The organism is Bradyrhizobium sp. USDA 376 (assembly GCF_054063675.1).
The window spans coordinates 1,184,061-1,297,603 of sequence record NZ_JBSSGN010000001.1 but is presented as its reverse complement, the minus strand read 5'-3'; the positions used below and the strand labels follow the sequence as shown (position 1 = coordinate 1,297,603).

At 65.1% G+C, this 113,543-nt stretch carries 97 protein-coding genes and 1 pseudogene (2 of these 98 cut by a window edge); 53 read left to right on the top strand and 45 right to left on the bottom strand.

Annotation, left to right across the window (positions count from 1 at the left end):
- Positions 1–1,581, top strand: the 3' portion of a protein-coding gene (locus tag ACVJ19_RS05935; RefSeq protein WP_453949836.1) for a UPF0182 family membrane protein. It extends 1,203 nt beyond the left edge of the window; the window shows 1,581 of its 2,784 coding nt (coding positions 1,204–2,784); the start codon falls outside the window, past its left edge; its stop codon occupies positions 1,579–1,581.
- 99 nt (positions 1,582–1,680) lie between these two features.
- On the opposite strand, the gene ACVJ19_RS05930 is transcribed toward ACVJ19_RS05935, so the two are convergent.
- The 4 genes from ACVJ19_RS05930 to ACVJ19_RS05915 all read right to left on the bottom strand — a co-directional run bounded on the left by ACVJ19_RS05930 (position 1,681) and on the right by ACVJ19_RS05915 (position 4,471).
- Positions 1,681–2,706 (bottom strand): alpha/beta hydrolase, encoded by a 1,026-nt coding sequence (locus tag ACVJ19_RS05930; protein ID WP_453949837.1) that lies wholly within the window; start codon positions 2,704–2,706, stop codon positions 1,681–1,683.
- 272 nt (positions 2,707–2,978) lie between these two features.
- Positions 2,979–3,551, bottom strand: coding sequence for an SEC-C metal-binding domain-containing protein (locus ACVJ19_RS05925; protein WP_453949838.1), 573 nt, complete (start codon positions 3,549–3,551; stop codon positions 2,979–2,981).
- 56 nt (positions 3,552–3,607) lie between these two features.
- Entirely contained in the window at positions 3,608–4,105 is a 498-nt protein-coding gene (locus ACVJ19_RS05920; protein WP_453949839.1) for a GNAT family N-acetyltransferase, read from the bottom strand.
- A 3-nt stretch (positions 4,106–4,108) separates the two neighbouring features.
- Positions 4,109–4,471, bottom strand: a complete 363-nt coding sequence (locus ACVJ19_RS05915) for a type II toxin-antitoxin system TacA family antitoxin (RefSeq protein WP_453949840.1) — start codon at positions 4,469–4,471, stop codon at positions 4,109–4,111.
- A 937-nt stretch (positions 4,472–5,408) separates the two neighbouring features.
- Here ACVJ19_RS05915 and ACVJ19_RS05910 point away from each other — a divergent pair.
- The 3 genes from ACVJ19_RS05910 (at position 5,409) to ACVJ19_RS05900 (ending at position 8,778) form a co-directional block, all read left to right on the top strand.
- A complete protein-coding gene (locus ACVJ19_RS05910; RefSeq protein ID WP_453949841.1) occupies positions 5,409–6,899 on the top strand; it encodes an amidohydrolase family protein in 1,491 nt (496 codons plus the stop codon).
- 3 nt (positions 6,900–6,902) lie between these two features.
- Entirely contained in the window at positions 6,903–7,832 is a 930-nt protein-coding gene (locus ACVJ19_RS05905) for a CobW family GTP-binding protein (protein ID WP_453949842.1), read from the top strand.
- 76 nt (positions 7,833–7,908) lie between these two features.
- A complete protein-coding gene (locus ACVJ19_RS05900; RefSeq protein WP_453949843.1) occupies positions 7,909–8,778 on the top strand; it encodes an urea carboxylase-associated family protein in 870 nt (289 codons plus the stop codon).
- A gap of 3 nt (positions 8,779–8,781) precedes the next feature.
- On the opposite strand, the gene ACVJ19_RS05895 is transcribed toward ACVJ19_RS05900, so the two are convergent.
- From ACVJ19_RS05895 to ACVJ19_RS05885, 3 genes are all read right to left on the bottom strand, one after another.
- Positions 8,782–9,177 (bottom strand): GFA family protein, encoded by a 396-nt coding sequence (locus ACVJ19_RS05895; RefSeq protein WP_453949844.1) that lies wholly within the window; start codon positions 9,175–9,177, stop codon positions 8,782–8,784.
- A 1-nt stretch (position 9,178) separates the two neighbouring features.
- Entirely contained in the window at positions 9,179–9,550 is a 372-nt protein-coding gene (locus ACVJ19_RS05890) for a hypothetical protein (RefSeq protein WP_183246485.1), read from the bottom strand.
- Positions 9,551–9,658: 108 nt separating this feature from the next.
- Positions 9,659–10,036: a tautomerase family protein gene (locus ACVJ19_RS05885; protein ID WP_453949845.1), complete on the bottom strand. Its 378-nt coding sequence runs from the start codon at positions 10,034–10,036 to the stop codon at positions 9,659–9,661.
- Between the two features lie 158 nt (positions 10,037–10,194).
- On the opposite strand from ACVJ19_RS05885, the gene ACVJ19_RS05880 reads away from it, so the two are divergent.
- The gene (locus tag ACVJ19_RS05880; RefSeq protein ID WP_453949846.1) at positions 10,195–10,791 is read left to right on the top strand and encodes a TetR/AcrR family transcriptional regulator; all 597 of its coding nucleotides are present in this window, start codon (positions 10,195–10,197) and stop codon (positions 10,789–10,791) included.
- Positions 10,792–10,794: 3 nt separating this feature from the next.
- On the opposite strand, the gene ACVJ19_RS05875 is transcribed toward ACVJ19_RS05880, so the two are convergent.
- A complete protein-coding gene (locus ACVJ19_RS05875) occupies positions 10,795–11,265 on the bottom strand; it encodes a hypothetical protein (RefSeq protein ID WP_453949847.1) in 471 nt (156 codons plus the stop codon).
- A gap of 13 nt (positions 11,266–11,278) precedes the next feature.
- Entirely contained in the window at positions 11,279–11,779 is a 501-nt protein-coding gene (locus ACVJ19_RS05870) for a hypothetical protein (protein WP_453949848.1), read from the bottom strand.
- Positions 11,780–12,063: 284 nt separating this feature from the next.
- Between ACVJ19_RS05870 and ACVJ19_RS05865 the strand changes: the two genes are divergently transcribed.
- Positions 12,064–13,743, top strand: coding sequence for a methyl-accepting chemotaxis protein (locus ACVJ19_RS05865; protein WP_453949849.1), 1,680 nt, complete (start codon positions 12,064–12,066; stop codon positions 13,741–13,743).
- 9 nt (positions 13,744–13,752) lie between these two features.
- Here ACVJ19_RS05865 and ACVJ19_RS05860 read toward each other — a convergent pair whose 3' ends face one another.
- Complete coding sequence (locus tag ACVJ19_RS05860) at positions 13,753–14,817, bottom strand: IS630-like element ISRj1 family transposase (RefSeq protein ID WP_011084514.1); 1,065 nt, start codon at positions 14,815–14,817, stop codon at positions 13,753–13,755.
- A 58-nt stretch (positions 14,818–14,875) separates the two neighbouring features.
- On the opposite strand from ACVJ19_RS05860, the gene ACVJ19_RS05855 reads away from it, so the two are divergent.
- The 6 genes from ACVJ19_RS05855 to ACVJ19_RS05830 all read left to right on the top strand — a co-directional run bounded on the left by ACVJ19_RS05855 (position 14,876) and on the right by ACVJ19_RS05830 (position 25,328).
- Positions 14,876–15,547: an aspartate/glutamate racemase family protein gene (locus ACVJ19_RS05855; protein ID WP_453949850.1), complete on the top strand. Its 672-nt coding sequence runs from the start codon at positions 14,876–14,878 to the stop codon at positions 15,545–15,547.
- Between the two features lie 147 nt (positions 15,548–15,694).
- Positions 15,695–17,416: an AMP-binding protein gene (locus tag ACVJ19_RS05850; protein ID WP_453949851.1), complete on the top strand. Its 1,722-nt coding sequence runs from the start codon at positions 15,695–15,697 to the stop codon at positions 17,414–17,416.
- Positions 17,417–17,428: 12 nt separating this feature from the next.
- A complete protein-coding gene (locus ACVJ19_RS05845) occupies positions 17,429–20,734 on the top strand; it encodes a carboxyl transferase domain-containing protein (RefSeq protein WP_453949852.1) in 3,306 nt (1,101 codons plus the stop codon).
- 165 nt (positions 20,735–20,899) lie between these two features.
- Complete coding sequence (locus tag ACVJ19_RS05840) at positions 20,900–22,759, top strand: sigma-54-dependent Fis family transcriptional regulator (protein ID WP_453949853.1); 1,860 nt, start codon at positions 20,900–20,902, stop codon at positions 22,757–22,759.
- A gap of 124 nt (positions 22,760–22,883) precedes the next feature.
- A complete protein-coding gene (locus ACVJ19_RS05835) occupies positions 22,884–23,771 on the top strand; it encodes a LysR family transcriptional regulator (RefSeq protein ID WP_453949854.1) in 888 nt (295 codons plus the stop codon).
- 51 nt (positions 23,772–23,822) lie between these two features.
- The gene (locus ACVJ19_RS05830) at positions 23,823–25,328 is read left to right on the top strand and encodes an FAD-binding protein (protein WP_456739358.1); all 1,506 of its coding nucleotides are present in this window, start codon (positions 23,823–23,825) and stop codon (positions 25,326–25,328) included.
- 150 nt (positions 25,329–25,478) lie between these two features.
- Here the strand turns inward: ACVJ19_RS05830 and ACVJ19_RS05825 are convergent, their stop codons facing one another.
- Both ACVJ19_RS05825 and ACVJ19_RS05820 read right to left on the bottom strand, forming a co-directional pair.
- The gene (locus ACVJ19_RS05825; RefSeq protein WP_453949857.1) at positions 25,479–26,033 is read right to left on the bottom strand and encodes a flavin reductase family protein; all 555 of its coding nucleotides are present in this window, start codon (positions 26,031–26,033) and stop codon (positions 25,479–25,481) included.
- 57 nt (positions 26,034–26,090) lie between these two features.
- A complete protein-coding gene (locus ACVJ19_RS05820) occupies positions 26,091–27,188 on the bottom strand; it encodes an LLM class flavin-dependent oxidoreductase (protein ID WP_453949858.1) in 1,098 nt (365 codons plus the stop codon).
- Positions 27,189–27,400: 212 nt separating this feature from the next.
- On the opposite strand from ACVJ19_RS05820, the gene ACVJ19_RS05815 reads away from it, so the two are divergent.
- The 3 genes from ACVJ19_RS05815 to poxB all read left to right on the top strand — a co-directional run bounded on the left by ACVJ19_RS05815 (position 27,401) and on the right by poxB (position 30,778).
- On the top strand, positions 27,401–28,315 hold the full coding sequence (locus ACVJ19_RS05815) for a 2-dehydro-3-deoxygalactonokinase (RefSeq protein WP_453955137.1): 915 nt from the start codon (positions 27,401–27,403) through the stop codon (positions 28,313–28,315).
- Between the two features lie 13 nt (positions 28,316–28,328).
- The gene (locus ACVJ19_RS05810) at positions 28,329–28,961 is read left to right on the top strand and encodes a 2-dehydro-3-deoxy-6-phosphogalactonate aldolase (RefSeq protein ID WP_453949859.1); all 633 of its coding nucleotides are present in this window, start codon (positions 28,329–28,331) and stop codon (positions 28,959–28,961) included.
- 80 nt (positions 28,962–29,041) lie between these two features.
- Complete coding sequence (gene poxB / locus ACVJ19_RS05805; protein ID WP_453949860.1) at positions 29,042–30,778, top strand: ubiquinone-dependent pyruvate dehydrogenase; 1,737 nt, start codon at positions 29,042–29,044, stop codon at positions 30,776–30,778.
- Here poxB and ACVJ19_RS05800 read toward each other — a convergent pair.
- The gene (locus ACVJ19_RS05800) at positions 30,775–31,140 is read right to left on the bottom strand and encodes a hypothetical protein (RefSeq protein WP_453949861.1); all 366 of its coding nucleotides are present in this window, start codon (positions 31,138–31,140) and stop codon (positions 30,775–30,777) included. The two genes, poxB and ACVJ19_RS05800, sit on opposite strands and share 4 nt — an antisense overlap.
- A 68-nt stretch (positions 31,141–31,208) precedes the next feature.
- A complete protein-coding gene (locus ACVJ19_RS05795; protein ID WP_453949862.1) occupies positions 31,209–32,117 on the bottom strand; it encodes a PaaI family thioesterase in 909 nt (302 codons plus the stop codon).
- 152 nt (positions 32,118–32,269) lie between these two features.
- On the opposite strand from ACVJ19_RS05795, the gene ACVJ19_RS05790 reads away from it, so the two are divergent.
- A complete protein-coding gene (locus ACVJ19_RS05790) occupies positions 32,270–32,587 on the top strand; it encodes a hypothetical protein (protein WP_453949863.1) in 318 nt (105 codons plus the stop codon).
- A gap of 191 nt (positions 32,588–32,778) precedes the next feature.
- Here the strand turns inward: ACVJ19_RS05790 and ACVJ19_RS05785 are convergent, their stop codons facing one another.
- Together ACVJ19_RS05785 and atzD are read right to left on the bottom strand one after the other, a co-directional pair.
- A complete protein-coding gene (locus ACVJ19_RS05785) occupies positions 32,779–34,248 on the bottom strand; it encodes an amidase (protein WP_453949864.1) in 1,470 nt (489 codons plus the stop codon).
- Between the two features lie 128 nt (positions 34,249–34,376).
- Positions 34,377–35,486 carry a cyanuric acid amidohydrolase gene (gene atzD / locus ACVJ19_RS05780; RefSeq protein ID WP_453949865.1) on the bottom strand — a complete coding sequence of 370 codons (1,110 nt, stop codon included), beginning with the start codon at positions 35,484–35,486 and terminating at the stop codon, positions 34,377–34,379.
- 420 nt (positions 35,487–35,906) lie between these two features.
- Between atzD and ACVJ19_RS05775 the strand changes: the two genes are divergently transcribed.
- The 5 genes from ACVJ19_RS05775 (at position 35,907) to ACVJ19_RS05755 (ending at position 42,257) form a co-directional block, all read left to right on the top strand.
- Positions 35,907–38,243, top strand: a complete 2,337-nt coding sequence (locus tag ACVJ19_RS05775; protein ID WP_453949866.1) for a Tex family protein — start codon at positions 35,907–35,909, stop codon at positions 38,241–38,243.
- Positions 38,244–38,593: 350 nt separating this feature from the next.
- A complete protein-coding gene (locus ACVJ19_RS05770; RefSeq protein WP_453949867.1) occupies positions 38,594–39,127 on the top strand; it encodes a hypothetical protein in 534 nt (177 codons plus the stop codon).
- 97 nt (positions 39,128–39,224) lie between these two features.
- Positions 39,225–39,917, top strand: coding sequence for a response regulator transcription factor (locus ACVJ19_RS05765; protein ID WP_453949869.1), 693 nt, complete (start codon positions 39,225–39,227; stop codon positions 39,915–39,917).
- Entirely contained in the window at positions 39,904–40,986 is a 1,083-nt protein-coding gene (locus ACVJ19_RS05760; RefSeq protein ID WP_453949870.1) for a sensor histidine kinase, read from the top strand. The genes ACVJ19_RS05765 and ACVJ19_RS05760 overlap by 14 nt, the downstream gene beginning before the upstream one ends.
- A 29-nt stretch (positions 40,987–41,015) precedes the next feature.
- Positions 41,016–42,257: an amidohydrolase family protein gene (locus ACVJ19_RS05755; RefSeq protein WP_453949871.1), complete on the top strand. Its 1,242-nt coding sequence runs from the start codon at positions 41,016–41,018 to the stop codon at positions 42,255–42,257.
- Between the two features lie 10 nt (positions 42,258–42,267).
- On the opposite strand, the gene ACVJ19_RS05750 is transcribed toward ACVJ19_RS05755, so the two are convergent.
- Together ACVJ19_RS05750 and ACVJ19_RS05745 are read right to left on the bottom strand one after the other, a co-directional pair.
- Positions 42,268–42,639, bottom strand: a complete 372-nt coding sequence (locus tag ACVJ19_RS05750) for a response regulator transcription factor (protein WP_453949872.1) — start codon at positions 42,637–42,639, stop codon at positions 42,268–42,270.
- Positions 42,636–43,502: a S1C family serine protease gene (locus ACVJ19_RS05745; protein WP_453949873.1), complete on the bottom strand. Its 867-nt coding sequence runs from the start codon at positions 43,500–43,502 to the stop codon at positions 42,636–42,638. Before ACVJ19_RS05745 ends, ACVJ19_RS05750 begins: the two co-directional genes overlap by 4 nt.
- A 217-nt stretch (positions 43,503–43,719) precedes the next feature.
- Here ACVJ19_RS05745 and ACVJ19_RS05740 point away from each other — a divergent pair, with 217 nt between their 5' ends.
- From ACVJ19_RS05740 to ACVJ19_RS05725, 4 genes are all read left to right on the top strand, one after another.
- Positions 43,720–44,685, top strand: coding sequence for a VOC family protein (locus tag ACVJ19_RS05740; RefSeq protein ID WP_453949874.1), 966 nt, complete (start codon positions 43,720–43,722; stop codon positions 44,683–44,685).
- Positions 44,686–44,741: 56 nt separating this feature from the next.
- On the top strand, positions 44,742–45,617 hold the full coding sequence (locus tag ACVJ19_RS05735; protein ID WP_453949875.1) for a dihydrodipicolinate synthase family protein: 876 nt from the start codon (positions 44,742–44,744) through the stop codon (positions 45,615–45,617).
- Between the two features lie 313 nt (positions 45,618–45,930).
- Positions 45,931–48,255, top strand: a complete 2,325-nt coding sequence (locus ACVJ19_RS05730) for a xanthine dehydrogenase family protein molybdopterin-binding subunit (protein WP_453949876.1) — start codon at positions 45,931–45,933, stop codon at positions 48,253–48,255.
- Between the two features lie 217 nt (positions 48,256–48,472).
- On the top strand, positions 48,473–49,513 hold the full coding sequence (locus ACVJ19_RS05725; protein WP_453948065.1) for an IS110 family RNA-guided transposase: 1,041 nt from the start codon (positions 48,473–48,475) through the stop codon (positions 49,511–49,513).
- A 335-nt stretch (positions 49,514–49,848) separates the two neighbouring features.
- On the opposite strand, the gene ACVJ19_RS05720 is transcribed toward ACVJ19_RS05725, so the two are convergent.
- From ACVJ19_RS05720 to ACVJ19_RS05710, 3 genes are read right to left on the bottom strand one after another with little or no spacing between them, the layout of a single operon-like run.
- Positions 49,849–51,045: an acyl-CoA dehydrogenase family protein gene (locus ACVJ19_RS05720; RefSeq protein WP_453949877.1), complete on the bottom strand. Its 1,197-nt coding sequence runs from the start codon at positions 51,043–51,045 to the stop codon at positions 49,849–49,851.
- Between the two features lie 13 nt (positions 51,046–51,058).
- A complete protein-coding gene (locus tag ACVJ19_RS05715) occupies positions 51,059–52,207 on the bottom strand; it encodes an acyl-CoA dehydrogenase family protein (protein WP_453949878.1) in 1,149 nt (382 codons plus the stop codon).
- A 5-nt stretch (positions 52,208–52,212) separates the two neighbouring features.
- Complete coding sequence (locus tag ACVJ19_RS05710) at positions 52,213–53,067, bottom strand: enoyl-CoA hydratase (protein ID WP_453949880.1); 855 nt, start codon at positions 53,065–53,067, stop codon at positions 52,213–52,215.
- Between the two features lie 254 nt (positions 53,068–53,321).
- On the opposite strand from ACVJ19_RS05710, the gene ACVJ19_RS05705 reads away from it, so the two are divergent.
- The 6 genes from ACVJ19_RS05705 (at position 53,322) to ACVJ19_RS05680 (ending at position 58,695) form a co-directional block, all read left to right on the top strand.
- Complete coding sequence (locus ACVJ19_RS05705; protein WP_453949882.1) at positions 53,322–53,924, top strand: LemA family protein; 603 nt, start codon at positions 53,322–53,324, stop codon at positions 53,922–53,924.
- Positions 53,925–54,055: 131 nt separating this feature from the next.
- Positions 54,056–54,976 carry a TPM domain-containing protein gene (locus ACVJ19_RS05700; protein ID WP_453949883.1) on the top strand — a complete coding sequence of 307 codons (921 nt, stop codon included), beginning with the start codon at positions 54,056–54,058 and terminating at the stop codon, positions 54,974–54,976.
- A gap of 3 nt (positions 54,977–54,979) precedes the next feature.
- Positions 54,980–55,477, top strand: a complete 498-nt coding sequence (locus tag ACVJ19_RS05695; RefSeq protein WP_453949884.1) for a TPM domain-containing protein — start codon at positions 54,980–54,982, stop codon at positions 55,475–55,477.
- A gap of 377 nt (positions 55,478–55,854) precedes the next feature.
- Positions 55,855–56,814, top strand: coding sequence for a hypothetical protein (locus tag ACVJ19_RS05690; RefSeq protein ID WP_453955138.1), 960 nt, complete (start codon positions 55,855–55,857; stop codon positions 56,812–56,814).
- Between the two features lie 93 nt (positions 56,815–56,907).
- Positions 56,908–58,455: a hypothetical protein gene (locus ACVJ19_RS05685; RefSeq protein WP_453949885.1), complete on the top strand. Its 1,548-nt coding sequence runs from the start codon at positions 56,908–56,910 to the stop codon at positions 58,453–58,455.
- A 75-nt stretch (positions 58,456–58,530) separates the two neighbouring features.
- A complete protein-coding gene (locus ACVJ19_RS05680; RefSeq protein ID WP_453949886.1) occupies positions 58,531–58,695 on the top strand; it encodes a hypothetical protein in 165 nt (54 codons plus the stop codon).
- A gap of 181 nt (positions 58,696–58,876) precedes the next feature.
- Here the strand turns inward: ACVJ19_RS05680 and ACVJ19_RS05675 are convergent, their stop codons facing one another.
- Together ACVJ19_RS05675 and ACVJ19_RS05670 are read right to left on the bottom strand one after the other, a co-directional pair.
- Positions 58,877–59,524 carry a glutathione S-transferase family protein gene (locus tag ACVJ19_RS05675; RefSeq protein ID WP_453949887.1) on the bottom strand — a complete coding sequence of 216 codons (648 nt, stop codon included), beginning with the start codon at positions 59,522–59,524 and terminating at the stop codon, positions 58,877–58,879.
- A 209-nt stretch (positions 59,525–59,733) separates the two neighbouring features.
- Entirely contained in the window at positions 59,734–60,939 is a 1,206-nt protein-coding gene (locus ACVJ19_RS05670; RefSeq protein WP_453949888.1) for a CaiB/BaiF CoA transferase family protein, read from the bottom strand.
- Positions 60,940–61,165: 226 nt separating this feature from the next.
- Here ACVJ19_RS05670 and ACVJ19_RS05665 point away from each other — a divergent pair, with 226 nt between their 5' ends.
- Positions 61,166–63,319: a tetratricopeptide repeat protein gene (locus tag ACVJ19_RS05665; RefSeq protein WP_453949889.1), complete on the top strand. Its 2,154-nt coding sequence runs from the start codon at positions 61,166–61,168 to the stop codon at positions 63,317–63,319.
- Positions 63,320–63,322: 3 nt separating this feature from the next.
- On the opposite strand, the gene putA is transcribed toward ACVJ19_RS05665, so the two are convergent.
- A complete protein-coding gene (gene putA / locus ACVJ19_RS05660) occupies positions 63,323–66,322 on the bottom strand; it encodes a bifunctional proline dehydrogenase/L-glutamate gamma-semialdehyde dehydrogenase PutA (protein ID WP_453949890.1) in 3,000 nt (999 codons plus the stop codon).
- Positions 66,323–66,436: 114 nt separating this feature from the next.
- On the opposite strand from putA, the gene ACVJ19_RS05655 reads away from it, so the two are divergent.
- Entirely contained in the window at positions 66,437–66,898 is a 462-nt protein-coding gene (locus ACVJ19_RS05655) for an Lrp/AsnC ligand binding domain-containing protein (protein ID WP_018643717.1), read from the top strand.
- 171 nt (positions 66,899–67,069) lie between these two features.
- Here the strand turns inward: ACVJ19_RS05655 and ACVJ19_RS05650 are convergent, their stop codons facing one another.
- From ACVJ19_RS05650 to ACVJ19_RS05635, 4 genes are all read right to left on the bottom strand, one after another.
- Positions 67,070–67,270 carry a cold-shock protein gene (locus ACVJ19_RS05650; protein WP_008563500.1) on the bottom strand — a complete coding sequence of 67 codons (201 nt, stop codon included), beginning with the start codon at positions 67,268–67,270 and terminating at the stop codon, positions 67,070–67,072.
- Positions 67,271–67,478: 208 nt separating this feature from the next.
- The gene (gene sorB, locus ACVJ19_RS05645; protein ID WP_453949891.1) at positions 67,479–67,787 is read right to left on the bottom strand and encodes a SorB family sulfite dehydrogenase c-type cytochrome subunit; all 309 of its coding nucleotides are present in this window, start codon (positions 67,785–67,787) and stop codon (positions 67,479–67,481) included.
- A 14-nt stretch (positions 67,788–67,801) separates the two neighbouring features.
- A complete protein-coding gene (gene sorA, locus ACVJ19_RS05640; RefSeq protein WP_453949892.1) occupies positions 67,802–69,001 on the bottom strand; it encodes a SorA family sulfite dehydrogenase catalytic subunit in 1,200 nt (399 codons plus the stop codon).
- Positions 69,002–69,356: 355 nt separating this feature from the next.
- Positions 69,357–71,090, bottom strand: coding sequence for an adenylate/guanylate cyclase domain-containing protein (locus ACVJ19_RS05635; protein WP_453949893.1), 1,734 nt, complete (start codon positions 71,088–71,090; stop codon positions 69,357–69,359).
- A 467-nt stretch (positions 71,091–71,557) separates the two neighbouring features.
- Between ACVJ19_RS05635 and ACVJ19_RS05630 the strand changes: the two genes are divergently transcribed.
- Complete coding sequence (locus ACVJ19_RS05630; protein WP_453955139.1) at positions 71,558–73,075, top strand: glycosyltransferase family 39 protein; 1,518 nt, start codon at positions 71,558–71,560, stop codon at positions 73,073–73,075.
- Between the two features lie 114 nt (positions 73,076–73,189).
- On the opposite strand, the gene ACVJ19_RS05625 is transcribed toward ACVJ19_RS05630, so the two are convergent.
- Entirely contained in the window at positions 73,190–74,215 is a 1,026-nt protein-coding gene (locus tag ACVJ19_RS05625) for a YcjF family protein (protein WP_453949894.1), read from the bottom strand.
- Positions 74,212–75,681: a YcjX family protein gene (locus ACVJ19_RS05620; protein ID WP_453949895.1), complete on the bottom strand. Its 1,470-nt coding sequence runs from the start codon at positions 75,679–75,681 to the stop codon at positions 74,212–74,214. The genes ACVJ19_RS05625 and ACVJ19_RS05620 overlap by 4 nt, the downstream gene beginning before the upstream one ends.
- Before the next feature lie 185 nt (positions 75,682–75,866).
- Here ACVJ19_RS05620 and trhA point away from each other — a divergent pair, with 185 nt between their 5' ends.
- Together trhA and ACVJ19_RS05610 are read left to right on the top strand one after the other, a co-directional pair.
- Positions 75,867–76,562, top strand: coding sequence for a PAQR family membrane homeostasis protein TrhA (gene trhA / locus ACVJ19_RS05615; RefSeq protein WP_453949897.1), 696 nt, complete (start codon positions 75,867–75,869; stop codon positions 76,560–76,562).
- An 83-nt stretch (positions 76,563–76,645) separates the two neighbouring features.
- Entirely contained in the window at positions 76,646–77,440 is a 795-nt protein-coding gene (locus ACVJ19_RS05610) for an SDR family oxidoreductase (RefSeq protein ID WP_453949898.1), read from the top strand.
- 180 nt (positions 77,441–77,620) lie between these two features.
- Here the strand turns inward: ACVJ19_RS05610 and ACVJ19_RS05605 are convergent, their stop codons facing one another.
- A complete protein-coding gene (locus ACVJ19_RS05605) occupies positions 77,621–78,073 on the bottom strand; it encodes a MarR family winged helix-turn-helix transcriptional regulator (RefSeq protein ID WP_453949899.1) in 453 nt (150 codons plus the stop codon).
- 77 nt (positions 78,074–78,150) lie between these two features.
- Here ACVJ19_RS05605 and ACVJ19_RS05600 point away from each other — a divergent pair, with 77 nt between their 5' ends.
- Complete coding sequence (locus tag ACVJ19_RS05600) at positions 78,151–78,927, top strand: SDR family NAD(P)-dependent oxidoreductase (protein WP_453949900.1); 777 nt, start codon at positions 78,151–78,153, stop codon at positions 78,925–78,927.
- 172 nt (positions 78,928–79,099) lie between these two features.
- On the opposite strand, the gene mdlC is transcribed toward ACVJ19_RS05600, so the two are convergent.
- From mdlC to ACVJ19_RS05580, 4 genes are all read right to left on the bottom strand, one after another.
- Positions 79,100–80,722, bottom strand: coding sequence for a benzoylformate decarboxylase (gene mdlC, locus ACVJ19_RS05595; protein ID WP_453949901.1), 1,623 nt, complete (start codon positions 80,720–80,722; stop codon positions 79,100–79,102).
- Between the two features lie 142 nt (positions 80,723–80,864).
- On the bottom strand, positions 80,865–81,716 hold the full coding sequence (locus ACVJ19_RS05590; RefSeq protein ID WP_453949902.1) for an FAS1-like dehydratase domain-containing protein: 852 nt from the start codon (positions 81,714–81,716) through the stop codon (positions 80,865–80,867).
- A 15-nt stretch (positions 81,717–81,731) separates the two neighbouring features.
- The gene (locus ACVJ19_RS05585) at positions 81,732–82,835 is read right to left on the bottom strand and encodes a CaiB/BaiF CoA transferase family protein (RefSeq protein WP_453949903.1); all 1,104 of its coding nucleotides are present in this window, start codon (positions 82,833–82,835) and stop codon (positions 81,732–81,734) included.
- Positions 82,836–82,844: 9 nt separating this feature from the next.
- Entirely contained in the window at positions 82,845–84,014 is a 1,170-nt protein-coding gene (locus tag ACVJ19_RS05580) for an acyl-CoA dehydrogenase family protein (RefSeq protein ID WP_453949904.1), read from the bottom strand.
- A gap of 125 nt (positions 84,015–84,139) precedes the next feature.
- Between ACVJ19_RS05580 and ACVJ19_RS05575 the strand changes: the two genes are divergently transcribed.
- Entirely contained in the window at positions 84,140–85,060 is a 921-nt protein-coding gene (locus ACVJ19_RS05575) for a LysR substrate-binding domain-containing protein (RefSeq protein WP_453949905.1), read from the top strand.
- Between the two features lie 226 nt (positions 85,061–85,286).
- On the opposite strand, the gene ACVJ19_RS05570 is transcribed toward ACVJ19_RS05575, so the two are convergent.
- Both ACVJ19_RS05570 and ACVJ19_RS05565 read right to left on the bottom strand, forming a co-directional pair.
- Complete coding sequence (locus tag ACVJ19_RS05570; RefSeq protein WP_453949906.1) at positions 85,287–86,561, bottom strand: cytochrome P450; 1,275 nt, start codon at positions 86,559–86,561, stop codon at positions 85,287–85,289.
- A gap of 239 nt (positions 86,562–86,800) precedes the next feature.
- Positions 86,801–88,066, bottom strand: coding sequence for a cytochrome P450 (locus ACVJ19_RS05565; protein WP_453949907.1), 1,266 nt, complete (start codon positions 88,064–88,066; stop codon positions 86,801–86,803).
- A gap of 321 nt (positions 88,067–88,387) precedes the next feature.
- On the opposite strand from ACVJ19_RS05565, the gene ACVJ19_RS05560 reads away from it, so the two are divergent.
- Together ACVJ19_RS05560 and ACVJ19_RS05555 are read left to right on the top strand one after the other, a co-directional pair.
- Positions 88,388–89,542, top strand: a complete 1,155-nt coding sequence (locus ACVJ19_RS05560; RefSeq protein ID WP_453949908.1) for a YjgN family protein — start codon at positions 88,388–88,390, stop codon at positions 89,540–89,542.
- A 3-nt stretch (positions 89,543–89,545) separates the two neighbouring features.
- Positions 89,546–90,658, top strand: a complete 1,113-nt coding sequence (locus ACVJ19_RS05555) for a M48 family metallopeptidase (RefSeq protein ID WP_453949909.1) — start codon at positions 89,546–89,548, stop codon at positions 90,656–90,658.
- 436 nt (positions 90,659–91,094) lie between these two features.
- Here ACVJ19_RS05555 and upp read toward each other — a convergent pair whose 3' ends face one another.
- The 3 genes from upp to ACVJ19_RS05540 are packed head-to-tail and all read right to left on the bottom strand — an operon-like array spanning position 91,095 to position 94,276.
- Positions 91,095–91,724, bottom strand: coding sequence for a uracil phosphoribosyltransferase (upp, locus tag ACVJ19_RS05550; RefSeq protein WP_453949910.1), 630 nt, complete (start codon positions 91,722–91,724; stop codon positions 91,095–91,097).
- Positions 91,725–91,775: 51 nt separating this feature from the next.
- Positions 91,776–93,014, bottom strand: a complete 1,239-nt coding sequence (locus ACVJ19_RS05545; protein WP_453949911.1) for a URC4/urg3 family protein — start codon at positions 93,012–93,014, stop codon at positions 91,776–91,778.
- 5 nt (positions 93,015–93,019) lie between these two features.
- Entirely contained in the window at positions 93,020–94,276 is a 1,257-nt protein-coding gene (locus ACVJ19_RS05540; protein ID WP_453949912.1) for a GTP cyclohydrolase II, read from the bottom strand.
- Positions 94,277–94,660: 384 nt separating this feature from the next.
- Between ACVJ19_RS05540 and ACVJ19_RS05535 the strand changes: the two genes are divergently transcribed.
- From ACVJ19_RS05535 to ACVJ19_RS05520, 4 genes are all read left to right on the top strand, one after another.
- Complete coding sequence (locus ACVJ19_RS05535; RefSeq protein ID WP_453949913.1) at positions 94,661–95,788, top strand: threonine synthase; 1,128 nt, start codon at positions 94,661–94,663, stop codon at positions 95,786–95,788.
- A gap of 9 nt (positions 95,789–95,797) precedes the next feature.
- Positions 95,798–96,445, top strand: coding sequence for a helix-turn-helix transcriptional regulator (locus ACVJ19_RS05530; RefSeq protein WP_453949914.1), 648 nt, complete (start codon positions 95,798–95,800; stop codon positions 96,443–96,445).
- Entirely contained in the window at positions 96,429–97,580 is a 1,152-nt protein-coding gene (locus ACVJ19_RS05525; RefSeq protein WP_453949915.1) for an alanine racemase, read from the top strand. The genes ACVJ19_RS05530 and ACVJ19_RS05525 overlap by 17 nt, the downstream gene beginning before the upstream one ends.
- 122 nt (positions 97,581–97,702) lie before the next feature.
- The gene (locus ACVJ19_RS05520) at positions 97,703–98,509 is read left to right on the top strand and encodes a class I SAM-dependent methyltransferase (RefSeq protein ID WP_453949916.1); all 807 of its coding nucleotides are present in this window, start codon (positions 97,703–97,705) and stop codon (positions 98,507–98,509) included.
- A gap of 113 nt (positions 98,510–98,622) precedes the next feature.
- Here the strand turns inward: ACVJ19_RS05520 and ACVJ19_RS05515 are convergent, their stop codons facing one another.
- A complete protein-coding gene (locus tag ACVJ19_RS05515; protein ID WP_453949917.1) occupies positions 98,623–99,438 on the bottom strand; it encodes a DUF2927 domain-containing protein in 816 nt (271 codons plus the stop codon).
- Positions 99,439–99,518: 80 nt separating this feature from the next.
- Positions 99,519–100,097, bottom strand: a complete 579-nt coding sequence (locus ACVJ19_RS05510; protein ID WP_453949918.1) for a L,D-transpeptidase — start codon at positions 100,095–100,097, stop codon at positions 99,519–99,521.
- Positions 100,098–100,363: 266 nt separating this feature from the next.
- Between ACVJ19_RS05510 and ACVJ19_RS05505 the strand changes: the two genes are divergently transcribed.
- The 5 genes and pseudogenes from ACVJ19_RS05505 to ACVJ19_RS05485 form a co-directional block, all read left to right on the top strand.
- On the top strand, positions 100,364–101,911 hold the full coding sequence (locus tag ACVJ19_RS05505) for an acetolactate synthase large subunit (protein ID WP_453949919.1): 1,548 nt from the start codon (positions 100,364–100,366) through the stop codon (positions 101,909–101,911).
- Positions 101,912–102,231: 320 nt separating this feature from the next.
- Complete coding sequence (locus ACVJ19_RS05500; protein ID WP_453949920.1) at positions 102,232–102,750, top strand: hypothetical protein; 519 nt, start codon at positions 102,232–102,234, stop codon at positions 102,748–102,750.
- A gap of 226 nt (positions 102,751–102,976) precedes the next feature.
- Positions 102,977–103,783 (top strand): transglutaminase domain-containing protein, encoded by an 807-nt coding sequence (locus ACVJ19_RS05495; RefSeq protein ID WP_453949921.1) that lies wholly within the window; start codon positions 102,977–102,979, stop codon positions 103,781–103,783.
- Between the two features lie 1,227 nt (positions 103,784–105,010).
- The gene (locus ACVJ19_RS05490) at positions 105,011–105,181 is read left to right on the top strand and encodes a hypothetical protein (protein ID WP_453949922.1); all 171 of its coding nucleotides are present in this window, start codon (positions 105,011–105,013) and stop codon (positions 105,179–105,181) included.
- Positions 105,182–105,636: 455 nt separating this feature from the next.
- Positions 105,637–105,870, top strand: a pseudogene (locus ACVJ19_RS05485) (hypothetical protein); the annotation flags it as partial.
- A 196-nt stretch (positions 105,871–106,066) separates the two neighbouring features.
- Here the strand turns inward: ACVJ19_RS05485 and ACVJ19_RS05480 are convergent.
- Complete coding sequence (locus tag ACVJ19_RS05480) at positions 106,067–107,857, bottom strand: vanadium-dependent haloperoxidase (protein ID WP_453949923.1); 1,791 nt, start codon at positions 107,855–107,857, stop codon at positions 106,067–106,069.
- A gap of 678 nt (positions 107,858–108,535) precedes the next feature.
- Positions 108,536–108,769, bottom strand: coding sequence for a DUF3551 domain-containing protein (locus tag ACVJ19_RS05475; protein ID WP_283023831.1), 234 nt, complete (start codon positions 108,767–108,769; stop codon positions 108,536–108,538).
- Positions 108,770–109,087: 318 nt separating this feature from the next.
- Between ACVJ19_RS05475 and ACVJ19_RS05470 the strand changes: the two genes are divergently transcribed.
- The 4 genes from ACVJ19_RS05470 (at position 109,088) to ACVJ19_RS05455 (ending at position 111,593) form a co-directional block, all read left to right on the top strand.
- Entirely contained in the window at positions 109,088–109,420 is a 333-nt protein-coding gene (locus ACVJ19_RS05470; RefSeq protein WP_453949924.1) for a hypothetical protein, read from the top strand.
- Positions 109,421–109,746: 326 nt separating this feature from the next.
- Positions 109,747–110,232: a hypothetical protein gene (locus ACVJ19_RS05465; protein WP_453949925.1), complete on the top strand. Its 486-nt coding sequence runs from the start codon at positions 109,747–109,749 to the stop codon at positions 110,230–110,232.
- Positions 110,233–110,390: 158 nt separating this feature from the next.
- Positions 110,391–110,873, top strand: a complete 483-nt coding sequence (greA, locus tag ACVJ19_RS05460) for a transcription elongation factor GreA (RefSeq protein WP_453949926.1) — start codon at positions 110,391–110,393, stop codon at positions 110,871–110,873.
- 42 nt (positions 110,874–110,915) lie between these two features.
- Positions 110,916–111,593: a hypothetical protein gene (locus ACVJ19_RS05455; RefSeq protein ID WP_453949927.1), complete on the top strand. Its 678-nt coding sequence runs from the start codon at positions 110,916–110,918 to the stop codon at positions 111,591–111,593.
- A gap of 243 nt (positions 111,594–111,836) precedes the next feature.
- Here ACVJ19_RS05455 and ACVJ19_RS05450 read toward each other — a convergent pair whose 3' ends face one another.
- Positions 111,837–113,543 carry the end of a DUF3320 domain-containing protein gene (locus ACVJ19_RS05450; RefSeq protein WP_453955140.1) on the bottom strand. 4,233 nt of this gene lie beyond the right edge of the window, so 1,707 of the gene's 5,940 nt are visible here — the last part of the coding sequence; its start codon lies beyond the right edge, outside the window; its stop codon occupies positions 111,837–111,839.

Here is a 113,543-nt window from a genome sequence, read left to right as displayed (position 1 = left end):
CACCTAGACGTTGATCGCTATTGGCTCGATGGCGCCTACCAAAGCGTCATGATCTCGGCCCGCGAACTGGGGGCCTCTCTGCTGCCGCCGAATGCCCAGACATGGGTCAACCGCCACGTGCTGTTCACTCACGGCAATGGCGCGGTGATGAGCCCGGTCACGCGCAAGAGCACCGAGGGACTGCCGCTACTCTATTTGCGGGATATCCCTCCGGTTGCGGATGGAGGCCCCAAGATCCACGAGCCGCGCATCTACTACGGCGAACGAAGCGACGACTACGTCATCGTCAAGGGGAGCACGCCGGAGTTCGACTATCCGAAGGGAAAGGACAATGTTTACGCGGCCTATGACGGTACCGGCGGCGTTCCGATAGGAGCGATGGTGTGGAGAGGCCTGTTCGCTTACTACTTCAACGACCCGAACCTGCTGCTCTCAAGCTACGTCACGGCCGACAGCCGGATCATGATCCGCCGCAATATCGGGGAAAGGGTGCAAACGATCGCTCCGTTCCTCAGGCTCGATCACGATCCATATCTGGTCATCAGCAACGGGCGGATGTTCTGGATGCAGGACGCCTACACGGTGAGTTCCTACTTCCCCTCCGCGCAGCCGGCGCAAGACCAGGATCTCAACTACATCCGCAATTCGGTGAAGGTCACCGTCGATGCCTATAACGGAACCGTCGACTTCTATCTGATGGACACCGGCGATCCCATCGCCGCGACCTGGCGGCGGATCTTTCCGGACTTGTTCAAGCCATTCTCGGTCATGCCGGCCGATCTGCAGAGGCACATTCGCTATCCGGAGGACCTGTTCCTGATTCAGGCGCAGCTCTATCAGAGCTATCACATGGAGGCCGCCGACGTTTTCTATAACCGCGAGGATCTCTGGCAGTTTCCGCGCCAGCCGGGCGGCGGCGGCGTTGCAACGATGGCCCCATATTACATCATCATGCGGCTGCCTGGTGAGCCGCAGGCCGAGTTCTTCCTCATGCTTCCCATGGTGCCCAGCCGCCGCGACAACATGATCGCGTGGCTGGCCGCACGCTGCGACGAGCCCGACTACGGCAAGCTGATTGTCTACGAGTTTCCCAAGGAGAAGCTCGTCTACGGGCCGTTCCAGATCGAGGCGCGGATCAATCAGAGCACCGAGATATCGCAACAGATCACGCTCTGGAATCAAATGGGCTCGCGGGTGATTCGCGGTGCGAACCTGCTTGTGATCCCGATTGAGAACTCGATCCTCTATGTCACGCCACTCTATTTGCGAGCGGAGCACGGACACCTGCCGGAGCTGAAACGCGTGATCGCAGCCTACGGTGAACACGTGGTGATGAAGGAGACGCTCGACGAGGCCTTGTCAGCCCTGTTCACCGAGCCTGGCGCGGTGCGGCCGGTCCCGAGCACGAAGGAGGAAATGCCTGTCACACGCCCGTCGGAGAGTCAGGCACGGGAGGCGCTCGATCGTTACAATCAGGCGGTGGAGCGATTGAAATCCGGCGACTGGAAGGGTTTTGGCACGCAGTTCGACGCAATGCGAGAGCTTTTGGAGGAGATGAACCGGCGCTCCACCGGCCATTAGCGCGCCGGCTCCTCAAGTCTGGCGCGGCCTCCGATCCGCACGAAACACGACGTCACGATTGCGCAGGCGCTTCTGCATGGCTTGGCGCAGGGCGCTCTCTCATGCGGTCGTGCCGTCGATCGAGCGGCGGATCACCCGCTGCACTTCCGCATTCGACAGAAACAGATCGTGATTGATGATGCCCCAGCCTTCCTGGGAGGCATCGAGCACGCGCACACCGAGCCGCGTGATGGCGGCCTTCTCGGCGGCGCCGACCCTCGTCATTCCGCCTGCGATTTGGCCCGACAGCGCGAGTGCACGATCGTTCGTCGCGGCGATCACGGTGATCTTGCCAGCGAGCGGACCGATGCGCTGGATTGCCGATGAGAACACGTCCATGTCGATATCGGGCGCGGCAAACACGACCGCGCCGATCTTGCTCGTAACGGTGTCACCGTATCGCGCGTAGAGCTGACGCAGGCTTTCGAGGGTCAGCATGGTTCCCATGCTGTGCGCAACGATGTGCACGCGGCCGCCGCCTGGCGCCGACACGAGCGCAGAGAGCACGCGCTCGAAATCGTCGCGAGACCACATCGCGCTGTCGCGGTCATAGGCATAGTCGAACAATCCTGCCTTGGAGGGCCAGGAGAATGCCATGGTCCGGCCGCGGAACTTGATCCCGTCGGAGAGATGGGCGGCATCCAGCACCGCCGTCTCGAATGTCTGCTTGAAGCCGTGCACGTAGATCAGCACGTCTCCTCCGCCGGCCTGCGCAGCAAGGTCGCCGGCCTCGGCCGAGACCGGTTCGATCCGATCAAGACGCCAGTCGCCGAGTCCAACCGAAGCGAGAGAAAGACGGCTCTCGTCCGGGGCCACCAGCCTGGCCCGCGCGACCGTCATGCTCGTCGCGCGCTCCGGCCCAAACCAGGGTTTCGTGCGGCCGCCGTTGACGGGCTTGCGCGTGGTGGTGACAAGCAACGTGGGGTCGGCGGAGAGGGACGACGCGTCGAAGCGCGCGCCGGTCGCACCCAGGCCGGCGCATCCGCCGAGCGCGAGGGCACTCCCTGCCGACACAAATCCGCCGAGGAGCGCGCGGCGCGAAACAGAATGACGGGAGTTGTGTTGCAGGAGACGTCGGACGATCACACGGAACTCCAGGGAACTTGCCCACCGTAACGCCGCCCCGCCTAGCTCCCTGAATGACAATGCGGGCGAGAAGACGGCAGAGCAGCTTCGCGGTTCGGTTGCATGGACATGGCGTCCGAAAAAAACGCCAGATCAGTCGATGATTTCAATCGAATGGAGCGCGTACCAATCGCGCAATGCCTTCTCTGTAGCTCATGTCGCGAAGGCAAGACGGTTGCCTGGGGGCGAGCTCAGGGCCTCGAGGAGGTCGATATCGAGCGTGGGCACGCCGCTCAGCCCGACCGACGCCATTCGTCCGCCGTCATCAGTTCCAGCTGGGCGAAATAAGCCTCATTCGGGTCCTGATTGGGCTTCGCATCGACGTTGTCATCGCCTGATTTGGTCTCGCGCATTAGCTCGTTCATGTGTCCTGCAAGCACCGAGCCGATCGCATGGATGGCTTCGTGACGATCGAGTCCTTCGGACATCAGCCGTTGCGCCGTGCTTCGCACCGGCAGCTTGGGATCGGCAATTTGGCTCTCGACGATCACATGAATGACAGCGTGCACTTTCTCCCGCGGAAGGCGGATTCCGGCGCGCCGATGGTACGCCATCACGAGATCGATCCGTTCCTCCTCGTCCAGCGCAACCCACAGGTCCGGGTCTGGCTCTATCAATGGATCGTACGCCAGGGTCGCTTCTTCGTCCTGAAGCGCCGACCGGGCAACGTCCGGTGTCCGGATAATTTTGGGCAAACCGGATGACGGCTCGTCCAGCCTTTGCGACTCGAGGCAACACTTCTTGAACTTCTTGCCACTGCCGCAGGGGCAGGGGTCGTTTCGTCCCACCTTGTGCGAATTTACCATTGCGAGCACCAGCGACAGAATTCGATTGGAGTCACAATACACCAAAGCAGCTTGGTCTAGCGAAGCGATGCCGCAATGTCGGCGATCGATCTGAAGAGAACGAACGGATCGTCCTTTGACGGAAGGAATCCTCGCCGCTTCCAGAACGCAGCAGCTTCGGCATCGACCGCATTGACGATCAGCGCGCGTCCTCCGATCAGGCCTGCGGCCGTGACGCAGCGCTGGAGCGCATGCTTGACCAGGCCGGTACCGATTCCTTGGCCGATCCAATTCTCATCGGTCGCGAGCTGTCCCAGCAGCAGACAGGGCACAGGGTCAGGCGGCTGCCCGGTCCGTATGGACCGCGGCAGAGACGAGGGGATAATTGCCGTCGGCGCGAGACCATAATAGCCGACCACCCGGTTCATCTCGTGAACCACCATGACGGCGGTAAAGCCCTTCTCTTGGTTGGACAGCGCTCGCGTCTTCAGCCATCGGTCTAGCGATGGCTTGCCGCAAGAGAACTCGTCGAGATGGTGCGCTGGCGTCAGTGGTTCAGGGGCGGAGATCGCCAAGTCTCAGCGCCTCTTGCTCGGGCGGATGTCTCGGTTTGACACGTCTTGTTTACGCGAGCCGGCGTCCACTTCGCTTGAAGACGCCTTGCTCTCCCATGGCGCTGCACGCTGGAAGAGTTCGACGATTTCCGGCACCGGGGCAGCCGGTCCGGACAGCGTCGCCATGAACGCCTTGAAGCCGGACGGACTCATGCGAATGGGCGCCGTCTCCATCAGCACGTCCTCAGCCGCACGCACTGCCGCGTCACGCACGAAGTCCGTGCGTGAGCGACCGCGCAGCGCCGCCGCTCGGTCGATGATGGCAATGTCGGTTTCCGGCAGCCGCATCGAGAGCGGATGCTCCTTGCGTTCAGCGCTTCGCGGCATGGTGAACCTCCACAGCAACCAATATATGGGCTTGTAGCGCGTTTTGCAATACAATTTGATCTGGAGATAATCGTGCCGTCGGGCAAAACAACCCAAATCGCAGTCAACCCCACCCTTCAAAAATATTCCACTTTACCGAAATTCGGATTTGTCGTACGTCTCGCCCATCCCAGCCCACCAAAGGGGCGGTCGTACGTCGTTTCGAGCGCGGGCAGGGATTGCGGTGGATGCGGGCGGCGTTAAAGGCGGACTTGCGCGTGCAGGGCGAGATGAACCTCGTGAGCACGGTGCGGACCGCGAAGACGGACGGCGCTCAAGACCCGTGATGCTTCTGGCGAAGCAGGCATGTCCTGCGAAGCCGCTTGGCGAAGCGGGAGTGTCCGCGTACGGCGAAACCGTGTGGTCCTGGCCGTCGTTGCTACGGTCAAGCTCTTGCGGAGGCGGCAGTCGCGTCAACCGGCGCGATGCCGGTGAATTCCGCGAAGGCGAGGGAGGCCAGAAGGAACTCGGCTCCCGGGAGAGCACGGCATAAGCCGTCCGACCATCGCGCAGGGAAGGCCTGGTTTCGGCTGCCCTGTGTCTCCCCTGTGCGTTGCGTGTGCATTCGTTCAGCGCAGGGGTCTTATGGTGCCAGCTGGCGCCCGGTCTTCCCTACGCCCTTTCTCAAGAGAGGGTGTGAAGCGGAGCATAGCTCGGGCAAATCCTGCCGCGAGGATGCGAGCGTATGTCGATTGGACCGGCGAATTGACGCAGTTGCGTAGTTGCGATCAAGTCCAGATACACGCCATGCGTTCACCGGCCTCACTGGCAAGCATGCTGCGTCGGCATCAGTGGTGGTGGTCGTTCTCCCCAAAATCTGCACTATGCGCGCCGACGTGCCTCCGGAGCTGCTGCCGGGCCTTTGGAGGTGTTGGCAATAGCTTTTCGGAGTGACGAGATGAGCGGATTGGTGATCAGCGGCGGCCGGGTGGTGGATCCCGCGAGCGGGATGGATGCCATCGGTGATGTGGCGGTGGTGGACGGCAAGATCGCAGCCGTCGGCTCCTCGCTTGGCGGCGCCGAGCGGGTGATCGACGCCACCGGGCTTGTGGTCGCGCCGGGCTTCATCGACCTGCACGCCCACGGCCAGTCGATCCCGGCCGACCGCATGCAGGCGTTTGACGGCGTCACGACGACGCTGGACCTCGAGGCCGGCGTGCTGCCGGTCGGGTCCTGGTATGAGCGCCAGGCGCGGAAGGGCCGCGTGCTGAACTACGGCGCCGCTACCAACTGGGCCTTTGCACGCATCGGCGCGATGACGGGCTCCAATGCGGAGAGCTCGCTGGAGGCGTTCGGCAACGCGATGCGCGATCGCCGCTGGATGGACAACGTCGCAACCGATGCGGAAGTCGCCGGCATCCTCGAGCGCCTCGCTCGCGGCCTCAACGAAGGCGGCATCGGCATCGGCATTTTGAATGCCTATGCGCCGGGCGCCGGCGTGCAGGAACTGACCGCAGTGTGCCAGCTCGCTGCGGCCAAGGACGTGCCGACCTTCACCCACGTCGCCTTCATGTCGCGCATCGACCCCGAGAGCGCCGTGGAAGCCTATATCCGCCTGATCGGCTATGCCGGCGCCACCGGCGCGCATATGCACATCTGCCATTTCAACTCGTCGAGCAAGACCGACATCGCGCGCTGCCGCGTGCTGGTCGAGAAGGCGCAGGCGCAGGGCCTGCCGATCACGGTCGAGGCCTATCCTTACGGCACCGGCTCGACCGTGCTGGCCGCCGCGTTCTTCAGCGATCCAAAATTCGTCGAGCGCAACGGCACCGGCTATGACTCCGTGCAGCGCGTGACCGACGGCTACCGTTTCCACGACCGCGAGGAGCTGCTCAAGGCGCAGGCCGAGGAGCCGTCCTCGTTGGTGCTCTGGCACATCCTCGACACCGAGAACAATGCGCATCACCGCGACCTGCTCGACCTGTCGGTGCTCTATCCCGGCGGCGCGATTGCCTCCGATGCGATGCCGTGGACGCTGTCCGACGGCACCACCTACACCGGCGACGCCTGGCCGCTGCCGGATGACGCCACCTCGCATCCGCGCTCGGCCGGCTGCTTCACGAAGTTCATCCGTGAATGGGTGCGCGAGCGCAAGGCGGTGTCGCTGCTGGAAGGCGTGCGCAAATGCGCGCTGATCCCCGCAGAGATCCTGTCGCAGAGCACGCCTGCGATGCGCGCCAAGGGCAGGCTCGCCAAGGATGCGGATGCCGACATCGTCGTGTTCGATTACGAGAAGCTGTCGGACCGTGCGACCTTCACGGCGATGAACCGTCCGTCGGACGGCGTGCGGCATCTGATCGTCAGCGGTCAGCCGCTGATCAGCGACGGCATCATGGATGTGGCCGCGCGGCCGGGAAAACCCGTGCGCCGCCCCGTCGTGGAGAGCTGAGCCATGCCGGTCCCGGTGCTCCTGGTGACGGGTTTCCTCGGGGCCGGCAAGACCACGGTCGTGAACCATCTGCTGGCGCATGCGGACGGGCGGCGCATCGCCGCCGTGGTCAACGATTTCGGCGCCATCAACATCGATGCGGAGCTGATCGCGGGCGCGAGCGACGGCGTGGTCAGCCTTGCCAATGGCTGCATCTGCTGCTCGCTCGAAGGCGATCTCCTTCGCACGCTCTCCACACTGCTGCGGCGTGATCCCAGGCCCGAATACATCGTCATCGAGACCAGCGGCGTCGCCGATCCCGCCGACATCGTGCGCAATCTGATGGACCCGGTGATCCTGCGCGAGGCGCCGCTGGAAACGGTACTCTGCGTGATCGATGCTGCGACACCGCCATCGGCCCTGGATGACGCGCTGCTGCGGTCGCAATTGCGCGTCGCTGATATCGTGGCGCTGAGCAAGCTCGATCTGGCGGAGGAGGGCGCAGCTACACGGATGCGCGAAGCCGTCCGCGCGCTGCGCGTCCCCGCAGTGGTGGTCGAGGCGAAGCACGGCGAGCTTCCGTCCGCGCTGCTGTTTCCCGCGAACGTCGACCGCGCGCCTGCGCCGCGCGAGCCGGGACCGAAACGGCCGGCAGAGGAACGCTTCGAGACGCTGAGCTGGACCTCGGACCGGCCGATCTCGCTGCCGCGCCTGCAGCAGGCCATCGGCCGGCTCGCACCAAAGCTCGCCCGCGCCAAAGGCCTGTTCGAGACCATCGAGCAGCCCGGACGCCAGATGGTGTTCCAGTTCGCCGGCGGCCGCGCGACGCTCGCACCGGGCGAGGCGCCGCCGGCAGACGTGCCGCGGGCACGCATCGTCTTCATCGCCGAGCTCGGGGTGCTTTCGCAGGCCGAGCTCGACGGGATCATGGAAGCGTGCGTTGCCGGCGGTTGAGGCGAGGCGGTAGGGTCAACCTCTTCCGCCGTCAGCCACCGCCTTTCCTCTTGCCGAGTCGATCCGAGACTGAACAATGCTTCCAAATATCCCACCCGCTCCCGCTGATGCCGCCTCGCGCCGCGCTGCCAGGCCGGCCATCGTCTATCCGGCCGGGACGATGCCGGGGCCGGATATGGCCACGCTCGAAGCAGCCCGCCGTGCGGCGGTCAAGACGCACGAGCTTATCGTGCCGCCACGCGATGCCCGTGCCTTTCGCGTGGCGCGCGGCCAGTTCTTCCGCATCGTCAGCATCGAAGGCCCTCAGGTCGGCGACCTCAATCTCTGGAACGCGGACGATCTCTCCGAGCGCTTCTTCAGCGGCAAGACGCGGGCGCTCCATGGCACGCATGTCGGCATCGGTGACCGGCTCTGGAGCAACATGCCCTATCTTCGGCCGATGGCGACCATCAGTCACGATACGCTCGGCTGGTACGGCTTCGACGCGGACGGCGCCGGCATTCACGATGTGATCGGCACGCGCTGCGATCCCTATACAAATCTCCTGCTGAACGGCACGGCTTACGATTTTTGCTGTCACTCCAACCTGTCGCGTGCGCTGGCGACCGAACTGAAGATGGAGCCGAATGCGGTGGAGCATCATGTCCACGACGTGCTCAACGTCTTCATGTGCACCGGCTTCACCAAGGACACGCACCAGTATTTCATGAAGGCAAGTCCGGTCCGCCCCGGCGACTTCATCGAGTTTTTCGCGGAGATCGACCTGCTCGGAGCATTGTCGGCCTGTCCCGGTGGAGACTGCAGCGCAACCCATTCCAGCGATGCCGCGGCGTGCCATCCGCTCAAGATCGAAATCTTCGAGCCGGATCGGACGACATTGAAGGGCTGGACCTGGCCCTCGCCGAGTGCTTATCACCGTCACCACGGTGCGCATGCGGGAAGCTGAATCTCAGTCCTCGACCGGCAATCCGTCGCCGTGCACATACCACGCCGCGCGGGACGTCCACTGCACATGCCGATCCGGCGTCGCACCCAGCGGCTCGTCGAACGCGCCGGCATGGATGATCGCCTCGCGTCGGCTGCGGGTCAAATGCGGCATCGGGCTGCCGCAAGTCTTGCAGAACGCGGTCGCAAAGCTTCGCGCATTGGGCAGATCGAAGCGCGTGACGGACGTTTCCCCGCGCAGCCAGCGCAGAGCCTCTGCCTTCACGATCACCTCGCAGGCATGCGCGGTCCCGGTCGCCTTGCGGCAGCGCGAGCAATGGCAGTTGAGGAAACGATCGAACGGTCCCTCCACCTCGAACGCGACCTCGCCGCACAGGCAGCTTCCCCGGAATGCGGCCATGTCACTCCCCTTCCGGCTCGGCCGGTTTCTCGGCCGCCTCCTCGGTGTGAACCGGAGGCCCGCCGTGCGCGCCGCGCAGCCGGATCATGGTGTCGATCACGTCGACGTCGATCTTCAGCATGTCCAGATCGCGCGTCATCTCGCGCACCTCCTGGCCCTTGCGCGCCAGCTCCTCGGAGACGTCGACCGCCATCTTGCGCTCGGTCACGTTGCCCTGCGTGTTGACGAACAGCTTTGCCCGCATCCATTCCAGCCGCGCCCGCTGGGTGTCGCGCTCGAACTTCTTCTCGGCGTAGCGGCGCCGCGCTTCGGCATAGGCGCCGATCAGCGCCGTTTCCGGCAGGCTCCACAATTGCTCGACCGACATGGTCATGCCGTTCAGGTCCCGGGTTCGGCTCGGCGGAGGCTTGCTCCGCACCCCATCAGACCCTTCCGGCCGGCAATTCTCAAGAGGGCGCCGCCGATTCCGCGCCCGGCAAGTTCACGCGAATTGCGCGATGCCGTGTCCCACCGACCAGTTCTCCTTGGGCGCGTCGAGCACGTTCACGAACACGTCCTCGGGCCGGATGCCCGGGCTTTCGCCGAGCAGCTCCGCGATCCGCCGGTACAGCGCCTTCTTCTGCTCGGACGTGCGCGAGGCGAACACGGTGATCTGGATCAGCAGGGCGTCCTCGCTGCGGTTGACGCCGTAGGCATTGCCGCAGCGGAAGTTCGCGGGCGAAAGCTCGCTGATAGTCATGAACTCGTCGCCATCAGGGACGTTCAGCGCCTCGCGCATGGCGCGGTAGAGATTGTCGAGGATCGCCTGCCGGTAGGCCTCCGGCTTTCCGGCGCGCATCGAGATGTGGAGGAGAGGCATGGTACGTCCCTCTGCATGCGGGCCCGATCGGCCGGACGCATCATCCGCGCCGGCCGCCGGTTTATTGACGAAACGGGATATCAATCCCACTTTGTTTTTGACACGATGTCGAGAAACCATGTTCTTGACGTCGTGTCAAATACTTTGAGGGGCAACATTTGAGGCCGCGCGAGTTCGACCATGACGACGTTCTGCGCATCGCGTTCGACCAGTTCTGGCGCAAAGGCGTTCGCGGCACCTCGCTGTCGGACATCGCGCGCGACGCCGGCGTGCAGCGCGGCAGCCTCTACAATGCCTTCGGCAGCAAGGAAGCGCTGTTCCTCCAGGCCTATGAGCGTTACGCGGGCGACTATCTGCTCGCCCTGCAAAAGGCGCTCGGGGCGGGGTCTTTGCGCAAACGCCTCACCGCGTTCTTCGACCTCACCATCACCAATTTCCGATCCGGCTCGCCGCCGCGGGGATGTCCGACCACGCGCGGCTTGATGGAGCTCGGCGCGGCGGAAGGTGAAGGGTTGGATGAAGAGGCGCGCCAGGCCTTTGCGAGTCTCGTCTCCCGCATCACCGCGCTGGTTCAGGACGCGTTGTCGGCGGGCGCCAGGCACGGCGAGTTCAACGGCAATCCCGCAGCCGCAGCGCTGCACATCATCACGGTGACGCGCGGCCTTGCCGTGCTCGAGCGCGCCTACGGCGACGAAGCCCAGCTGCGCAAGATCGCCGCACACACGATCGATCTCGTGCTCGACAAGGGAGGCTAGGTGTCAGCAGCAGGCCAGCGCGTTGACCGCCCGGGTCGCCGCATCTTCCTTCCCGGAGCCGACGAACTGGCAGACGATGGATGCGAGCTCTACCGGCTGCTTGTTGCGCGCAACGGCCAGCAGTCGCATCAACTCCGCCTCGTCCTTCGACAGGCGCTTGCAGGACGGCGGCATGAAGCAGAGCTCGCACGGCCGGCCGCTGCGCAGAACCCTGACCAGCGCAGCCGCGCGTGCGACCAGCAGCGGGCTGTCGGCAATGCCGGGCGCTTCGTCGGCAAAGCGATAGGCCGCCTCCCAGCAATCCGATGCGCCGGTCGCATAGGCCGCTCCGATGAAGCGGAACAGCGACAGCGCGACGCGGCAGAAATCATCATAGCCTTCGACGCTTCGAGGTGTCGAAAGCGCGGCTTGCAGCGGACAAAGCCGCGACGGACCTGCTTCCGAGGCCGCGGCAGAATCGCAAATGGTCTGCATGTCAACGATCTCGTCAATGCAAAGTGGGGCTGCCCACGAACCAGCTCTTCATCGCCATCGTCCGGTCATGGGCGCGTGACGAGACGTGCCGGTCAGGCAGGATGAGGCCGGCCATGCGGAAGATCGTTGCGAGTCCCCGCACCGGCGCCAGCGCCCAATCCGCGCCCACCGGCGGCAGCCAGCACTCGAACTGCTCGCGCGCGACATCGTCGCGCTCCTTCTGCGCGGCGGCGATCGCGCGCAGGATGCCGCACTCGCTCTCCGACATGCGCGGACAGGTGGGGCAGTGCACCTCGATTGCCGTATGCGCAGTGCAGGCGAAGATCTCGATGATGGATTCCAGCGACGGCACGGCGTCGCCGACGCGGAAATGGTCGTACACCTGCTGGATGTCGGCCGCCGTCGGAACGGCGCTGCCGCTTCGCGCCTTGGCACGAAATCCCCAGACGAAGAGCCGCTCCGCTGCGGTCAGTGCGGGCAGCTCGAGGGGCTTGGCGTATGTCGATTGATGCATGGAGCCTCTGGCCTCCGGCGGCGCGCAACGCTTCGGCTGGCGCTGATGATCTGCGCCGATCGTTCGGCCAGAGGCTCCGCCAAGTCAACGCTTCGAGGGGCGATGTCGAGGTCTTCTAGATTTGAACAGCTTGAATTTCCACACCGCCAGCCTCGCAAGCCCGCAGCATGCCGGCGGCCGGCCCTACGCAATCTTGCGGGTTTTCGGGAACCCGAATGCTTAAAGCTTTGCTAAGGGGCACGGGATAAACTTGCATATCAGCCTTCCAATTCTTGCGAGCCCCGATGATTTTCTCCCGTATCAGTTTCAAGCTGGTCCTCATTGTCGGCATCAGCCTAATCGGCATGATCGCGCTGGCGCCGATCGCGCTTTCGACCTTGCGCGCGCAGATGATCGCCGATCGTCAGGCCAAGACACAGCACATGGTGGACGTCGGCTACGGCATCCTGGCCCATTTCCAGAAGCTAGAGAGCGAAGGAAAGCCGCGCGAGCAGGCGCAGGCCGCCGCGATGGCCGAGATCAAGAGCCTCCGTTACGACAAGGTCGAGTATTTCTGGATCAACGACATGACCCCCAAAATGGTCATGCACCCGATCAAGCCCGAGCTCGACGGCAAGGATCTCTCCGGAATGAAGGATCCGGCCGGCAATGCGCTGTTCATGGGCTTCGTTGACGTCGTCAACAAGCAAGGCGCGGGCTTCTACGGCTATCTCTGGCCGAAGCCCGGCTTCGACCAGCCCGTTGGAAAAATCTCCTATGTGAAGGGCTTTGCGCCCTGGGGCTGGATCATCGGTACCGGCATCTATCTCGACGACGTCGACGCCGTCTTCCGTCAGAACGCGATGACGTTCGCCTACATCTGTCTGGCGGTGCTGGTCGTGGTCCTCGGCGCCTCGTTTGTGATCGGCCGCAGTGTCACAAAACCGCTTGCAAAAATTACCGCGCTGACCGAGCGCCTTGCCGCCGGCGACAGTGCGTTCGAGGTGCCGTACACGGATCGTCGCGACGAGGTCGGCGGGCTTGCCAAGGCGCTCGCCGTGTTCAAGGACAATGCGTCGGCGGTGCGGCAGATGCATGCCGAGCAGGACGAGCTGAAGCGCAAGGCGGATGACGAGAAGCGCCGGACGATGGCCGATCTCGCCGGCAAATTCGAGGCGAGCGTCCAGGCCGTCGTCCGCGACGTCTTCAACGAAGCGCGCGAGATGCAGCAGGCCGCGCAAGGCATGTCGGAGACCGCGAACAAGGCGACCGACCGTGCGAGCTTCGTGGCGACCGCTTGCCAGCAGGCCTCGGCCAACGTGCAGACGGTGGCGTCCGCCGCCGGCCAGCTGTCGTCCTCGATCACCGAGATCAGCCAGCGTGTCGCGCAGGCCGCGTCAGTGGCCGACAAGGCGGCCGCCGACGGCCAGCGCACCAACGATACCGTGCAGGGGCTGGCTGCGGCTGCGCACAAGATCGGCGAGGTCATCGACCTCATCAACCAGATCGCCTCGCAGACCAACCTGCTCGCACTCAACGCCACCATCGAGGCGGCGCGGGCGGGCGAGGCGGGCAAGGGCTTTGCGGTGGTCGCCAGCGAAGTGAAGTCGCTGGCGAGCCAGACCGCGAAGGCGACCGACGAGATCGGCGCGCAGATCACCGCGATCCAGGCCGAGACCAACCACGTGGTCGGCAACATCGAGAGCATCCGCAAGACCATCATGGAGGTCAACGAGATCTCCTCGTCGATCGCGGCTGCCGTCGAGGAACAGGGCGCCGCGACGCAGGCGATCGCGCACAGCGTGCAGGAGGCGGCATCGGGCACCGACCAGGTCTCCCAAAACATCTCCGGCGTCACCGACGCGACCGCCGAGACCGGCCAGGCCGCCGGCCTCGTGCTGCAATCGAGCGGTCGTCTGACGCAGAAGCTGCAATCCCTCCAGGACGAGGTCAGCACCTTCGTTGCGGGCGTGCGGGCGGCCTAGTACCCGGAATCAGAGCTGAGTGATACGGCGGCCTTTGAAACGGCGTTGACGGACCTTTTTCTTGGTCCAGACGAAGGGCTCGGCTCTGTCGTTGTATGCGTTGACGTAGGCATCGATGTGTTCCTGAAGCTGCTTGAGGCTCGTGAAGGAGGTGCCGCTGAGCGACTGCCCCTGCAAGATGGAAAACCATACTTCGACCTGATTGAGCCATGACGCACTTGTCGGCGTGAAATGAAATTGCACGTTGGGGTGGGCCTTGAGCCAGTCCTCGTTCTTTTTATGGGTGTTGAGGTTGTCGAGGATGACGTGAAGCTTGCGGTTCGGAAAAGTCGCGGTGACGCTGTTCATGAAATCGAGAAACTCGACGCGGCGCCGGCGTTTTGAATGGGTCGCGATGATCTTTCCGGTGGCGACTTCGAGCGCCGCAAACAATGTTGTGGTGCCATGCCGCTTGTAATCGTGGCTTTGGCCGGTTAAGGCGCGGCCATTGGGCAACTTCAGATAACCCTGCGCTCGCTCCAAAGCCTGGATCGAGGGCTTCTCGTCCACGCACAGCACAATGGCCTTCGCCGGCGGCGCGACATAGAGGCCGACAACATCGGCGGCTTTGGCCGTAAAGTTCGGGTCGTTGCTCTCGCACCAGGACTTGCGAGCCACCAGGTCAATCTTGTGGCTGCGCAGGAACCGCCAGACATATTGGACATCGACATCGCCCAGCGCCTCGGCCAGCAGGGGGCCGGTCCAGCGCGCAAACCCTTGCGGTGGCGGCTTATCCAGCAGCTTCAGAATCCGCTTGTCGGTCGTCTTCGTATAGATCGGCTGCTTGCCAGGCCGCGGCTTGTCTTGCAGCCCTTCAAGGCCATGGTCGGCATAGCGATGCCGCCAAAGGCTGACAATCCGCGGCTGGACCCCAACTTCCTTGGCGATCGACCGGGTGCTGCGCCCATCCGCCGCCAACAGAACTATCCGCGCCCGCTTCAAATCGCGCTGCAACGTCACCGGTGAGCGACAGCACGCCTCAAGCACCTTGCGATCTTTCCTCGAAAGGTGGACTTCTCTTGCTTCGGGTATCATCCCGACCTTGAATCACGACTCACGTTCCAAGAAAAGTGGGTACTAGTATAGCGGGAGGATGGGCCAAAACTCCGATCGGCGCGCGCGCATCCTCCTGATCAATCCGAACAGCAACGAGGCGACCACCGCGATGATGGTGGCGATCGCCAGGTCCGCTGCCGCCGATGGCTTCGGCATTGCCGGTGCCACGGCAACGCGTGCGCCCGCGATGATCGTCTCGGCGGATGCGCTGGAGGCGGCTGCGCCGGAGGTCGAGGAGATCGCGCGTGCCAACAGCTGTGAGTGCGACGGCATCATCGTGTCGGCATTCGGCGATCCCGGCCTTGCCGGGATCAAGGCCGCGATGAAGCTGCCGGCCGTCGGCATCGGCGAATCCGCGATGCTGGAGGCAGCCGAGAACGGTCGCCGGTTCGGCGTGGCGACCACGACGCCGCTGCTGAAAGCGGAGATCGACGCATTGCCTGATACGCTGGGGTTGCGTGCGCTCTATACCGGCACGCGCTTTGCCGACGGCGATCCGCAACAGCTCATGCGCGATCCGGCACAGCTGCGTGCGGTTCTCGCCGCTGCGGTCGAGGCCTGCATTGCGCAGGACGGGGCGGAAGCGGTGATCATCGGCGGCGGGCCGCTGGGTGAAGCGGCACGCGAGCTTCAGCCGATGTTCACCGTGCCGGTCGTCGCGCCGATCCCGTCTGCCGTGCGGCGGATCATTCGTCTCGTCACGGCGTAGCGTGATTTTTCCGCGCCGCGGCATCGGCCGTGCTGCGGAAAACTGTTTTCCTTGACATCAACTCTGCCGTGCTCGACCTGTAACAAGGTCGAGCCACGGCACGTTGCGTGCCGTCGCGAAAAGAACAAGCAGCACGGGACGGACGCCATGAGTGCAGGCCTGAGCGAAAAGGACTACCTCGCCGCCTTGCGCGGGTTGTGGGACAAGGCCTGGCCGAAGGGCATGCCGCGCTCGCCGAACTATGTGCACGGCGAAGTTCCCCTGACGGAATATCTGCGTGCCTGGGCGAAGCGCAGTCCGGATCGCCCTGCCGTGATCTTCTACGGGCATGTCACCACCTACGCCGATCTCGATCGGCAGAGCGATCGCTTTGCGGCGCTGTTGCAGGCGAAGGGCGTGCGCAAGGGCGATCGTGTCGCCGTCTTCCTGCCGAACTGTCCGCAATTCCACATCGTGTTCTTCGGCATCTTGAAGCTCGGCGCGGTCCACGTCCCCGTCAGCCCGCTGTCGCGCGCGTTCGAACTGTCCTACGGGCTCAACGACACCCAGGCCGAGGTGATCGTGGCGCTGGACCAGCTCATTCCCGTCGTCGAGCAGGTGAGGGCCGAGGTGAAGCTGCGCGAGGTCATCGTCACCAGCTTCGCCGATGTCGTCCCCACAACGCCCGCATTTCCGACGCCAGATTCAATCCGCACGCCGCGCGTTGCGGTCGCAGGTGCAACTGATCTGCTGCCGGCACTCGCCGCGATGTCGGCGCCGACGCCGCTGCCTCCGCCCGGTCTCGATGATGTCGCCGCGCTCAACTACACCGGCGGTACCACCGGCATGCCCAAGGGCTGCGTCCATACCCATCGCGACATGGTCTATACGGCGGCCGCCAATTACGGCATCTCGGTGCTGTCGGACGAGAGCAGCGTGTTCCTGTCGTTCTTCCCCGAATTCTGGATCGCGGGTGAGAATTTCGGCCTGATCTTCCCGCTGTTCTCCGGCGCGACGCTGGTCCTGCTCGCGCGATGGGACGCCGTCGGTGCCATGGCCGCGATCGACAAGTACAAGGTCACAATCACGGCAATGCCGGTCGACGGCGCAGTCGAGCTGATGGACCATCCGCGCTGGCGCGACTTCGACCTGTCGTCGCTGAAGCAGGTGCGCGTCGTCTCCTTCGTCAAAAAGCTCAACGCCGACTATCGCAAGCGCTGGAAGGACCTCACCGGCACGATCCTGATGGAGGCGGCCTGGGGCATGACGGAGACCCACACCTCCAACACGTTCACATCAGGTTTCCAGGACGACGATTTCGATCTCAACAACCAGCCGATCTTCGTCGGGCTGCCGGTCCCCGGCGCCGAGTTCAAGATCACCGATTTCGAGACCGGCGCGCTGTTGCCGCTCGGCGCGGAAGGCGAGATCCGCGTGCGCACGCCATCGCTGCTCAAGAGCTACTGGAACAAGCCGGAGGCGACCGCGGAGTCGCTGATCGATGGCTGGCTGCGCACCGGCGACATCGGCACCATCGACAAGGACGGCTTTCTGCATTTCCTCGGCCGCCGCAAGGAGATGCTCAAGGTCAAGGGCATGAGCGTATTCCCGCCGGAGATCGAGGCGCTGCTCGGGCAGCATCCGAAGGTGCTGGGCTCGGGCGTGGTCGGGCGCGACGATCCCGACAAGGGGCAGGTGCCGGTCGCCTATATCCAGCTCAAGCCGGAGGCGGTCGGCACCATCTCCGCGGCAGACCTGCGCGCCTGGTGCGCCGAGCGCATGGCCGTCTACAAGGTCCCGGAAGTGCGTATTATCGATGCCCTGCCGCTGACGGCGACGGGCAAGGTGAAGAAGCAGGACCTCAATCCGAATCTTCCTGCTGCTGTCTGAGTGAGAGAGACGATGTCGTTCAAAAAGCTCCTGATCGCCAATCGCGGCGAGATCGCCATCCGCATCGCGCGCGCGGCGGCTGACACCGGCATCGCGACGGTCGCGATCCATCCCGCCGACGACGCGCTGTCGCTGCATGTGCGTGTCGCCGACGAGGCGATCGAAATCCCCGGCCGCGGCGCGCGGGCCTATCTCGACATCGAGGCCGTGGTGAAGACTGCGAAGGCTGCCGGTTGCGATGCCGTGCATCCCGGCTATGGTTTTCTCAGCGAGAACGCAGCATTCGCAAAAGCCTGCGCCGACGCAGGCATCAGCTTCGTCGGGCCGAAGGCGTCCGCGCTCGAGCTGTTCGGCGACAAGGTCGCGGCCCGGCAATTGGCAAAGCGCTGCGGCGTGCCGATCATTGCCGGCACCAGCGGGCCTTCAAGCCTCGAGGAGATCACGGCATTCTTCAGCTCGCTCGGCAGCAATGCGGCGATCGTGATCAAGGCGATGGCTGGCGGCGGTGGCCGCGGCATGCGCGTCGTGGAGAACGCGTCCGATCTGGCCGAGGCCTATGCGCGCTGCCAGTCCGAGGCCAAGGCGGCGTTCGGCTTCGATGGTGTCTATGCCGAGCGGCTGATCCGGCAGGCGCGTCACATCGAGGTCCAGATCATCGGCGACCGCCATGGCGCCATCTCCCATCTCTGGGAGCGCGAATGCACCATCCAGCGCCGCCACCAGAAGCTGGTCGAGGTGGCGCCGAGCCCGTCGCTGAGCGATCCCCTGCGCGGCCGCATCATCGAGGCGGCGAAGCAGCTTGCGACGGCGGCCTCTTACGACAATCTCGGCACCTTCGAGTTCCTGGTCGACGGCACCGCCGAGGACAGCTTTGCCTTCATCGAGGCCAATCCGCGGCTCCAGGTCGAGCACACCGTGACGGAAGAGGTGCTCGGCTTCGACCTCGTCCGCGCCCAGCTCGCGGTCGCCGCGGGAGCTTCGTTGGCGTCCCTCGACCTCGCGCAAGGCTCGATCCCGAAGCCGCGCGGCTATGCCATGCAGCTTCGCGTCAACATGGAAACGCTGGACGAGACGGGCGCCACGCATCCGACCGGCGGCGTGCTTGCGGTGTTCGAGCCCCCGTCGGGGCCCGGCGTCCGCGTCGATAGCTTTGGCTATGCCGGCTACAAGACCAGCGCGGCTTTCGACTCGCTGCTCGCAAAGGTCATCGTGCATACGCCGGGTGAGGCCTGGCATGATGTTGTCGCAAAGGCATCGCGCGCCTTGCGCGAATTCCGGATCGACGGCGTCGTCACCAACATCGCCTTCCTCCAGGCCGTGCTGGCGCATCCCGATTTCAGGACCAACCGTATCGCGACCGACTTCATCGATCGCAACATCGCAAAACTCGTCGAGGCGGCGGATGGTGCGGCGAGGCCCCTCTACTTTGCGGCGACGGAGCACGGCGGCGGTCACGGCGCGGAAGCGCATATCGTGCAAGTCGTGCCCGAGGGCGCGGTGATGGTGGCAGCGCCGTTGCAGGGCACTATCGTCACCATCCAGGTCAAGGAAGGCGAGATCGTTCGCCCCGGCCAGCAGCTCGCCGTGATCGAGTCCATGAAGATGGAGCATCTGGTCATGGCCGAGCAGGGCGGCCGCGTCATGAAGCTCGTCGCCGGCGACGGCGCCACGCTGATGCATGGCGAGCCGATCATGTATCTGGAGCCACTCGACGTCGCTGCCGATAGCACGGCGGCGGAGGCCGACATCGACCTCAACCACATCCGTCCCGATCTTGCCGAGCTGATCGCGCGTCAGGCCAACACGCTCGACGAAAACCGCCCCGCCTCGGTCGAGCGCCGCCGCAACACCAACCAGCGCACCGCGCGCGAGAACGTCGCGCAGCTCGTCGACGACGGCTCGTTCATGGAGTACGGCAGCCTTGCGATCGCGGCGCAGCGGCGCCGGCGCAAGCTCGACGATCTCATCAAGAACACGCCGGCCGACGGCCTCGTCATGGGCGTCGCCACGGTGAATGCAGAGAAGTTTGGCCCTGAGGGCGCGCGCTGCATCGTCGTGGCCTACGACTACACCGTGCTCGCGGGCACGCAGGGCCACATGAACCACAAGAAAATCGATCGTATGCTGACGCTGGCGGAGGACTGGCGCGTGCCGCTGGTGTTCTACGCTGAGGGCGGCGGCGGCCGCCCCGGCGACACCGACCGGCTCGGCATGACCGGCCTCGACGGCCCGTCCTTCGTGCAATTCGCGCGGCTCTCCGGCCTCGTGCCTGTCATCGGCGTGGTCTCCGGCTATTGCTTCGCCGGCAATGCCGCGATGCTCGGCTGCTGCGACGTCATCATCGCCACCAAGAACGCCTCGATCGGTATGGGCGGCCCCGCCATGATCGAAGGCGGCGGGCTCGGCGTCTATCATCCGGCCGAGGTCGGCCCTGTTACGTTCCAGTCCCCGAACGGTGTCATCGACATCCTGGTCGAGGACGAGGAGGAGGCGACATCCGTCGCGCAAAAATATCTGTCCTATTTCCAGGGCACGGTGACGGGCTGGGAAGCCGCCGACCAGCGCCTGCTGCGCCGCGCCATCCCCGAGAACCGGCTGCGCGTCTACGACATCCGCAGCGTGATCGACCTCGTCGCGGACAGGGATTCCGTGCTGGAGCTGCGCCGCGACTACGGCGTCGGCATGATCACCGCGCTGATCCGCATCGAAGGAAAACCGTTCGGCCTGATCGCCAACAACCCGCGCCATCTCGGCGGCGCGATCGATGCCGATGCCGGCGACAAGGCCGCGCGCTTCCTCCAGCTTTGTGACGCCTTCGATCTGCCGATCGTCTCGCTCTGCGATACGCCCGGCTTCATGGTTGGCCCCGAAGCCGAGAAGACCGCGATCGTCCGCCACGTCTCGCGCATGTTCGTCACAGGCGCGAGCCTCACCGTGCCGCTGTTCGGCATCGTGCTGCGCAAGGGCTACGGGCTCGGGGCGCAATCGATGATCGGCGGCGGCTTCCACGCCTCGTTCTTCACCGCGGCCTGGCCGACCGGCGAGTTCGGCGGCATGGGCCTGGAGGGCTATGTCCGCCTCGGCTTCCGCAAGGAGATGGAGGGGATCGCCGATCCCGAGGAGCGCGAGACCTATTATCGCAACAAGGTCGCCGAGCTCTATGCCAACGGCAAGGCCGTCTCGATCGCCTCGGTGTTCGAGATCGACAACGTCATCGACCCCGCCGAGACGCGGCGGTGGATCATGGCGGGGCTTAGGTCGGTGCCGAAGCCGTCTGCGAGGACGGCGAAGAAGCGGCCCTGCATCGATACGTGGTGAGGGCGGTGCAGCAATTTTGATGATGCCGTCATTCCGGGGCGCGCGCAGCGCGAACCCGGAATGACAACTTGAGGCAGCGCGCCGAGCCTGCGTCCCGGTTCCCGATTGACATCCCCACCCGTGGTGCCAGACTTTGCACAATAATACAGGGTGGAGACGTCCGCGATGGCCAGCCTCACGGCCTCGAACCATGTCGCCCGTGTCTTGTCCGTCGCCAATCAGGTTACTGACCGCTTGGCCGACGTCGATGCCTCTTCGCGGATCGCCAATTCCTGGCGGCGCTGCCTGATCAGCCACAAGCTCGATCCCGCCCGCCTGGGTCCGCCGCAGACGCTGACCGAAGCCGAGATCCGTCACGTCGCCGAACCCATGGAGGAGACGATCAGGCTCGCCACGCCCGAGCTCGACGATCTCGCCCGGGTGCTGCGCGACGCCGGCTATTGCGTCAATCTCGCGGATGCGAACGCGACCATGCTGTTCAGCCGCCTGCCGGGCGAAGCCGACGCAAGGATGTTTCTGGACTGGAAGATCTACACCGGCTCGAACTTCGCCGAGACGTTTGAGGGCACCAACGGGCTCGGCACCGCGCTCGCCGATCAGAAGCCGATCCTGGTGCATCGCGACGAGCATTTTCGCGCGCAATGGCACATGTTCTCCTGCGCGGTGGCGCCACTGTTCGACCAGGCCGGGCGGCTCGCCGGTGCCGTGAACATCACCTCCTGCCGCGAGGATCTCGAGCGCGCTGCGCATCAGCTCGCGCTTGCGGTGACGATGGAGGCGACGCGGCGGATGGAGGGCGCGATCTTCCGCGGCCATTTCCGCAATGCCTGGATCGCGACCGTGCCAGGGGACGGCGGCAGCGGCCTCATCGCCTATGACGACGACCGCCGCATCGTCGGCGCCTGTCGCTCTGCGCGCGCGCTGCTCGGCCTCACCGATGGCATCATCGCCTCCGGCATCGATCTGTCGCGCTACATCAAGTTCGATCATGCCGCGCGCGGTGCCGGCGAGATGGTCGAGCTGCGCCGTGCCGACGGCAGTCCGTTGGGCCAGGGCCATGTTGCGCCGCCGCTGCGTGCAAAGTCGCAGGCGCCGCGCCGCGATGTACTCGCCGACCGTTTCGACGCGTTGCATCGGCTCGCCGGCCGCGATCCCGGCCTGATCAGAAGCGTAAAGCGGCTCCGAAGCATCGGCGATCACAATCTGCCGGTGCTGCTGCATGGCGAGACCGGCGTCGGCAAGGATGTCTTTGCGCGCGCCATTCACGCGGCCAGCAATCGCGCGCGCAACAATTATGTCGCGCTGAACTGCGCGGCGATGCCGGAGAGCCTGATCGATGCCGAGCTGTTCGGCTATGAGGCCGGCGCCTTCACCGGCGCGCGGCGCGAGGGCTCCAAGGGCCTGATCGTACAGGCCGACGGCGGTACGCTGTTCCTCGACGAGATCGGCGACATGCCGATCGCGCTGCAGACGCGCCTGTTGCGCGTTCTGGAAAACCGCGAGGTCTGGCCGCTCGGTGCGCTCAAGCCTGTAGCGGTCGACATTCGCCTGATCAGCGCCACCCATCGCGATCTCGGCCGCATGGCGGAAGAGGGCACCTTCCGCGCCGACCTCTATTTCCGCCTGCGCGGCATGGAGGTGCACCTGCCGGCGTTGCGCGAGCGCGCCGACCGCGACGACATCATCCGCCAGATCGCGCGCGAGGAGGCGCCGAATTGCCGCCTCTCGGACGAAGCCTGGGCGCTGCTCTCGGCCTATCCCTATCCCGGCAACATGCGCCAACTCCGTCACGTGCTGCGGCTCGCCGGCTGCACGGCGGAGGATGGTGTCATCACGGATGCAGACCTTGATCTGCCACCGTTTGGTGGGCGGGCCGCGGAGCCCGATCTCGAAGCGGCCGAGCGGGCGACGATCGTCGAGGCCTTGCGCAAGCACAGTGGTCGCGTCACCGAGGCAGCGCGCGCACTGAAACTCAGTCGCGCCACGCTCTATCGCAAGATCAAGCAATTGAAGATCTCATTCTAGCGCGCTCGCGGGTTCCAGGCGGAACCCGGACGTTGCCCGGCTCCTGCTCGACTCTCGTGGATCAGTCGGCAAACGTGTCGCCGCGAACATATATTCCCGAGAGCGCGAGAGAGGAGAGCATTCGATGGAGGAGATCGAAGTCTTCCTGGCTGTCGTCGAGGCCGGCAGCCAGACGGCCGCTGCGCGGCAATTGGGGCGGTCGCTGCAATCGGTGAACCGCGCGCTGGCCGCGCTGGAGCAGAGCGTCGGTGTCGAGCTGGTTCGCCGGACCACGCGGCAGTCGGTGGCGACCGAAGCGGGACTGGCATTCTATCGCCGCGTCAAACCGGCCTTTGCGGAAATCGCCGAAGCGCGGCTCGAGGCTGCAAACCGGCGCATCGAGCCGTCGGGGCTGCTCAAGGTCGCAGCACCGGTCCTGTTCGGATCGACCCATGTGGTGCCCGTGATCGCCGAGTTCATGGCGCGCTTCCCGCAGATCGAAGTCGACGTCAACATGTCCGACCGGCCTGTCGATGTCGTCGGCGATGGCTTTGATCTCGCCGTGCGGATCAGGGAATTGCCGGACTCGTCGTTGAAGACCCGGCGGCTGGGCGAGCTGCGCACGGTCGTCTACGGCGCGCCCGACTATTTTGCGCGTCATGGCCACCCGCATCATCCGAACGATCTCGCCAGGCATCAATGCATCCTGCGCAGGACCGGTCGCGGCGAAGTGGACACATGGCGCTTTCAGATCGACGGCAGCGCGGCGATCGTGCAGGTGAACGGCCGCTTTCACACCGACAATATGACGGCTGCGCATGCCGCCGCTCGTCATGGCCTCGGTGTCGGATACGGTCCGTTCTGGCAGATCCGCGATCTCGTCGATCAGGGCGCGCTCGAAATCGTGCTGGAGGCGTTCGAGGCACCGCGGACGCCCGTGCGCGCCGTGTTTCCGCCAAGCGCGATACCGCCGGCCAAGACGCACCTCTTCGTCGACCTGCTGGCGGAGAGATTGAAGCACGAGCGGCTTTGAGCGGGCACGCGGGAACGCATTCTCTCGATTGGCGGGAATGTCTATCCCGCGATGCGCCGGTTGTCCCGGCAGGCAGTCGATCGCAGCTTGAGTGCAGGGGCCCATCCGCCCGGCGAGGGCGCAGAGGACTGCACCATGACTCCCAACCGACGGACACTCTTGCACGCGGGCGTCAGCGTCACGGCGACGCTGGCTTCGGCCACCTTTGCGGGACAATCGCCGGGCTCGCGCGATCCGCGACCGCCCAAGGCTTTGCTTGCGGATGACGCGGAATCCCGCGCGGCCGCGGCGCAGGATTTTGGCCATATCATTCAGAGGCAGCCGCGGGCCGTCTGCAAGCCCAGGTCGAGCGCCGAGATCGCCGACATCCTGCGCTGGGCAAGGGAACAGGGGCTGAGGGTTGCAGCGCGCGGGCAGGGGCATGCCACCTACGGCCGGGCCATGGCCGAAGGTGGCATCGTGATGGACCTCGCCGCGCTCACGGCGATCCACCGCATCGAACCCGACCGTGTCGTGGTCGATGCCGGCGCGACGTGGCACGCGGTACTGGAGGCAACGCTGGCCAAAGGGCTCGCGCCACCGGTGCTGACCAACTACCTCGGCCTGTCCGTTGGCGGCACGCTTGCCGTCGGCGGAATTGGCGGGTCGTCGTCCCGGCGCGGGTTCCAGACCGACCAGGTTCTGGAGCTCGATGTCGTCACCGGCGAGGGCGTGGAGCTGACCTGCTCGCCGACCGCGCATGCCGAACTGTTCGACGCCGTTCGCGCCGGGCTGGCGCAATGCGCGATCATCTCCCGAGCAACGCTTCGATTGATGCGCGCGCCCGAACGTGTCAGGCGTTATCTGCTGTCCTATCCCGATCTCGCTTCACTGACCGCGGATCAGCGGCGCGCGCTCGACGAGGCGCGCTTCGACCAGTTGCAGGGCGCTGTCGTGCCCGACGGCGCCGGCGGCTGGCGCTACCAACTGGAGGCTGGTGTGTTCTACGACAGCAGCACGCCTCCCGACGATGAGGCTCTGCTTGCAGGCCTGGCAAAGCACGAGACCGTCTCCGACCTTGCCTTCGGTGATGACGCCAATGCATTTGCCAAGCTCGAAAAGCTGCTGCGATCGAATGGCCAGTGGCTCAATCCGCATCCCTGGCTCCTGACCTTTTTACGCGGCAGCACCGCGCTGGAGATCGCGAGCGAGGTCATTGCCGGGTTGAACAGTGATGATCTCGGTCCGCTCGGGCGGATCACTTACTATCCGATGTTCACGGATAGCTGCCGCACGCCCCTGCTTCGGCTGCCCGACGAACGCGTCGTGTTTCCGTTCAATCTCATCCGCATCCCGGCATCGGCGGACAAGGCGAATGCGGACCGGCAGGTCGCGTGCAATCGCGCTATTTACGATCGCATTCGCGGCGCAGGCGGGATGCTGTACCCGGTAAGCGCGCTTGCCATGTCGGGACAGGATTGGACCGATCACTTCGGCACGAGATGGCCACAGCTGCGCGAAGCCAGGCGCCGTCACGATCCGGCCGGCATCCTCACGCCTGGTTACAATGTGTTCTAGATCTCTCCGCGGATCCGGAATCGTAGGGTGGGCAAAGGCGCATTTGCGCCGTGCCCACCATCGATCCAACACGGCAACAGAAGTGGTGGGCACGCTTCGCTTTGCCCACCCTACGATATCTGTAGTCGTGGATAGCTTGCGCCGCGGCTCTTACGAAAAATCCGTCCAGCTCAGATGCCTTGCATCGAGGTCGCCGAGCGCGACCGTCTCCCGCATCTCCTGCGGCGTGTGAAAATGGCCGCGCAGATAGACCAAGGGCTTGGCGGCATCCGCATGCGACACGGCGCGGACCTCGCCGACGAAGATCGAATGCGTCCTGGTCTCGAACTCCTGCGCGAGCACGCAGTCGAACGCGGCGACAGCATCCGTCAGCACCGGTGCGCCTGTAGCTCCTCGTGTCCACTGCCCGAACGCGAAGCGATCATCGCCGTTGACGCCCTTCTGGCCGCTGAAGGTCAGCGCCAGCATCGCGTGCTCCTCGTGCAGGAAATTGATCGCAAAGGCGCCTTCCTCGCGGATGCGCGCATGGGCGCTGGCGTTGCGGTTGACGCAGACGATCAGCGAGGGCGGATTGTCTGACAGCGAGCAGGCCGACGTCACCGTGAGCCCCGTGCGCTTGCCGTGCTCGGCGCCGACCGTGACCAGCGCCACGGCGCCGGCGCATTGGCGCATCGCCTGCTTGAAATCCTTTGCGTCCACCGACACGCGGAAATCTCCCAAATGAATGCGGGTGCGACACGATCGCGCCGCACCCGTATCGGGTCAAGCCGCCTTCTTCGCGGAGCCGAGATGCGTCAAACGCGGCATCACCTCGTTCTTCAGCAGCGAGAGCGAGTGGTGCCAGGCCTCGGCCTTGTGCTTGTAGTCGAAGCCGAACACCAGCAGCACGCCGAAACCGCCGACTTCGTCGTAGATTTTCTCGATCTTCTCGGCGACCGTCGCCGGCGAGCCGACGATCCAGTTCCGCTTGGCGCAATATTCGACCGTGACGTCGCTGTCGGGCACGTCAGGCGCGTGCTTCAGATAATCCTTGAAGCCGAAATGGCCGAGCAGCGGCAGGAAGTACTCGTGCATCATCCGGCCCATCATGTCGCCGGTCGACAGCTTCCAGGCCTCCTCGTCGGTGTCGGCGACGAACACCTCGCGCACCAGCCGCCAGTCCTGCCGGTTCGGCTTGCGACCGGTCTTGGCCGCGCCGATCTCGACCGAGTCCCAATGGCTGCCGACATAGGCCGGATTGAGGTTGAGGCTCATCGGGATGAAGCCGCGCTCGCCGGCGAGCTTCAGGGTGTCCGAGTTCTTCGACAGACCCGCAACGCCGATCGGCGGATGCGGCGCCTGCAGCGGCTTGATGTGGGGCTTGAGGAAGTCGAACATCGTGTCCGGCTTGGTCACCGTCCAGAATTTTCCCTTGTAGGTGAAGGGCGCAGGATCGGACCAAAGCTTCAGGATGATCTCCAGCGCCTCGCGCGTCATGTCGCGGTTCTGGCCACTCATGCCGTCGACGTTGAACATCGCCCAGTCGCTCGGCAGCCCCGACGCCGCGACGCCGAAATTGAGTCGGCCCTCGGACATGTGGTCGAGCATCGCGACGCGGTTGGCGAGCTCGGCCGGGTGATGATAGGGCAAGAGGAAGCCGCCCGGCCCGATGCGCAGGCGCTCGGTCTGCATCAGCGCCTGTGCGATCAGCAGGTCCGGTGTGGGATTGGGTTCCCAGGGGGCGGTGTGGTGCTCGCCGACCCAGGCCTCCTGGTAGCCGAGCTCGTCGAGCCAGCGCATCACCTGCAGGTCCCAGTCGTTTCCTTCCTTCAGGCCGCACTCCGGCGGATGCGAAGGCATCGTGAAATAGCCGATCTCCATGGGGTTTCCTCTCCATAATTGACGCGTCTTGTTGCGCGGTTCACGGATGTAAGTGGAAACGCTTGAGCAAGCGGTGTGCCAGGGTGCCTCGCGCCTCAGACCTGCGAGAAAAGGCTGGTTTGCGGCCGCAATAGCCGATATCCCCGGGGCAGATTTCCAAGGCGCCGTCTCATTGTCGCGAGACGGCGTCTTGCCGGTGAGACGAGGATATGATGACCGAACCCGCCTATGTTGCGGTGGACTGGGGCACCAGCAGTTTTCGCCTGTGGCTGGTTGATCGCTCCGGCCAGGTGCTGGCGGAGCGCCGCAGCGGCGAGGGCATGCTGGCCGCGGCCAAGGTTGGCTTCGCTGCCGTGCTGCAATCGCATCTTGCCGCGGTCGAGGCGCCAGCCGATCTGCCCGTTCTCGTTTGCGGCATGGCCGGCGCCAGGAACGGCTGGGTCGAGGCCGGTTATGTCGACACGCCGGCCCCGCTCGCCGCCATTCTCAAGCAGGCCGCGCGCGTCCCGGGCGAGACGCGCGACATCCGCGTCCTGCCCGGCATTGCGCAGCGCGACGCGAGCGCGCCGGATGTGATGCGCGGCGAGGAGACGCAATTGCTTGGCGCGCTCGGTCTTCAGGCTGCTGGCGAAGCGCTGGTCTGCATGCCTGGCACGCATTCGAAATGGGTGCGCGTGACTGATGGCACGGTCGTGCGGTTTTCCACCTTCATGACCGGCGAGCTCTTCAGCGTGGTCTCGCGCGAGACCATCCTGTCGCTCGCGATTGCCAATGCTGATGACGCCGACGACGTTGCGAGCTTCAAGACGGCTGTGAAAGCTGCGTTTGAGGCACCGGCCTTCGCGGCCAATCTCCTCTTCGGCGCGCGGGCACGGCAGCTGCTGTTCGGTGGCACGCCGGCTGCGGCACGCGAAACGTTGTCGGGCACGCTGATCGGCGCCGAGCTCGCGGCGGGGCTTTCCGGCACTGTGCCGAAAGCCGGCATCACGCTGATTGCCTCAGGTCGTCTGGCAACGCTGTACCGGCACGCCTTCGACGCCTTGTCGGTGACCGTGCAGCCGATCGATGCGGATGAAGCGGTCCGCCGTGGCCTGTCGATGGCAGCTGCGGCGATCTGGACGAAGTAGAAGGACTTTTGAGATGAGCGTTCCCTTTCCGCCGATGCAGCGCCCGCTGGTCGCGATCCTCCGCGGCGTCAAGCCCGAAGAGACCGAGGCCATCGTCAGCGTGCTGATCGAGGCCGGCATGACCGCGATCGAGATCCCCTTGAACTCGCCCGATCCGTTCCGCTCGATCGGGCTTGCCGTGAAGCTCGCACCCGCCGGCGTGCTGATCGGCGCCGGCACGGTGCTGACCGCCGCAGACGCCGATCGTCTCAACGATGTCGGCGGCAAGCTGATGGTCTCGCCGAATGTCGACACCGAGGTGCTGGCGCGCGCGCATCAGCACGGCATGGTGACGTTGCCGGGCGTGTTCTCGCCGACCGAGGCGCTGCTCGCGGCGCGCTCCGGCGCATCGGGCCTGAAATTCTTTCCGGCGAGTGTGCTCGGTGCCTCCGGCATCGCCGCGATCCGCGCCGTGTTGCCCGCGGGCGTGATGATTGCCGCCGTCGGCGGCGTCTCCGACCAGAACTTTGCCGAGTACATCAAGGGTGGTGTGACGGCGTTCGGGCTCGGCTCCAGCCTCTACAAGCCCGGCATGTCGGCGGCCGATGTCGCAGCGCGCGCAAAGGCGACGATCACGGCCTACGATCGGGCGATTGCGAAAGACTGATCGGGCAATAAACAAGCCGTGATGGCGTCACGGTCGCGCGTTATCCTATCTTGCTCTACCGGCGAGATCAGGAGACCGACATGGCGATCAACAACGTGGCCGATCTGTTCGTGGCAACGCTCGAACAGGCCGGCGTCAAGCGCATCTATGGCATCGTCGGCGACAGCCTGAACGCTCTGACCGAGGCGTTGCGTCGCCGTGGCACCATCGAATGGATCCATGTCCGCCACGAGGAGGTCGCAGCCTTCGCGGCCGCCGGTGAAGCCGAGATGACGGGAAGCCTTGCGGTGTGCGCGGGCTCCTGCGGTCCAGGCAATCTGCATCTGATCAACGGCCTGTTCGACGCGCATCGCAGCCGCGTTCCCGTGCTGGCGATCGCGGCGCAGATTCCGACGGCCGAGATAGGCGGCGGATATTTCCAGGAAACCCACCCGCAGAACCTGTTCCGCGAATGCAGCCATTATTGCGAGCTGGTCTCGGATTCGAGCCAGCTTCCTTACGTGCTGGAGAACGCCATCCGCGCGGCAGTGGGCTTGCGCGGCGTCGCCGTCGTCGCCATGCCCGGCGACGTCGCGTTCCGCAGCCCGCCCAAGCGCGCGCTGTCGACAGCGCGCGGGCTCGCGCTCGCCGCGCCGAAGGTGGTGCCGCAGGCGGATGAGCTGAAGGCGCTGGCCGATCTCCTCAACGGCGCCGAGCGCATCACCTTGTTCTGCGGCCGCGGCTGCGCCGGCGCGCATGCGCCGCTGATGCAGCTGGCCGAGGCGCTGAAGAGTCCGATCGTGCATGCGCTCGGCGGCAAGGAGCATGTCGAATACGACAACCCCTACGACGTCGGCATGACCGGCTTCATCGGCTTCTCCTCGGGCTATGCCGCCATGCACGCCTGCGACGCGCTGGTGATGCTCGGCACCGATTTCCCTTACAAGCAATTCTTCCCGACCGATGCGAAGGTCGCGCAGATCGACATCCGCCCGGAAAATCTCGGCCGCCGCTGCAAGATCGACCTCGGCCTCGTCGGCGACGTCAAGCTGACCATCGAGGCGCTGCTGCCGCTGCTGAAGATCAAGACGCAGCGCAGGCATCTCGACGATGCCATCGCGCACTACAAGAAGGCGCGCGAAGGCCTCGACTCGCTTGCGAAGGGCACGCCCGGCAGCAAGCCGATCCACCCGCAATATCTCGCAACGGTGATCAGCGACCACGCGTCCGACGATGCCGTGTTCACCGCCGATGTCGGCACACCGACGGTGTGGGCCGCGCGCTATCTCGACATGAACGGCCGCCGCCGCCTGATCGGCTCCTTCGTGCACGGCTCGATGGCCAATGCCATGCCGCAGGCGATCGGCGCGCAGGCCGCCCAGCCCGGCCGTCAGGTGATCTCGCTCTCCGGCGACGGCGGCTTCACCATGCTGATGGGCGATCTGATCACGCTGACGCAGATGAAGCTGCCGGTGAAAATCGTCGTCTTCAACAACGGCGTGCTCGGCTTTGTCGCGCTGGAGATGAAGGCGGCCGGTTTCGTCGACACCAATGTCGACCTGGAGAACCCCGACTTCGCGGCGATGGCGCGCGCAATGGGCATCTTTGCCAAGCGCGTCGAGGACCCCGGCGAGCTGCCGGGCGCGATGAAGGAGATGCTGGCGCACAATGGCCCGGCACTGCTCGACGTCGTCACCGCCAAGCAGGAGCTGTCGATGCCGCCGACCATCACGCCCGAGCAGATCAAGGGTTTTAGCCTCTGGGTCCTGCGCGCGGTGATGAACGGCCGCGGCGACGAGGTGCTCGATCTCGCGAAAACCAACCTGCTGCCGCGCTAACCGCGTTTGACAGAGGGGGCGGGCAGCCGCTCGTGGCGGGTCTGGAAGCGTTGCCAGTGCAGCACGATGCCGATGATAAGCGCCGGGACGAAGCCGAGTACGATGAGGAAATGCGGCAGCTGTGTCGGCGAGATGAATGCAATCGCGATGTCCGAGATCAGCCACAAGGCGGCGAACATGACCGCAAAGTCAGTGCGCGGGCAGCGAAGGTAGTAGAACACGGCGGTAACGATCACTGCGGGTCCGATCGCAATTCCGATCATGACGGCCGTCAGCTCCGTCGGCGTCAGCGCGTCGAGCACCATCGACGCCAGCAGCCAGAGCGCGGCGAACATGGCGATGATGTCGAGCGGATGCCGCAACCCAATACCTTTCGCAGGAACTGCGCTATCGTTGTGGCCCGGTTCCCCTCCGTCAAGGGAAAATACGTCTATTCCTCGTCACTTCCGGGCGTCGGCCGTAGCATGAAATGGCCGAAGGCGGTGGCGATCGGCTTGTCCGCATCGTCCTGCCAGGCGCGTGCCTCGAAGGCGACGATGCGGCGGCCCTGCTTCACGATCGAGACGTTGGCATAGGTATCGAGCGCGCGGCCGGAGCGTAGGTAGTTGACAGTGAGTCCGATCGGCTTGGGCGGCGCGGCGGCGCCGAGCTCGCGCGCGACCCCTATGATGGCCGTGGTCTCGAGGAAGGCGCCGGTCATGCCGCCATGGATCGCGGGAAGGATCGGATTGCCGATGATTTTTGGCGAGAACGGCATGGTCAGCGTGCCGTCGTCGTTGACGCGGATGCCGAGAGCGCGCGCGAACGGGCTGCGTGCGAATGGACCATCCGGATCCTCAGGCGCCTCCAGCGTCGGGATGCTGCGCGAATCCATCCGGCGGTCGGCGAGCATGTTGGTGCGGTTGGCGCCGATCATGAAGCAGGCGGTCGCGGTCGCGACCGGATCGTCCTCGGATTCCTGATAGGCAGTGGAGCGCACGAAGGCGATCGAGCGCGTGGTGCGGTAGCAGACCGAATGCGCCTTGATGTCGAGGCCGGGCGTCGCCGGCTTCTGGTAGTCGATACGCAGATCGAGAGTTGCGATCGCGCGTGTGCCGTCGAGCGCAAGTTGCACCGCCATGCCGCAGCTCTCGTCCAGCATCGCGGTGACGACGCCGCCATGCAGAACGCCGGTCTCGGTGTCGCCGACGAAGACGGGACGGTAGGGCAGGCTGGACCAGGCCTCGCTAGGTGCGAAGCGGTCGAGCTGGAGCCCGCTGATATGGCCGTAGTCGGAGCGGCGACCCTTGATGGTCTCGGCGAGTTCCTCGAATGGGAGCGTGGCAGGTACAGTGGACATGGCGATGTTCTAGACCAGTGCCGGCCGCCGCGCAAAACCTGAGAATGCGCCTCGCCCGGGACACCTGCCGGGTGCCGGTTTGGCCTCGACAGGGCGGGCCAAAGCAACGATGGTGGGCGCTTCGTTCGTCCAATGCCCGCAAGGAGCGCCCCATGACCGACCCCGAAACACCCGGCACCACCCAGGGGCCCGTCACCATTTCGACCTCGAGCTCGGAGCGGGCGCCGATCATCTATTTCGACGGCGCATCCTGCTTCGGCCATCACAATGGCGCGATCCAGATCGAGCTCGCCGCGAACCTGTTGATGCCGGTCGGCGCCGCCGTCAGGGTCGACGTGGTCCAGACCGCGCATCTGCGCTGCAGCGTCGCCGCGGCGCTGGCATTGCGCGAAGCGCTCGACAAGGCGCTCGCGATGTACAAGCAGGGCCAGCAGCAGCCGACGGAGGAGATTCCGGCGGTGAAGAACTGAGTCCCGCTTTGGAAGTTGGCTAGCGCGCTCGGCCTTATGGTTCGAGACGACGCGCTTCGCGGTCTCCTCACCATGAGGGTCTAACATCTTGCCGCGAAATCAGACCTCATCCTGAGGAGCCCGCAAAGCGGGCGTCTCGAAGGATGGCCGCAGGGACGTGGACGCTTGTCCAAGGCGAACACAGCTTCGCCTCAGCTCACATGCACCTTCGGCTTCTTGCCGCCGTTCCACTTGCCGTCGAGCGCGCGCTCGATCTGGGCGGCGAGCTGCAGCAGCAGGCCGTCATTGGCCTGCTTTGCGATAGCCTGGATGCCGAGCGGCAGGCCGTGATCCTGCGTTGCCATCGGCATCGAGATTGCCGGCATGCCGCAGAGATTGGCGAGCGGCGTGAAGGCGAAGAAGCGCCAGAGATTGCCGAACCAGTCGAGCACGTCGGGATTGTCGGAGATAGTGAGATATTCCCTCGTGCCGACCTTCGGCGTCGGCAGCGCGGTGATCGGCGTCAGGATCACGTCCCACTGCTCGAAGAACGCGCCGAAGCCGCGCGAGGTCGTGTTGAACACGCCTTGCATTTTCGCCCGCTCGGCGAAGCTGGTGTGGCGGCCGGCTTCCCAGATGCGGATGTTCATGGGCTCGATCAGATCTTCCGGCGGCTTCTCTAACCCGCGCGCGGCGAGCATGTTGGAGATCACCACCGCGAAATTCGAGATGTAGCAGGTGGTCTGCGCCGCGAAGGCCGCGCGGAAGTCGAGCTCGGGCAGCGCGTAGTCGACGTGATGGCCGAGGCCTTCGAGGAAGCGGCCGGTCTTCTCCAGCTCGGCGGCGAGCTCGGGCGTCGCGGTGTAATCGCCCCATGTATGCGACAGCGCGATGCGAAGTTTTGTCGGATCGCGCTTGATCATTTCGGAATAAGGCTGCGCCGTGGTCCAGAACGGCATGAACTCGCCGGGCGCAGGCCCGCGCGCGTGATCGACGAATGCGGCGGTATCGCGCACCGAGCGCGACTGGCAGCCCTGGATCGAGACAAGGCCGGTGAGGTCCGACATGTGCGGCGCAAGCGAGAACACGCCGCGCGAGACCTTCAGCCCGATATTGCCGTTGACGCCGGCGGGAATGCGGATCGAGCCGCCGCCGTCGGTCGCATGCGCGATCGGCACCACGCCGGCGGCGACCATCGCGGCGCTGCCCGCCGACGAGCCGCAGGTGGTGTAGTCGGTATTCCAGGGATTGCGGGTGACATAGACGGCGGGATTGTCGGCCGAGCTGCAGACGCCGAATTCCGGCGTCGTGGTGCGCCCGATCAGGTTGAGCCCCGCCTGGCGGAATTTGCCGGTGAGGAACGTATCGGCCGCGGCGCGATTGCCGCGCATCAACAGCGAGCCCATCTCCTGGAGCCGGCCCTTCATGGTCGGTCCGAGATCCTTCATCAGGAAGGGCAGGCCGGCGAAGGGACCGGCGAGATTGGCCCCGTCCTTGGCGGGATCGGCGATCACGTCCTCGAACAGCTCGACCACGCCCGACAGCGCCGGATTGACCTTGGCGACGCCGGCGGCGGCCTGGCGGGCCAATTCCTTCGCCGTCAGCTCGCCCTTGCGGACGCGTGCCGCCAGCGCCACGCCATCGTGCTGCGCCCATTCATTCCAGCTCATCGGCAAAGTCATGAAGTCAAAATCCTCTCGGGTAGCGGCGTCACCTTTTTCGCAACGGCCCGCGTGAATCAACTGAGCCGGCGCGAGGGGCAGGGTTGCGCCGGGCGGACAGGTCGGACGGGCCGGGGGTGCCGGCTCTATCAAGCCGACAGTCGCGCGATCGCCGCAACCGGGCCGCCGCCGGCCGGCCCCTGATGCTCGGCGCCGCCGGACACGTAGACCGCGCCGGTGCCGGCGAGGCCCGCGATCAGGCCGCCGACCGCAGCGCGGGCGTGGCGCGTCGAGCTGATGTCGGTGTCTTCGAGCATGGTGTGGCGAAAGCCGCGCACGCTGCCGTCAGGCGAGGCTTCCGCCTTGGCGAAGATGTTGACCAGCGCGCGGCCCGCGCTGGCTTGCGGCGCCGCGCCAAGCCCGACGCTGTTCAACGCCGACATCACCGCCGGGGCGTCGATCGCGTCGTTCATCACGGCATGTCCGATCTCGAACTCGCTCGCTGAGGCCGCCGAGTTGCCGAGCACGATGACGACATTATGCATCAGCTCGATCCCCGATGAGGTCGAGGCGACGTTCGAGAACAGGTCGTAGCGCCGCAGCACGTCCTCGTCGCGGACATCGGCGTTGATTTCGCCGAGCGCGACCGCGACCCCGAGCGCGGAGGCGCCGCGCGAATAGGCCATCGAGCTGTAAGAGCTCGTCGTCGCCGTCTTGTTGCCGCGCGCGTTTGCCGCCGCGACGCGCTCGCTGGTCAGCAGCGGGCACTTGATCTGCACGAAATGGACGTCGGCGGGCTCAGTGATGCCGGCGTCCGCCATCGCGGCCTTCACGGCCTTGGCCGTCTCCGTGATCTGCGCGGAGCGCCCAAGCTCTTCGGGCAGGAAATCCCGCGTGTGCGCCATGCCGATGCTCAGGCGCTTGCCGGACAGGCCGGCCGGGCGCTCGGCCTCGCGGCGCGTGAACACCGTGATGTGCGGGCTGAGCACGCCTTCGGTGCCGCCCGACATCACGAAAGCGATGCGCTGCTCGACCGCCTCCGGCGACAGGCCGAGCTTTGGTGCCAGCGCTGCGCATAGCGCTGCGACCGCGTACTCCCGGGTAAAATCGTTGACGCCGCCATTGCCCTCGGTCTTGCCGAGGATGGCGAGGATCGACTTCGGGTCGATCGCGCCGGAGCCGATCATGGCCATGAGGCCGGAGACGTCGCCGGGGCCCGTGGTGGCGATTTTGAAGACGCCGACCGATGTTGTACGCATTGACTGGTCCTTGGAATTCGGTGGCCCGGCAGATGAACAGGTGCGGAACACGGGGCTGGTGTCAAGCCGCAAGCGCTCATCTCTGACCGTCACCCTGAGGTGCTCGCCTCTTCGGCGAGCCTCGAAGGGCGACGGCCCGGCTGCATGCGGGCCGTTCATCCTTCGAGGTTCCCCACGCGTCGCGTTGCGCCGCGCGGCTCGCACCTCAGGATGACGGGTCGGCTATTTGGTCTGCCGCGACGCGAGAGAGAAGCCTTCGCCGCCCCACGATTGTGGCGAGATCGCATCGATCCAGCAAAAAATCCTCTGTCGACGGTTGCGCGCCGCACCTTGATGAATCAACCTCGGTTGGTCCATAAGCGGCGTCCCGCGGTCGGTGGTTCGCCCCCGCGTCGCGTGCTTGGATAGAGGGATTCTCGCGTGGCAAATATCAACCAGAAAATTGCGCAGGAGCTTGGGGTTCGGGCAGAGCAGGTCGAGGCGACGGTGACGTTGCTCGACGGCGGCGCCACGGTTCCCTTCATCGCCCGCTACCGCAAGGAAGCGACCGGTGCGCTCGACGACGCGCAATTGCGCACCCTGGAGGAGCGCCTAGTCTACCTGCGCGAGCTCGAAGACCGCCGCAAGGCCATCCTCGAATCGGTCCGCGAACAGGGCAAGCTCGACGCCGCGCTGGAAGCCACCATCATGGCCGCCGACAGCAAGGCGCGCCTGGAAGACATCTATCTGCCGTTCAAGCCCAAGCGCCGCACCAAGGCCGAGATCGCCAAGGAGGCCGGCCTCGAGCCGCTCGCCAATCAGCTCATCGCCGAGCCCGGCAACGATCCGAAGGTCGTGGCGGAAGGCTTCATCAACGCCGAGAAGGGCGTGGCCGATGCTGCCGCCGCGCTCGACGGCGCCCGCGCCATCCTGGTCGAACGCTTCGACGAGGACGCCGACCTGATCGGCGCGCTGCGTGAGGAGATGTGGACCAATGCGCGCATGGCCTCCAAGGTGCGCGACGGCAAGAAGACCGAGGGCGAAAAATTCGCCGACTATTTCGATTTCTCGGAGCCGCTGACCAGGCTGCCGTCGCACCGCATCCTCGCGATGTTCCGCGGCGAGAAGGAAGAAATTCTCGACCTGCAAATTCAGCCCGAGACTGAGGCGCCGCCGCCGGGCGTGCCCAGCGCCTATGAACTCAAGATCATGAAGCGCTTCGGTATCGCCGACCTCAAGCGTGCCGGCGACCGCTGGCTGATCGACACCGTGCGCTGGGCCTGGCGCACCAAGATCCAGGTGCATCTCAACATCGATTTGCGGATGCGGCTGTGGAACGCGGCCGAGACCGAGGCCGTGCGCGTGTTCGCCTCGAATTTGCGCGACCTGTTGCTGGCGGCGCCCGCTGGCACCCGCGCCACCATGGGGCTCGACCCCGGCTACCGCACCGGCGTCAAGGTCGCGGTCACCGATGCCACCGGCAAGGTGGTCGATACCGCCGTGATCTATCCGCACGAGCCGCAGCGGCAGTGGAACGAGGCGCTCGCGATCCTCGGCAAGCTTGCGCTGAAGCATCGGGTCGAGTTGATCGCGATCGGCAACGGCACGGCCTCGCGCGAAACCGACAAGCTCGCAGGCGATCTCGTCAAGGGCCTGGCCGAACTGAAGATGAACAAGATCGTGGTGTCGGAAGCCGGCGCGTCGGTCTATTCGGCCTCGGCCTTTGCCTCGGAGGAATTGCCCGGCCTCGACGTCACCCTGCGCGGCGCGGTCTCGATCGCACGGCGCCTGCAGGATCCGCTCGCCGAGCTCGTCAAGATCGAGCCCAAGGCGATCGGCGTCGGGCAGTATCAGCACGACCTCGGCCAGGCCAAGCTCGCAAAATCGCTCGATGCCGTGGTCGAGGATTGCGTGAACGCGGTCGGCGTCGACGTCAACACCGCCTCCGCGCCGCTGCTCGCCCGCGTGTCGGGCGTCGGCTCGGGCCTTGCCGCGAGCATCGTGGCGCATCGCGACGCCAATGGCCCGTTCAAGTCGCGCAAGGCGCTCAAGGACGTGCCGCGGCTCGGTCCCAAGGCGTTCGAGCAGTGCGCGGGCTTTTTGCGCATCCTCGGCGGCGAGGATCCACTCGATGCTTCCGGCGTGCATCCGGAAGCCTATCCGGTGGTGCGGCGGATTCTCGAGGCCACCAAGAGCGACATCAAGGCGCTGATCGGCAGCAGCGAGATCGTGCGCACCTTGAGGCCGAAGGATTTCGTCGACGAGACCTTCGGTCTGCCGACCGTGACGGACATCCTGCGCGAATTGGAAAAGCCCGGCCGCGACCCGCGACCCGCATTCAAGGCCGCCGTGTTCAAGGAGGGCGTCGAGGAGATCAAGGATCTCAAGAAGGGCATGATCCTCGAGGGCACCGTGACCAACGTCGCCGCCTTCGGCGCCTTCGTCGACATCGGCGTGCATCAGGACGGCCTCGTCCACATCTCGGCAATGTCGAAGAATTTCATCAAGGATCCGCGCGAGGTGGTGAAGCCCGGCGACATCGTCAAGGTGAAGGTGCTGGACTTCGAGGTCGCCCGCAAGCGCATCTCGCTGACGCTGCGCCTCGACGACGAGGTCGGCGCCAAGAAGGACGCCCCCGGCATGCAGCGCGACAACGGCCAGCGCAATCCGTCCCGCATGACCTCGTCGGCGCCGCGCAAGCAAGAATCCTCCGGCGGCGGCGCGCTTGCCGAGGCCATGCGCCGCGCGGCCGAGAAGAACAACGGCAAGCGGGCGTGAGACGTCTCTTACCTCTCCCCGCTCTTTGCGGGGAGAGGTCGGAATTCGCGCGCAGCGCGGATTCCGGGTGAGGGGCAGGGCACTATGTTGCCGAGCTAGAAGTCAATCCGACTTGTTCTGTCCTTCATTCAAACCGTGTTCGCGGAGACAGCCCCTCACCCCACCCTCTCAGCGCGAGCGAAGCTCGTCGCGGCCCCGTAAGAACGGGGAGAGGGAGCGAGAGAGCGTGCCCTCCCTAACTTCCGCGTCAGAATCTGGCGCGTTTGTAAGTTGAAGGTGGCTGTCCCTTCCTCTCATCTGATCCTTCTGACGCGGCAGAAATACCGCCGCGCAGCACGGAGGATGCTTCGATGGACAACAGGCTTCTCAAAGGCCTCACTGCGGTGACGGTCGCCGCAGTGATGGCGCTCGCTTCACCAGTGCTCGCCCGTGGCGGCATGGGGGGCGGAGGTCACGGCGGCTTCGGCGGCGGTGGCCATGGCGGCGGTGGCCACTTCGGTGGTGGCGGCATGCATGTCGGTGGTGGCGGCATGGGTGGCGGGGGCATGCGATTTGGCGGCATGGGCGGTGCTCGTTTCGGTGGTGCCCGCTTCGTCGGTTCGCCAATGGCCGCCCGTGCTGCCATTGGGCCGCGCTTTGCCGGTGCACCATTAGCGACCCGTGCCGCTTTCGGCCCGCGGTTTGCTGGCCCGGGCTGGCACGGCAGGCCGTTCATTGGCCGCCATGCCTTCTTCCACCGTCACCGCTTCAACCGGTTCGCCTTCGTCGGTGCGCCGTTCCTCTATGCCAATTATTACAACTATTACGATGACGGCTGCTGGCGCAGGGGCTGGACGCCCTATGGATGGCAATGGGTCAATGTGTGCGGAGACAGTTGGTACTAGCATCGCCGTACCGCACCATTGTCGCGATCGCCATCGGGCAGTTCCGCTCAGCCCCGGAACGGGATAGTCTGGTGGCGATCGTCGCGCGGAGTTTTGCATGACCGGAGGTCACCGCCGCATCCTGGTCGTCGAGGACGATCCGGAAACCGCAGGCCAGCTCGTCGAGGAGCTGACGACCTCGGGCTATGACGTCGATCTCGCCGCCACCGGGCGCGAAGCCCTGAGCCACGGCGTCGCGCGCGACTATGCCGTGATCACGATCGACCGCATGCTGCCCGACATCGACGGCATCACCGTGATGCGCCAATTGCGCGACGACGGCATCGCCGCGCCGTTCCTGATCATCTCCGCGCTCGGCGAGGTCGACGACCGTGTCCGCGGCCTGCGCGCCGGCGGCGACGATTATCTCGTCAAGCCGTTCTCCTTCACCGAATTGCTGGCGCGGCTGGAGGCCCTTGGCCGTCGCAGCGACACCATCGCCAAGGAAACGATCCTGCGCGTCGGCGATCTCGCCATCGACCTGATCGCACGCAGCGCCTCCCGCCGCGGCCGCAAGATTCCGCTGCTGCCGCGGGAATTCCAGCTGCTCGAATATCTCGTCCGCAACGAGGGCCGCGTCGTCTCCCGCGCGATGCTGCTCCAGCATGTCTGGGACCTGCATTTCGATCCCTCCACCAACATCATCGACGTCTATGTCGGCCGCGTCCGCCGCAAGGTCGACGATGCCCAGGCCTATCCGCTGATCCACACCATCCGCGGCATCGGATATTGCCTCCGTGCTCCTGGCTAAGACGCTCCGCTCCTCGACCTTCCGCCTGGCGCTGATGGCGATCGCGGCATTCGGGCTGATCGTCGCGGCAATCATGGCCTACGTCTATTTCGGAACGCTGGCCTATGTCGAGAGCAAGCTCGGCAATGCCGGCGATCACGACGGCTTCAGGGACATGATCGGGCTCGCGATGGCTGCGGTCGCCGTGCTTCTGCTGGTGCTCGCCGGGCTCGCCGCCGTGCTCGTGACGCGGCGTACGGTCGGGAGGATCGAACAGATCAACGCCACCAGCCGCGCCATCATGCTTTCCGGCCTCGACCAGCGCATTCCCTTGCGCGGCAGCAACGACGAGTGGGACCGCGTCGCCGAAAACCTCAATCAGATGCTCGATCGCATCGAGACGCTGATGGGCGAGGTCAAGCAGGTCAGCGACAATGTCGCCCACGATCTGCGCACGCCGCTGACGCGCATGCGCGGCCGGCTGGAGAAGGCCTATCATACCCCGCGCAACAGCGAGGCCGATGCGGCGCTGATCGGCGACACCATCGCCGATCTCGACGCCGTGCTCGGCATGTTCGCCTCCATCACGCGGATCTCGGAGATCGAGACCCGCGCGCGCCGGAGCGCCTTTCGCGTGCTGAACCTGACCGAAATCGCCGGCGAGGTCGTCGAGCTCTACGACGCCGCCGCCGAGCAGGTCGCAACCCGCCTCAGTCTCGATGGCGACCGCGAGGTGGCGATCACCGGCGACCGCGACCTCCTGTTCGACGCCGTCGCCAATCTCGTCGACAACGCGATCAAGCACGGCCGCAAGGGCGGGCAGGTGACGGTGACCTGCCGCAGTGCCGATGGCGGCTCGGTGATCGCGATCGCCGACGACGGACCGGGCATTCCCACCGAGGTGCGCGATCACGTCTTCAAGCGCTTCTACCGGCTGGAGCAGAGCCGCTACACGCCGGGCAACGGCCTCGGCCTCAGCCTCGTCGCCGCCGTCGCGCGCCTTCATGGCGCCGAGATTGCGCTGCATGACAATGCGCCGGGCCTGACCGTCCAGCTCCGGTTTCCGCATACCGGCACCCAACTTGCATGATCGCCCTGGTATCGAGTGGAAGTCCTGCAATGTCCCGCCTGCCAGACCTCGTCATCACCAACGCCTGCACGCGTAGCCGCGAGATCGTCGACATAGGGATCACCGATGGCGTGATCACCGCGATCGGCAGCCGGCTGGAGACCGGCGCCCAATCCTTCGTCGATGCCAAAGGCGGCCTGGTCACGCCCGCTTTCGTCAATCCGCATTTGCATCTCTGCAAGGTCTGGACTCTGCCGATGATGTCGGAGGCGGCACTGGAGGCCTATCAGGGCGGCGGCATGAGCGAGGCGGCGAAGGCCGTCGAGCTCGCCGCGGTGGTGAAGAACAATTACGACGTGTCCTGGATCGTCCCGAACGCGCGGCGCGCGGTGGCGCTCGCCGCGCTCCACGGCAATCTCCACATTCGCGCGTTCGCCGATGTCGACACCAAGGCCCGGCTCGAAGGCGTCAAGTCATTGCTCGCCATCCGCGAGGAGTTTCGCGGCATCGTCGATATCCAGGTCGTGGCGTTCCCGCAGGACGGCCTGTTTCGCGAGCCCGGCGCAGACGACCTGATGCGCAAGGCGATGACGCTAGGCGCCGACGTCGTCGGCGGCATCCCCTGGATCGAGGTCGATGAAGAGGACATGCGCCGCCATGTCGCGTTCTGCTTCGACCTTGCGGCCGAGCATGGGGCCGAAATCTCGATGCTGCTGGACGACGTCGGCGACGCCAATATGCGTACGCTGGACATGATGGCGCGCGCGGTGATCGCCCGCGGCGCCGAGGGCCGAGCGCTCGCCCATCACTGCCGGGCGATGGCGCTCTACCCCGACAACTATTTCCGTGAATTGACGGCGCTGCTCGGGAGCGCCCGCGTCAGTGTCGTCAGCAACCCCCACACCGGCCCGCTGCATGCGCGTGTGAAGGAGCTCCTCGCAGCCGAGATCAATGTCTGCCTCGGTCAGGACGACATTTCCGACGCCTATTATCCGCTCGGCCGCAACAACATGCTGGAAGTGGCGTTCCTCGCCTCGCATCTGTTGTGGATGACCGGGAAGAGCGAGTTCGAGACGCTTTACGACATGATCACCACGCGCGCAGCGACGGCGATGAATCTGGAGCGCTACGGCCTCGGGCTCGGCTGCGCGGCCAATCTCGTCATCCTCGAGCAGGGCGACGTCACCGAGGCGCTGCGTTTCCACAGCCCCCCGCGTGTCGTCATCAGCCACGGCCGCGTCGTCGACACCGACCGCATGCGCGCGCTGGCGCAGATTGCCACCGCCGATTGATCCACACCGCTCAGAGCTCGATCACGCCGCGGCGCGCCGCATGCGCCACCGCATCGGTGCGGCCGGTGGCATCCAGCTTGTCGAGCAGCGAGCCGACGTGGAATTTCACGGTGTGCACGGAGATTCCGAGCTGACGCGCGATCATCTTGTTGGACGCGCCCTCGGCCATCAGCGCCAGCACGTCGAGCTCGCGCTGCGTCAGCGCGATGTCCTCAGGCATGCTGCGGGGATCGCGGGCGACGACCGTCGCCGCGGCCTGCTCACCGGGCCCGGCGAGGCGAATCCCGGTGACATTGCCGAGCAGCGCCGTCAGGCGATCGGCGAGCGCAGGATCGTCGATCTCCAGCGACAATACGATCTCGGCTGTCTTGTCCCCGCTCACGCCTCCGGCCTCTCGCCAACCGTGACCTTGAAGCTGACCGGCTCGCCGCCGCGGCGCACCGCGACATCGACCACGGCGCCGACGCTGGCAGGACCCAGCGTCCGCGACAGCGCGCGCACGCCCGACAGTTTCTGGTCGTTGACGGCCACGATCACGTCGCCCTGGCGGATGCCGGCCGCGGCGGAAGGACCGGCCTTGTCGACACTCATCACCATCGCGCCGATGCCGTCGTCAAGCCGCACCGGCTGGAGGCCGAGGCCGAGATATCCGCGGGCGATGCGGCCGCGCGCCTCGAGCTGCGGCGCGACGCGCTCGATCGTCGCCGTCGGGATGACGAGCACGCGCCGCGGTCCGAGCACGGCCATGCCGAAGGCGTCGCCCGACGCGTCGAGCGCCAGGCCGCCCTCCTGGCTTGGGCGCAGGCGGACGTCGAGCTCGATCCGGGCATCGATGTCGCCGCCGCGCAGGGAGCGCCAGCTCTTGCCGGATGCCGATACCATTCCGAGCGCGGCGCTCGGCGTCTCGCGATGGGTGGCGACCACGATCGACAACGCGCCGAGCGGCGGGACTGTGGCAGCAAGCTTGACCGGCGCGAGCGCGGTGTCAGCGCGCAGCAGCGCGATGTCGGTCGTGTGGTCGCGGCCGGCAATCGTGGCGGCGACCCGGCTACCGTCGGCGAGGCCGATCTCGATCTCGCCCTCGTCGGCCAGTGCCTCGTCGGCGGTGACGATCAGGCCGCTCTTCCAGACGAAGCCGGTTGAGCGGGAGCGATGCGAATGCACGGAGACGACGGACGGCGCGGTGCGCGCCACCAACTCCGCGAGCGCGGACGACAGCGAGGACAGGGGACTGAGATCGGTCATGGCGGGCTCCTGTAAGTTGTCCTCAATCTGGGATGCCGCGGGCGATTGCGAAACTGGCCGGGTGGCCAGGACAAAAAACAGGACCAGAACAGGGGACAGGGGCGGGCCTCCGTAGGACCACGGCCGACGAACATGTGATTGGGAGCGCCTCACGGGAACGTGTAGCAATCCCGAAATTGCGTCCTATGGCCTCACGGATTTCAGCGAGCCCTGACTGATGACCATCGATCTGACCCGCCGCACCCTGCTTCAACTCGCCGGCGCCACCTCGCTTGCGATGGCGGCCGCAGCCGCGGCGCGTGCCGAGGGTACGCCGCAAGGTGGTGGCCCGACCTATGCCAGCCGCACGCCGATGCGGGTCGGCATGGTCACGCTCCGGGTCAAGAATCTGGACAAGGTCGCCGACTACTATCGCGACGTGATCGGGCTCACCGTGATGGAGCGCTCGTCGGCCGCAGCGAAGCTCGGCGCGGCCGGGATCACGCTCCTGGTGCTGGAGGCCCGTCCCGATGCCGCGATTGAATCGCGCAGCGCCGCCGGCCTCTACCACACCGCCTTCCTGATGCCGACCCGCAAGGACCTCGCGCGATGGCTGGTAGCAGCCGCCTCGCATCGGGTGCCGCTGTCGGGTTTCGCCGATCATCTCGTCAGCGAATCCGTCTATCTCGACGACCCCGAAGGCAACGGCATCGAGGTCTATGCCGACCGCGATCCCTCGCAATGGCAGTGGAGCGAGGGCAGCGTGAAGATGGCGACGGACGAACTCAACATCCCCGACCTCTTGTCGCTGACCAATACGCGCGTTCCTGATTATGCCAAGGCGCCGGACGGCATGCGCGTCGGCCACATGCATCTGCGCGTCGGCGATCTCGCACAGGCCGAAAGCTTCTATCACGGCACCGTCGGCCTCGACCCGACCCGCAAGCGCAACGGCGCGGCGTTCCTGTCGTCGGGCCGCTATCACCATCACCTCGGCATGAACGTCTGGCAGAGCCAGGGCGCCGGCCAGCGCGACGATTCCACGACCGGTCTCGCCTGGTTCTCGCTGGTGACGGAGAAGCAGGGCATTCTCGCCGCCCAAGAGGAGCGTCTGCGCAAGGGCGGTGTGAACGTCACGGCGCTAAGCAACGGCGTGGAGGCGATCGATCCCTGGGGCACGCGGGTACGCTTGCTCAAGGTTTGATCGCGGGGGCGGGCATTGCTAATACCTCTGGGGTGCCAGCTTGCGGAGCCCCCGTCATGTCCGAATTCCACGGCGTCTTCCCCTACCTCGTCTCCCCCGTTGATGCCGACGGCACGGTGCGGACGAACGTGCTCGCAAGGCTCTGCGACGACCTGATCGGCGCCGGCGTGCACGGCTTGACGCCGCTCGGCTCGACCGGCGAGTTCGCCTATCTCAATGCCGCCCAGCGCACCGCAATCGTGCAGACCACGATCGAGGCTGCGAAGGGCCGCGTGCCGGTCGTGGCCGGCGTCGCCTCCACTTCGACCGCGGATGCGGTGGCGCAGGCGAGGGCCTATCAGAAACTGGGTGCAGACGGCATCCTCGCGATCCTGGAAGCCTATTTCCCGCTCGCCGATGCCCAGGTCGAATCCTACTTCCGCGCCATCGCGGATGCCGTGGACATTCCCGTCGTCATCTACACCAATCCGCAATTCCAGCGCTCCGATCTGACCCTCGACACCATCGCGCGCCTCGCGGAGCATCCGCGCATCGGCTACATCAAGGACGCTTCGACCAACACCGGCCGGCTGCTCTCGATCATGAACCGCTGCGGCGATGGCTTGCGCGTGTTCTCTGCCTCCGCCCATATTCCCGCGGCGGTGATGCTGATCGGCGGGCTCGGCTGGATGGCGGGCCCGGCCTGCATCATCCCGCGCCAGAGCGTTATGCTCTACGACCTCTGCAAGGCCGGCCGCTGGGACGAGGCCATGGCGCTCCAGCGACGGCTGTGGCGCATCAACGAGGCCTTCGCCCGCTTCAACCTCGCCGCCTGTATCAAGGCCGGCCTTTCGATCCAGGGCTACGACGTCGGCGATCCCGTCCCGCCACAGGCCGCGCTGACGGCCGATGCGCGCAAGGTGGTGGAGGCGGCGCTGCGGGAGCTGGCGTGATTGTCATTCCGGGGCGATGCGCAGCATCGAACCCGGAATCTCGAGATTCCGGGTTCGTCCTTCGGACGCCCCGGAATGACAATCCTCAGTGCGTAGGGTGGGCAAAGCGTAGCGTGCCCACCATCCTGATCGCGTCCGTTGAGCGATGGTGGGCACGGCGCAAGGGCGCCTTTGCCCACCCTACGGAATCACGGATTTGCGGAACGGCTGACGAATCCGTGGATATCCCGCCCAAAACCGCGGCTGGTATGCCCCCGATCGATCCGCTAAAAGGCTGCCCGCAGTTTCGAAAAGACCCTGAGGACCCCACGGAATGAACATTCTTCCCGGCAATTTGCGTTTCGGAGCGGGCCAGCCCGTCAAGCGTTTGGAAGACCAGCGGCTGCTGACCGGGAAGGGGCAATTCATCGACGACAAGCCGGAAGACGGCGCGCTGTGGTTGCACGTGCTGCGCTCGCCGCATGCGCATGCGAAGATCGTCTCGATCGACACCGGCGCCGCGGCCGCGATGCCCGGCGTCACCGCGGTCTACACCGGCGCCGACCTCGTCAAGGACGACATCGGCGCCATCCCGACCTTGAGCATCTTCAAGCGCCCCGACGGTAAGCCGATGACGGTGCCGCCGCGCCGCCTGCTCGCCCATGAGATCGTACGCTATGCCGGCGAAGCGGTGGCGGCCGTGGTCGCCGCCTCCCGCGCGGAAGCGCAGAGCGCGGCTGAGGCGATCGTGGTCGAATACGATGTGCAGCCCGCGGTGGTCGATCCCGTCGAGGCGGTGAAGCCCGGCGCGCCCGTGGTGTGGCCGGAGGCGCCCGACAACATCGTCGGCGCGATGGCTTACGGCGATGCCGCCAAGGTCGACGAGGCCTTTGCCAACGCCGCGCACACCGTCGAGCTCGATCTCGTCAGCCAGCGCCTCGTGCCCTCCGCGATGGAGCCGCGCTCGACCATTGCCGAGATCGACAAGAAGACCGGCCGTCTCCTCCTGCACGTGCAGTCGCAGACGCCGGCCTCGACCCGCGACGTGCTGGCGGAGGCCGTGCTCAAGCGTCCCAAGGATAGCGTCCGCGTGCTGGTCGGCGACATCGGCGGCGGCTTCGGCCAGAAGACCAACCTCTATCCCGAGGACGGCATCGTCGCCTATGCCGCGACCAAGCTGAACAGGAAGATCCGCTGGCGCGGCGACCGCACCGACGAGTTCGTCGGCGGCACCCATGGCCGCGATCTCACCTCGACGGCCTCGTTCGCGCTCGACGAGAAGGGCAAGGTGCTTGCCTATCGCGTCAAGTCGATCGGCTGCACCGGCGCCTATTCCTCGGGTGCGGCCAACATCATCCCGTTGGTGCTCGGCCCGTTCGTGCAGACCGGCGTCTACGACCTGCCGCTGGTGCATTTCGAGGTGCAGTCGGTGATGACCCACACCGCCCCGGTCGGTGCGTATCGCGGCGCCGGCCGCCCCGAGGCGGTCTTCATCGTCGAGCGCCTGTTCGACGCTGCTGCGCGAAAGATCGGAATAGACGCGCGCGCGATCCGCAAAGCCAACTACATCAAGCCGGCGCAGCTGCCCTACACCAACGCAGCCGGCCAGGTTTACGATTCCGGCGCCTTCGCCCACATGCTCGACCGTGCCGTGAAGCTCGCCGACTGGGACGGTTTTGCCGCGCGCAAGAAGGCGGCGAAGAAGAAGGGCATGCTCTACGGCCGCGGACTCACCTCCTACATCGAATGGACCGGCGGCCGCGCCCACACCGAGAAGGTCAGCCTGCACGCGACCTCGCAGGGCCGCGTCGTGCTGCATTCCGGCACCATGGCGATGGGGCAGGGGCTGCAGACCACCTACACCCAGATGATCTCCGACTCGCTCGGCATTCCCCTCGACAAGATCGACGTCGTCCAGGGCGACACTGATCTTGCCATGGGTTTTGGCAGCGTCGGCTCGCGCTCGCTGTTCGTCGGCGGCACGGCGGTGGCGGTCTCCTCGAACGACCTGATCCAGAAGGCGCGCGAGAAGGCGGCCAACGTGCTGGAGACCTCGGTCGAGGACATCGAGTATCAGGGCGGCATGCTCACCGTGGTCGGCACCGACCGCCGCATCAGCCTGTTCGATCTCGCCGAGAAGGAGAGCGGCGCCAAGCTCAGCGTCGATTCCGAAGGCGAGGTGGATGGACCGAGCTGGCCGAACGGCACGCATATCTGCGAGGTCGAGATCGACCCCGAGACCGGCGTGTCCAAGGTCGTGCGCTATACCACCGTCGACGACGTCGGCGTCGCCGTCAACCCGATGCTGGTCACCGGCCAGATCCATGGCGGCGTCGCGCAAGGAATCGGCCAGGCGCTGTACGAAGGCGTCTCCTACGACTCCGACGGCCAGCTCCTCACCGCGAGCTACCAGGACTACTGCATCCCGCGCGCCGACGACGTTCCACCGATCGTGGTGACGCTCGACGATACCGCGCCCTGCCGCACCAATCCGCTCGGCGCCAAGGGCTGCGGCGAATCCGGCGCCATCGGCGGCCCGCCTTGCGTCACCAACGGCGTGATGGACGCGCTCGCCGAGCTCGGCATCACCCAGCTGAATACCCCGCTGACGCCGCAGAAGATCTGGCAGGCGATCCGGGACGCGAAGGTGGCGGGTTGACTCTCCTCATCGTCCCAACCTCCGCTGTCGTCCCGGACAAGCGCGCCTTAAGCGCGCGCCGATCAGGGATCCATAACCACAGGGAGCAGTCGTGCGACGGGCTGGCAACTCCGAGTCTTCGCCAAACTCCTCCCTGTGGCTGATGGGGTGGACGGCCCCCTACGGCATCAGTGTGCCAGAATGAGGTTGTTGCAAATCTCAGACAAGGGAGCCGTCCGTGAGCGAGATTATCCGAATTGGGATCGATACGTCGAAGCATATTTTTCAACTGCATGGGGTGGACGCGGCGGAGCGGCCAGTGCTGCGCAAGCGGCTGACGCGCAAGCAGATGCTGGAGTTTTTTGCCAAGCTGCCGGCGACGCAGGTGGGGATGGAGGCCTGCGGCGCGGCGCATTACTGGGCGCGGGAGCTGGGCAAGCTGGGCCACGAAGTGAAGTTGATGGCGCCACAGCACGTGAAGCCCTATGTCAAGCGCAACAAGAACGACGGGCGCGACGCTGAGGCCCTGTGCGAGGCGATGAGCCGGCCGACGATGCGGTTCGTGCTGGTGAAGAGTGCCGAGCAGCAGGCCGCGTTGATGCTGACGGGCTTGCGCGAGCAGATGATCGCCCGGCGCACCCAGCTTAGCAACATGATCCGCGGCTATGCGGCTGAGTTCGGGATCACGGCGGCCAAGGGGCTCAGCCAGGTCGAGCCGCTGTTGGCGCAGATCGCGCAAGACGAAAGCGTGCCGGACCTGGCGCGCGATCTGTTGGCGCAGCAGGGCCGCCAGTACGCGCAGTTACAGGAGGAACTGAAGACAATCGAAGCCAGGCTGAAGGCCTGGCACCGTGCCAACCCGGACAGCCGGCGCCTTGCAGAGATTCAAGGGATCGGGCCGATCGGTGCGCCTGAGCTGATCATGAAGACGCCGGATCCGCACGCGTTCAGCTCCGCAAGGCATTATGCGGCCTGGATTGGGCTGACTCCGAAAGACCATTCCACTGCCGGCAAAACCCGTCTCGGCAAGATCACCCGTGCTGGAGACGAGCGGCTGCGCAGCGTCCTGGTGGCGGGAGCGACCGCCGTGATCAAGCAGGCCATGTGCGGCCGCGGTCATCCGTCACCTTGGCTGTTGGCCCTGCTCAAGCGCAAGCCGCCCAAGCTCGCAGCCGTGGCGCTCGCCAACAAGAATGCCCGCATCGCCTGGAAGCTGATGGTGACGGGGGAGAGATACGACGGCGCTCGGATGCGGGCTGCATCCGCGGCTGCCGCCTAAGGGAGATCAGCCGATCGGGTTCGCCCGACCGGCCGAGCCGGAGCTGCAAGAGGAGTAGATGGTAGGATCGATCGATCCGAGGTGCGAGACATCCCGTGGGACCCATCGGCCGAACCCAGGTCGCGTGGTTGATTGGAGCTCGCGTCGCGGAAACCATCTTGGCCAGCGGTTCAAATCAACCGCACCAACAGGCCGGACATATGGATGCAAGCGATCCGATCAGACCGCCAAGCCTCTTGTGCCACGGGGGCCGTCCACATATGGGTCCCGGATCGGCGCTCCGCTTCGCTGCGCTTGTCCGGGACGACAGCGGGGATGCAGCGCCAGCTCGCCCCTCAAATCCCCAGCATCATCTTCGCGATGATGTCGCGCTGGATCTCGGAGGTACCGCCGAAGATCGTATAGGCGCGGCCGTTGAGATATTCCGGCACCACGGTCAGCATGTCCTCCGGGATCGCCGGCTCGTGGTTGAGCTTGTAGAGCGGGCGCATCGGCTCGACCGCAAGCGCGTCGTGGCCGATCACGTCGACGCCCAGCCGCGTCACGGCTTGCCGGATCTCGCTGTTGCGCAGCTTCAGGATCGATGACACCGCGCCGGGATTCTGTCCGGTCTGCAGCGCCGAGAGCACGCGCAGCTCCGTCATCTCCAACGCGTCGATGTCGACCTCGACCTCGGAGATGCGCGTTGCGATGTCAGGGCTGTCGATCGCGCGCCCGGTCAAATCCGACTCGGCCAACTCCGCGATCGCCTTCAGCCCCTCGCGCAGCTTTGCCGAGGCGATGCCGGAGCCGCGCTCGAACTCCAGCAGATACTTGCCGTAGGTCCAGCCCTTGCCTTCCTCACCGACGCGGTTGGCCACGGGCACGCGGACGTCGTCGAAGAACACCTGGTTGACCTCGTGGTCGCCGCCGATGGTGAGGATCGGGCGCGTCGTGATGCCCGGTGTCTTCATGTCGATCAGGATGAAGCTGATGCCGTCCTGCTGCCGCGGCCCGTCGCTGGTGCGCACCAGGGCGAACATGCGGTTGGCGTGGTGGGCATGCGTCGTCCAGATTTTTGTGCCGTTGATGATGTAGTCGTCGCCGTCGCGCACCGCACGGGTCTTCAGCGATGACAGGTCGGACCCCGAGCCCGGCTCGGAATAGCCCTGGCACCAGTAATCTTCGCCGGAGAGAATGCGCGGCAAGTAAAAATTCTTCTGCTCGGGCGAACCAAAGCCGATGATGACAGGCCCGACCATCTTCACGCCCATCACGTTGACATTCGGCACGCCCGCGCGCGCGGATTCGGTCTCAAAAATCCAGCGCTGTGCCGGCGTCCAGTCCGGCCCGCCATATTCGACCGGCCAGCCCGGCGCGCCCCAGCCCTGCCTGTGCAGCGCGCGCTGCCAGGCCATGCCGATATCGGGATCGGAGAACACCGACGGCGTCAGCGCGGTCGCGTGCTTCATCTCATCGGTGAGATTCTTGGCGATGAAGCCGCGCACCTCGCTCTGGAAGGCGCGTTCCTCGGCATTGAACGTGAGGTCCATGATGCGCTCCTTGTCAGGCGGGCACGGATGTGCGGCCAAGCTGCGCGTGGCGGGCATAGTGGTGCGCGCTGCCGCCGAACAGCGTGTCGAAGGCGACCAGCCGCTTGAAATAGGCGCCGACCTCGAGCTCCTCGGTGACGCCCATGCCGCCGTGAAGCTGGATCGACTGCTCGCCGACGAAGCGCGCGCATTTGCCGATCTTCGCCTTCGCACCCGAGGCGGCGCGCGCGCGTTCGACCGGCGCAGCATCCACCTTCAACGCAGCCCGCAGCGCCATCGAACGGGATTCGTCGACCTGCATCGCCATGTCGGCGAGGCGGTGGCGGATCACCTGGTTGGCCGACAGCGGCCGGCCGAATTGTTTGCGGATCTTGGTGTATTCCAGCGTGGTGTCCAGCAATGTCTGCATGATGCCGACGGCTTCCGCACCAAGCGCCGCCATGGCGCGGTCGACGGCCCATTCGATCGCGGGTAGCGCGTCGCGTCCATCGCCGAGCAGGGCATCTTCAGGCAGATGCACGTCCGACAGCTCGATGTTGCAGGCGCGCCCGCCGCCGAGGCGCTGGTAGTCGGAGAGCGCGAGGCCAGGTGCCGTCGCCGGCACCAGGAACAGACCGATCCGTCCCGATGGTCCCTGATGATCATGGAGATGCGCAGAGACGATGATCTCGTCGGCGGCGTGCCCGTCGAGCACGGCGATCTTGCTGCCGGCGAGGCGCCAGCCTTGCGTCGTCTTGTTGGCGATGGTTGCGACGTTGGCGAGATCGAACCGCGCCGCGCGCTCGGAATGCGCAAAGGCGAGCTTCAGTGATCCGTCCGCGATCTTCGGCAGGCTCGCCTGCTTCTGCGCCGGGCTGCCGCATCTGTCGATCAGTGCAGCTCCAAGGACGACGGTCGCAACGTAGGGCTCCGACACCAGCCCGCGGCCAAAGGCTTCCATCAAAATGCCGATCTCGACCGCGCCGCCGCCGAGCCCGCCGAACTCTTCCGCGATCGGCAGTGCAAGCCAGCCGAGCTCGGCAAACTGCTTCCAGACATCAGGGCTGTATCCGAGCGGATCGTTCGCCATCTTGCGGCGGTGATCGGCATCGTAGCTTTCGGCCACGAAACGTTCCGCGCTCTCGCGCAGCAGCCGCTGCTCGTCGCTGAGGTTCAGGTCCATCGCATCTACTCCGCGGCCGCTGGCGGCTTGCGCACGGAGGGATGCAGGCCGGATGGATCGACGATCATGCCGAACTCCTGGAGATTATGGGCGTGACAGAGCTGATGCAGCGCAAAGGCCTGGTCGATCGCGGCGGGCTGTCCCATCACGTCGACCGAGCGGTTGACCGCCTCCTTGGTCAGCTTCAGCGCGAAGGACGGCTTTGATGCGATCCGGCGCGCCAGCTCCAGCACGCGCGAGGGCAGCTCCGCACGCGGCACGACCTGGTTGACCATGCCGAGCTGGTGCGCCTCCTCGGCGCTCCAGCTGTCGGCGGTGAACAGGAATTCCTTGGCCTTGCGCGGCCCGAGCTCCCAGGGATGCACGAACCATTCGACGCCGCAGACGCCCATGGTGACCACGGGGTCACAGAACTGCGCATCGTCGCTGGCGACGATGAGGTCGCAGGCCCAGGCCAGCATCAAGCCGCCGGCGATGCACTTGCCGTGCACTTCGGCAATCATGGGCTTGGCGAGGTTGCGCCAGCGCCGCGTGATCTGGAGGTAGATTTCCTGCTCGCGCGCGAAACGGCCATGGGCATTGGGTTCAGCGAAGCCGCCCCAATTTCCGATTGGCGGAAAATCTGTGCCCGCGGTGTTCTTGCCGCCCGGACGCAGATCGTGGCCGGACGAGAAGTGCGGCCCGCTGCCGGCGAGAATGATGACCTTGACCGTATCGTCCTGCACCGCCGCATCGAAGGCGGCGTTGAGGTCGTAGGTCATTTGCAGGTTTTGCGCGTTGCGCGCCTCGGGCCGGTTCATCACGATCCGGACAATCGCCGGCTCCGGTTTCTCCACGAGGATGGTCTCGAACGAGGACATCGCGTTTCCTCCGGCGTTTCCATGTCGTCTTATTGTTTTGTCTGAGTTGACTATGTCGGCCAGGGATAGGCAAGAGGCTTGCGTCAGTCGGCTGGCGTGCAGATATCCCCGCGGTCATTCCGGGATGGTCCAAAGGACCAGACCCGGAATCTCGAGATTCCGGGTTCGCTTCGCGCCCCGGAATGACGCCGGAAAGCTGGCATCGTGTGATCGCTATCTGATAGTTTACGCCAGATTTCACCGGGAGAAATTTGATGCGCAAGATCCTCACCGTGCTGGCGGCTCTGGCCTCGCTGAGCCTGACCAATTGCGGCTACAACGCGATCCAGAGCGAGGACGAGCAGATCAAGGGCAACTGGTCCGAGGTCGTGAACCAGTATCAGCGCCGCGCTGATCTCGTGCCCAATCTCGTCAACTCGGTAAAGGGTTTTGCGCAGCAGGAAAAGGACGTGCTGCTCGGCGTCACCAATGCGCGCGCCAAGGTCGGCAGCATCCAGGCGACGCCGGAGGTGCTGAACGATCCCGCCGCGTTCCAGAAATTCCAGGCCGCCCAGGGCGAGCTCTCCAGCGCGCTCTCGCGCCTCCTGGTCGTCACCGAAAACTATCCGCAGCTCAAGTCCGATGCGCTGTTCAAGGACCTGATGTCGCAGCTCGAAGGCACCGAGAACCGCATCACGGTGGCGCGCAACCGCTACATCAAGGCGGTGCAGGACTACAACGTCACCATCCGCTCGTTCCCGACCAACCTCACTGCGATGACGTTCGGCTACAAGGAGAAGCCGAACTTCTCGGTCGAGAACGAGAAGGAAATCTCGACCGCGCCGAAGGTGGATTTCAACCCGGCTCCGTCGAAGTAGCTGCGTTCGGACCGATGCGCGTCCCACCCACCGCCGTCATTCCCCGCGAAGGCGGGGAATCCAGTACGCCGCGGCATCTCGGTTCAAGCACTGCGGCCTCTGGAATACTGGATCGCCCGCCTACGCGGGCGATGACAGTGAGGTTGTGGCGGGCTTGCTCGGCTGTCTCCTCCCGCATCGTGCTCGCCGTCGCGCTTGTCCTGACCTTTGCCTTTGCGGCTCTCGCCGATGTCGCCGTCCCTCAGCTCACCGGCCGCGTGGTCGACCAGACCGGCACGCTCTCCAGCGGCGACATCGCCGGGCTCACGCAAAGGCTGCGCGATTTCGAGACGCGCAAGGGCAGCCAGGTCGCCGTCCTAATCGTGCCGACGACGCAGCCGGAGACGATCGAGCAGTACTCGATCCGCGTTGCGGAGGCCTGGAAGATCGGCCGCAAGAAGATCGACGACGGCGCGATCCTCGTCGTCGCCAAGAACGACCGGCATTTGCGCATCGAGGTCGGCTACGGCCTCGAAGGCGCGCTGACCGACGTCACCTCGCGGCGCATCATCGACGAGATCATCACGCCGAAATTTCGGAGCGGCGATTTTGCCGGCGGCATCACCGATGGCGTCGAGCGGATGATGCGGGTGATCGACGGCGAGCCATTGCCGGTTCCTTCTCCCACCGTGAACTTCGGCAGCCTGGACGACCTCGCGCCGCTCTTCATCGTCACACTGTTCGCCTCCATCGGGGTCGGAGGGTTCTTCCGTGCCATGCTGGGGCGGTTGCTCGGATCTTTCGTGACCGGAGGCATCATCGCGGCGCTGACCTGGTTCATCCTCGGGTCTTTCGCGCTCGCCCTCGCGCTGGGTGCTCTCGGCTTCATCATCGGATTTGTCGCTGATCTGTTTTCAGCGATCACGCCGGGCACGGGCCGCTCGCGCGGCGGCTCCTGGTCGAGCGGCTCCTCGTCCGGCGGCTGGAGCAGCGGATCATCGTCAAGCGACAGCGGCGGTTTCAGCGGCGGTGGCGGCAGCTTCGGCGGCGGCGGCGCCTCGGGGAGCTGGTAGGTCATGAGCATCAAGCGCATTGCCAGACATCTCGTGCAGCACCATTGGCGGGCAAAGCAGATCTTCCCGCAAGGTGTGCTCAACCGCATCGAGCAGGCGATCCGGCAGGGCGAGACCACCCATTCCGGCCAGGTCCGCTTCGTGGTCGAAGGCGCGCTCGACGGCCGCCCGCTGTTCCGCAACCAGCCGGCACGCGAGCGCGCGCTCGACCTGTTCTCGCATTTGCGCATCTGGGACACCGCGCACAACAACGGCGTCCTGATCTATCTCCTGCTCGCCGATCGTGACGTCGAGATCATCGCCGACCGCGGCATCGACGCGAAGGTTGGCGCGCAGGGGTGGGAAACCATCTGCCGCGCGATGGAGTCCGAGTTCAGGTCCGGCCAGTTCGAGCGCGGCGTAATCGCCGGCATCACGGCGGTGTCGCGCGAGCTGGCAAGGCACTTCCCGCCGGGCGGACCGCATCCGAACGAACTGCCGGATGCACCGGTGGTGATGTAAGGCCGCGCGCCTAGCTCTCTCACCGTCACCCTGAGGTGGCCGCTTCTTCAGCGGCCCTCGAAGGGCGACGGCCCGGCTGCTGCAGCTCGGCCGTTCATCCTTCGAGGCTCCCGGCGCGGTGCTACGCACCGCGCCACTCGCACCTCAGGATGACGGAAGTGCCGAGGGCGACAGCCCGGCCATTCCGCGGCCGTTCATCTTCCCCCGATTACAAATTGTTTCACGCCCGCCACGCCGGTTCCACTTTCCCGGCCCAATTCGGCCCCGGATGAGTTCCTAAAATTTCGGTAAGCGGGTCCGAAGGTAAGGATTTCGCAAGCTATGAAAGTTACCAAAAGGTCAATCCAGACTGGAGTATTTGAGCCGTGAGCGAAGCAATGCCCGAGCAGGCCGCCCAGGATAACAGCGTTGTCGAAGCCGCAGCGACCGCGCCGCAGGCTGTCGAGGCTGCCGGGATCGAGGCCCCCTCGATCGCCCCCGACCACGAGGCGCCGCCCAAGCCGGACCCGATCAAGGTTGAGCCGCCGCGGATCGAGCTGCCGAAGTTCGAAGCCAAGGCCGAGGCCAAGCCCGAGCCGAAGCCCGGCAAGCTCATCGTCATGCCGCCTGCCGACCGCGCCTGGGAGCGCGAGGAGTTTGCCCCGCATGTGAAGGCGGACGAGCCGCGCGAGACCGGCAGCAAGCGCCGGCTGTCGGCGATGGCCGCGGTGGTGGCGATCGCCGCCGGCGTCGGCGCGATCAGCGGCGCGCTCGCAACGGCCGGCATGATGCACTTCGCCGCCCCGGCGCCCGCGCCGGCACAGGTCGCCGACACCAGCGCATTGAATGCTTCCGTCGCGCGGATCGATGCCGACCTCGTCGCGCTCAAGGCGAATGTCGAGCACTCCTCCAAGACCGGCCTCAGCCAGTTCAACCGGGCCAACGACCGTCTCGACAAGCTCGAGAAGGCACAGGCCGAGCCGATGGCGAAGCTGGCAAAACTGTCCGAGACCGTCGACAAGCTCCGTGCCACGCCGCCCGCCGCTCCCGCGCAGGCCGCTGCAGCGGCGCCCAAGGAGACCACCGGCTCGATTGCGCCGGCCCAGGTCGCGACCGCCGCTGCCGCTCCGGCTCCCGTTCCCGCCGCACCCAAGACCGAGGTCGGCCGCCTGCCTACGCTCGAGGGCTGGAGGCTGCGCGACGTCGCCAATGGCGGCGCGCTGATCGAGGGCCGCGACGGGCTCTACGAGGTCTATGCCGGCGATCCCATCCCCGGAGTTGGCCGCGTCGATGCGATCCGCCGCCAGGACGGCCGCTGGGTGGTTGTCACCAGCAAGGGCCTGATCGTCGCGCGCTAAGCGTTCGATATTCGACTTTCGAAGAGGCGCTTCACCACCCCGTGAAGCGCCTTTTTGCTTGAATAGGCCCGCCCGCGCGGTGTTACTGAAGGCATGAGCCGCGTGTTGCGAATTCTCCTTGCCGCCTTCGTGCTGTTCGGCGGCCTCATGTCGCTATCGGCGGCCGAGAACGCACAGCTGGCGCGCGGCACTGCCATCACTGATCCCGATGTTCTGCGCAAGCTCGATCAGAACGGCGTGCTGACGATCTCGCGGCTGCTCTGGCCGGAGCGCAACACGAATTTTCCGCTCACGACCGATCTGCTGTTCTCGTGGCTGCCGCAGCTGAAGGACATTCCGCCCGCGATCGATGCGGAATTCGAGCGCTACATCGCCCAGCAGAAAGCGGCCTGGCCGAGCGAGACCATCGGCGTCGGCGAAGGGGTCGACGTGCAGCTGTTCGACCGCGCCGTGCTGAAATCCCCCAACACGCGCTTCGTGCTGGCCGGCATCGTCAACCGCATGGACCGAGCCTATGTCTCGGAGGAGTCCTGCGGCGAGATCCGCTTGATCTACCGGCTGACGCGTTTCGATGCCGGGCCGGACGAGACCAAAACGGCGACACGCCTGCCGATGACGTTCAATCTGGTGCTGAAGGCGCGCGATGCGCGCCAGACAGATGGGAATGGCAAGCCGGTCAGCTGCGCCGAGGTCGCGCGGCGCTGGCTCGACAATGGCGACTGGCAGGGGCTGATCGGCGGCGGCTTCCATCCCTCCGATGCGATGCTCGACCGCATCGAGACCAACATCCAGATCTCGATCGCACCGAAATCGGCGCTGCACGATTTCCGCTCGGACTATCTGCTCAAAGTGTTCAAGTACAACGCGGCCACAAAGACGTTCGAGGAATCGACGCTGGAGAACCAGATCGACCGCGACCGGATACTTGCTGACGATAATCTCCGGCGCGAATTCAAGGACTGGCTGCTCGCGCCCGAGAATCTTCGCTCGTTCGATCTCGGGACGGTGCTGATCCCCGAGAGATTTTTGGCCAGGGCCGCGGTGGTGCCGACGCCTGCGGGTCTCGACGCTTCGGCGTTGCAGCCGGAGTTCGGCATGATGCAAGGGGAGGGAAAAGGGGAGGGCAAAGACGATCCGGTTTTCACCGACAGTGACGTGGTCGGCGCATTGAAGCAGGCTGCCGCGCGCGGGGATCTGCAGAACGTCCGTTCCGTCGCCGGCTTCCAGCGCCGGCTCAACGACGTCACCTGCGCCGGCTGCCACCAGACCCGCGGCATCGGCGGCTTCCATTTCCCGGGCGTCGACTGGCTCGCCGACAGGCCGTCCAATTCCACCATCGTTCCGGCCTCGCCGCATTTCCTCGGCGACCAGGTGCGCCGCCGCGACATCCTGGCCGCGTTCGCCGCGGGAAAACGCCCTGATTTCTCACGCGGATTTGCCAGCCGGCCGCAGACCCGCGGCAGCGGCGAGCTCGCCGGCACCGAATATCAGGACGGCTGGGGCGCGCATTGTTCCCTGCAAAATGCGGGATCGGGAACGCGGGATGAGAGTTTTACGTCATGGAGCTGTGCCACAGGCTTGACCTGTCAGGCTGCCGCGGCCTCGCGCCGCATCGGCATGTGCTTCATCAAGACGCGTTAGCGCGCGATCCGGAAAAGTGTGTAGCGGTTTTCCGATAAGATCACGCGCAAGCTAACAGATCGATTTGGATGACCCATGACGGACACGAGCGAAGCCAACAAGATGCGCAATCGCGAGATCGCGCGCAATGAGGAAGCCAAGCAGGTCACCGGCAGCGTCCGCGTCAGCATCTGGGCTGTCGCGGTGGCCGTCATCATCGGCGGGATTCTGTTCACGCTCGGCCGGCTGGCGCTGAGGTAGTTTTGCTTACCTCGCCCCGCTTGCGGGGAGAGGTCGGATTGCATCGAAGATGCAATCCGGGTGAGGGGGTACAGGTCCCTCGGCGATCTCGCGTGTGGAGAGAAGCCCCTCACCCCAACCCTCTCAGCGCGAGCGAAGCTCGTCGCGCCCCCGTAAAGGGAGAGGGAGAAGAACGAAGCCCTCACTTCGCGTAATTCGTCATCCGCTGTCCCGGCAGCAGCTCATAGGCCGGCTTCCAGCCGGGCAGCGCGGCAATGCGACCGAGCCAGGCGTGGATGGCGGGATGGCTCGCCGCGAAATCGAAGCCGTGCTCGTCGCTCGGATAGTGCAGATAGGCCATCATCGAGATATCAGCGATCGTCGGCTTCGCCCCGATCGCGAAGGCGTTGTGCTGGAGATGTCCGTCGAGAATGCCGAGGAAGTCGTCGAGCCGCCGGCGGAAATGCTTCAGCACCTGCGGATCGTTCTTTTCGGTGAAGGCGCGCATGAAGCGATAGGTCGCCATGTAGCCGGTGAGCTTGTGGTTGTCCCAGAACAGCCAGCGCAGCAGCTCGAACTTTTCGTCCTCGGTCTCGGCGCCGAAGCGGCCGTACTGCTCGGCAAGCTTGAGCAGGAGCGGCGCAGTCTGCGTCATCTTCACGCCGTCCACTTCGAGCACGGGAATCTCGCCCATCTCGTTGACGGCCTTGCGCCATTCCGCCGTGCGCGTGACGCCGCCGCCAAAGTCGGTCCACACCGGCTCGAACGTCTCGCTGCAAAGCGTCAGCATCAGCGCCAGCTTGTAGCTGTTGCCGGATTCCGGGAAGTAGTGCAGGCGATAGAGGGGCATGGGACCTCGCGGAGACCGTAATTGTAGAGGCAAGCTATCACCTCCTCGTCGTCCCGGCGAAGGCCGGGACCCATAACCACCGAACGTGGTTTGGCGAAGACTCGGAGTTATCGGCTTCGTGCGACAACTGCCTCTCTGGAATATGGGTCCCGGCCCCCGTGCGCAATTGCGCACTAGGCCGGGACGACGGCGGAGTTTGAGGCCCGGCCTTACCCCACAGCCCCCGAACCCCGCAGCTGCTTGATCGCCGCTTCGTCGTATCCCGCCCCGCGCAAAATCTCGTCACTGTGCTCGCCCACGGCAGGCGGCTTGCGCGGCTGGACCTTTTTGGTGCCGTCGATCCAGATCGGGCTGTTGATGGTGAGCATGGTGTCGTTCTCGAACGGCACCAGAACCTCGTTGTCGAGCATCTGCTTGTCGTTCGGGATGTCGTCCAAAATGGCGACGACGCCGAACACGAGGCCGTTGCCGTCGAGGATCTTGCGCCATTCGGCGAGATCCCTGGTGGCGAAGGTGTCGTCCAAAATCTTGATCAGCTCGACCGAACGGGCGTGGCGATCGGCCTTGGTGGCGAAGCGGGGGTCGGCGATCAGCTCTTCGCGCCCGAGGCATTTGGCCAGCGTCGGAAACTGCTTCTCCTCGTTCAGCAATGTCAGGATCAGCCAGCGGCCGTCCTTGCACTGGTAGTGGTTGGCGACCGCGTTCAGCGCGCGCTCGCGCGGGCGCCGCTCGCCGAACTTGGCGCCGCAGAGCTTTGCCTGCGCCAGCACGCTCGCCGCCCATATCCCGTTCGCCATCAGATTGGAGGCGACATGCGAACCCTTGCCGGTCTTCTCGCGCTGATACAGTGCCGTGACGATTGCACTGTACAGCGCCATGGCGCAGGGGTGATCGCCCATGCCGGCGACCGAGCGCGCCGGCGTGGTGTCGATGTCGGCGCGGACGAGGTCCATCAGGCCGGAGCGCGCCCAATAGGCGTTGCTGTCGAAGCCGGGCTTGTTGGCTTCCTCGCCCTTCTCGCCGTAGCCGGTGAAGGAGGCGTAGATCAGCCGGTCGTTGAGATGGGCGAGATGGTCATAGGTGATGCCGAGCTTGGCGCGCACCGGCGGCGGCATGTTGGTGATGAAGACGTCGGCCTCTTCCACCAGCTTGTAGAGCACAGCCTGCGCCTCGGGTTTTGCGAGGTCGAGCGCGATGCTCTTCTTGTTGCGGGCCTCGAGCAGCCAGGCGAAATTGTGCTCACCGGTCGGATAGCCCGGCAGATTGGGCAGATTGCGGTAGGGATCCCCGGCGCCGGGCGGCTCGATCTTGATGACGTCGGCGCCGAAATCCGACAGCACGGTCGCGGCCGCGGGCGCTGCGATGAAGCTCGCGCAGTCCAGAACCTTCAGCCCCGCAAAAATGCCCTTCTCCATCGCGGCGTCGCTCCTCGCTCTTGTCGTTTCCCGCGCGCTGAAATTCGCGCTTCCTTACAGTTCGTTCATTTGACCGATGTTGTGACTGGATGCAACGCTCCCGGACTGCGGCTGCGGCTTGACCGGGATGCCAAACAGCCATGGCAATCCGCGCGCTCAGGTTGTACAGAGTGGGTAGCTGCGCGAGGCAATCGCGACGGATCGGCGGGAATGGGGGTGGTCGTTCATGTCGACGTCTTTCGTCCGTCTGATGGCGCCGGTCGCGCTCTCCGGGCTGTTGTGCGGGTTGGGTCCGGCACGAGCCGGCGACCTCGAAGACTGCAATGGCCCGCTGCCTGCGAAGATCGAGCCCGCCTGCACCGCCATCATCAACGACCAGTCGCGTCCCGCCGACGAACGGCTGCGCGCCTATGTCAGCCGATCGCGCGTGCTGATGAGCCGGTCCAATCTCGACGCGGGCCTGGCGGATGCTGATGCGGCCGTGCAAATCGATCCAAAATCCGTGCCGGCCCTGGTGGCACGCGGCTATGCGCGGCAGCGCAAGGGAAATTTCGATGGCGCGCTGGCCGACCTTAACCAGGCGATCGAGCTCGATCCCAGGAGTCCGAACGCCTTTGCTGCGCGTGGCGGGCTGAAGCTCGACCAGAAGAAATGGACCGATGCGGCTACGGATTTCACCCAGGCGATCGGCCTGCGGCAGGATTATGCCATGGCCTATGTCGGGCGCGCGCGGGCGTCCGTCGAGACCTCGCAGCTCGATCCGGCCATGACCGATCTCAACACTGCGATCTCGCTGAATGCGAGCCTGCCCGGGGCCTTCTTCTGGCGCGGCCAGGTCTACCGCCGCAAGGGCGACATCGACCATGCCATCGAGGACTTTTCGCGCGCGATCGCGCAGTCGCCGCAACCCGATCGCGGCGCCTATTTTGCGCGAGGACAGAGCTTTAGCGCCAAGGGCGATTATGCGCGCGCGATTGCGGATTTCGACAAGGTGCTGTCGGTCGCCCCGAACGACCAGATGGCCCAGCAGCAGCGGCAGGCTGCGGTTGCGATGCAGGCCGAGCTTGCGAAAGTGCAGGGCGCAGCGACGCCAGCACCGGCCGCGCCCAAGCAGGCCGTCGCGGCGCCGTCACCCGTAGCTCCGCCGCCCGTAGCTCCGTCATCCGCAGCGCCATCACCTGCGGTCCCGCAGGCAGCGGTGCCGATGGCGATCATACCGCAGGGGACCTTCCCGAGACCGACAAGTTCGGCCCTGCCGGCCCTGAACGAGGCCTCGCAGCTGCTCCAGCAGAAGAAATATGCCGACGCCGTTTCGCGCCTCAACACGGTGCTCGCGCTCGACGCTCGCAACGAGCTTGCGCTCAGGCTGCGCATGGCCGCGTACATGTCAATGTCCCGCTTCGCCGAGGCGCGGACCGATATCGACGTCTTGCTCACGATGAAACCTAACGACTCGCCATTGCTGGCCTCCCGTTCGGTAGCCTCGATCGGCATGAAGCAGTTCGATCAGGCCCTGATCGATGCCAATCAGGCGCTCAGTGCCAATCCGAACAATGCGGTGGCCTATGTCAGCCGCGGCATGGCGACCCGGCTGACCGGCAAATACCAGAACGCCATTGCCGATTACGACCGCGCGATCTCGATCAACGACAAGGACTACATGGCGTATTCCGAGCGCGGCCAAGCCTATATGGGATTGAACCAGTTCGACAAGGCCGTGGTCGACTTCGATCGTTCGTTGGCGCTCAACCCCGTCAACGACACGGCGCGCGCCTCGCGCGGGCTTGTACTGCTTTTGAAAGGGAACAATGCTGAGGGCCTGGTCGATGTCAAGAACGCGCTCGACCGCAATCCCAACAACCAGGTCGCCGAGCTGGGGCAGGGGCTCGCGATGCTGATCTCCGGACAATATGACCGTGCCATCGTGGCGCTGGACCAGATCGTCGGCAAGACACCTGCCTTCGACGGCTTCGTGCGGACGCTCCGCGCGCGCGCCTATCTCGGCAAGAAGGATGTCGCCGATGCAATGACGGACCTCAATCTGGTGCTCGGCAACCGTCCGAACGATCCGGATGCACTGGGCCTGCGCGGCATCGCTTTCACGTCGATGAAGCAATACGACAAGGCGCTGGACGATCTCGGCAAGGCGATCGCGCAACGCCCGTCGATCGAGCACTATTTCGCCCGCGCGATGGCCTATGAGGCAAAAGGCGACTCGGAAAAGGCAACCAGCGATTACCGCAGCGCCACCCAACTGACGCCGACGAGCGTGTTCGATATCGTCGCCCAGAACCAGGCCAAGCTGAAGATCCAGCAGCTCTCCAAGCGTATCCCGTGCGGCAATTCGGGAAAGGCCGATAAGGACGACACCTGCTTATAACACCTACTCTTCACCCGCCAGCAGCGCGGCATTGCCGCCCGCTGCCGCGGTGTTGATCGTCACGGTCTGCTCGGTGGCAAAGCGCGCGAGGTAGTGCGGACCGCCGGCCTTGGGGCCGGTTCCGGACAGGCCGTTGCCGCCGAACGGCTGCACGCCGACCACGGCGCCGATCATGTTGCGGTTGACATAGATGTTGCCGACCTGGACGCGGTCGATGATCGCCTCGATGGTGTCGTCGATGCGGGAATGGACGCCGAGCGTGAGGCCGTAGCCGGTGCGCTCGATCGCCTGCAGCACGCGTTCGATGTTCTCGGCGCGATAACGCACCACATGCAGGACCGGGCCGAACACCTCCTCGGTGAGCTGGCCGGCATCCCTGAGCTCGAAGATGTGCGGGGCGACGAAGCAGCCTTCCGGCGCTGTGCCGGCAAAGTGCAGCCGGGCCTCGGTCTTCATCCGCGCGATGTGTGCATCGAGCCGTTGCTTGGCCTCGACGTCGATCACCGGCCCGACATGGGTCGCGACATCTGCGGGGTCGCCGATTCTAAGCTCCCTCGCCGCGCCCGCGATCATCTCGATCATGCGGTCGGCGACGTCCTCCTGCACGAACAGCAGGCGCAGCGCCGAACAGCGCTGGCCGGCGGAGCGGAATGCGGAGGTCACGACGTCGTCGGCGACCTGCTCGGGCAGCGCGGTCGCATCCGCGATCATGGCGTTGATGCCGCCGGTCTCCGCGATCAGCGGCACGATCGGCCCGTCCTTGCCCGCGAGCGTCCGGTTGATGCTGCGGGCGACCTCCGTCGAGCCGGTGAAGACGACACCAGCGATATCCTGATGCGCGGTCAGCGCCGCGCCGATGCGGCCGTCGCCGGTGACGAGATGCAGCGCGCTCCTGGGAATGCCGGCCTCGTGCAGCAGGGCGACCGCCTCGCGCGCGATGCGCGGCGTCTGCTCGGCGGGCTTTGCGACCACGCTGTTACCGGCCATCAGCGCCGCCGTGACCTGACCCAGGAAGATCGCCAGCGGAAAATTCCACGGCGAGATCGCGACGAAGACGCCGCGGCCACGCAGGCCAAGCGCATTGCTCTCGCCAGTCGGCCCCGGCATGGCGGCATCGACGCCGAACAGCTTGCGGCCCAGCGCGGCATAATAGCGGCAGAAATCGGCGGCCTCGCGCAGTTCGGACAAAGCGTCGTCGAGCGTCTTGCCGCCCTCGGCTTGCAGCAGTGCAATGAAATGCGCGCCCCGGCTTTCCAGGAGATGCGCGGCCTGCTCCAGCGCCGTCGCGCGTGTGCCCGCCGGCGTCCGGCTCCAGGCAGTAAAGCCCGCACGCGCTGCGGAGACTGCCGCATTGGCCTGATCGGGTGTTGCGTCAGCGATCGGCTTGAGATCGATCGCCCCAGCCTTGACGTCCGTCAGCAATCGGTCGAGTGCGGCACGCGCTCCGAATTCCACGCCGCGCGAATTGCGCCGCTCCGGCGTGAACAGATCAACCGGCAACGGAATCCTGGGATGCGCGGCCGCTTGCGGCCGGACGATGGCATCCGCCGGCCGCTGCAGCAGCGCCGGGACCGGCACGCGATAGTCGGCGGCCTGCGCGACGAAGGACGAGTTCGCGCCGTTCTCCAGCAGCCGCCGCACCAGATAGGCCAGCAGATCGCGATGGCTGCCGACCGGCGCATAGGTGCGGTAGGCGATGTCGGGGTGATCCTTGGCAAGCTGCTCGTAGAGCGCTTCGCCCATGCCGTGCAGGCGCTGGAATTCGAAGCCGCCGCCGCCTGCGGCGAGCTCCAGCACGGTCGCAACCGTCAGCGCGTTGTGGGTGGCGAATTGCGGGAAGATGCGCGGCCGCAGACCCAAGAGCTTCGCGGCGCAGGCGACGTAGTTAAGATCCGTCATCGCCTTGCGGGTAAACACGGGATAGCCGTCGAGCCCGCGCTCCTGCGCGCGCTTGATCTCGGTGTCCCAATAGGCGCCCTTGACCAGCCGCACCATCAGCTTGCGGTCATGCGCGCGGGCCAGCGCATCGACATAGTCGATTACCGCGCTCGCGCGCTTCTGATAGGCCTGGATCGCAAGGCCAAACCCGTCCCAGCCCTTGAGCGAGGGATCGGCGAGCGTGGCCGCGATCACGTCGAGCGACAGCTCGAGCCGGTCGGCCTCCTCGGCATCGACGGTGAAGTTCAAATCATGACCCTTGGCGCGCTGCGCGAGGTCCAGCAATTGCGGCACCAGCTCGACCATCACGCGGTCGTGGCTGATCGCCTCGAAGCGGGGATGCAGCGCCGAGAGCTTGACCGAGATGCCGGGCCGGTCGGGCAGGGGATGGTTGCCGGCTGCCTTGCCGATCGTCTCGATCGCACTGGCATAGGCGTCGAAATAGCGCTTGGCGTCGGCCGCCGTGCGCGCGCCTTCGCCGAGCATGTCGAAGGAATAGCGCGGCTTCTGGCCGGAGCGGGGCCGGCCCCGTTCCAGCGCCTGCTCGATGGTCTCGCCGAGCACGAAGTGATTGCCCATCAGCCGCATCGCCTGGCGTGTCGCGGTGCGCACCGCCGGCGCGCCGAGCCGCTTCACCAGCCGGCCGATGGTGCCGTCGGGTGTCTCGCCGGGCTGGATCACCCGCGCGGAGAGACCGAGCGCCCAGGCCGAGGCGTTGACCAGGAACGCCGTGGACTTGGTCTCGTGGTGGATGAAGTCGCCTTCCCCGAGCTTGTCCTCGATGAACTGGTCGGCGGTGCGCGCGTCAGGCACGCGCAGCAGCGCCTCGGCCAGCACCATCAGCGCGAGGCCCTCCTTGGTCGAGAGCGCGAACTCCCGCAGCATGTCCTCGACGCCGCCGAGGCGGTCGTCGCGCTTGCGGATCGCCTCGATCAGCCGCGTCGCGGTGCGGTCGATCCGCGCCTCCCGCGGCGGGGCCAGATGCGACGCCGGCAAGAGCCGCGCGGCGATCTCGGCATCGTCAGGGGCGTAAGGAGCGGTGAAGGGCGGCGGGATGTTCGGCATGGCGTGTCCTGTGGCTGACATTCAGGATAAAGCCCGCATTACCGTAGTTCGATAGACAAATTAGCGATTTTGCCTTAGGAAATGGAGATCATAAGCTCGTTGGCCTTAGAAGATATGGAACTCGACCGAATCGACCGGAAAATCCTCTCGATTTTGCAGGAAGACGGGCGAATCGCCAATGTCGAACTCGCCGAGCGGATCGGCCTGTCGCCGACCTCGATCGGCGAGCGGCTGAAGCGGCTGCAGCGCGAGGGTTTTGTCGAGGGCTACGGCGCGAGGCTCAATCCGCACCGGCTCGGCCTCGGTCTTCTGGTGTTCGTCGAGGTGCTGCTCGACAAGACCACGCCGGACAATTTCGAGCGCTTTGCGCGCGCGGTGAAACTCGCGCCTGAAGTGCTGGAGTGTCACATGGTTGCCGGCGGCTTCGACTATCTTGTGAAGGCGCGGCTTGCGGACATGACCGCCTATCGACGCTTTCTCGGCGAGACCCTGCTGTCGATGCCGGGCGTGCGCGAGACGCGGACCTATGCGGTGATGGAGGAGATCAAGCGCGACGCACCGTTGCCGGTGGGCTGACGAAGTGCCGTCGCGATTGTCATTGCTGTGGCGTTGAACAAGCGGTCTGCCAAGGAAAAATAGCTCTCCGTGTGCAATCGCAACGCCTGTCGTCGAATGCACTCGCCGTCTTCTAAAATTTTTTTGGCCCGGCTCCCGGATTGATCCGGGAGGCAGCAAACGCTGGCGGGTTTATACTTTGAGGTTTTCTGCGGAGGTCTTGCCCCGGTTTGCGATCTCTTCGTATTCCACCGTCTGTCCCTCGTTGAGGGTGGACAGACCGGCTTTCTGGACTGCCGAGATATGCACGAACACATCTTTGCCCCCCGACGCAGGCTGGATAAATCCATAACCCTTCGTCGGGTTGAACCACTTGACCGTACCTTTAGCCATCACGACTTCTCCGCGGGTCTTCCTCCGAGATCTCGAACCGCCAGTCCCCGCCAACCGGCCGGTTCGGTCCTAACAGGATACGCGGAATGTGGCAGGCTTGGTAGCTCAAACCACATCAGCCTTTTGCCGAATTCCGCTCAACTTCGCGGCGTTTTTGCCGGTTTTGCCCGTTTCGCGGTCAAATGGCCCGCACGCCGCGAGTCCTCCGTCAATAAGTCGCGGCCAGATAATCGACGATCTTGCCGATATCGGCATCGTCGATCGGTGCGCCATAGACCTTGATCATCTTGGTCACCTCGGCCTGCCAAAAACCCTTCTTGTCCTTCATTGGCGGCTGCGTGGCGATGTAGTCGGCCGAATGACAGGCGCTGCAATTGCCCTGTACGACGTCCAGATTGGGGCCTGGCTTGAAGGCGGCGACCTCATCGGGGGTCTTGTAGTTGACCGGCGCTGCAAGCGCCGAACCCACCGCGGTGGCGAGGGCGAGCGAGACGGCGAGGAGAACGGTGCGCTGCATGATCATTCTCCTCTTCAGGCCACGCTGACGCGGACGGTTTCGACGACGTTGCGCAAATAACCCGCCGGGTTCCAGCGCGGCGTATCCGGCTGGGTCTCGCCGCCATTGCCGGTGGCGCGGACCTTGAGCTCGACAGAGCCGGCCGCGAGCTTCACCGGCAGCTTCCATTCGCGGAACGCGTATTTGCCGAGATCCTTGCCGAGCTTCGCGCTCGTCCAGGTCTTACCGCCGTCGGTGGACACCTCGACGTTCTTGATGCCCTTGCCGCCGTCGAAGGCGATGCCGCGCAGGGTTACAGCTCCCGCCTTCAGCTTGGCGCCATCAGGGACGCTGGTGATGAAGGAGCGGATGGTGAAGCGGTTGATCGGGATCGTCGCCTTCGGCGTGGTGCCCGGCTCGATGGCGTTGTTTGGCGTATCGGGAATGCGATAGGCCGACTTCATCCAGAAGCCGTCATAGACGCCATCGATGACGGTGATCTCGTTGAGGTGCTTGAGCCAGTAGGTGCCGTAATAGCCGGGCACGACCAGGCGCAGCGGGAAGCCGTTGAGGAACGGCAGATCCTCGCCGTTCATGCCATAGGCCAGCATCACCTCGCCGTCGGTGGCGTGATCGAGGTCAAGCGCCTTGATGAAGTCAGGCGTCTTGTCGCTGACTGGACCGTCCATGCCGTTGAACGTGACCTGTTTCGCGCCGGCCTGCACGCCCGCCATCTCGAGCACGGCCTTGAGCGGCACGCCGCGCCAGCGTGCGCAGCCCATCGCGCCATTGGCGAGCTGGCCGCCGGCGACGCGCGGCTCGAAGAAGCCGCGGCTGTTGCCGGAGCACTGGTTGACGGCGACGATCTCGGTCGCCTTCATCTTCCTGATGTCCTTCAGCGACAGTCTCAGCGGCTTGTCGACCTTGCCCTTGACCTCGAGTGTGAACTTGTCGGGGTCGAGATTGTAGGGCAGGTCGGAGAGGTGATAGCGCACGAAGAAGGCGTTATTCGCGGTGAGCGGGCCGTCGTTGAACACCGCGAACGGCGTCTCGAGCTGTGGCGGCCGGCTGGTGAGGCCGATCATCGGCCGCTTCTGCGGATATTTCACCAGTGGCCGTTCGCCATTGGCGAAGGGCAGGGTGACGGTGTCGAGGGCCAGCGCCTTGGTGGAATTCAATGTGGCCGCAATGGCGGCAAGCCCGGCTCCCTTGAGCAGGTCGCGTCGATCGAACATGTGGTCTCCTCCCGGAGCTTTTTTCGTTGGATCGCGGTCATCACCGCGAACCCGCGCTCATCTGTTGCAACGATTGAGATGAAGTCAATTCGTGCTTTCGCAGCAGATCCATCCGCTGCGTCGCAGCAAGCCGGTGTTACGCGGTGACGATATTGAATCGTATTGTTGCCGCGGCGACGGTGCGCTCCACCTCTCCCGCTTGCGGGAGAGGTCGCGCCCCGGGCGATGCGAAGCATCGTCCCGCGCGCGGGTGAGGGCTTTCTCCTCTGGGGGACTGTCCCGTTGCGGAGACACCCTCTCCCCGACCCTCTCCCGCAAGCGGGAGAGGGATAGCACGTTCCGCGTGGCTCGCGCCTTACGCCGCCACCCGTGCGCCGCTGTCGACCAGCCCCGCCAGCTCCCTCGCATCCGCGACCACGCGCACCGCCATCGGCTCGTCGCGGCCGCGAATCGCGACCTCCTGCTGCGGCAGGGCGTCGTCGGCAACGCCCGCCGTGCGGCGCACTTCCTCGGAGACGATCGCCTCGCAGGCGAGCGTCTTGGTCATGTCCTGCAGGCGAGCGGCGACATTGACGGCATCGCCGAGGGCCGTGAAGACGATGTGATCGCGATAACCGATGTCGCCGATGATGACCTCGCCGCCGTGAATGCCGATGCCGAAGCGGATCGGCTGGCGCAGATCGTGGCTCAGGAGCTGGTTCAACTCGTCGATATTCGCAGCGAGGCTGGCGGCTGCCTTCAGCGCCTGCCGGCAGGCCTCTTGCGGATCCGCCGACAGTCCGAACAGCGCCAGCATGCCGTCGCCGACGAACTGGTTCGGCTGCCCGCCATTCTGGATCACGGCCTGCGAGACCGCGCCGAGGAAGCGGTTGACGATGAAGACGGTGTCGAACGGCAGCCGCTTCTCGGCGAGCTGCGTCGAGCCGCGCATGTCCACGAACAGGCTGACGAGATAGCGCTCCTGGCCGATGCGCGCCGGTGTCGAGGCCTGCCCGTCAGCCGCATGCGTATGGGGCATGAAGAGCTGGAAGAAGGAGAGGTCGGAGTCCGGACGCAGCTGGCACGCAAGCCGGATCGAGGGATCGGCGGTGCCGACACGGGCGAGCACGAAGGCCTCGCGCTGCGACGGCTGGGGCAGGGCGCCATGGTCGCCGATGATGCGGATGCGGCAGGTCGAGCAGCGGGCGCGGCCGCCGCAGACACTGGCATGCGGGACGTTGTGGCGCAGGCTCGCTTCCAGCACGGAGAGGCCCTTTGGTACGCGCACCGTCTTGCCGTTGCCGTAGGACAGCGCGATCATGCCGCCGCGCCGCTCGCGCCAGGCCCGCACACCGCGCGCCGCCAGCGCCAGTCCCAGCAAGCCGAAATATCCGGCGGTGAGGCCGCCGGTGATGCGGTCGAGCGTATTGGCTTCGGCGACCGAGCCGAGCTGGCGACGTGTGAGGTTGTGCGTGCGCCATTCACCGTCGTCGGCGTCGAGCTGGACGCTGCGGCCGCCCTGGTAGATTCCGAGCAGCGACAGGGTCGGGATCAGCACGGCGGCCGCGAGCAGATAGGGCGCCGCGCGCGTGAAGAACGGCTTCAGGCGAAGCCAGAAATAGATGCCGATGCAGCCGTGCACCCAGGCGATCAGGAGCAGGATCGTCATCTGCCAGAGCCGGCCGGGCGAGCCGATGAAGAACAGATAGAGCTCCTGCGGATAGAGTTTTTGGTGTCCGTACAGCGTTTGGCCCAGCCGCACGCCGATCACATGCGCCATGACGAGGGCCGGAATGCTCAGTCCCAGCACGAGCTGCAGCGGCTCGATGGTCTTCCAGCGGAACTGCCGGCGCTGATACAGCGCGTAGATGCCGAGCCCCATATGGGTCAGCGCGGCCGTGTAGAACACGATCGCGACAGGCAGGAACTGCCAGAACAGCATGTGGTAGTAGACCCCGGCCTCCATGGCATCGACCGAGATGTTGCCGAGCGCATGGTTGAGGAAATGGCTGACCACATAAGAGAACAGGATGATGCCGCAGATGAGCCGCACCTGCCGCACGCTGGTGGCGCGGACGAGTTCGGGCATATGGACGGGAGCGGTGGCCATGATTCGGTTGTATCAGTTCATGGAGGAGAACAGCCAGCCTAGCGTTTAATTCCCCCCGCGGACAGCTCGCCCGATCACATGCGCGGCAAGGTTACAGAACCGTAGGGTGGGCAAAGGCGCGCACTTGCGCGCCGTGCCCACCATCTTCCCCATCCTCTCCGCTGTCGTCCCGGACAAGCGCGCCCTAAGCGCGCGCCGATCCGGGATCCATAACCACAGGGAGCAGTCGTGCGACGGGCTGGCAACTCCGAGTCTTCGCCAAACTCCTCCCTGTGGCTATGGGTCCCGGCCCCCGTGCGCAATTGCGCACTAGGCCGGGACGACTCGGGGAGAGAGCTTGGCCTACATTGACTCCCCCTTCCAAGTCGGGGAAAAGCGCGGCCGTGACGATCGCTCCCGACATCCCTGCAAAGCCAGACGGCGCCGAACGCCGGCTCATCCTTGTTGCCGTGCTGATCATCGCTGCGATGACCGTGCTCCGCATCGTCTATGCCTCCGCGATCGAGCTGCGCACGGACGAGGCCTATTACTGGACCTGGTCGAAGGAGGCGGCGCTCAGCTTCCTCGATCATCCCCCCGGCATCGCCTGGCTGATCCGTTTCGGAACCGCGATTTTCGGCGACACCACGCTCGGGGTGCGCTTCGGCGGCATCGTCGCGATGCTGGTGACGCAGCTGCTGCTCGCCGACATCGTCCGCCGCCTCACGCATGACGCACGCGCGATCGTGGTCGTCGTGCTCATGATGGAGGCCGCGCTCTATTACGGCCTGCTGATGGCCAAGGTCGCACCTGATGTCGCCATGATCCCCTTCGCTGTGGCGATGGTCTGGTCCCTGGTGCGGCTGGCGCAGAGCGGCGACGGCCGCTGGTGGCTCGCGGCCGGCCTGTTCGCCGGGCTGGCGATGCTGTCGAAATTCACCGTGATCCTGTTCGCGCCGGCGGTTGCTGCTTTTCTGCTGGTGCCGGATTGGCGCTGGCGCTGGTTGCGCAGCCCTTACCCCTATCTCGCGGTGCTGGTCGCGCTCGCGGTGTTCTCGCCGGTGCTGATCTGGAACGTGCAGCACGACTGGGCCTCGATCCGCTTCCAGGGCGTGCGCGCCACCACCAATTACGGCATCTCGCTGCGGACGGTCGGCGATTACATCGGCTTGCAATTCGGCCTCGTCGGCTTCGTCATGCTGCCAGTGGTGCTGACGGGCCTGGTGATGACCGCGTGGCGCGGCTATCGCACGCGCGAGCCGGTCGCGATCCTGCTGTCGACCGCGGTGCTGGTGCCGTTTCTCTATTTCCTGGTGAAATCGCTGACGCTCCGGGTCGGCGACACCTGGCCGATGTTCATGTGGCCGGTGGGCTTTGCGGCTGCGGCGGTGAACCTCGTCATGCTGCCGCGTGAAAAATGGTCGGCACGGATGATCCGGTCGAGCCTGTTCTGGGCGAAGACGGCGATCGTCTCGGGCATCGCCTTCGTCGTCATCGTGTTCCTCTATTACGTCGCTGCGCCCTGGAATCTGCTCGGCAAGATCGATCCGATCGGCGCCGAGGCCGGCTACGAGCAGGTCGCGGCGCGCGCGCAGACCGCCCTCGACGAAACAGGCGCGACCTGGATCGCGACCACGGACTACCGCACCTACGCCATGATGCGCTGGCTGTTCCGGGGCCGCGTGCCCGTCGTCGAGATCAACGAGCGCGGCCGCTTCCAGGATTTTGCCGACCCCGGCATGGACAAGATCAGGGGGCATGCGGGAATCTATGTCGGGCGCACGCCCGACAACCGTTCGTCGATGTGGGAGAATATCCCCGCGAAGCGCGAGCCGCTCGGCGAAGTCGAGCGCCGCTGGCGCGGCGTCGTGACGGATACCTATGTGATCGAAAAGCTCACCGGCTGGACCCCGGAGCTGTCCCCGCCGAAGGATTCGCCGCTGTTCCAGTGGCGCGTGCTGGCTTTCCTCTCCCTCTCCCCGCTTGCGGGGAGAGGGTTGGGGTGAGGGGGAGTCTCCGCGGGGGAGGTAATAGTTGGACTCGCGGAGAGTCCCCCTCACCCGGATCGCATCTGGCGATGCGCTCCGGCCTCTCCCCGCAAGCGGGGAGAGGCGAAGAAGCTACTCCTCATCCTTCTTCCGCAGCAGATCCGTCGCCAGATCCGACAGCTTTGGCTGCGGCAGCGCCGCGAACGGCAGCGGCCGCGTGACTTCGATCGCCGCCAATCCCAGCCGTGCCGTCAGCAGTCCGTTCAGCACGCCTTCGCCCAATCGCTGCGACAGTTTTGCCGCGATGCCGTGGCCGAGCATCTGCTGCACCAGGCTGTCGCTCGCGGCCATGCCGCCGGTGATGGCGAGATGAGCGATGACGTGGCGAAGCAGGCGGATCATGCCGAGTGCGCCGGGACGGCCGCCATAGAGATAGGCGAGCTGCCGGATCAGGCGCAGCGCGGCGACGAACACGAACAGCACGTCGATCGCGGCGCGTGGCGAGACCGCGGTGACGATCGAGACCTTTTGCGCCGCTGATGACACCAGCCGGCGCGCCTCGGTATCCAGCGGCGACATCAATTCGCGCTCGGCGAGGCGGATCATGTCGGCGCCGTCGATGATCTCGCCGGCATGGCTCTCCAGCGTGGCGCGTGCGCGGGCGAGTTGCGGATTCTGGTGTGCGATCTTCAGGAGGTCCTGCACGATGACCCGGCTCTCCTTGCGGTCGTCGCTGGCAAGGACCGCGGCGGCGCGCTGATGCAGCTTCTCGATGGTCGCGAGGCGCGCGAGGCCAAAGGCCTCGCGCCCGATCACCACCGCGAGCGCCAGCGCAGTGACGAGCGCCAACCCGAGCCCGACGAAGCCGAGCGTTTCGCTGCGCGCAAACAGATCCTCGATCAGATGTACTACACCGAGCCCGGTGCCGAGCAGCGTCAGCCCCGCGAGCCCGGACCAGAACAGCGTCCCCCAGGGAAAACCGCGCCGCGCCGGCAGCGCGGTTTGAACCGGCACGGGCAGCGCCTGCGGATCGTGCTCCGGCGTGATCTGGATGGTGGCGCGGCCGAGCCGGCTGGTCTCGTCGGCCTCGGTGACGACGACGCCGGGATCGTCGAGCCGGAACGTCGCCGGCCGCCGCGGCTGGGATCGGTCGTTCATGCGAGCTTGTCTCCGATCAGGAACTGCAAGGCACGGTCGAGGCGGATATGTGGCAGCACGGGCTCGCCGTCACTCTCGCGTTCGAGCTTGGGCGGGCGGAAGCGCAGGAAGCGGAAATGGCTCTTTTCGGCGGCTTGCGTCGAGAGGCCCTGGAACGCGTCCCTGCCGTTGAACAGCGGCTCGGGATCCAGCGGCAAATCGCCCGGAAAGGTCGCAACCTCCGTGTTGCCGTCGAAGAGCTCGCCGTTGGCGCTCTCGCCCGCGGCCGGTGTTCCCAGGATTGACGGCAATTTGTCGCGGCCATGCGCGACCTGAGCCTCGCGCGTGGCGCGTACGGCGGCAAGGGCGACCACGTCGATCGCCGCGCCGGTATCTTCCGCACGCGCAACGGCACGCGAGACGGCGCGGCGCAGCACGGCTTCGAGCCGGTCGTGGCTGGAATGATGCAAATGGTCCGCCTTGGTTGCGGCGAACAGGATGCGGTCGATGCGCGGCCGGAACAGGCTGGAGAGAATCGTGCTGCGGCCGATGTTGAAGCAATCGAGAATGCCGGCGAGTGCGGCTTCGAGATCGTGCAGCGCCTCGGGGCCCGAGTTGAACGCGGCGAGCGCGTCGGCCAGCACGATCTGACGATCGAGCCGCGCAAAATGATCGCGGAAGAACGGCCGTACCACCACGTCCTTGTAGGCCTCGAAGCGCCGCACCATCATCGCCCACAGCGATCCCTCGGGCGCCTGCCCGCCCACGGGCACGTCGAGCGGCGCAAAGGTCAGCGCCGGCGTATCGGCGAGATTGCCCGGCATCAGGAAGCGCCCCGGCGGCAGCAGGCTCATGGCAAAACGCTCGTCGCGGCAGGCGCGCAAGTAATTCGTGAAGAGCTTGGCGGCGGTCAGCGTCGCCTGCTCATCCTCGCGCGCCTCGGGTTTGAGTGTTGCGAGATGCGCGTGCCATTCGCTCGCAAGATGCGCGCGGGGTGCCTCGCGCGACAGCGCCAGGCTCTCCGTAGACCATTGCTCGTAGCTCTTCTGCAGCAGCGGAAGGTCGAGCAGCCACTCGCCGGGATAGTCGACGATGTCGAGCGTCAAGGTGCGGTCGGCGCCGTTCGGGCGCTGGTAGTCGATGACGAGCCTGAGCTCGCTGATGTCGACGGTGGAGTTCGGCCAGCGCCGCTCCTCGACCAGCGCGCGCAGATGGTTCTCGTAGGCAAAGCGCGGCACGGCATCGTCAGGCTGCGGCGCCAGGTGCGCGCGCGCGATGCGGCCCGAGGCATAGGCCTCGAACACCGGAAACCGGCCGCCGCGCGTCAGCCCATGGATCAGCGCGGTGATGAATACGGTCTTACCGGCGCGCGACAGGCCGGTGACACCAAGCCGCACCGTGGGGTTGAAGAAATGCTCGCCATAGTCGATCAGCGCCCGGGCGGACAGCCGCGCCTCCTCGACCATATCCTGGAAACTGAATGCCATATGAACGTGAGGGGGCTCGGGCGAGGGGTACGCAAAACGGACTAATCACAAAAGTGGCAACTGACTGAAGAAAATCAAGCTTTCATACTTCCACCGCCTTTGTCGGCAAATCAGCCGTTTGAACGACGCGCCGGTCCCGAAACACCCATAGAAGAAGGCATTGCCTTAAGCCTTTGTGGATTGCCATGACCGTGTTCCAGTTGAAACAGTTTGCATCCTCCTCCGTCCACGTCGCGGCCGACGTGATCGGCTGGGACTATGACCGTGCCGAGCTGATCGCCGACGGCATCGTCCATGCGATCGGCGTGCTCGCCGGCCTCATCGCCGCGACCGTGCTGGTGGTGCTGACGGCGCTCTATGCCGATGCGACCAACATCGTCGGCGTCTCGATCTATGTTGCCGGCCTGCTGTCGATGCTGGTGCTGTCGGCGACCTATAATCTCTGGCCGGTGTCGCCGGCCAAATGGCTGCTGCGGCGGTTCGATCATTCGGCGATCTATCTGCTGATTGCCGCGACCTACACGCCGTTCATTCTGGAGGTGAAGGACAGCGTGTTCGCGCTGGTGCTGCTTGCCGGCGTCTGGTGCGTCGCCATTCTCGGCATCGTGCTGAAGCTTTTTTATCCTGGCCGGTTCGACCGCGTCTCGGTCGGCATCTATCTCGCGATGGGGTGGAGCGGCGTGATGCTCTATGGTCCCGTGGTCAGGGCGCTGCCCGCGCTGGTGCTGGGCTTCATCCTTGCGGGCGGCCTGCTCTACAGCTTTGGCGTGATCTTCCACGCCTGGCGGCGGCTGCGCTTCCAGAATGCGATCTGGCACGGCTTTGTCTTGGCCGGCGCGGCATGCCATTATACCGCGGTGCTCGACCTCGTGTTGAGCTGAGCAGGACCCGCGACGCGGAATGAGCGGCGCGGTATAAAGCGGTCCAAGACCACAAGATAATACGAGACAAGAGGAGACGTCGCATGCAGGTGACCGGCAAGGTCGTGGTCGTCACGGGCGGCGCCAACGGCATCGGCAAGGCGCTGTGCGAGGCCTTTCACAAGGCGGGCGCCGCCAAGGTCGTCGTCGCGGACATGGATGCCGCGAATGCAAGGGCTGTCGCCGCCATGGTCGATGGCGCGGCGTTCAAATGCGACGTCGCGCAGGAAAAGGACATCGCCCACGTCATCGAGGAGACCGAGCGGCAGTTCGGCCCGATCGAATTGTTCTGCTCCAATGCCGGCATCGGCGGTGGCTTCGATCCGATGTCGGTCAATGCCGGCGGCGCCTCCGACGAGCCGTGGCAGCGTAGCTGGGCGATCCATGTCATGGCCCATGTCTATGCGGCACGGCATCTCATCCCCCGCATGAAGGCGCGCGGCGGCGGCTATTTCCTCAACACGATCTCGGCCGCGGGCCTGCTGTCGCAGGTCGGCAGTCCGGCTTATTCGACGACGAAGCACGCCGCGGTCGGCTTTGCCGAGAACCTGGCGATCTCGCACAAGGCTGACAATATCAAGGTCTCGATCCTCTGCCCGCAGGGCGTCGACACCAACATGCTGCGCTCGATCCCCAAGGGCCCGCAGTCCGGCGACGGAGATCTGACGCCCGAGCAGGTCGCAAAAGACGTGCTCGCCGGCCTCGAGCAGGAGACGTTCCTGATCCTGCCGCACCCGCAAGTGCTCGGCTACATGCGCAAGAAGACCGAGAACTACGACCGCTGGATCGGCGGCATGGCCAAGATCCAGGCGAAGATGCGGGAAGAGTTCGGGAAGTAGGGGAGGGGCGGGCCACAATTTCGATGTCGTCCTGGCGAAGGCCAGGACCCATACCGCGAGGTCTATCGATCTTGCCGCGGTAGCAGTACCGAACGACGAGTCTTCGCCAAACGCCTCCCTGGGGTAATGGGTCCTGGCTTTCGCCAGGACGACGATGCTGCTCCCTCGGGCTACGCGGCTTCACGCCGCCACCTCCTCCACCCGGCTCTGCCTGAGCGCCCGCGCATAGAGCATCATCCCCTCGCGCACCGTGCGCTGCTCCGCCGGCGTCAGCGCCGCCAGCGCACCGCGTACCTGCTGCCGGCCGAACGCGTGCAGGGCCTCCAGCGTGCGCCGTCCCTTCGCCGTTAGCGACAACAGCTTGCTGCGTGCATCAAGCTCGTCCGGCGTCTCGCGCAGCTCGCCGCAATCAATCAGCTTGCGCACCAGGCGGCTGACGCTGGATTTCTCCAGCCGCAGGAAATCGCCGAGCTCGCCCGAATTCATCGGACCGCGGATGCCGATCTCCAGGATCGTGTGCACCGCCGAGGGCGGATAGTCCGAGGCCGCCACCGTCGCATCCATGAAGCCGAGCTCGCGCACCATCAGCCGCGAGGCGGCGCGGATGTCGTCGATCAGAGCAAGCTCGGCCATCCCTTGACTCCGCGCATTTAGTTGTACCATACAACTATATGTGCGCGGCGCCGCGCGCAAGCATTTTGGAGTGGACCATGAGCGAAACTTTGCCAACCGGGATGCGGATGAAGGGCAAGGTCTGCCTGGTGACCGGCGGGGGCAGCGGCATCGGCCGCGCCACGGCCTTGCGGATGGCCTCCGAAGGGGCGGAAGCGGTCATCATTGCCGGCCGGCGCGAGGCCGAGATCGAGGCGTCCGCCGCGGCGTGCCGCGAGCTCGGTGCGGAGGCGATCGCGCTTAGGACCGACATCACGCGCGAAGACGAGGTCGCGCGCCTCGTCGGCACCGCCGTCAAGCGTTGCGGCCGGCTCGACGTCGCCTTCAACAATGCCGGTTTCCAGGAGCGCCGCGCGCCGCTGGAAGAGCAGGGCACCGACATCTATGACAGCGTGTTCGACACCAATGTCCGCGCGCTGTTCCTGTGCCTGCGCCACCAATTGCCGGCGATGCTCGCGCAGGGGCGCGGCAGCATCGTCGTCAACGCCTCCGTCAGCGGCATGCGCAATCCCAATCCCGGCTTCTCGCTCTATTCGGCCTCGAAAGCCGCCGCGATCTCGCTGACACGCTCAGCGGCGATGGAGAACGCCCCGCGCGGCATCCGCATCAACGCGATCGCGCCCGGCCGCGTCGTCACCGACATGATGCTGCGCGCCGGCGTCGGCGATGTCGCAACCGTCAGTGCGGGCCTCCCGCTGCGGCGGATGGGGAGCCCGGAGGAGGTTGCGGAAGCCGTGGTGTGGCTGTCGTCGGACGCTTCGTCCTACGTGGTCGGCCACGTGCTCGCGGCGGACGGGGGATTCTTGGCGTCTTAGGCCCGGGTGGCGGTTCGAAAAATTCCGCCGTCGTCCTGGCGAAAGCCAGGACCCATTACCCCAGGGAGTAGTCGTGACGCGAGATCGTCATTACTAACCTTCGCCAAATATCCGGAGGTGGTAATGGGTCCTGGCTTTCGCCAGGACGACTACGTGGAGAGGGCGCGCCCCCTCAATGCTTCTGCCCGTAAAGCACCGGCACTGCGGCATCCACGACCACCTCGACCAGGCTCGTGCCCTCAAACGCCATGCCGCGCTTTAGCGCCTCGCCGAGCGCCGCCGCCTCGCTCACCCGCACCGCATGGCAGCCCATGCCTTCGGCGAGCCGCACGAAATCGATCCCCGGTAGCTCCAGCCCCGGCACGTTCCGCACCTGCATCACCTGGCTGAACGAGCGCATCGCGCCGTAGCCGGAATTGTTGATCACGACGACGGTCAGCGGCAGCTTGCGCTGCGCAGCGGTCCACAGCGCCTGGATCGAATACATTGCCGAGCCGTCGCCGATCAGGCACACGGTGCGCTGCTTCGGCTTGCCCAGCGCCATGCCGACCGCGGCGGGCAGGCTATAGCCGAGACCGCCGCTCGCCATGGTGTAGAAACTGTCCTGGCCGCGCATCGGCATGAACTTCTGCATCGCCGGACGATGCGAGGGCACTTCCTCCACCAGTGATGCGCCGTCCGGCATCGCCTGCGACAGCGAATGCAGCAGGAATTCCACCGGCAACGGATCGGCGGCCTGCGGCGCCGGCGGCAGCGTGCGGCCTTTTGGCGTGGCGCGTTTGCTTTCGGGCAGGAGATCGAGCAGCAGGCTCAGCGCCGGCTTCATCGTCGCGATGATGCTGGTGCCGACCGGCGTCACGGCGGCAGCATCCGCATCATCCGTGATCTGGAAGATGGTCGCGCCGCCATCGAAGATCGCGGCATGGCCCTCGACATGGAAGGTGAAGACTGGCGCGCCGATCACAACAACAAGGTCGTGCTCGCGCAAAGCGTCTGACAGCTGCGCCGGCGAGGCATGCAGGAAGCCGGCGAATTGCGGATGCCGCTCGGGAAACGAGCAGCGCGCCGAGAACGGGCTGACCCAGACGCTGGCCTTGGCCTTCTCGGCCACGCGCACCATCAGATCGACGGCGCCCGCACGATCGACGCCGGGGCCGACGACGAGCGCAGGGTGTTTTGCCGAACCGAGCGCGGCAACCAGCGCTTTCATCGGCTCCGGCTCAGGTCCGATCTCGCGGCTGACCTTGCGCGCATCAATCGGCGCGCAGGCATGCGCCCAGTCGTCGATCGGGATCGACACGAAGGTCGGCCCGCACGGCGGCTGCATCGCGGTGTAATAGGCGCGCGCGATCGCGGCCGGCACGTCCTCGGGCCGCGCCGGCTCGACGCTGTATTTGACGTAAGGCCGCGGAAACTCCGACGCGCGCTCGGCATAGAGGAACGCCTGCAGCGGCAGGATCGAGCGGGCCTGCTGGCCCGCGGTGATCACCAGCGGGGTCTGGTTGCGGTGCGCGGTGTAGATGTTGCCGAGCGCGTTGCCGACGCCGGCGGCCGAATGCAGGTTGACGAAGCCGGCATTGCGGGTCGCCTGCGCGTAGCCGTCGGCCATGCCGACCGCGGAGGCTTCCTGCAGTGCCAGCACGTAATCGATGTCGTCGGGCCAGTCGCTCAGGAATGGCAGCTCGGTCGAGCCGGGATTGCCGAACACTCGGTCGATGCCGAACGAGCGCAGCAGGTCGAGCGTCGCCTGCTTCACGGTGACGGACTTGCTGCCGGTCTTGCCGTTCTTGGCCATGGTTTCCGTCCCCTTCTTCGTTCCTCATCCTGAGGAGCGCGTCTTCGCGCGTCTCGAAGGATGAAGGCCCGGTCTGTGGCCTCGCCCTTCGAGACGCGCGCGAAGGGCGTGCTCCTCAGGGTGAGGGTCTAACGGCAGCGTATCACCACACCGCCGTGCCCTTCATCGTCGGCTGCCCCTCCGCGTTCGCGGTCCACAGCTCCATGCTCTCGCCGCTGTCATTGGCGTTGACGGAGAACTCGCTGCCCTCGAACAGCGGCTGCAGGCCGCGATAGGTAAACTTCCTCGGCGCCTTCGCACCGCGCAGCTTCGCCGCCATCTCGACGATCAGCGCCGCCTGCAGCGGGCCGTGGAAGATCAGGCCCGGATAGCCCTCGACCTCGGTGACGTAGTCGCGGTCGTAATGGATGCGGTGGCCGTTGAAGGTCAGGGCGGAGTAGCGGAACAGCAGCACGGGATCGGAGACATGGGTCTCGCGATGCTGCGCCTTGGGCGGCGGAGGCGGCGCCTTGGCGCTCGCGGGCGCGCTGCTGGTCATCTCGCGATAGACGATGTCCTGCCGCTCGCGGATGGCGACGCCGCGTGGGCAAGAGATGCTGTGCTCGACCGAGACGAAGCACAGCGTGCCGGTCGAGCCCGTCTTCACCTGCACGTCGGCGATGCGCGAGGTCCGCGTCGATTCATCGCCGACGCGAAGCGGTTGCAGGAACTCGATCTCGCCGCCGGCCCACATCCGGCGCGGCAGCGGCACCGGCGGCAGGAAGCCGCCGCGGGTCGGGTGGCCGTCGGGCCCCAGCATCGACATCGGAAACACCGGCTGGGCCAGGCACCAGTGCACCGTGAACGGCGCGGCGTCGCCCTTCTTGGGCTCGCCGACCTCCTGGAGCAGCGTCGCGCGCAGGCCCATCACGAGCTGCGCGGTGACGATGTCGGTGGCTTCTGTGCTGCGGCCGATCCATTGCCGTAAGTGATCGATGTCGAGCTTCTCGGTCATGGCGCCTCGCTCTTCTTATTTCTTGGCCTGGGGTTTCTCGCCGATCGCCGGCACAGCGCCGTAGGCGCGCGTCTCGCCGACGATGATCGGCGCCGGCGCGGGATAGCTGACGCGTCCCTGCGGCGTGTCGACCTCGATGCGGCGCAGATGCGGATGGTTGGTGAGGTCGGCCATGGTGTTGACCTCGGCAAAGGCGATGTCGGCATCCGACAGCCGCTTCAAGAGCTCATCGCGCGTCATCCTGGCGAAGATGTCGGCGACGGTCTTGTCGGTGAAATCGCGGTTGCGCACGCGCTCGACCATGTTGGCGACGCGGGGATCGACCGGCAGATCCGGCTGGTCCAGCACCTTCGCGCACAGCGTCTTCCACTCGCGTTCGCTCTGGATCGAGATCAGGATGTCCTTGCCGTCCTTCGAGGTGAACACGCCGTAGGGCGCGATCGAGGGATGGCGCAGGCCCATGCGCTTGGGCGGATTGCCGGCTTCGGAGTTGAGCAACGGCACGGTACACCAGTCCGCCATCACGTCGAACATGGAGATGCGGATGTCACAGCCCTTGCCGGTGCGACCGCGTGCGATCAGCGCTTCCAGGATCGCCGCATGCGCGGTGGCGCCGGTCGCGACATCCACGATCGACATGCCGACGCGCGAGGCGCCGTCGGGGTTGCCGGTGATCGAGGCAAGGCCGCTCTCGGCCTGGATCAGCAAATCATAGGCCTTGCGGTGGGCGTAGGGGCCCTCGTCGCCATAGCCGGTGATCGTGCACGAGATCAGTTTTGGATAGTCCTTCAGAAGCCGCTCGCGGGAGAAGCCGAGCTTGTCCATCGAACCCGGCTTCAGGTTCTGGATCAGCACGTCGGCGCTGGCGATCAGCTTCTCCAACTCGGCGCAGCCTTCTTTCGTCGCGAGATCGACTATCGCCGATTGCTTGCCGCGGTTGAGCCAGACGAAATAGCTGCTCTGCCCCTTGGCGGCCGCGTCATAGCCGCGGGCGAAATCGCCTTCGGGCCGCTCGATCTTGATCACCTCCGCGCCGGCATCCGCCAGGCGCGAGGAGCAGAACGGCGCCGCCACCGCCTGCTCGACCGCAATCACCCTGATCCCGTCAAGTGCTCCCATGGCGTAACCTCAGTACGAGCGCGGCATGCCGAGCACATGCTCGGCGACGAAGGACAGCACGAGGTTGGTCGAGATCGGCGCCACCTGGTAGAGCCGCGTCTCGCGGAATTTGCGCTCGACGTCGTATTCCTCGGCAAAGCCGAAACCGCCATGGGTCTGGATGCAGGCATTGGCCGCTTCCCAGGATGCGTCCGCCGCCAGCATCTTGGCCATGTTGGCCTCCGCGCCGCAGTCGAGCCCGGCTTCATATTTGCGCGTGGCCTCCTTCACCATCAATTCGGCCGCGCGCATCGAGGCGTAGGCCTTGGCGATCGGGAACTGGATGCCCTGATTCTGGCCGATCGGCCGGCCGAAAACGCTGCGCTCCTTGGCGTAGTTCGTCGCCTTCGCGATGAACCATTTGGCGTCGCCGACGCATTCGGCCGCGATCAAAATGCGCTCGGCATTCATGCCCGAGAGGATGTAGCGGAAACCCTTGCCTTCCTCGCCGATCAAATTCTCCGCCGGCACCTTCATGTCGGTGAAGAATACTTCGGTGGTGGCGTGGTTCATCATGGTGCGGATCGGGCGGATCTCGAGACCGTTGTTCTTGGCCTCGCGCATGTCGACGATGAAGACGGACAGACCATCGGTGCGCTTCTTGACCTTCTCCTTCGGCGTGGTGCGCGCCAGCAGCACCATCAGGTCGGAATGCTCGGCGCGGCTGGTCCAGATCTTCTGGCCGTTGACGATATAGCTGTCGTTGCCTTCCTTGCGCGCGAAGGTCTTCAACGAGGAGGTGTCGGTGCCGCTGGTCGGCTCGGTGACGCCGAAGGCTTGCAGGCGCAATTCGCCGCTGGCGATCTTCGGCAGGTACTTTGCCTTCTGCTCGGCATTGCCGTGCCGCAGCACCGTACCCATCGTGTACATCTGGGCGTGACAGCCGCCGCCGTTGCAGCCCGCGCGCTGGATCTCTTCCAGGATCGCCGCCGCCGCGGACAGCTTCAGGCCCGCGCCGCCATACTCTTCCGGGATCAGCACCGAGAGATAGCCGGCCTCGGTCAGCGCATCGACGAAAGCCTTCGGGTAAGCCATCTCACGATCGAGCTTGCGCCAGTATTCGCCGGGAAACTGCGCGCAGAGCTTTGCGACGGCTTCGCGGATGTCGGCGTGATCTTCGGTGTGGTGCTCTTCACTCATGGCGTTTCCCGTATCTAGCGGCAGTTAAGATAACGCCGGCTCATCCTCAGGCGTTGTGAAAACAACGCCAGCCCCCTATGCTCATTTGTTATAGCGTATGGAGTAGCCTTACAGGATTGGCAAGCATGGATTTCCGGCAGCTCAGGACCTTCAGTTGCGTGGCGGAGCTCGGCAGCCTCTCCAAGGCCTCCGACACGCTGCGCGTGGCGCAGCCGGCGCTCTCCAGGCAGATCAAGCTTCTGGAACACGAGCTGCGCACCGAGCTGTTCACCCGCAACGGCCGCGGCATGGTGCTGACCGACGCCGGGCGCCTGTTGCTCGCTCGCACCTCCGGCATCGTGCGGCAGATCGACCAGATCCGCAACGACATCCAGTCGGCCAAGGGGCCGCCGTCCGGTCAGGTCGTGCTCGGCCTGGTTCCGACCGTGAGCTGCGTGCTGTCGGCGCGCTTTGCGCGGCGCTGCGTCGAAAAATTTCCCGGCATCTCGCTGCGCATCGTCGAGAGCTACAGCGGGCATCTGGTCGAATGGCTGCATCGCGGCGAGATGGATCTTGCGATCCTCTACGGCCGCTCGGCCGATCTGCATCTCAACGTGCAGAGTCTCGGGCGCGACAACATCGTCGCGGTCGGCCCGCGCGGCTGCGGCCTTGCGCGCAAGAAGAGCATCGACATCGGCTGGCTGCTGCGCCAGCGCCTCGTGCTGCCCAGTCATTCCCACGGCCTCCGCGCGCTGATCGAGCACGCCGCGGCCCAGCGCAAGATCAAGCTCGACGTCCAGTTGGAAGCGGATTCGTTCCGCGTGCTGACGAGCCTCGTCGAGGAAGGGCTCGGCTTTGCGCTGCTGCCACCCTCGTCGGTCCACGGCGAGGTCGCGGAGGGGCGGCTGGAGACCACCGCCGTGTCCAGGCCGATGACGCGCGAGCTCATTTTCGCTTCTCCGATCGACCGCCCGGCCTCGACGGCCTCGCTCGCCATCACCGGGCTCCTGCGCGAGGAGGTCGCCGCCTGCCGCAAGGAAGGCGTTTGGGACATCAAATTGAGTTAGATGCCGTGTCGTAGAACAGTCAGGCGCCGACTTGCCTTCGCATCTGGCGCGACCTGTCATGCCGAAATTTTATAGCTGGGGGTGCCCGCTCCTCATCCTGAGGAGCGCGCCCTTGCGCGCGTCTCGAAGGATGAAGGCCCGGCTTTGGCCTCGCCCTTCGAGACGCCTGCTTCGCAGGCTCCTCAGGGTGAGGGGAGAGAGTTGAGCGCGCCGCGGGTACGCGATCTCAGGCTGGAATCCTCACCGGCAGCGACTCGTATCCCTTGATGAAGCTCGAATAGATCCGCTTGGGTTCGCCGACCACCTCGATCCGGTCAAACCGCTTCAGCATCTCCTCCCAGATGATGCGCAGCTGCAGCTCGGCGAGGCGCATGCCGACGCAGCGATGGATGCCGAAGCCGAAGGAGAGGTGGGTGCGCGGGCGCGGGCGGTCGATGATGAACTCGTTGGGATTTTCGAACATCTCGTCGTCGCGATTGCCGGAGACATACCACATTACGACGCGGTCGCCCTTCCTGATGTGCTTGCCGCCGATCTCGGTATCGGCAAGCGCGGTACGCCGCATATGCGCGAGCGGCGTCTGCCAGCGGATCACCTCCGGTACCATGGAATCGATCAGCGCCGGATTCTTCCGCAGCATCTCGTATTGCTCCGGGTTCTCGTTCAGCGCCAGCACCGAGCCGGTCATGGTGTTGCGCGTGGTGTCGTTGCCGCCGACGATGAGCAGGATGATGTTGCCCATGAGGTTGTCGGGGTCCATGTGGCGGGTGGCGTCGTTATGGGCCATCAGCGACAGCAGGTCGTTGCGCGGCGCAGAGTTGACGCGCTCGTTCCACAGCTTCGACATGTAGGCGTAGCACTCGTCCATCTCGCGGCGGCGCTCCTCGGCGGAGGCGACGATGCCGCTCTTGGGCAGCGCGGTGGAGACGTCGGACCAGCGCGTCAACTTGCGCCGCTCCTCCCAGGGGAAGTCGAACAGGGTCGCGAGCATCTGCGTGGTCAGCTCGATCGAGACGCGCTCGACGAAATTGAAGGTCTCGTTGCGCGGCAGATTGTCCAGCACGGTCTGCGAACGCTGGCGGATCAATTTTGCGAGGTCGTCCAGATGTGTTGGCGTGAACATCGGCGACACCGTCTTGCGCTGCGCCGAATGCCGGGGCTGGTCCATCGCGATGAAGCTCGGATAATCGTAGCCTTCCGGCACGTCGCGGATCGAGATGCCGCCGAGCGTGGAGTCCGAGGAGAAGATGCCGTGATTGGTGTCGACATGCATGATGTCGTTGTATTTCACCACCGACCAGTACGGCTCGATCGGTGCGTTGGTGCAGTAATGCACCGGCTCTTCCTTGCGCAGCCGCTCGAACCACGGCCACAGCGTGTCGTCCTGGAACAGCCGTGGCGCGCCGGGATGGAATTGCGCCAGCGGCGTCGCATAGGCCTCTTCGCGCGCCCTGCGCATGCGCGCGACCTTGTCCACTTTAACCGGCGCTTGGATATTCATGGTCGTGGCTCCAGTGTTTCTGCTTAACCTCTCCCGCTTGCGGGAGAGGCAAAGGCCGCCGCTGGCGGCCGACCCCTTAGGAAACGCCGAGGCAAAGCCTCGGCTATGGCGTAGCGCCGGGTGAGGGTTTTCTCCTCTTGGGGATTATCCCGTTGTGGAGATACCCTCTCCCCAACCCTCTCCCGCAAGCGGGAGAGGGGGCGCACCGTCCTTGTAGGCGTCGTCATCTTGCTGCCCATCTAAGCCGCAATCTTCACGGGCAACGTCTCAAGTCCCTTCACGAAACTCGAATAGACCCGCTTCGGTTCGCCGACTACGTCAATATGGTCGAAACGCTTGAGGATCTCCTCCCAAATAATCTTGAGCTGGAGTTCAGCAAGCCTGAGGCCGACGCAGCGGTGGATGCCGAAGCCGAAGGAGAGGTGCGTGCGCGGGCGGGCGCGGTCGATGATGAAATCGTAGGGCTTTTCAATCGCCTCTTCGTCCCGGTTGCCCGAGACGTACCACATCACGACCTTGTCACCTTTCTTGATCTGCTTGCCGCGGAACTCGAAATCGGTGAGCGCCGTGCGCCGCATATGCGCGAGCGGCGTCTGCCAGCGGATCACCTCGGGCACGAAGCTGTCGAGCAGCGCGGGATTCTCGCGCAGCTTGCGATACTGCTCCGGATGCTGGCTCAGCGCGTAGATCGATCCCGACATGGTGTTGCGCGTGGTGTCGTTGCCGCCGACGATCAAGAGCACGAGATTGCCGAGGAAGTTCTTCGCGTCCATGTCGCGCGTCGCGGCGCCGTGCGCCATCATCGACAACAGGTCGCTCTTCGGAGGTTGTTCGATGCGCTCCTTCCAGAGGCGGGAGAAATAGGCCGCGCATTCCGTCAGCTCGGCCTGCCGCTCGTCTTCGGTCGCGACGAGGCCATCGGGACCGGGAATGGTGGTGGCGATATCCGACCAGCGCGTCAGCTTGCGGCGGTCCTCCCAGGGGAAGTCGAACAGCACGGCCAGCATCTGCGTGGTCAGCTCGATCGAGACCTGGTCGACCCAGTCGAACACTTCGCCGCGAGGAAGATTGTCCAGGCACTCGGCCGAGCGCCTGCGGATGTTGAGCGCGAGATTGTCCAGATGCGTCGGCGTGAACATCGGCGCCACGGTCTTGCGCTGCGCCGCATGTCGCGGCGGGTCCATCGAGATGAAGCTTTCGCGGCGCAGATCCGGGTCGATGTCGCGGATGGTGATGCCGCCGAGCGCGGAGGCCGAGGAGAACACCGCATGGTTGGTCTCGATCTCCATGATGTCGTTGTAGCGCGTCACCGACCAGTACGGGCCGAACATCGAGTCCTTGCAGTAGTGCACGGGATCTTCCCGGCGCAGGCGATCGAAATAGGGCCAGAACGTATCGGTCCTGAACAGTTCCGGATCGCCCGGATCGAATTGCTCCAGCGGCAATGTCGACGCGCGCTCGCGCAGTGCGTCGAGCTTGGACGCGCTCTCGATGGTCCCATGCATGACCGTTCTCCCTGGCATCCTCCGCGCGTCTTTGAATTCTGCGCTGCGGTATTTGATTTGCAATTACAGCCCGTTGTCTGCGCCGGAGCAAGGGAGAGTTTTGCCACATCCAACCTTCGCGAGAGGTGGGTGGATGCGTGGCCCGGATGCAGCCGCGGGGCTATTGGACATCACCAGCGTGACCTGCCGCACGCCGTTCGGCCTGAAATCATGCAAGAAATCGACTGGAATCGGGTTAAATCGAACCCGCCCGTCTTGGGGATCGACCAATCTCTGATCTATAGTTTGGCCGCCACAAATGCGCACCCCGAGGTTGCCGCCGTGAACGACATGCAATGGGCCCCCATCGGCTCCGAACCCGTCCCGCCGCCATTGCCGCCGACGCGGGTGGATTTCAGCGGCAATCGCTCCGGTTTCCGCAAAATGGTCACCAAGGGTGCCATGCTGGAGCTCGTCACCTTCGGTTTCTACCGGTTCTGGCTCGTCACCGACATCCGCCGTCATCTCTGGTCGAACACCGCGATCGACGGCGACGCCGCCGAATATACCGGCCGCGGCAAGGAGCTGCTGGTCGGCTTCCTGTTCGCGCTAGCGATCCTGGTGCCGATTTATCTCGCCTACTTCCTCATCGGCATCGAGTTCGAGCGCTGGCAGGGCTTTGCCTCGACGCCGCTGTTCATCAGCTTCTACGCCTTCGGCCAGTTCGCGATCTTTCGCGCGCGGCGGTATCGCCTGACGCGCACGGTCTGGCGCGGCGTGCGGTTCTGGATGGACGGCTCGGGCTGGGCCTATTCGTTCCGCGCCATGGCGTGGGGCCTGCTGGTGTTCCTGACCCTCGGCCTGGCGCTGCCGTGGCGCGAGGCTTCACTCGAACGTTACAAGATGCGGCACACCCATTACGGTGACTTGCGCGGCGATTTCGAGGGCAATGGCTGGACCTTCTTCAAGCGCGGCTGGTGGCTGTGGCTGCTCAGCCCGATCGCGCTGATCATCTTTCCGCTCGCGCCGTTCTTCTATGCCGAGTTCAAGGCGCGCGAGTGGCGCTGGTGGCTGGACGGCATCCGCATCGGTGGCGTCAGCCTCTCCTCGGAGCTTCCGCACAATGCGTTCTATGGCCTGTACTGGAAGGTGATCGGCTGGTGGACGCTGCTCTCGATGATCTTCGGCGCCTATCTCGGCGGCGCCACCGCGCTCGTCGTCCAGCTGAGCGGCCTTTCGGCCGAGCAGCTGTTCGGGTCCGGCGATCCCGCCAAGAGCATCCCGATGCTGGTGATCATGGTCATCGGTTACTTCGCCGTCGCGCTTGCGGTCAACATCGTGATGCGGGTCTATCTCCAGCGCGATCTCTGGGCCAAGGTGCTGGAAACGGTCGAGGTGCACAATATCGCGGCCGCTGCGGATGTGCGCGGCAGCGGCGAGCTTGCCAGCGCGCTCGGCGAGGGCTTTGCCGATGGGCTTGACGTTGCAGGATTCTGAGCTGTGAGTGAGTTGTCTACCGAGGCCCCGGCGCAGTCGGCAAAGCCGACGGTCTTCTTCGACGGCGTATCCAGCCGCAGGCGGCAGGTGACGCTGGCGTTCGGCGATGCGCTCGAGATCGTCGAGGAAGGCGGAACGCCCGTCCGCTGGGCCTATGCCGACATCCGTCGCGCCGACAGTCCCGCTGGTGTCCTGCGTCTCGCCTGCACCGCTGCACCGCCCCTGGCGCGGCTCGAGATCCGCGACGCAGCTCTCGCGGCGGACGTGACCACCCGCTGTGTGCGTCTCGACGAGCATCAGACCTCGCGTCGCGGCGTTGCAAAAATCGTCGGCTGGTCGGTGGCCGCCGCCGTCTCCATCGTCTGCGTCGTCCTGTTCGGCGTGCCGCTCGCCGCCGACCGTCTCGCGCCGCTGGTGCCGAAGCCGATCGAACGGCGCATTGGCGACGCCGCCGAAGTTCAGGTGAAAACCATCTTCGGCCGCAATGTGTGCGAAGATCCCGCGGGCAAGGCCGCGTTCACAAAACTCGTCAACCGTCTGCGCGATGCCGCCGGCCTCGACGACGATTCCATGACGGCTGGCGTGCTGCCGACCGCGGTGCCGAACGCGTTCGCGCTGCCCGGCGGCAAGGTGTTCGTGCTGAAGGGCCTGCTCGACAAGGCCGAGAGCCCGGATGAGATCGCCGGCATTCTCGCCCACGAGCTCGGCCATCTCAAGCATCACGACAACATGCGCGGGCTGATCTACAACGGCGGCACCTCGTTCCTGATCGGCCTGTTGTTCGGCGACGTCACCGGCTCATCCGCCGTGATCTTCGCCTCGCGCAGCGTGGTCGAGGCCTCCTATTCGCGCGAAGCCGAGACCGCGGCGGATACGTTCGCGATCGAGATCATGCATGCGCTCGGCCGCTCGCCCAAACCCGCGGCCGAACTGATGTTCCGCATCACCGGCAAGGAAGGCGGCTCTGGTCTGACAAATATCCTCGCCAGCCATCCGCTGACCGAGGATCGTCTCGCGCGCATGACCAGGGAAGACCGTCGCGCCAGCGGCCCGCCGCTGCTGACAGACAAGGAATGGCAGGCACTGAAGCTGATCTGCGGCAGCGGCAAGGTTTAAGTCGAATGGCTTTCGGTTGAAGCTATTGGCCGCGGGCTCGCTCCAGCCTCTCCCGCTTGCGGGAGAGGTCGCCGCGTAGCGGCGGGTGAGGGTTCTCTCCTCTCAGGGGTTCTCGCTTGCGGAGCTACCCCCACCCCAGCCCTCCCCCGCAAGCGCAGGGCTATCGCAGATGGCTTCTTGGTGACGGCCAGAGCAAGCGCCTCGTCCTTCGAGACGACCGCTCCGCGGTCTCCTCAGGATGAGGCTAAGCAGCATTGCCCCCGTTGAAATTGCTGCCGCGCACTCCGCCCTCATCCTGAGGGCCCGCCATCGGCGGGCGTCTCGAAGGATGCGCTGCGGGCGAGCTATCCGCCACGCATCTTCATATGCGATAGCCCTGCCCGCAAGCGGGAGAGGGAGCGCACCTTCTTCGTTGCTGCACTTTAGGCTTCGCGAACTACCGCGTTCCGTAGGCGCGGTCGCCGGCGTCGCCGAGGCCCGGCAGGATAAAACCGTTCTCGTCGAGACCTTCGTCGACCGCGGCGGTCCAGATCGGCACGTCCGGATGCAAGCCACGTAGCCGTTCGAGGCCTTCGGGGGCTGCGATCAGGCAGGCGAGGCGGATGTCCCTGGCGCCGCGCTCCTTCAGCCGGTCGATCGCGGCGACGGCCGTGTTGGCGGTGGCGACGACGGGCGTCACCACGATGGCGAGGCGCTCGTGGAGGTCTGACGGCGATTTGAAGAAATACTCGACCGCGGCAAAGCTGTGCGGCTCGCGGTAGAGCCCGATATGGGCGACGCGCGCGGTCGGCACCAGGTCCATCATGCCGTCGACGAAGGTGGTGCCGGCGCGCAGCATCGGCACGAACACCAGCTTCTTGCCGGCGATCTTGGCCGAGTGCATCGTCGCCAGCGGCGTCTCGATGACGGTGTCGGCGAGCGGCAGGTCGCGCGTCACCTCGTAGCACAGGAGCATGCCGATCTCCTTGATCAGCTCGCGGAACGACTTGGTCGAGATGGATCTGTCCCGCACCAGCGTCAGCTTGTGCTGCACCAGCGGATGATCGACGATCGTGACGCCTTCCATGATCGGTTGCTCCTGAAATTCATCAAGCGAATGTGTGAGCGGCAACGAGGGTCAGAAAACCGTGCCGTCGCTGATCACCTTGAGCGGCGGCGAACCATCGGGGCGGCGCGCAAACGCGATGGCGCGGCCGGCGGCCCAGGTGCCGCCTTCGAGGATGCTGGCGAGCGGCAATGTCTCGGGCGTGCGGCCGAGCTTGGCGCGAACCAGTTCGGCGAGCCTGTCGAGCAGCGCAACCGTCAGCGCGCGCCATTCCACGACGAGCAGGGAATCCACCGCATGCGCGCGATCGGCGTCAGTGGGATCGCGCAGGCGCAGCACCTCGTGATCGACGAACAGGCCGCCATTGCGGTATTCGGCGAGCCCCGTGAGGCCGTCGATGTCGGTGACGGCAAATCCGGCGCGCTGCAGCGGCTCGATCAGCGAGTAGCTCAGCCATTGCGACAGCTTGTGCAGGGGAACGAGACCGGCCGTTCCGTCGTCCGCCCTAATCGCCGGATGCCGCCAGCAATCGCCGAGCGGGACGCCCGCGAGCTCGAGCCGTGACGGCCAGATCGGTCCGAGCTGGTTCAGCACGGCGGACAGAATGGTAGGCGCAGCGACGGCGCCGCTCACGGCTTGCGCCGCGATGTGATCGAACAGCCCGCCCGGCCGCGGTGTGTCGTGCAGACCGAATACGTCCGCGCGCTCCGAGACCTGCTTGCCCAGACGCCGCAGCAGGTCGGTGCGCCCCTCGAGGCCAAGCAGCGAATTGGCCTCGCTGACCTGAAAGGCGGATGTGAGCGAGGCGAGGGGCAGTTTTGCCAGCACATTCGCATCGACCCTGAACGGCGTGCGGGCATCGCCGGAGAAGAGCCCGCTCGCAAACATGTCGAGGCTCGCAATCGCAAGCCCCTCGGACCGGCCGATGGCTTCGCCCGTCACGGCATCGCGGTATCGCCACGCAGCGCCGGCGCCGGCATCGAGCAGCACGGAGACGATCGCAAGGTCGAACTCCGCACGCGCCCGTGCCGCGCGGTCCGGCCATGATGCGGCGTCCGCGAGCCGCGCCCAGCGATCGACGCCGCCAAGCACAAAGTGGCGCCAGCGCGCGTGGAAGGGGACATCCAGCGTCGGATAGGCTTTTCGCGTGACCGCGAGCACGGCATCGGCGACCCCATCCATGCGGCCGAGATCGACCGTGAAATGGGTGAGCCCGCCGGCAAGGCCAAGCTCGAGCATCTGCCCGGCGCGCGCCCGCACCGCCTTTGCGGTGAGCAGCGAACGCGCCTGCAGTTCCAAACTCTCCGTCATCGCGATCAGTATTTTTCGAGCGAACGCCCGACCACGCCGTTCACGTCCTTCTCCGGCGCGATGTCGGTCGAGTAATAGCCGGCGGCCTTCTTCGCGGCGATCTCGACATAGGCGTCGGCCGGGATCAGCTCCGGCGGGATCGGCACGCGTTCGACGATGTCGATGCCTTGCGAGGTCAGCGCGTCGTATTTCATGTCGCTCATCGACAGGAAGCGGTCGATGCGCTTCAGGCCCAGCCAGTGGATGGTGTCGGGCATGAGCTGCTGGAAGCGCGCGTCCTGGACGCCGGCGACGCATTCGGTGCGCTCGAAATAGGCCGCGGCCGCATCGCCATCCTCCTGGCGCTTGCGGGCGTTGTAGACCAGGAATTTCGTGACCTCGCCGAGCGCGCGGCCTTCTTTCCGGTTATAGACGACGAGCCCGAGCCCGCCCTCCTGCGCGCCGCGCGCGGATTCCTCGATGCCGTGGATCAGGTAGGGCCGGCAGGTGCAGATGTCGGAGCCGAACACGTCGGAGCCGTTGCACTCGTCATGCACGCGGCAGGTGATCCTGGTGCGATGGTCCGGGAGCTTGGTGACGTCACCGAACATGTAGACGGTGGTGCCGCCGATCGGCGGCAAAAACACCTTCAGGTCCGGGCGCGTCACGAGCTCCGGGAACATGCCGGCGGTCTGCTCGAACAGCGTGCGCCGCAGCTCGGTCTCGCCGGTGCCGAAGCGTTCGGCAAGGCCGGGCAGGTACCAGACCGGATCGATCGCGATCTTCACCACCGAGACGCTGCCATTGGCGTGCACGACCTCGCCGTCGGCACGCAGCCGCTTTGCCGCCAGCGCCTCGCGGATCTCCGGCAGGTCCAGCCGCGCCCGCGTCACCGCGATGCTCGGGCGGATATCGACGCCTTCGGCGATGTCCTTGCCGAAATTCTCCGCGACCAGATGGCCCCAGGGATCGAGCGCGACGATTTTTGCGGGATCACGCCACTGCTCGAACGGTCCGATGGTCGCCGCCGGAAAGGTGTTGGTGAGGTCGGGCCTGCGAATCGGATCGAGCGCGCCGGCGGAGACGGCGAGCGCGCGGTACATCGCATAGGACCCGCCATGGCTGCCGATCACGTTGCGATCCCCGGCGCGCGACACCGTGCCGATGATCGGCCCGCGGGCGCGCGCGTCGGCTGCCCCCCAATGGATCGGAAAGGCGGCCTTCCGGCCCGGCTCCGGATGGGAGGTCAGGCGGATGTGGTCGGTACGGTTCGCGCGGCTCATGTCCAGGCTCCCAAAAAGCCAACGGCCCGCCGCTCGGACGGGCCTGGCTCGCTGGCGTTGCCGGTGCGGACCACCGGCGGCGCAAGCTCAATCCAACATATTGTAGCGGGCAGGCACGACAGACAAGTTAATCGTGGCGTGCGGGCTGGGCCCTTCGCGGCCAAATTCCCGTCGTCGGCGTGCCGGTCGGGCGCGCCCGAAGGCCGCGCCTTCGCGTCGGCCGAACCTTGCGGTTCTAGTCGCGCGATTGGTGTAAGGATTTGAAATAGTTTTCGTTTTTGTGTTTTCAAGAGGCGTCGCGGGGGCGGCGGCGACCGCTGCGACTAGACAAAACGTATATAATCAGACAATCTGTATAAGTCGCCTCTGCCTCGGAGTCTCGCCATGCCTGCCGCCAGCTACATCGATTCCCGCAACGGAAAACTCTATTCCCTTAAGCAGCCGCGCTGGTGCTCGGACGAGCGCACGCCGCTTCTGGTCACGCCGGGGGCAGGGTTGTCGCGCGAGGACATCGACGGCCGCACGCGGTCGCTCTGGCGCTACAGGGCGGCGCTGCCGGTCGAGATCGCAAAGCCGATCACGCTCGGCGAAGGCTGCACGCCGCTGGTCCAGCAGGCCTGGGGCGAGCTGCGCCCGTTGTTCAAGCTCGAATGGTTCAACCCCACCGGCAGCTTCAAGGACCGCGGCTCGGCGGTGATGCTGTCCTTCCTGCGCCAGATCGGTGTCGATGCCATTCTGGAGGACTCGTCCGGCAACGGCGGCTCGTCGATGGCGGGATTGGGTGCCGCCGGCGGCATGCGCGTGAAGATCCTGGCGCCCGCCTCGACATCGCCGGCCAAGATCGCGCAGGTGCGCGCCTACGGCGCCACGGTGCAGCTCGTCGAAGGCCCGCGCGAGGAATCGGAGGCCGAGGCCATCCGGCAATCGAGCCAGACGTTTTACGCCAGCCACAATTGGCAGCCGTTCTTCCTCGAAGGCACCAAATCGCTCGCCTATGAAATCTGGGAGGACCTCGGCTTCCGCGCCCCCGACAACGTCATCGTCCCCGTCGGCGCCGGCAGCAGCCTCTTGGGTTGCGCCTTCGGCTTCCGTGAGCTCATGAAAGCCGGGCAGATATCGAGGCTGCCGCGCCTGTTCGCGGCACAGCCGATCAATTGCTCGCCCATCGATGCGAGCTTCAAGGCCGGTGTCGATACGCCGGTCGCGCGCGAGGTGCATAAGACCATCGCCGAAGGCACCGCGATCAAGAATCCGCTGCGCCTGCGCGAGATCATCGCCGCCTTGCGCGAGAGCGGCGGCGGCACCGTCGCACTCACCGAGGACGAGATCGTCGCCGCGCTGCGCCGCCTCGCGCGGCAGGGCCTGTTCGCCGAGCCGACCAGCGCCAGCGCAGCTGCCGCGCTGGAAAAACTCTCCTCTGCCGGATCGATCAAGGCGACCGAGACCACGGTCGCGGTCCTCACCGGCACGGGCCTCAAGGCCGCGACCACCGTCGCCGATCTCGTGCAGTAGGGCCAAGCGATGACGCGAGCCAAGTCATCGAGCAAGACCGCCGCCGATCGACAGCTGCTGTTCGATCAGTTGCGGCGGATCGCGCAAGGATTAGGAGAGACCTTCGCACCGTTCTGCGAAGTCGTGCTGCACGATCTCACCGATCCCAAACAGGCGATCGTCGCCATTCACAACAATCTGTCGGGACGCAAGGTCGGCCAGCCCGCGACCGAGCTTGGCCTTGCCCGCATCGCCGACCCGGACTATGCGCAGGTGATCTCGAACTACGCCAACAGCTTTGCCGACGGACGGCAGGCCAAGAGCACATCCATCGGTATCAAGGATGCGGACGGTTCTTACGTTGCCGCGCTCTGCCTCAACGTCGATCTGACCTTGTTCCAGGGCTTGCAGAGCGCCATCGGCCAGTTCGTCAGCGTCGATGCGAAGGACAGCCCGCGGGAATCCCTCAATCCAGTCGGCGCGGATGCCATCCGCGCCCATATCGACCAGTTCGCCGCGCGCCGCGCCACGACGCCGCGCGCGCTCAACACCGAGGATCGCCGCGCGCTGCTGCGCGAATTGCGCGACGCCGGCTGCATGCAGGTACGCCGCTCCTCGGACATCATCGCCGCCCATCTCGGGGTGTCGCGTGCTACGGTGTATGCCGATGCCAGATGATACCGATCTGTTGAGCCTTGAAACGCCCTGCCTGCTGCTCGACGAGCAACGGCTCCGCGCCAATGTCGCGCGGATGAAGGCGCACCTTGCCAGTCTTGGCGTGGCTTTCCGTCCGCATCTGAAGACCGCAAAATCGCTCGACGTCGCCCGCATCGCGATGACCTCGGCTACCGGGCCGGCAACAGTCTCGACGCTGCGCGAGGCCGAGTATTTCGCAGCCGGCGGCGTGCGCGACATGATCTACGCCGTCGGCATTGCGCCGGCGAAGCTCGCGCGCGTCTCTGCCATCCGCGCCACCGGTGCCGATCTCGCCGTGGTACTCGATAGCATCGAACAAGCCGATGCCGTCGCCGCGCATGCCGCGAGCAGCGGCGATCCGGTTCCGGCGCTGATCGAGGTCGACGCGGACGGCCATCGCTCCGGCGTCGCGCCGACCGACGCGGCAACGCTGGTCGCCATTGGCAATCGCCTGGTCTCGGGCGGCGCGACCTTGCGCGGCGTGCTGCTGCACGCCGGCGACAGCTACGCACTGAACGATTCCGCAGCCATCGCGGAAGCGGCAGAAGCGGAACGCATCGCCGCCGTGACGGCGGCGAACGCGTTGCGCAGCGCAGGTCTGCCCTGTCCTATCGTCAGCGTCGGCGCGACACCGACCGCACGCTATGCGCGCGACCTGACCGGCGTCACCGAAGTGCGTGCCGGTGTCTTCATGTTCGGCGACCTTTATCAGGCCGGCGTCAGTTCGGTGGCGATGGACGACCTCGTGCTCTCTGTGCTTGCCACCGTCATCGGCCACCAGAAGGTAAAAGGCTGGATCATCACCGACGCCGGCTGGATGGCGCTGTCGCGCGACCGCAGCACGGCGAAGCAGGCGCTCGACCAGGGTTATGGCGTCGTCTGCGATCTCGCTGGAAAACCGTACCCGGACCTCATCGTCACCGATGCCAACCAGGAACACGGCATCATTGGCTTGCGCAAGGGCTCGAATGCCGCGCTGCCGGACCTGCCTATCGGCTCCCGCGTCCGTATCCTCACCAACCACGCCTGCGCAACCGGCGCGCAATATGATCGCTATCACGTACTCGACGGCGCGGGTGATGTCAGCGCCGTGTGGCCGCGGATCAACGGGTGGTAGGACAGGCCGAAACGCGCCGCGAGATTGCGAAATTGTGTCCTCGCCGCCGCCCGTGAGCCGTTGAACCTTGGGCCTTCCTCGCCAGCCTCATGAAGATCGACCTCGAGCAAAGGGAGAGTTCCATGACCGCGCAGGATCCGTTTGCAGGTTTCAAGGCCATCCAGAAAGAAGCCTGGTCGCTGTTCACGCCGATGGAGGTTTTCACGACTCCGGCCGCGGCCAAGCTGGTCGTTTTTGCCGGCGTTGCCGCCGGCCAAAAGCTGCTCGACGTCGGATGCGGCACCGGCGTTGTCGCGATCACAGCCGCCCGCCGCGGTGCGAAGGTCAGGGGTCTCGACCTCTCGCCGGTTCTGATCGAGCGCGCCCGCGAGCACGCAGGGCTGGCGAATCTCGATGTCGACTTCGTCGACGGCGACGCCGAAAGCCTGCCCTATGGCGACAACGAGTTCGACGTGGTGCTCAGCCAGTTCGGCCACATGTTCGCGCCGCGTCCGGACGTCGCCATCGGCGAGATGCTGCGCGTGCTGAAGCCCGGCGGCACCATCGCCTTCTCCACCTGGCCGCCGCATCTCTACGTCGGCCGCATGTTCGCGCTGGTCGGCCGCCATCTGCCGCCGCCCGAGGGCGTCGCATCACCGGCGTTGTGGGGCGATCCGAAAATCGTCGCCGAGCGTCTCGCGGGGAAGGCGAAGGAAATCTCGTTCGAGATGGACATGATGACGCCGTCCACGCTCAGCCCGCAGCATTTCCGCCGCACCATGGAAGCGACGATCGGGCCTTTGATCAAGCTCGTCGCACATTACAAGGACGAGCCGGACAAGCTCAGCAGCTTCCGTGCCGAGTTCGAGGCGTTGATCTCGGAGTATTTCGACGCCGGCAACAACGTGATGCGCCAGCAGTTTCTGATGACGAAAGCAAGGAAGGCGTGAGGGCGCGCTCGAAGGCGAATGTGCTGCGAGACAGGACGCCTTGCTGACCCTCCCCTCCAGGGGAAGGTCATCGCATGTGGCATTTTGCGCAGTCTGAGCGCGTCAGTGGCGTCTCACTCCTTCAGATCATTCACCCGCTTCACCCACGCCCTGACGTCGGCGAGCACTTGCGGCAGCACGGCCTTGACCTCCGGCACCGTCATGCCGGGCTTGATGCGGGGGTCGTAGAGCAAATTGAGGATGTACTGGTCGTAGACGTCGAAATAGCCCATCGAGACGTTGTCGTTGAACATGGTCCACGGCACGCTCGTGGTGTCGTTGATGGGCCCGAGCGATTGCAGGAGCTCCTCATAGGCGCAGTCGAGGAAGGTGAAATCGCCATTGTCGACGGTGAGGATGACGTCGGAATGCTCGATCTCGAAATTGTCGTTCTTGCGGAAGCCGGACAGGCATTGCGGGTCGAGCGAGGTGCGGATCTCGCGGGCCTTCTCCGCGCCGTAGAAGCTGGTGAGGGTCCGGAACAGGTCGCGGTCGCGCACCAGCTTGACCCGCACATTCGCCGCCTCGCTGCTCTCGATCATGGCGATGTCGAGATGCTGCACGCGCTTGCCGATGTCGGTGACGACTTTTGCCAGCTGCGTCTTGCGATCGGCGCGGTCGCTCTCGGCGAACACGCGCACCGGCCCGTCGAATTTGCGGATGCGGTCGACGCGGCCGGCGAGGTGGTATTCGGCGCCGAACGCGGTCTTGAGAAAACCCTCGACGATCTCGTTGTCGGTAAAGCTCTTCCGCTCGGCGCGCTGGCGCGAGGCGACCGCGGGCAGTTCGCCGGCGGCGGCCATGGTAGCGGTGTCAGGCACGCAGGTGAGCGTTGCGAGCGCCAACAGGGCGATACGAAGGCCGGGCGAGGGCAGGTCCAATGCGCTCATCGTTGTGCGACGCTGCCGTATTCGCGCCGCGCGCACAAGATCGCAAATTCGCGCGCCCTGCGGGTTCCTGCTGTGGCCGATCAGTTGTTCAGCACCACCACGGTGGTGCCGACCGAGACGCGGCTGTAGAGGTCGGTGACGTCGTCATTGGTCATGCGGAAGCAGCCCGAGGACACCGCCTGGCCGATCGTCTCCGGCTCGTTGGAGCCGTGGATGCGGTAGAGCGTCGATCCCAGATACATCGCGCGGGCGCCGAGCGGATTCTCGATGCCGCCCTTCATGTGCCGCGGCAGGTCGGGTCGGCGGGCCAGCATCTGCGACGGCGGCGTCCAGGCCGGCCATTCCTTCTTGGCGGTGATCCTGTGCACCCCGCCCCAGCGGAAGCCGTCGCGGCCGACGCCGATCCCGTAGCGCAGCGCCTGGCCGTTCTGGAGCACCAGGTAGAGCCGCCGCTCGGACGTGTTCACCACGATCGTGCCGGGGGCATAATTGCCGTTGTACATGACGGTGGAGCGGGGAATCGGGCTGGAGCCGCCGCGGAAGAAGTTCGGGCCGCCGCCCATGATGTCGCGGGAGTCGAACTCCTCGGCGAGCGTACCGCCGGCCGTGGCGGTCAAGAGTGCGACGGCGGCAATCGGCGCGGCAAAAAACCGGATCATTGTCTCCCCCGGAAAAAAATCGATTCAACGAAGGTCACAGGCCATATTTGCGAGGGTTTCGCAAGCCACGGCCCCGTGAGGAACCCCATGCTTAATGAATGGCGTTACCAAATCGGCAACTGCACCAATTCGCCGGAAAGCGTTAGCCAAGCCGGCGCGTCGGCGCGCGGGGCAGGGCCGCAATGGCCGCTATTGCTTTGACGAATGCCGCGAACAATGATTGGTCGGATGGATCACTCGAGATCGCCGGTAGCGGGAGCAGAAGAATGAACGGTGCGGAAAGCCTGGTGCGGACGATGGTCAAGGGTGGGGTCGACGTCTGCTTCACCAACCCCGGCACGTCCGAGATGCATTTTGTCGCAGCACTCGACCGCGTGCCCGGCATGCGCTGCGTGCTCGGCCTGTTCGAAGGCGTGGTGACGGGAGCAGCCGACGGCTATTTCCGCATGAAGGGCACGCCGGCCTCGACCCTGCTGCATCTCGGTCCCGGCCTCGCCAACGGCCTTGCCAATCTGCACAACGCCAAGAAGGCCAATTCCGGCATCGTCAACATCGTCGGCCAGCATGCGGTCTACCACATCGACTACAACGCGCCGCTGACCTCCGACATCGAGGGCTTGGCCCGGCCGATGTCGTCCTGGGTCCGGACCTCGCCGAATTCCAAATCGGTCGCCGCCGACGGTGCCGCGGCCATTGCCGCCGCCAAAAGCGCGCCGCCGCAAATCGCCACCCTGATCCTGCCCGCCGACACCGCCTGGAACGAGGCCGACGGCATCGCCGAGGTGCCGGCCGAGCAGCAGCGCGCCAGCTATTCGCCGCAGGCGGTTGAGAAGGCCGCGAAGATCCTGCACGGTGACGGCGAGGGCACGCTGCTCCTGATGACCGGCAGCGCCCTCAGCGAGCAGGGCCTGGCGCTGGCCGAGCGCATCGCGGGCAAGACCGGCTGTACCGTGATGGGCCCGACCTTCCGCCCAAAGATGGCGCGCGGCCGCGGCCGCTTCTCGATCGACCGCATCCACTACGTGATCGAGAACGCGCTGCCGATGCTGGCGAAATTCCGTCACATCGTGCTGGTCGAGTCCGACGATCCCGTGGCGTTCTTCGCCTATCCGAACAAGCCGAGCATGCTCAAGCCCGAGGGCTGCGAGGTGCATCGCATGACCTCATGGGGCGAGAATTCGGTCGCAGCCCTCGAGGCGCTGGCCGGCGCCGTGAAGGCGAGCGCGAAGGACGTCAAGCCGCAAGCCCTTCAGGAGTTGGTCAAGCCGACCGGCGCGCTCACCTTCGCCTCGATCGCGCAGGCGATTGCCTGTGCGATCCCCGAGAATGCGATCATGGTCGACGAATCCCTGACCACCGGTCGCGGCTTTTTCCCGCCGACCGCGGCGGCGGCTCCCCACGACTGGCTGCAGAACATGGGCGGCTCGATCGGCTTCTCGACGCCGCTCTCGATCGGCGCGGCGATCGCCTGCCCGGACCGCAAGGTCATCACCATGGTCGGTGACGGCAGTGCCATGTACACGATCCAGTCGCTGTGGACGCAGGCGCGCGAGAACCTCAACATCGTCACCATCGTGTTCGCCAACCGCATCTACCAGATCCTGCGCGGCGAGTTCGACAATGTCGGCGCCGGCGAGCCCGGCCAGCGCGCCAACGACATGCTCCGGCTCGACCGGCCGACGCTCGATTTCGTCGCGCTGGCCAAGGGCATGGGCGTGCCCGGCCGCGCCGTCACCAATGCCGACGAGTTCAACAAGGCGCTGACTGAGGCCGTCGCCGAGCCCGGGCCGCGGCTCATCGAAGTCCAGATGTAAGTCTGTATCTTTACCTCTCCCCGCTCTTCTGCGGGGAGAGGCGTAGGCCGCCTTTCGGCGGCCGTTCTCAAGAACGCCGAAGCGAAGCTTCGGCTATGTCGCCCCTGGCGATGCGAAGCATCGTCCGGCGCGATCCGGGTGAGGGGCAAGGCAGGCTGCGAACCCAAGCAAAAAGTCTACCCGACTCGCGCGCCGAGCGCGTTCCACCTATCATTCGATCGAATTTGCCGAGGCGGCCCCTCACCCCACCCTCTCCCCGTAAGAACGGGGAGAGGGAGTGAGAGACCGCACGGAACCCAATCGATGCGCCCGGAGGCACGATGCAGACCGAGCTGAACAAGGTGATCGCGGCGCTCCGGGACTTCTACGCCCACGAAGGATTCTTGTTCGAGAAGGACGTCGGCGAGCGCGCGGTGACCCACCGCTTCGCCGTCTATCTGGAGCGGCAGTTCTCCGGCTGGGCCGTCGACTGCAATTACGACCGGCTCGGCGAGCGCACGCTGCATCTGCCGCACGGCACCATCATCTCGACGGACGATCATCTGGGAAAGTCGATCTACCCCGACGTCGCCGTGCATCAGCGCGAGATTCCGAACAACCTGCTCACGGTGGAGATCCGCAAGGCGAGCAATCACACGCCGCTGGAGCACGACCAGCACAAGCTGAGGGCGCTCACCGATGTGCATGTCTGGTTTCCCTACTGGATCGGCGTGCTGTTGGTGCTGGACAAGCAGCATGTGACGATGTCGGAGGTCTATGTCAGCGGCCTCGTCGACGACCCGCTGACGCGCTGGTTCGCGACGCGGCTCGCGGAGAGCGGTCTCGGGGCTGCGCACTAGGGCGTGTGCTTCTAAGATTTTAAGAACAAAGCGGAAGTCGCCCCGCTTGCGCAGCATCGACTGCTTATGACCTCTTAGCGGACGCAGAGCCGACTCACTTTCTGCACCGACGCCGAGAGAATTCCAAAAGCGGCGGAACGCTGGTCGCTGGGGAATGTTGGCCTCACGGCGACCGAATCTTCGCGAGCCGCGGGACAGTCAATGCAGTCGGAGTCAGGCCCTAAGCATGAAAATACGTGTTGGATTCGAAATGATTTATGACTTCCAGCAAGTCACACCATTGATTGCCGTGGTCGGCACGCACTTCACCCGCGCATCCGACATCATTGTGCCGGATCATCTCACCACCGAGCCTCCCGTGCAGATCACGCCCTACCGCGACGGCTTCGGAAACTGGTGCAGTCGGTTCGTTGCGCCCGCTGGCCGCATGCGCCTTTCCGCCAACGGTACAGTGCGCGATAGCGGGTTGCCCGACGTGATCGCGCCTTCCGCCACGCAATACGCGGTGGAGGTTCTTCCATCTGATACCATCGTTTATCTGCTCGGCAGCCGCTACTGCGAAACCGATCGGCTTTCCGACATCGCATGGAAACTGTTCGAGAAAGTGGCGCCGGGTTGGCCGCGGGTCCAGGCGATCTGCGATTTCGTGCACAATCACATCGCGTTCGGCTACGAGCACGCGCGGGCCACCATGACGGCTTGGGAAGTATTCAACGAGGGCAAAGGCGTCTGCCGCGACTATGCGCATCTTGCCATTGCATTCTGCCGTTGCATGAACATTCCAGCGCGCTATTGCACCGGCTATCTCGGCGACATCGGCATCCCGCCGCCCCACGCCCCCGGGGACTTCGCAGGCTGGTTCGAAGCCTATCTTGGCGGTCGCTGGTACACCTTCGATGCACGCAACAACACTCCGCGAATTGGCCGCGTCCTGATCGCTCAAGGCCGCGATGCGGCAGATGTTCCGATTATCCAAAGTTTCGGACCCAACACGCTCATCAGCTTCAAGGTGTGGACCGATGAACTTGCGTAAGGTCTCGCCTTGGGCAATCAAGTACCCAATCGGTTGAGATTGATCTCGCTAGTTGGTGAGAAGACTGCTACACAGTTGGCATCACCGCGCGCTACGTGGCTGTTATCGGTGACTGAGAGCTTCGCGCTCCCGCCTTAACCCACGAGAAGGCGGTCAGATGTCAAATCCCGACAAATTCGGCATTCGTGAGTGGCTCGTACCACCGTTATTGGTGCCGCTCTTCCTCGTACTGTTGATTGCGGTCGCGGCCATTTTGTAGCGGCAGGTCCGTTCAATCACCTACGCCAAAAAAGCAGGCGGGGACGCTGTCGCAGCCAACTCAAGCCAAGACAGGAGCCGAGAATGGCAAATACGGCAATCATCAGGGACGCCTACGGGGTTCCGGCGATTTTCGTTGGTTCAAAAACGGGTCGGGACGATGCTCCCTTTGTTTTCGTGAGGGTCGGAGGCGAGGAGCGCCGGATGCGTTGGTCTGAATGGGATTCTCTTCCGGCCTGGACCGGAGAGCGTCCCACCTGGGCGAGTAAAACCAAATAGCGATGGCAGCTTCAGCATGAAGATAACTCGACCAGGCATATGGGCGGCGGCGCTCTTGCTGGCATCGGCACTGGGCGCTCCTGCGTCAGCCGCTTCCGCCGCGGAACCGAATTGCCGTTCCATCGAGAGCACCAGTGCGCGCCTCTCCTGTTACGATGCGGCATTTCCACCAAAAACCAGGAAACCCGCCGAAACCGCTGTCGACTCGTCGTCAGGATACAAGGATCCTTTCCTTGCGGAAGAAGCCCGAACCGCCGCAAAGCTGAAGAATATCTGCCGCGGTTGCTGAGTTTCGCCGACCGCGCGGGCGCGCCAATAATACGCTCGGTTTGCAGCCTGCCTGCATTTGACTTTGGTCTTTGTCCTCGGCGCGTTGCCTCTCGGTGCCGATGTGGCACGGCGCAATTGCTGATCACAAAAAGTCGGCATCGGGGCCGAGAACTCCAGGAGATTTGCTCGCATCGAGCACCGCATGATTGACAGTCAGCCAGCGACCAACGCGCAGCAATCCGCAAATAGTTCCTGCAGGAACGAAACAAAGCGCTCGCTATTCGGCAGATAAAGGCGCACTGTGCCACCACCACCGAGCGGCCCTTAGCATCTATCGGTGGTGTGAACGCTAGTTGCGCTCCCGCTCAACCCCGCAGCGGAGCGTCAATTATGTCGGTTCAGCGATCCTCAGGACAATCAATGACATTCGAATACCGTCTCGCGCAAGAGGCGATCAATCTCCGGCTACAGGCCGAGGGGATGCCGCTCGGCGTCCGCCGTACGGAGCTTTTGCGAAAGGCCAGGCAGATCGATGTTGCCGGCGAGGTCAACAAATGGTTGACGTCGCCGGGACTACAGCCGCCATCCTGAATTTGGTCTCTTTGCCCGGCGTGCTGAACTTTTGCACGCTACCTGGAGACCAACCTGTATCGGGATTTTACAATCTCCCTCCCGGGGCTGGTAAGCCGCCGCCTGCGCTTCATTTAAGCGGGCGGCGTTTTTGTTCCTAAGGTCCAATTGCCCATATTCGCTGGCAACCTTCCGACGTCGTTCCGGTTGCCCCCGAAGCGAAAGAGACGCGCGCTCCCACCTAATGCAGGTCCGGTTCAATTTCGAGATAACCCGACACGGCTAACGTCGGTCTATTGCTGATGTCAGCATCCGGCCGAAATCTCATTTCATCGCCTCATCGCGCGTTAGCGGATGCGGTGTCGACTCGCCGGGCCGCCGGCGCGGCGATCGTCTTCACGCGAAAATTGTGGCGGCGCGCGTGATAGCGCGCGCGCCGCAACCGCGTCAGTAGTAACGCTGCTGCGAGAACGCGTAGCGTGGAGATCCGCAAGGCGAGCAATCACACGCCGCTGGAGCACGACCAGCAAAAGCTGAGGGCGCTCACCGATGTGCATGTCTGGTTTCCCTACTGGATCGGCGTGCTGTTGGTGCTGGACAAGCAGCATGTGACGATGTCGGAGGTCTATGTCAGCGGCCTCGTCGACGACCCGCTGTCGCGCTGGTTCGCGACGCGGCTCGCCGAGAGCGGACTTGGGGCTGCGCATTGAACGTCAGATGTCGAGGACAAGGCTGAAGTCGCCCCGCCTTGGCCGGCAGCGACTGCTTATGACCCCAAAGCTGACATCACCCCTCTGGTATCTCGGCCGCGCGCATTCCCTCATACAATTGCTCAGCTGCTGCACCGTGCGACGCGGTCGGTCGCCCGACCGCGCCATAGGTTGCGGTGGCGTCGCCCGGCCACTGTCAGATCGTCACGCGGCTGCCGTCGAAGCGCGTAAAGGAGAAGCCGTCGAAGGATTCGCGCAAGGTCATGCGCTCGTCTCGCAGCATGCCGATAGCCACTTCCTCGCCGATCGCCATTGAGGCGGAAGCGTCGGAACGCCAGTGGATGCCCGCCCAATTCCGTCCGAAACCGAAATTCACCGCGAGCTTGTTCAACTCTCCGCCGACCGTGAGCGGCGGGCCGCTATAGGGCACGAGCTTCGTCGGGTCAGCCGGATCGGGCTGCACCGGGTTGGTGATGACGCGGCTCTCGTCGAAAAACGCCTTCAATATGGTCGCCGTGACGGCACCAACGCTCGTGGCCCCGCCGGGATAGGTGGAGTGGAAGGGCGCGCCCTCCGGATAGGTTTGCGACAACAGATAAGTGCCGTACTTGGCCTTGCTGCGAGTGAGGGCTTCCGATTTCAGGAAATCATCATGCAGCGGGTAGTCGCTCACGCCATTGGCGAGGCGATGATGCGCCAGAGCGCCGTAGGCTTCCGGTCGCACAGCCCGGTGCACGAAATACTTCTGCCAATAGGACGCGCGGACGGAGTTACTGATCCCTGTGGCGAGTAGTGCCTGCACATACATCAACCCGAAGGTGCCACCCGCAGGGACCTGGGTTTTCGATTTCCGATACGGGTTCGAGGGGTAGGATACGGGCTCTGCCGGTGGAAAGATCCCGGAGTACCGTTTGTCCGCCCCGCCACCGGGTGTCGCAAGGATCAGCGCTGCCGCCCACCCAAGTGCAGGACCCGTGTGGATATACTCCGCGAGATCTCTCCCTGTCGTGATGTATCGCGGTGTCGCGTCGAACTGCAACTGGCGTTTCGGTGCGGCGCCGTTCTGGATCGCCAGCCACTCCTCGTAGTCGGTCAGGAATTCATTGGCGGGCGACACGGTGCGAACTTGGGCACTGATCCACTGCGCGGCATAGGGCGCGTCCCGGAGCAGGAACTGCGAGATCACCGGGCCGTCCAAAACGCCTGGAGGCGTGACGGAGCGGCCCTTCGGGTCACCTGTGTCGAAATAAAGCGCATTGGCGCGGAACAGCGTACCGGGTGTGACCCGCCCGCCAGCTTTCGGTCCCCGGAAATCGGCAAGCTTGCTGAGTTCCTCGGTTGCTGCAATCACGTCGCGATTGGATGTGTCGTCGCGCAACTCGGTCAGCGGAACATCACGAAGCAGGGCTTGCCAATAGACCTCGACCGCCTCGCCGGCGCGCTCCGCACTTGCAAGGGCCGGCGTCGGCGGTATCGCAATCTGAGTAGGGTTGATGCCGCTGAGACTGACGGCCAGTGTGCCCAAGGGATTGACCAGCTTGCGAGTGCCGCCGAGCCGGACTTTCTCGAAATCCGCGGGCTCGCCCGACTGGCAAGCGGCATAAAGCGTTTGCCATGCCTCTGGTTCAACTTCGCCGCGCTTGTCGTGCGGCAGGCCCCGAGAATCGGAACCGATCTTGTTGGTGTAGCGCGCCTCATCGCCATTCGTCGGATGGGGCGCGATGGGCATTTTCTCGTTGTTGCCCGCGCAGACCCCCCGGACTTCGAAGGCGCGACTCTTGAACGCTGCGTCGAGCGGTCGCGGGTCCGCGCTCGCAGGCTGCGCCACCGCCGGGGCGATTCCGGGCATGCCCGGCGGAGACGCAAGCACGGCGGCGCCAACCGCGATGCCGGCCCCGCCAAGCAGCGCGCGGCGAGTGACGGCGGTGGTCGACCGAGCCGGTGATGCCAGGTCGGTTTCAATCGAAATGGTGGGGTGGTTGGCCATGGAGATCTCCTCCGTCGCAGGCGCCGCTCTGGGGCCTGCGTTCTTCCCTTGTCAGGATTCTTTTTCTTTTCAGGATTCTAATGACATCAGCGTTGTTCGGGTCACCTCTTCTCCGGGCATCGCTTGCGCAATCGCCCGCCCTGCAGCGCGGACTGCCGGATTTCGGTTATGGCACTGCTCCAAAAGGTACGGCCGTGAGGGGGTGGTAAGCCCCATTCACGTCTTCCGGACTGTGTCAGCAGAAAAGTGACCGCTGCATGCGAGGGAGCTACGAATCTCGTCTTCGATGCCGCTCGACATGGCGAGCGGTGAATTTCCGCTCAGAGGTGAGTCCTCGAGAAAAGGAAAAGGTTCATCAAAAAGACGCTCTGTTCGAAATGAGTTTCAGTCCTTGAAGCGCGAAAGTCTCGACCACTCCGCTTGACGAGTTCGTGAGGGCACGCCCCGAGCTGGCTGAGCGAAAATTCACGACCGAAAACGATCAAGGCTAAAGGTGAAATGCAGGCGAAGCGAGACGGGGATTTCCGCGCGCCACAAGCCGTCGCCTTCCATCGTGCGCGACGTCGACGCGCGCGAGCAGCTTCGTGCGGTGTCGATTCGCCGGGCTATCGGCGCGGCGGATCGTCTTCACGCAAAAATTGTGGCGGCGCGCGTGATAGCGCGCGCGCCGCAACCGCGTCAGTAATAGCGTTGCTGCGAGAACGCGTAGCGCGGATTGACGCCGCAATAGGCCGATGTGCCGGAGGCGGAGGCCTGGCACTGCTGATAGGTCGCGAACTGGCAGTTGCCGGGATAGCCCCAGATGCGGCCCTGCAGGCAATATCGATCGTTTGCAGGATGCGCCTGGGCTGCCGGGGATGCGACCGCGATCAGCGCTGCGAACGATGCTAGGGTGAGGATGGTGCGACGCATTTCAGTCTCCTTGGAGGAACGATGGGATGAGGAACACCAGCTCAACCTGCGTGTTCCCCGACGTGTCCGACACTTTGTCGTGCTCGTCTTGGTGTCCGCAGAGGGCGACGCGTTCAACATGCGTCTATGATGAAGCAAGCCGCGGCGAGCAATGTGATCTCGGCCACAGTTCGCCACCGGCTTCCGACTTATCGTCAGCGCACTTGTCGTGAGCGGACTTGTCATGAGCAGACTTGCCGTCAGCAGACTTGCACGCGCCACTCCCGGAGGCTTACGCTTTTTCTCATTCGGGTCAGCTCACTTTTTTTGGAGGTTCTGATGCAAAGGTCATATTTGCTGGCTGCGACAGCAGCGCTGGCGCTTCTTGCGCAATCATCGCTCGCGCTGGCGCAGAACGCACCGGCCGCCGGCGGGACCGCGGCGCCTGCTGCGACAACCACTGCGCCGGCTGCGACGACCACGCCGGGCGCCACCACCGATACCAGCCAGCCATCCGACTCCAAGAAGAGCGCAGCGAAAAAGCCGGCGAAGAAGAAGATGACCCGGCAGCAGGAGATCGATCATTCGATCGACACCGGCACCGTGCCCGCGCGCTACCGCAGCTCGGTGCCGAAGCAGTACCAGCAATATATTCCGTTCGAGAAGCGGTGACGGATCGCACGGCGGCGCGACGGGATCAGACCTCGCGCCGCTGCGGCCCATCCTTCGAGACCCCCGCTTCCAGCGGGCCCTCAGGATGAGGGCGGAGTAGCGGCAGCAATTTCGGCGGCACCGGTGCTGCTTAGCCTCATCCTGAGGAGACCGCAAAGCGGTCGTCTCGAAGGACGAGGCGCGCACGAAGACCGTCGCCGAGAAGCGAAATACCTTCGTTGTCCACGGGGGAGGCGGTCAGGCTGATCCGACCATACATCCATTGTGGCGATCTGCCGGAGCGGTGCTAAAGTAAGCCAAGGTCGAGGGGAGTGCCGGGGGACGTAATGAGCGACGACGTGAAGGATGCTGGCCTCGTGGCCATGATCAGCAGCATCCTGGGAGGCAACAAGCGCGCAGACATCGCTGCTCCGCCGCCGCTCACCGAGGTTCCACCGACGGCCCCGACGCATGGATTCGAGCCGGTCGCGGCGCCCGCCCCCGACGCGGCACCGGTCAAGCCCGATCCCGCTTCCGATACCGCACCCGCTGCAACCAAGCCGGCCGAACCGCCCGTGAAGATCGCCACGACGCCGGACGGCAGGAAATTGCTGCCGGCGGAAGCGATTGCCGATCTCGTGCTCGGCGAGCTCCGCAAGATCGAGGATTTTCCAGCGAGCGGCGCTTCCGTGACGGTCTACGGCTACCGGCACTGGAACGCGATGATCACCTTCGCGCCGTTCTCGACCTCGTTCCAGAACGCGACGCGGTTCCGCCAGGCGATGCCGGATCTCGTCGTCAAGCTCCGTCGTTTCGTCGCACTTGAGATATAATCCGGGCTAACGGCGGCGCACGGCGCCGCGACCTAAAGCATGATCCGGAAAAGTGCGAAGCGGTTTTCCGGAAAGATCATGCGTAAACAGCAACCTAAAGCGCGATGACGATGCATCCAAATCTCATCGCGCTTTAGACAGTTCGACAGGATATTGAATTGAGCGTCGCCTTTACCAAGGAAGAAAGCGCCGAGACCGCGTCCGAGACGCTGTTGCCGGATCGCCCGATCTCGCCCCATCCGAACCTCGTGACGGAGGCCGGCCTGCAGGCACTGCAGACGCAGCTTCAACAAGCGCGCGAGGCCTATGAGGCCGCGCAAGCCATCGACGACGTCAACGAGAAGCGCCGGCAGTCGGCCGTCCCGTTGCGCGACGCCCGCTATCTGACGGAGCGGCTGCGCACGGCGCAGGTGATGCCCGATCCTGCCACGACCGACGTCGTCGCCTTCGGCAGCACGGTGACCTTCAGCCGCCACGACGGCCGCGTGCAGACCTACCGCATCGTCGGCGAGGACGAGGGCGATCCGAAGGCCGGCTCGATCTCGTTCGTCTCGCCGGTGGCGAGATCGCTGATGGGGAAGGCGGTGGGGGATGTCGTGGGAGCGGGCGCGCAGGAGATCGAGATTGTATCGATCGCCTAGGATGGTCCCCGCAATGTCCGCGAAGCAAGGCCCGATGGCCGGATGAGACGGTTTCTGTCGGGAGCGTTGCCGTTCTACGCGCTGGCGGGCCTCGCCATGTGCATGTACCTCGTCCTGTACAGGACGGATCTCTTCGACTTGAATGCCGTCGTCCGGAGTGCGACCGGTTCATGGTGGTTTCCGGCCTTCATGTTCGTCTGCGTGCTGCTGGAGTCGGTCTTCCCGTATTTCGGCTATTTTCCCGGAACCGCCCTCATCCTGATGTCCATGGCGCTCAGTCCCAAGTCCGCGGATGTCCCCGTTTTCATCATGGCGTGGCTGGCCATCATCGTGGGCGCCGTGCTGAGTTACGGACAGGCGCGTTTCTTCAGACCGCTGTTGCAGCGGGTCGCCTCAAAAGCGGCACTGAGCCGATGCGAGTCCCTCCTCGACACCTACGGTCCTTACGCGCGCGTCGCCTTGTTCGTTCACCCCAACGCTTGCGCAATGTACTTTACGGCACTCGGACTTCTCGGCGGAAGCCTGACGCGGGAGCTCGCCCATCTGTGCGTGGGCGCAGCGGCCTCCGTGGGCATTTTGTTCGTCGTCGTGACCAGACTCGTGTCGTCCGTAGGCCCCACCGATGACGGGCAATTGCAGGTGCTGCTGGCGGCAGCGCTGGTCGCGATCGGGACCCTCGTCGGTCTCTATGCGGCCTGGCGGCCGGAGCGGGCGGCTTGAGGCTTGCGTGCGCGTCAACCGACGCGGTATCGCTTTTTACTCCGTTATTGCGAGCGGCTTGTCCGCCATAGCTCGAGGAGCGACGGCGGAAGCGGAGCATGCAAGTTGCGAATCCTGTCCCCGCAGCCAAATATCTGTCTGATATGTGGAGATGAAATGGCCGTCCGCGGGGGGCGGTGTTTTCACTCCACTGGGATCGTCACCTGGTCGCCAGAGGGAATATTGATCCAGGCCTGATTCCCATTAGTCATTCAACGATCGGGCCCTGGCGATTGCCTCCTCAAGGCGTTCGCGTGTAGGAGCTGCCAATCTCTCTACCTGAAGCAAGCGTGCATATATCAACGGTGAATCTTCTTCTTCCAGGGCTTCCCGATTCAAAAGTACGAAATCTGTAAGTTCCGCGAGCGCTATTTCGGAAAGGGGTCGGCGGTGATCGGGGCCATGCGGCGGACGGAATGCGAGGCGGTGCGCGACCGTTCCGGGCATCCAAAGGAATGAGCCCGAAGTTTCTTCTGTTCTATCATAATCCTTCAGATGACGCGCGATCTGCTCGCGAATGCGTGCTCCGGTCCTGAGCCATCCATGAGCGCGTGCGATACGCTGGGCAAGGATGTCTTCGCGGACCGGCGCTTCTGCCTCCATGACAGCCTCGACCATGGACTGCAGGCTTGATCGATAGGAAAACTCGAAGAAGCGCTCGGGATCTACTTTGATGTCAGACAGATCGGCCGCCCGGAAAGTCGCTTCCGAGCGTGCTTCGGCCTCGGTTAGCGAGGCGATTCGCTGTTCTCCGACCGGCACCGGAACAGCGGGCGTCACCGCTATAACGCTGGCCTCGTCTGCGAGACGATCCGCCGCATCGCTGACACTCATATCGTTCGGGGACGTATCGGTGTCATACGGGATGTCGGCTTGGAGGGCACCGTCGATATTCGCAGCGCCTTCGACTTCGGCAGCACCAGCCCGGCTTGCCTCTAGCGCTGTATTCAACGCGTCATCAATGCGTTCAATCGTCTCTGCGGCGTTAAACCACCAGTCTGTCGACCATATCCGCAGGATGTTCCAGCCGAGGCCGCGCAGCACCTGCTCGCGAACCTTGTCGCGGTCGCGCGCTGTAGCCGAGCTGTGATAAGTGGCGCCATCGCATTCGATACCGGCGAGATACAGTCCTGCGTGATCGGGATGGCGGATGCCGAGGTCGATTCGGAAGCCGGAGACGCCAACCTGCGGCACGATCTGCCAGCCACGTGCCTCAAGCGCCGCGGCGACAGCTTGTTCGAACGGCGATTCCATATCGCCAAGCGAACCGGAATCCTGCGCCGGAAGCGCGATCGAGCCACGCGCGGCATAGTCCAGAAACGCCTTGAGATGACGAACGCCGAGCGCCTTGCTGCGATCTAGGTCAATGTCGTCGGCGCGGAGACCGGAGAAGACTTTCAGCTCAGTTCGTGCGCGCGTCACCGCGACATTCAATCGCCGCTCGCCGCCTTCGTTGTTGATGGCGCCGAAGTTCATCGGCAGTTTCCCGGCAGCGTCGCGGCAGAAAGTGATTGAGAAATAGATCACGTCGCGCTCGTCGCCCTGGATGTTCTCGAGGTTTTTGACGATCACCGGTTCGATACGGTCGTCGGAAAAGAACCATTCGAGATCGGGATTGGTGCGCAGTGCGTCGTCGAGCAGATCGAGGATCAGCGCCTGTTGCTGGGCGTTGAAGGTGATCACACCGATGGTCGGTCGCCTTCCTTCCGGCAAAACGAGCCACGATTCCAGCTTCCTGCGGATGTCGGCGGCGATCGCGCGTGCTTCTTCACGATTGGTCCGGCTCTTGCCACGGTCGTAGACGCCGGTCGGCACAAGATTGAGCGAAACGGCGCGGTCGTCCGTCACCGGGCTCGGGAAAGTGACGAGGTGATTGTCGTAATAATGCCAGTTAGAGAATGCGATCAGCGA

What these genes read in the sequence shown, in the direction of transcription:
- ACVJ19_RS05745 (WP_453949873.1), bottom strand. Translation starts at nt 43,502, where the DNA reads ATGACCGATCTCAGTCCCCTGTCCTCGCTGTCGTCCGCGCTCGCGGAG.
- upp (WP_453949910.1), bottom strand. Translation starts at nt 91,724, where the DNA reads ATGGAAGGCGTCACGATCGTCGATCATCCGCTGGTGCAGCACAAGCTG.
- ACVJ19_RS05815 (WP_453955137.1), top strand. Translation starts at nt 27,401, where the DNA reads ATGACCGAACCCGCCTATGTTGCGGTGGACTGGGGCACCAGCAGTTTT.
- ACVJ19_RS05680 (WP_453949886.1), top strand. Translation starts at nt 58,531, where the DNA reads ATGACGGACACGAGCGAAGCCAACAAGATGCGCAATCGCGAGATCGCG.
- ACVJ19_RS05875 (WP_453949847.1), bottom strand. Translation starts at nt 11,265, where the DNA reads ATGCAGACCATTTGCGATTCTGCCGCGGCCTCGGAAGCAGGTCCGTCG.
- ACVJ19_RS05830 (WP_456739358.1), top strand. Translation starts at nt 23,823, where the DNA reads ATGCGCCGGTTGTCCCGGCAGGCAGTCGATCGCAGCTTGAGTGCAGGG.
- ACVJ19_RS05695 (WP_453949884.1), top strand. Translation starts at nt 54,980, where the DNA reads ATGAGCATCAAGCGCATTGCCAGACATCTCGTGCAGCACCATTGGCGG.
- ACVJ19_RS05585 (WP_453949903.1), bottom strand. Translation starts at nt 82,835, where the DNA reads ATGGGAGCACTTGACGGGATCAGGGTGATTGCGGTCGAGCAGGCGGTG.
- mdlC (WP_453949901.1), bottom strand. Translation starts at nt 80,722, where the DNA reads ATGGCCAAGAACGGCAAGACCGGCAGCAAGTCCGTCACCGTGAAGCAG.
- ACVJ19_RS05710 (WP_453949880.1), bottom strand. Translation starts at nt 53,067, where the DNA reads ATGTCCTCGTTCGAGACCATCCTCGTGGAGAAACCGGAGCCGGCGATT.
- ACVJ19_RS05835 (WP_453949854.1), top strand. Translation starts at nt 22,884, where the DNA reads ATGGAGGAGATCGAAGTCTTCCTGGCTGTCGTCGAGGCCGGCAGCCAG.
- ACVJ19_RS05475 (WP_283023831.1), bottom strand. Translation starts at nt 108,769, where the DNA reads ATGCGTCGCACCATCCTCACCCTAGCATCGTTCGCAGCGCTGATCGCG.
- ACVJ19_RS05520 (WP_453949916.1), top strand. Translation starts at nt 97,703, where the DNA reads ATGACCGCGCAGGATCCGTTTGCAGGTTTCAAGGCCATCCAGAAAGAA.
- ACVJ19_RS05630 (WP_453955139.1), top strand. Translation starts at nt 71,558, where the DNA reads ATGACCGTGCTCCGCATCGTCTATGCCTCCGCGATCGAGCTGCGCACG.
- ACVJ19_RS05770 (WP_453949867.1), top strand. Translation starts at nt 38,594, where the DNA reads ATGGACAACAGGCTTCTCAAAGGCCTCACTGCGGTGACGGTCGCCGCA.
- ACVJ19_RS05905 (WP_453949842.1), top strand. Translation starts at nt 6,903, where the DNA reads ATGCCGGTCCCGGTGCTCCTGGTGACGGGTTTCCTCGGGGCCGGCAAG.
- ACVJ19_RS05580 (WP_453949904.1), bottom strand. Translation starts at nt 84,014, where the DNA reads ATGAGTGAAGAGCACCACACCGAAGATCACGCCGACATCCGCGAAGCC.
- sorB (WP_453949891.1), bottom strand. Translation starts at nt 67,787, where the DNA reads ATGCAGCGCACCGTTCTCCTCGCCGTCTCGCTCGCCCTCGCCACCGCG.
- ACVJ19_RS05500 (WP_453949920.1), top strand. Translation starts at nt 102,232, where the DNA reads ATGCAGACCGAGCTGAACAAGGTGATCGCGGCGCTCCGGGACTTCTAC.
- ACVJ19_RS05620 (WP_453949895.1), bottom strand. Translation starts at nt 75,681, where the DNA reads ATGGCATTCAGTTTCCAGGATATGGTCGAGGAGGCGCGGCTGTCCGCC.
- ACVJ19_RS05490 (WP_453949922.1), top strand. Translation starts at nt 105,011, where the DNA reads ATGACATTCGAATACCGTCTCGCGCAAGAGGCGATCAATCTCCGGCTA.
- ACVJ19_RS05530 (WP_453949914.1), top strand. Translation starts at nt 95,798, where the DNA reads ATGACGCGAGCCAAGTCATCGAGCAAGACCGCCGCCGATCGACAGCTG.
- ACVJ19_RS05900 (WP_453949843.1), top strand. Translation starts at nt 7,909, where the DNA reads ATGCTTCCAAATATCCCACCCGCTCCCGCTGATGCCGCCTCGCGCCGC.
- ACVJ19_RS05855 (WP_453949850.1), top strand. Translation starts at nt 14,876, where the DNA reads ATGGGCCAAAACTCCGATCGGCGCGCGCGCATCCTCCTGATCAATCCG.
- ACVJ19_RS05545 (WP_453949911.1), bottom strand. Translation starts at nt 93,014, where the DNA reads ATGACGGAGAGTTTGGAACTGCAGGCGCGTTCGCTGCTCACCGCAAAG.
- ACVJ19_RS05590 (WP_453949902.1), bottom strand. Translation starts at nt 81,716, where the DNA reads ATGACCGAGAAGCTCGACATCGATCACTTACGGCAATGGATCGGCCGC.
- ACVJ19_RS05890 (WP_183246485.1), bottom strand. Translation starts at nt 9,550, where the DNA reads ATGACCATGTCGGTCGAGCAATTGTGGAGCCTGCCGGAAACGGCGCTG.
- ACVJ19_RS05655 (WP_018643717.1), top strand. Translation starts at nt 66,437, where the DNA reads ATGGAACTCGACCGAATCGACCGGAAAATCCTCTCGATTTTGCAGGAA.
- ACVJ19_RS05625 (WP_453949894.1), bottom strand. Translation starts at nt 74,215, where the DNA reads ATGAACGACCGATCCCAGCCGCGGCGGCCGGCGACGTTCCGGCTCGAC.
- ACVJ19_RS05600 (WP_453949900.1), top strand. Translation starts at nt 78,151, where the DNA reads ATGAGCGAAACTTTGCCAACCGGGATGCGGATGAAGGGCAAGGTCTGC.
- ACVJ19_RS05820 (WP_453949858.1), bottom strand. Translation starts at nt 27,188, where the DNA reads ATGGAGATCGGCTATTTCACGATGCCTTCGCATCCGCCGGAGTGCGGC.
- ACVJ19_RS05885 (WP_453949845.1), bottom strand. Translation starts at nt 10,036, where the DNA reads ATGCCTCTCCTCCACATCTCGATGCGCGCCGGAAAGCCGGAGGCCTAC.
- ACVJ19_RS05755 (WP_453949871.1), top strand. Translation starts at nt 41,016, where the DNA reads ATGTCCCGCCTGCCAGACCTCGTCATCACCAACGCCTGCACGCGTAGC.
- ACVJ19_RS05635 (WP_453949893.1), bottom strand. Translation starts at nt 71,090, where the DNA reads ATGGCCACCGCTCCCGTCCATATGCCCGAACTCGTCCGCGCCACCAGC.
- ACVJ19_RS05650 (WP_008563500.1), bottom strand. Translation starts at nt 67,270, where the DNA reads ATGGCTAAAGGTACGGTCAAGTGGTTCAACCCGACGAAGGGTTATGGA.
- ACVJ19_RS05690 (WP_453955138.1), top strand. Translation starts at nt 55,855, where the DNA reads ATGCCCGAGCAGGCCGCCCAGGATAACAGCGTTGTCGAAGCCGCAGCG.
- ACVJ19_RS05790 (WP_453949863.1), top strand. Translation starts at nt 32,270, where the DNA reads ATGACCGACCCCGAAACACCCGGCACCACCCAGGGGCCCGTCACCATT.
- ACVJ19_RS05675 (WP_453949887.1), bottom strand. Translation starts at nt 59,524, where the DNA reads ATGCCCCTCTATCGCCTGCACTACTTCCCGGAATCCGGCAACAGCTAC.
- ACVJ19_RS05525 (WP_453949915.1), top strand. Translation starts at nt 96,429, where the DNA reads ATGCCGATGCCAGATGATACCGATCTGTTGAGCCTTGAAACGCCCTGC.
- ACVJ19_RS05565 (WP_453949907.1), bottom strand. Translation starts at nt 88,066, where the DNA reads ATGCATGGGACCATCGAGAGCGCGTCCAAGCTCGACGCACTGCGCGAG.
- ACVJ19_RS05700 (WP_453949883.1), top strand. Translation starts at nt 54,056, where the DNA reads ATGACAGTGAGGTTGTGGCGGGCTTGCTCGGCTGTCTCCTCCCGCATC.
- ACVJ19_RS05540 (WP_453949912.1), bottom strand. Translation starts at nt 94,276, where the DNA reads ATGAGCCGCGCGAACCGTACCGACCACATCCGCCTGACCTCCCATCCG.
- ACVJ19_RS05785 (WP_453949864.1), bottom strand. Translation starts at nt 34,248, where the DNA reads ATGACTTTGCCGATGAGCTGGAATGAATGGGCGCAGCACGATGGCGTG.
- poxB (WP_453949860.1), top strand. Translation starts at nt 29,042, where the DNA reads ATGGCGATCAACAACGTGGCCGATCTGTTCGTGGCAACGCTCGAACAG.
- ACVJ19_RS05910 (WP_453949841.1), top strand. Translation starts at nt 5,409, where the DNA reads ATGAGCGGATTGGTGATCAGCGGCGGCCGGGTGGTGGATCCCGCGAGC.
- ACVJ19_RS05730 (WP_453949876.1), top strand. Translation starts at nt 45,931, where the DNA reads ATGAACATTCTTCCCGGCAATTTGCGTTTCGGAGCGGGCCAGCCCGTC.
- ACVJ19_RS05470 (WP_453949924.1), top strand. Translation starts at nt 109,088, where the DNA reads ATGCAAAGGTCATATTTGCTGGCTGCGACAGCAGCGCTGGCGCTTCTT.
- ACVJ19_RS05850 (WP_453949851.1), top strand. Translation starts at nt 15,695, where the DNA reads ATGAGTGCAGGCCTGAGCGAAAAGGACTACCTCGCCGCCTTGCGCGGG.
- trhA (WP_453949897.1), top strand. Translation starts at nt 75,867, where the DNA reads ATGACCGTGTTCCAGTTGAAACAGTTTGCATCCTCCTCCGTCCACGTC.
- ACVJ19_RS05575 (WP_453949905.1), top strand. Translation starts at nt 84,140, where the DNA reads ATGGATTTCCGGCAGCTCAGGACCTTCAGTTGCGTGGCGGAGCTCGGC.
- ACVJ19_RS05795 (WP_453949862.1), bottom strand. Translation starts at nt 32,117, where the DNA reads ATGTCCACTGTACCTGCCACGCTCCCATTCGAGGAACTCGCCGAGACC.
- ACVJ19_RS05705 (WP_453949882.1), top strand. Translation starts at nt 53,322, where the DNA reads ATGCGCAAGATCCTCACCGTGCTGGCGGCTCTGGCCTCGCTGAGCCTG.
- ACVJ19_RS05455 (WP_453949927.1), top strand. Translation starts at nt 110,916, where the DNA reads ATGAGACGGTTTCTGTCGGGAGCGTTGCCGTTCTACGCGCTGGCGGGC.
- ACVJ19_RS05870 (WP_453949848.1), bottom strand. Translation starts at nt 11,779, where the DNA reads ATGCATCAATCGACATACGCCAAGCCCCTCGAGCTGCCCGCACTGACC.
- ACVJ19_RS05765 (WP_453949869.1), top strand. Translation starts at nt 39,225, where the DNA reads ATGACCGGAGGTCACCGCCGCATCCTGGTCGTCGAGGACGATCCGGAA.
- ACVJ19_RS05510 (WP_453949918.1), bottom strand. Translation starts at nt 100,097, where the DNA reads ATGATCCGGTTTTTTGCCGCGCCGATTGCCGCCGTCGCACTCTTGACC.
- ACVJ19_RS05670 (WP_453949888.1), bottom strand. Translation starts at nt 60,939, where the DNA reads ATGGAGAAGGGCATTTTTGCGGGGCTGAAGGTTCTGGACTGCGCGAGC.
- ACVJ19_RS05465 (WP_453949925.1), top strand. Translation starts at nt 109,747, where the DNA reads ATGAGCGACGACGTGAAGGATGCTGGCCTCGTGGCCATGATCAGCAGC.
- ACVJ19_RS05720 (WP_453949877.1), bottom strand. Translation starts at nt 51,045, where the DNA reads ATGGACCTCACGTTCAATGCCGAGGAACGCGCCTTCCAGAGCGAGGTG.
- ACVJ19_RS05925 (WP_453949838.1), bottom strand. Translation starts at nt 3,551, where the DNA reads ATGGTAAATTCGCACAAGGTGGGACGAAACGACCCCTGCCCCTGCGGC.
- atzD (WP_453949865.1), bottom strand. Translation starts at nt 35,486, where the DNA reads ATGCGTACAACATCGGTCGGCGTCTTCAAAATCGCCACCACGGGCCCC.
- ACVJ19_RS05715 (WP_453949878.1), bottom strand. Translation starts at nt 52,207, where the DNA reads ATGGACCTGAACCTCAGCGACGAGCAGCGGCTGCTGCGCGAGAGCGCG.
- ACVJ19_RS05860 (WP_011084514.1), bottom strand. Translation starts at nt 14,817, where the DNA reads ATGATACCCGAAGCAAGAGAAGTCCACCTTTCGAGGAAAGATCGCAAG.
- ACVJ19_RS05895 (WP_453949844.1), bottom strand. Translation starts at nt 9,177, where the DNA reads ATGGCCGCATTCCGGGGAAGCTGCCTGTGCGGCGAGGTCGCGTTCGAG.
- ACVJ19_RS05570 (WP_453949906.1), bottom strand. Translation starts at nt 86,561, where the DNA reads ATGAATATCCAAGCGCCGGTTAAAGTGGACAAGGTCGCGCGCATGCGC.
- sorA (WP_453949892.1), bottom strand. Translation starts at nt 69,001, where the DNA reads ATGTTCGATCGACGCGACCTGCTCAAGGGAGCCGGGCTTGCCGCCATT.
- ACVJ19_RS05865 (WP_453949849.1), top strand. Translation starts at nt 12,064, where the DNA reads ATGATTTTCTCCCGTATCAGTTTCAAGCTGGTCCTCATTGTCGGCATC.
- ACVJ19_RS05810 (WP_453949859.1), top strand. Translation starts at nt 28,329, where the DNA reads ATGAGCGTTCCCTTTCCGCCGATGCAGCGCCCGCTGGTCGCGATCCTC.
- ACVJ19_RS05515 (WP_453949917.1), bottom strand. Translation starts at nt 99,438, where the DNA reads ATGAGCGCATTGGACCTGCCCTCGCCCGGCCTTCGTATCGCCCTGTTG.
- putA (WP_453949890.1), bottom strand. Translation starts at nt 66,322, where the DNA reads ATGCCGAACATCCCGCCGCCCTTCACCGCTCCTTACGCCCCTGACGAT.
- ACVJ19_RS05480 (WP_453949923.1), bottom strand. Translation starts at nt 107,857, where the DNA reads ATGGCCAACCACCCCACCATTTCGATTGAAACCGACCTGGCATCACCG.
- ACVJ19_RS05735 (WP_453949875.1), top strand. Translation starts at nt 44,742, where the DNA reads ATGTCCGAATTCCACGGCGTCTTCCCCTACCTCGTCTCCCCCGTTGAT.
- ACVJ19_RS05605 (WP_453949899.1), bottom strand. Translation starts at nt 78,073, where the DNA reads ATGGCCGAGCTTGCTCTGATCGACGACATCCGCGCCGCCTCGCGGCTG.
- ACVJ19_RS05845 (WP_453949852.1), top strand. Translation starts at nt 17,429, where the DNA reads ATGTCGTTCAAAAAGCTCCTGATCGCCAATCGCGGCGAGATCGCCATC.
- ACVJ19_RS05535 (WP_453949913.1), top strand. Translation starts at nt 94,661, where the DNA reads ATGCCTGCCGCCAGCTACATCGATTCCCGCAACGGAAAACTCTATTCC.
- ACVJ19_RS05495 (WP_453949921.1), top strand. Translation starts at nt 102,977, where the DNA reads ATGAAAATACGTGTTGGATTCGAAATGATTTATGACTTCCAGCAAGTC.
- ACVJ19_RS05665 (WP_453949889.1), top strand. Translation starts at nt 61,166, where the DNA reads ATGTCGACGTCTTTCGTCCGTCTGATGGCGCCGGTCGCGCTCTCCGGG.
- ACVJ19_RS05505 (WP_453949919.1), top strand. Translation starts at nt 100,364, where the DNA reads ATGAACGGTGCGGAAAGCCTGGTGCGGACGATGGTCAAGGGTGGGGTC.
- ACVJ19_RS05685 (WP_453949885.1), top strand. Translation starts at nt 56,908, where the DNA reads ATGAGCCGCGTGTTGCGAATTCTCCTTGCCGCCTTCGTGCTGTTCGGC.
- ACVJ19_RS05915 (WP_453949840.1), bottom strand. Translation starts at nt 4,471, where the DNA reads ATGCCGCGAAGCGCTGAACGCAAGGAGCATCCGCTCTCGATGCGGCTG.
- ACVJ19_RS05610 (WP_453949898.1), top strand. Translation starts at nt 76,646, where the DNA reads ATGCAGGTGACCGGCAAGGTCGTGGTCGTCACGGGCGGCGCCAACGGC.
- ACVJ19_RS05740 (WP_453949874.1), top strand. Translation starts at nt 43,720, where the DNA reads ATGACCATCGATCTGACCCGCCGCACCCTGCTTCAACTCGCCGGCGCC.
- ACVJ19_RS05840 (WP_453949853.1), top strand. Translation starts at nt 20,900, where the DNA reads ATGGCCAGCCTCACGGCCTCGAACCATGTCGCCCGTGTCTTGTCCGTC.